Origin of the sequence: Rhodoblastus acidophilus (assembly GCF_900187365.1) — a bacterium.
GTDB lineage: Bacteria > Pseudomonadota > Alphaproteobacteria > Rhizobiales > Beijerinckiaceae > Rhodoblastus > Rhodoblastus acidophilus.
In genome coordinates this window covers 168639-280463 of record NZ_FYDG01000002.1, presented here as the reverse complement: position 1 = coordinate 280463, position 111825 = coordinate 168639, and the positions used below count along the sequence as shown (strand labels likewise).

Genomic DNA, 111825 nt, shown 5'->3' with positions numbered 1-111825 from the left:
AATGTCGGTGACCTTGGCGCCGCGGGCGCGCATGGCGGTGAAGGCGGCGTGGCCGGGGGTGTCGATGAAGGTGACGAGGCCGCCGAGCGGGGACGTCACCTGATAGGCGCCGATGTGCTGGGTGATGCCGCCGGCTTCCCCCGACACCACATTGGCGCGGCGGATGGCGTCGAGCAGCGAGGTCTTGCCGTGGTCGACATGGCCCATGATGGTGACGACCGGCGGGCGCGGCTGCAGCGTCTCCTCGGCGTCGGGCGTGTCGAACAGGCCTTCCTCGACGTCGGATTCGGCGACGCGCTTGACGGTGTGGCCCATTTCGGTGGCGATCAGCTCGGCCGTGTCGGCGTCGATCACGTCGGTGATCTTGTGCATCTGGCCTTGGCGCATCAGCAGCTTGATCACGTCCACGCCGCGTTCCGACATGCGGTTGGCGAGTTCCTGGATGGTGATGGTCTCGGGCAGGATCACTTCGCGGGACAACCTTTCCTTTTGCTCGACCACGCCCTTCATGCGCTGGGTGCGGCGGCGGAAGGCCGCGACCGACCGCGTGCGCTCCTCGCCGTCGGCGCTGGCGGTGGCGCTGGTGACGGTCAGGCGTCCGCGCTGCTTCTCGGCGCCGCGGGTCGGCTTGGGCGCGGGCACGGCGAGCTTGGGCGCGGTCATCGGCCGCATGCGCGGCGTCAGCGGCGCCGGTCCGTCGGAACGGGGCGCGGGCGCGGCGCCGGCGGATGCGGCGGCGGCCGGTTGCTGCGCGGCCGGCTGCGGCGTGGGAGTCGGAGCCTGCGGCGGTTTGGGCGTGTGGAACACGATCTGCTGCGGACGGCTGCCGCGGGTGGGCGCGAACGAAACCGCCGGCTCCTTTTCAGGCTGCTGCGGCGCAGGCTGCGGCGCGGCGGCCGCCGACGGCAGGCGGCGGCGCGCCTCTTCCTCGGCCCGGCGTTTGGCGTCGGCCTCGCGGGCGAGCCGCGTCTCCTCGTCGCGCTTGCGCGCCTCGGCGGCTTCGCGCTCGGCGCGCTCGCGGGATTCCCGCTCGGTGCGCGCCTTGGCGTCGGCCTCCTGGCGGCGGCGATCTTCCTCCTCCCGGGCGCGGGCGTCGTTCAGCGCGCGGGCGCGGGCGTCGCGCTCGTCGTCGGTCAGCGTGCGCAGGACGACGCCGGTCTGGGGCCGCGGCGCGGAAGATTTCTGCGGCCTTGGCGTCGGGGCTGGCGCGACAGGCGCGGGCGCGGACGCAACGGGGGCGGGCGCGGCGGGAGCGGGGACGGGCGCGGCGGGTTTCCCGCCTTCGTGGCGGCGCTTTACATGTTCGACGACGACCGTCTTCGACCGGCCGTGCGAAAAGCTCTGCCGCACGGTGCCCTGCTCGATCGGGCGCTTCAGCGTCAGGGTCTTGTTCGCGGGTTTGTCGCCGGGATTGTTGGTGTCGTTCATATCGTTCGTGCGTCCCAAGAGCTAATGTCCCCGGCGTTCCCGTCCTGGCCGCGGCTCGGCCCGGTTTCGTCCGCCGTCAAATCTTCCCCGCCTGCGGGGCCGTCCGTATTTTTCTCGCCGCGATATACCGCAAGTCTGCGGCAGGAGGCGAGCAAAACCTTCGTCGCCGCGCCATTTCCAAGAGCGGCGTGCACCACATGGCCGCGGCCAAGCGCGGCGTCGATTTCCTCGGTCGAGAACAGGCCGATCTCCGGCTTGCTCTCGGGCCCGTAAACGCGGCGCAACGCCTGGCCCAGCTTGCGCTTGCCGTCCGCCTTGCCGTCGCGCGCATGCAGCAGCGCCCCGACATCGCCGGCCTCTATGGCCTTTTCCACCTTGACGAAGCCGGTGGTGACCAGCCCCGCCTTGTTGGCGATCGACAAGGCCTGCAACGCGTCGCGCCGGAGCAGATCGTCCACCAGATCCGGCAGATCGGGCGCCGCGACGGCCTTGTCCTTGAGCCCTCGCGCAAAAACCTGTTTCTTCACCGCCTGCGCGACGCATTGTCGCGACAGGCTCACCCAAACGCCCCGTCCGGGAAGCTTGCGCTTGATGTCGGGGACGACCTCATGGTCGGGCCCGAGCACAAAACGCACCAAGTCCTCGAACGGCGCCTTTTCGCGCGTGACGGCGCAGGTGCGTTCCGGCCCGCTCTCGTCGTCGAGAGCATCCGCGAACCCAGCCTTGCTGCGCGCCGTCTTCGCCAATATCTTCTCCTTACGCTTCCGCCTGGCTTTCGCCTTGCGTTAGCTCATTTTCCTCGGGCTGAATTTCCTCTTCAACCCAACCGGCCTTGACGCGCGCCCGCATGACGATGGCTTCGGCGTCGTCGCGGCTGACGTCGAGACCATCCAGGAAACCGAGTTCCTTCACGGTTTCGCCGTTGCGCTTTTCGGTCCAGCCCACGAGATCGTCCGTGGCGCAGCCGGCCAGATCCTCGATGGTCTTCACGTCGTTCTCGCCGAGCTTGACCATCATGGCCGTCGTGACGCCTTCGATCTCGCGCAACTCGTCGGCGACGCCCAATTCCTGGCGGCGGGCGTCCAGTTCGGCCTCGATGCGCGCGAGATAGTCGCGGGCGCGGTTCTGGATTTCCTCGGCGAATTCGGAGTCGAAGCCCTCGATGTTGGCGACTTCCGTCGGCTCGACATAGGCGAGTTCCTCGACATTGCGGAACCCTTCGGAGGCGAGCAGCTGGGCCACCACCTCGTCCACGTCGAGCGCGTCCATGAAGGTCTGCGTGCGCTCGATGAACTCCTTCTGGCGCCGCTCGGATTCCTCGGCCTCGGTGAGAATGTCGATATCCCAGCCGGTGAGCTGCGAGGCGAGACGGACGTTCTGGCCGCGACGGCCGATGGCCAGCGACAATTGGTCGTCCGGCACCACCACTTCGATGCGGGCGGAATCCTCGTCGAGCACGACCTTGACCACTTCCGCCGGCTGCAGCGCATTGACGATGAAAGTGGCGGCGTCGATCGACCAGGGAATGATGTCGATCTTTTCGCCCTGCAATTCGTTGACCACCGCCTGCACGCGCGAGCCGCGCATGCCGACGCAGGCGCCGACGGGATCAATGGAGGAATCGCGCGAGGTCACCGCGATTTTCGCGCGCGAACCGGGGTCGCGGGCCACGGATTTGACCTCGATCACGCCGTCGTAGATTTCCGGCACTTCCTGCGTGAACAGCTTGGCCATGAACTGAGGATGGGTGCGCGACAGGAAAATCTGCGGCCCGCGCTGCTCGCGGCGCACGTCGTAGACATAAGCGCGCACGCGGTCGCCGGGCCGGAACATTTCGCGCGGAATCATCTCGTCGCGGCGGATGATCGCCTCGGCGCGGCCGAGATCGACGATGACATTGCCATATTCGACGCGCTTGACCGCGCCGTTGATGATCTCGCCGATGCGGTCCTTGAATTCGTCATACTGGCGGTCGCGCTCGGCCTCGCGCACTTTCTGCACGATCACCTGCTTGGCCGATTGCGCGGCGATGCGGCCGAAATCCAGCGGCGGCAACTGCTCGGAAATCCAGTCGCCGACTTCGGCGGCCGGATTGCGCTTGCGGGCCGAAGCCAGCGAAATCTGCGTGGCGTCGTTCTCGACCTGATCGACCACCAGCATCAGCCGCGAAAAGCGGGTTTCGCCGGTGCGCGGGTCGATCTCGACGCGGATCTCGGTCTCCTGGCCGTAGCGCGAGCGCGCCGCCTTGGCCATCGCCTCCTCCATCGACGCGAGCACGATGCCGCGATCGATGGACTTGTCGCGCGCGACCGCGTCGGCGATCTGCAAGAGTTCGAGCCTGTTGGCGCTGACGGCCATGGGTATTCTCCTGTTGGATCAGTCTTTCGCTGAATTCTTCGGGCGCGGCGCGCCGCCGCCCTTCTTGAATTGCGCCCGCACGCCGGCGGGAAGTAAGGGTTTGGCCTTGCTGGCTTTGGCTCCGGCGAAACGGCCGGGGCCGCGCGCCGGCTTCTCCGCCGCCTCCGGCGAGGTGTCCTCGCCTTCTTCCTCTCCGCGCGTCGCGCCGCCGCCCTGGGCCGCTTCCTTGGCGGCGCGCAACGACTCGCGGATGAGGGATTCCGTCAGGATCAGCTTGGCTTCGTCGAGATCGCCCAGGCGCAAGCGCGGCGTCTTGTCCTCGTCGGGGCCGGCGTCGTCCCGCGCCAAGATTAATATGGCGTCTTTACCTTCGCCTTCAATGTCTTGGATCAAACCGCGGAAGCGCTTGCGGCCGCTTTCGTGCGGGCGGGCGAGTTCGACGCGCGCCTCCATGCCCTGCGAGCGGCGGAAATCCGAGACGCGCACCAGCGGGCGGTCGATTCCGGCGGAGGAGATCTCCAGGCGGTGCGCCTGGGAAATCATGTCCTCGACGTCGAGCACCGGCGACAGCGCGTCGTGAATTTGCTCGCATTCGTCGATGGTGAGGGTTCCATCGGGGCGCTCGGCCATGATCTGAACGATCATGCCCTGTCCGGCCATGACCTTCACCCGCACCAGGCGAAAGTTCATAGACGCCAGCACGCGATTCGCCACATGGGCGATGCGGGCGGCGAGACCGCTCTCTTCCACGAGGCGGGGCTCGTCGAGCGGGGCCGCAAAAGTCCTGTCCGGTTGCGTCGTGTCGTTCAAATGGATCCAGCCGAGTAAAACAAAAAAGAGCGGGTCCCGTTGGGCCCCACTCCCGCATGGCCCGAGGGCCTTGACGAAGATGTTGACTGCGTCAGCGTATACCGCAAAGGCGTTCGCCGCGCAAGACGCGATTGTCGCCCCGGCGCAACAGCGGTGCGAAAAACCTTCGGCGGCGCGGCAAGGAAATTGTTCGGTAAGGGACGCGCGGTTAAGGTTACGCCCATCCGGTTCTCCTGTTTTCGCAGCGATTGGGGCTCACCATGCGTGACGTGTTCTCAAGCTTTGTCTTCGCCACGGCCCTGGTCGCCGCTCCCGCCGCCTGCGAGGCGCGGGTGCAGATCACCGTCGATCTCTCGAGCCAGACGATGAACGTGGTGGCGTCCGGCGGCTCCTATGCCTGGCCGATTTCGTCGGCGCGCGACGGCTTTGTCACGCCGCGCGGAACTTATGGCGTCCAGAGCCTGGAAACCATGCATTACTCGAAAAAGTACCACAATTCGCCGATGCCGCATTCGATCTTCTTCAATGGCGGCTTCGCGATTCACGGCACTTACGATCTGGCCAATCTGGGCCGGCCGGCCTCGCATGGCTGCGTGCGCGTCTCCCCGGCCAACGCCGCCACGCTTTATTCGCTGGTGCAGCGCGAAGGCGCGACCATCCGCATTATCGGCGACGCGTCCAACGCTGCTTACGCCCGCGCGGTCGAGCCGGAGGAGGCGGCGCCGAGTGCGGTATCGGCGCGGCCGCAGCGGGTCGCCTCGGCGGCGCCGACCGACAATCCGCTGGCGCTGATCTTCGGCTTCGGCGCCGATCCGGCCCCGGCCGCGCAGCCTGCGCAACCGGTTCGCACGCGGGCGCACAGGTAGGGTCTGGCGTTCAGCCGGCGCGGCTCAGTTTCAGCAGATCGAAAATTTGCTCGGGCGTCTCCACCACTTCCAGCGTGGATTCGTCATCGACGCCGGTGGGCAGCCAGATCAGCGAGCACTTGTTGCCGCGTTGCACGGTCAACGCATTGGCCATGTTCACGAAAATCGGCTCGCCGTTGTCCCGGTCGGTCAGCTTGATCCATTCCGAAGCCATTGGCGCGCTTCCTTTCCGCATCGGCCTTGCAGTAAGGCAAACGCGCGGTGGGTCAAGAGCGAAAACAGCGGGGCGCGCCGCGCCCTTGCGTCAGCATCGGAGCCTCGGCTTGAGCTCGCGGCGGAACCAGGCGTCGATCGCCCGGCAGGCCTCCGCCTCGCCGAGCATGGGGTCCAGCGCGAGATTGCGCGAGGCCTCGTCCATGCGCGACGCCGGGGAAAACACGCCGCCGGACCAGTCGAAATAGGCGACGGGGAGCGACGTCGCCACCGCCAGCCGCTCCAGCAGGCCGAATCCGTTGCTTCGGTTCGCCAGAACCAGCGCGCCAATGTCCATCAGGTCGATCAGCCGGTCCCATTCCTCCTCGGCGATCGCGCCGGTGACATGGACGGTGAACGAGGCCATCAGCGCCAGCGCGTTAAAACTGTCGCCACACAGCACGATGGGCGAAAACAGCGCGATGTCGCGGCTGTGGCGCGCGAGGCCGGCGACAAGGCTGTCGGTTTCGGCGGAGGCGAACGGGGCGAGGACGCCCAGCCTAAGGCGGCGCTTCGGTTTGCGGACCCAGCGTGCGCACGCGGGCGCCGCCGCCGAGGCGAAACGCGCCCCGGGGAAGCTTTGCAGCGCCCAGGCGGCCGAGAGCAGGCACATGCTGTCTTCGATCAGCACGCGATCGACCCGGCGCAGGGCCATCGGCCAAGGATCGTCGTCGCACAGCGCGGGCGCGTCCGCCGCCGCTGCGAGCGCGCTCTCGCTGACCACCAAGGCCGGCGCGTCGCGGCGCGGGTCGCCGAGCGCGGGATCGGTGACCAGCAGATCTTTCGGGCTGTCGATCCCCGCGAATTCGCGCAGCACGGCCGCCGGCGCCACGACAGGATCGACGAAAATACATTTTCGGACGCGCAAGCGCTGGAGAAAGGCGGCGAGCGACCCGCTCCCGTTGCGCCCCGCCTCGAATTCGAGCGATTGCGGCGCTGCGCCGGAGAGGTCGCGCACCGACATTTTCTCGGAATGGCGTGACGGCTCCCAGGAAATCTGCAGCACGCGGTCGCCGTCCTGCGTCAGTCCGCGCGAGGTCAGGTCCTGCAACCGGTCGATCCGCTGCGCCGGCGCGACCAGCAGCACCACCGGATCGGCGTAGCTGAGCCGCGCTTCGATCGACATGCGCGTCGGCCGCAGCGGGTCGGCGCGGACGAAGGCGTCCAGCCGTGCGGGATAGTCGGGAAAGCGGGATTTCAGCAGCGTGAAATTGCGCAGCGCCAGTTCGCGCTTCTTGTCCTTGAACGAACGCGACCCTTCATGGCCGACGAACACGCCGGTCGCCACGACATGGCGCCAGCCCGCTTGCGCCAGCCGCAAACAATAATCGACATCTTCGAAATAGCCGCGGGCATAGGCCAGGTTGAACCGGGGCGCCTGCGCGCGGGCGGCGGCCTTGACGAACAGGCAAAAGCCGACCCCGCTGGGAATGTCCACCGCGCTCGCGCCAAACATGTCGCTGGCGATCGCGTCCAGCTCGTCGATCCGCCCGACGTCCGGCATCGGATTGGAGGCGCCCGGCACGGGGAAACTGGCGAATTCCGCATTATTGGTCAGCGGGATCGCCGTCGCGATGTCGGGCGCGGAATAGGCCGCTTGCGCCAGCCGCCGCAGCGCGCCGCGCGTCAGATAGACGTCGGCGTTGAGCAGAACGACGTCGCCGTCCGGGCAAAAGGCCAGCGCCTTGTTGACCGAAGCCGCATAGCCGAGATTGCGCTCGTTCACGATCAGCCGCGTGTCGGCTCTCTCGCCATGCTCGCGCGCCAGCCGCGAGATCGCCGGATTGGGCGAGGCGTCGTCCACCAGCACAACCCGAAGCTCCGCGTCGGCCGCGCATTCCCGATAGAGCGCGCGCAGGCAAAGTTTGGTGGCGGCGAAATCCTCGTAGAGCGGGACGACGATGGTCAGGGTTCGCGACGGGGCGGGGGCGCGGGGCGCGACGGGCGACGGGCGCGCGTTCGCCGCCCGGCTTTTTCCGTCGGCGACCAGGTGAATCGTCGCTTCCCGCTCCTGTTCCCGCTCATGCGCGCGCAGGCGGATCGCGCAGGATTCGCCGAGCGGCGCCGCGATGTCGATGCGGGCCGCGGCGCCGAGCGGGCGGGCCAGCGGTTCGCGCGGATCGGGGGCGAGCGCGCGTTCGACATGGCCCAGCGCCGAATCGGCGGTCAGGCTCAGCGGACCGCCGCTCCAGGCGGCCCATCCGAGAATCCGCGCGCCGTCGTAATGCAGGTCGGCCACGATGCGCTCGCCGGTTTCCCCGAGCGCCGCCAGCGCCGCGAGGCGCGCCGCCTCCTTGGCGCGGGGGTTGCGGACAATGCTCCAGGCGGCCTCCGTCTTGTCGACCGACAGCCCGCGCCGCAGGATTTCAAAATTAACGTCCGCGTCGGTCGGATCGGCTTCGGAGGCTTGCCGCAAATCCATGTCGGCGTCGGCCATCCGCCCCAGCCGCCGCGACGCCAGCGAGCGCAGCAGCAGCGCGGCCGCATTGGGATCGAGCCGGCAGCGCCGGTCGGACAACATGAACGCGGCGGTGAAATCGCGCGCGCGCAAGGCGCGGGCGGCCAGAGCGAGCAGCGCGTCGGCATGCCGGTCGGGGTCATGGAGCGCGCTTGTCATTTCGTCAAATATCCAGGTCATGGCAAACGACAAACAATGCAGCCGGAAGCGGCTTTCTTAACGTCACCGGAAAATCCGCCATTCGCGCAACGCGGGTCAACGCCGAACGTTACAATCTACGCGATTGCAGAAAATAAATATTCTCGACGTTTCTTCCGTCGAAAGCATTGTTGACGTTAACAGCTACGGAAATGTGTCGGCGCCGGCGCCCGGACTCAAGGGGAGGGCGGAAGCGCTTTCTCCATCATCGCAAGGTCAACGCCCTCGACGAGCGCCGCGCTGAGGCCGTCCTCCAACGGCAACGGCAGGCGTTCGCCGGTCAGGCGGTAGCCGCGGCGCTGGTAATAGGCGATCAGCTCGCTGCGCAGCCCGATCACCGCCATGGTCATGCGGGCGGCGCTCCAGAGACGCCGCGCGGTGGTTTCCGCTTCCTGCAACAGGCGCCGCCCCAGGCCGCGCCCCTGCAAGCCCGGCCGGATGACGAACATGCCGAGATAGCCGACGCCTTCCGCCGCTTTGCGCAGCTGCGCCGAACCGATCAGGGCGTCGTCCTCAAAGCACAGCAGGAACAGCGTGTCCGGCGCCGCCATTTCGCGCGCCAGCCCGGCCTCGTCGATGCGACGGCCTTCCAGAAGGTCGGCCTCGGTGGTCCAGCCGCCCCTGCTGGACTCGCCGCGATAGGCGGAATTGATCAGGGCGGTCATGGCGGGAATGTCGGCGGCTTCGGCGGCGCGGAAGGCGAGGGGGGCGGCGGAGGAGGTGCGCGCGGCCATGAAGCGGAAGTCTCGCAAGAACGAATCGGGAGCCTGGACGATCTTGTAGGCGCGCGCGGCGCGTGACGCCAGCAACGCTTGGTTTAGGGAAAATAAATGACCTTGCGTCCATCATGCGCGCCAATTCTTCTGGATCCCGCCAAAATGCTGGACATTCGCGCCGTCGATTCCGTTGACGCCTCTCCCGACGTCTCCCTCGTCATGCCCTGCCTGAACGAGGCGCGCAGCCTGCCGCATTGCCTCGCCAACGCCCGCGAGGCGCTGGAATTGCTGCGCGCCCGGCTCGGCCTGACCGGCGAGATCGTGGTCGCCGACAATGGATCCGCCGACGGCAGTCAGCTGATCGCCCGCGCCGGCGGCGCCCGCGTGGTCGATGCGCCGCGCCGGGGCTATGGCGCGGCCTTGATCGCGGGGTTTGAAGGAGCGTCGGGACGCTATCTGGTGATGGGCGATTGCGACGGCTCCTATGATTTTCGCGAAGCGGTCGATCTGGTCGCGCTGTTGCGCGACGGCGCCGATCTCGCCATGGGCTCGCGCTTCAAGGGCGGCATCGCGCCCGGCGCCATGCCCTGGAAAAACCGCCATATCGGCAATCCCATCCTCACCGGCATTCTCAATCTTTTCTTCCGCGCGCGGGTGTCGGACGCGCATTGCGGGCTGCGCGCGCTGACCAAGGATTGCTTCCACCGCCTGGGCCTGAGCGGGTCGGGCATGGAATTCGCCAGCGAGATGATCATCAAGGCGGCGTTGAAGGGCGAGAAGATCGCCGAGGCGCCCGTCACTTTGTCGCGCGACATTCGCGACCGTCCGCCGCACTTGCGGCCCTGGCGCGACGGCTGGCGGCATTTGCGCTATCTGCTGATGTTGAGCCCGGCCTGGGCCTTCGCCGCGCCCGCCGCGCTGGCGCTGGGCGCCGCGCTGTTCATCTTCGCCATGAGCCTGTCGGCCTGGGCCGGCGGTCATTGGGAGGAGAGCTTTTTCGGCAATTACTGGGCGATCCTCGCGGGGTCGCTGCTTGGTCTCGCCCATACCGGCGGACTGCTCGCCGCCGCCACCCATCTCTACGGCGTGCGCGCCGGCTATCGCCGCGCCGTGCCCGCCGACGGCTTTCTGGCGCGGTGGATTTCGCTGGAAAGCATGCTGATCGCGGGCGGGGTGGCGTTTCTCGCCGGCGCCGGGCTGCTGTCGGGCGTGCTCGCTTACTGGTCCGGGCACAATTTCAGCGGCATCCGCAACGTGTTGCCGGCCGTGCTCGGCGCGACCCTGATGGTGATCGGCGCGCAGAACGCCATGGGCGGTTTTTTGCTGGCGATCGGCGCCGGCCATGAAGCGGACTTTTTGAAGCCGGCCCAGCCCGAGCAGCCGTCCGCCGAGACGATCAAAAAGGCGGCCTGATCTCGGGCGCCTCAGTCGCTCGGAGGCAGCAGACGGTAGAGCCGCACCGGGGCGTCCTTGGGCGAAACTTCGCGCAGCCAGCCGGGGATTTCGCCCTGTTCGATCCGCGCGGCGAGGCCGGTTGGCGACAGCGCGCGCAGCGAGGCGGCGTCGGCGGGTGTCGCCCAGCACAGCAGCACGTAATCGACCCCGGCCTTGCGCGCCAGACTCTCGGCCAAAGCCGGCTCCGCCCGCAAAATGTTCAGCGCGGCGAGATTGCCCGCATTGTTGCGATGATAGGGCGCGGCCAGCGCGCGCATCGGGCTATGGGCCAGAATATAGGAGCCGGGCGAGATCGGCCCCGCCACCAGGCCGGGCTTGTGATCGTTCAGAAAGGCGTAATTGGCGGAGTCGAGGCAGGGGTCGGGACGCCGCCAGGCCAGGTCCGGCGAGGCCAGCACGTCCGGCGACGGCTCGAGATCGGGCAAGGCCAGCGCCACGCCGAAGGACGATCCGGCCAGCAGAACCGCGCTCGCGGCGACGCCGCCGAGGATTTTTCCGCGCGGCGCCAGAGCGTGGAAAATCGCGGCGACCGGCGCCAGCAGGCCGAGCGCCGCCAAAGGCGCCAGCGACGAGAAAATCCGCAGGCAGGCGCAGGCGGCGGCGAAACCCAACGCCAGCAGCGCCGCCAGCAGCAGCCAGCGCGCCCGCGCGACGCCGCGCCCGGCGACGGCGCCGAACAGGGCGCCCGCGAGGCCAATCAGCGTGGGAACCGCCATCAGCACGGCGGCGCCGGGCGCGATGACGAAATTCTGCGCCAGAGTCTGGTTTTCGCCGATATGGTCCATCCAGAAGCTTTTCAGCGTCGGATCGACGTCGGCATAGGGCGGCCGCAGGCAGTCCGGCCACAACATGGCCACCGGCGCCAGCGCCGCCGCGCCGACGAGGACCAGCAGCCCAGCGCGGGCGGCGCGCGGCAGACCGCCCGCCAGCGACAGCGCGCCATAGCCCAATGCGCCGATCAGGGCAGGGGTCAGCCAGGGCGCTGACAAGGCGTCGCAGGCGGGGGTTAGCCAGCGGCTTGGCCCCACCGTCAGCAGGAAAACGGCGATCTGGGCGAGGGCGAGGCCGCCGCCGAACGCCCGCAAAAGGCCGCGCGCCTCCGCGCCGCGCGCCAGGAACGCGAGGCCCGGCGCCGCCGCCAGCACCGCGAAAAACGGCAGGTTTTCGAGGCCGACGCCCAGCGACAGCGCGACGCAGCCGCCCGACAGCGCGCCCCAGCGCGCTTCCGCCGGATCGAAGGCGCGGGCCATGGCGGCGGCGGCGAACAGCAGCAGCGTGATCTGAACCGAATGGTGGTCGATGCGGCCGGGCGGAAATTGCCAGAACATCACGCCGCAGCAGAACAGGGCGGCGACGCCGAACAGGCGCAGGCCGGCGCCGGCGAAGGCGCGGGCCGCAAACCCGCCTCCGGCGAACAGGACGCCCAGGCCCAGGGTGGGAAAGGCGATCCGCGCCGCGCGCTCGGCTTGGTCGGGGGCGAGAAACAGGCCGAACAGTTTCAGCAGCGCGACCAGGGGAATGTCCACGATCCGCGACCAGTGCAGGATCGAGCCTTGCGGCGGAGCGAGGCGATATTGGGTCAGGTCGTACCAGCCCTGGCCGGCGATCAGGTCGCGCGCCTGAACCATGCGCATGGCGTCGTCGGTGTCGAAAAAGCCGCCGCCGGTCCACACCTCCATCAGCCGCCCCTGCTGGAAGACAAGCGACAGAGCGACGGCGCCGAGAACGGCGAGGACGAAGGGCAGGGTCTGCGGCGCGGCGGCGGCGCGGGGCGAGGCGAACGGCGACATGCGCAAGTCTTGCCCGCAAATTCTTAACAACAAATCCGGTCTGAATTGGGCGAGGCGGCGCGGGACGCTGCGTGCGGCAAAGGTTTTAACGCTTGTGGCCTAGTTTAAGCTGGCGCGGCCTGTCGGAAACGTCCTGCGCGTCGCCGCGACGAGGTCTCGCCCATGGGGATGGAAGTCAATTCGGGAACGCCGCGCGGCGCCGCGCCGCGGCATGAAGCCACGCTGTTCGCCCTGGGGCTGGCCATTCCTTTTCTGATTTTGAGCCTCGTCAATGTCTATCATGCCGAGGACGTCAGGGTGTTCGTGGATTGGGCGGCGTGTTGGCGCACCGACGCGCAGCGCGTTTACAGCCTGTGTCCCAGCGCCAACTATCCTTTCGTGGGCGTCGCCGCCAGCGGCGGCGCGATCGCCGCGCTTAAGCAGGCATTTTCTCTCGGCGATGTCGAGGAAATCGCCCGGTATTATCGCCTGATTCTCGCCGGTTTCGACGCGGCCAATTTCGCGCTGCTGGTCCTGATCGGCCGCGCGCTGCGCCTGCGGCATGCGGGCGCCCTCGCCCTCGCCCTCGTCATCGAGGTTCTGCCCTCGACCTGGGCGGGCGGCGCCGTCTGGGGGCAGATCGACACGATTTCCCAGTTCTTCCTGCTCGTCAGCCTCCATGGCCTGATGCGGGCTTACCAACTGGCCGGCGCGCCGCAGCCGCGGCGGGCGGCGCACGGGTTTTTCCTGCTGGGCTTGAGCGCGCTGGCCCTGTGCGCCCTCACCAAGCAACTGGCGATTTTTTCGATTGTCGCCACGGCGCCGCTCATTCTGGCGGCGTTGTGGCGCTTCGCCGGGTCCCGGCGCGGTCTGTGGCTCGGGTTCGGCTGCATGGCGCTGGCGGGCGGCCTTTTCCTGTTTCTGGACCGGCAGGCGGAGGTTCCCGGCTATTTCGGCTCCAGCTTCCTCTATGTCTGGCTGGGCGGCGGCAGTCATCACGGCCGCATCATCGCCGGCAACGGTTTTAATCTCTGGGTGTTGCTCGGCCGCGATATGGCGTCGTCCTCCGACGCTCCCTTTTGGACGCCGACCCTGTTCGGCCGCGCGTTCGGCCTGACGCCGCGCATCGCCGGATTCGCGCTTTACGGTCTGGCCGTTCTGGCGCTGGCGGCGCCGCTGCTGCGTTTTTTGCGCGGCGCCTTCTCCAGAGCCGCAGGGGAGGGCGACGCCCGGTTTCTGGCCGGTTGCCTTCTGGCCGTGGCGATGATGAATCTTGGCTTCAATGTGTTTCTCACCGGCACGCACGAGCGCTATCTCTATCACTTCTATTCTTTCGCGCTGCTGGCGCTGGCCGGTCTGGCGCCCCGCGCTGTGCGGGCGCCGCTGATCGGCCTGTTGCTCGCATCCGGGACGCTCTACGGCCTGTTCGTCCTCTCCGTGATCCGCGATCTGCCCGGCGTTCTCGCCGTCTGGATCCGGCCCGAGCCTCTGGCGGGGCTGCATGCGCTGCTGCTGCTGACCCTGTCCGCGCTGATCCTGCGCCTGGGCGCGGCGCGCGGCCCGTCGGGGTCTGCGTATTAAAATCCAAAAAAATCATAGGTTTCGGAACTTCGTATTCCGTTACGTAAAGGAAATAGCAAGGGTTGAGCCGTTATCAACCTCCCCGGCGGAGGGACGCTCCGATCTTCCGCAGCAAGAGAGACTGTCATGATCCGTCAGATCAAAAATTTCCTTCGCGACGAATCCGGCGCCACCGCCATTGAATACGGCCTGATCGCCGCGCTGATTTCGGTTGTGGCCATCGCGACCTTCACCACGGTCGGCACGAAGCTCAACGGCAAGTTCGTCGCGGTGTCCAACGGCCTCAACTGATCGCCGGCCGCACGACGCTCCCGGCGCGAGAGCCGCTCCCGCGCCGCAGATCCCGTTTCATGCCGGCCTTGCGCGCGCGGCCCATTGTTCCGCAGTCGCGGCGGTGCTATCGGCTGGCGGGCAACGCCTCGAACGGGAGCTTGGACGGCGCATCATGCGGCTGCATCGTTTCGCAATCATTTCCGGCGTTGGCTGGCTGATCGACCTGCTGGTGATGACCCTGCTGGTGTCGGCCGGGGTTTCGGTCTTCGCCGCCAACCTGGCCAGTGCGGGACTGGCGATCAGCTTCGTCTTCTTCGCCGCGCAGAACCGGGTTTTCATCGACAATGGCCGGTTTCTGTTCGCCAAATTCGCGGCCTATTTCCTCTATCAGGCGATAGCGGTTCCCGTCGCCTCGATCTTGATCCAGAAACTCGCGCTGGTTCTGCTCGCCGCCGCCCCGGACGGCCTGTTCGCGCTTGTCCACATTCCCGACGGCCAGCGCCTGACGGTCGTTTCGGTCGTCGCCAAGATGGCGATCACCCCGCTGACGCTCTACAGCAACTTCTTGTTCATGGGCTGGCTGGTGGAGCGGCGCGTCTCGCTGCTTTAACGCTTGAGCAGCGCAATTTTGCGAGACAAAGCCGGGCGCGTTGGGTAAAACCGCCGTCAATATTCGACGAGTTCGCGGTATGGCCGACAAAATCCTGATCTTCATTCCGATGTATAATTGCGCGCGACAGATCGGGCGCGTGCTCGAACAACTGAAACACCCTGATGTCGCGCAGGTTTTTCATGGCGTCATCTGCGTCGACAACCAGTCGCCGGATGATACGCTGGAGGTCGCCGCCGCCGCCATGGAGGGCGTTCCGCTGCCTTATCGCGCCATTTTCCGCAACAATGGCAATTACGGGCTCGGCGGCTCGCACAAGGTGGCGATCGATTTCGCGCTGGCGCGGGGCTATTCGCATCTGGTGGTGCTGCATGGCGACGACCAGGGTTCGATCGCCGATCTCACGCCGCGGATCGCCGCCGGCGCGCATCATGGGCTCGACTGCCTGCTTGGCGCCCGCTTCATGCCGGGGTCAAGGCTTGAAGGCTATTCGGCGCTGCGAACCGCCGCCAACCAGATTTTCAACGGCGTTTTCTCGATTGTTTCGGGGCAAAGGCTGTACGATCTCGGCTCGGGCCTCAATCTTTACCGCGTCGAGATCTTTCGCGACGGCTTCCATCGCCGCTTCCGCGACGACCTGACGTTCAACTATTTCCTGATCCTCGCCTGCTGCCAAAAGCAGTTCCGCCAACAATTCTTCCCGCTGACCTGGCGCGAGGACGATCAGATCTCCAACGCCAAGCTGTTTCGTCAGGGCCTGCGCATGCTGAAACTGCTGGCGCAACGCATTTTCGATCCGAACGGGTTTCTGGCGGCCGAGCATCGCGCCGTCGCCATCGAAAGCTATTCGTCGCAAACCGTTCGGGAATGGACCGGAGCCTAGCCCATGAGCGCAAGGGCGGGACGCTTTTTGTCCGGTCGCGACGCGGCCGCCGGGATCAAGGCGGCCTTCGCCGTCGCCGGGCTGGCGCTGGCGGGGCTGTTCGCGCTGTCCGCCCATGACTGGGTTCAGACCTCCGCCGCCCAGCTCCCGGATTGGAGCTGGCTGCTGGCCGCCGGCGCCTGCTACCTGCTCTCCCATCTGCTGCGCGCGCTGCGGCTGGCGATGATCGGCGCCGGAATCGCGCCGCTGCGGCTGCGCCAGTTGCTGGCGCTGCATTTTCACGCCGCGCCCGCCTCAATCGTCCTGCCGTTCAAGCTCGGCGACGCCTATCTGATCGGCGCCCTGGCGCTGCTTTCGGGCGATCCCGGCAAGGCCGTGCTGATCGCGCTGGCGCAGCGCATTTTCGACGCCATAGCGCTGATCGTGTTCGCCCTGGGCCTGAGCGCCTTCGGCGTCGGTTTTCCCGAAACCTTCCGGCTCACGCTCACCGTGCTGGCGCTGGTGATCGGCGCCGGCTTCGCGCTGGTTTTCATCGCCCGTCCCGGCCTGCTGGCGTTGCAGGACTATATTTTCACCCATCATCTGTCCCGCGAGGCGCGGGTGGCGCTGCGGCTGATCTGCTCGCTGCGCCAGGCCGTCGAGCTCGCCCGCGACAGCGCGGTTCGCAACTTCGCCGCTTTGCTCGCCTTTTCGCTCGGCGTCTGGCTGGCGGAGGCCGCGACCGTGGCCTGCCTGATTCCCGCGCTCACGCCGCTGACTCTCGGCGACGAATTCGTGCGCATCTTGGCGTTCCAGAATGGCCTGCCGTCGAACGCCTATGGCGCGGTGGCGCTGGCGGTGCTCGCGCTGTGCTGGCCGGTCGCCAGTTTTCGGCTCGTCCGCCTGTTGCGCCGGCCGAACGGGGCGCAGGACGCGGCGCCCGGCCGTCTCGCCTTCGCCAACCGGTCGCAACCGCGCCGCATCCGCCTTCACATGTTCCGCAGGTCGATATGTTCGCCAGATTGACCGTCGTTTACGACGACCGCCCGCCGCTGCCCCGAGAGATCGAGGAAATTGTCGGCGCGGGCCGATTTTCCGCCATTCTGCGGCGGCGCGTCAGTTTCGGGGAACTGATCCGCGACGAGATTTTGAAGGGCGGCTGCGAGGATTTCTATCACCTCACCGACGATCTCGACGCCAATTTCCTCGCCGGCATGATCCAGAATGCGGCGCCGGGCGCGATTTTCCTGCGCCTGCCCTCGTGCCAGATGCCCACCCGCGCCGGCAAGCTGGCCGATCTCGTGGCGCAGGCGATCTATGCGCCGGGGTCGCGGCTGCTGGCGGAGCCGGCCCATGGCGAGGCCCCGGCGCTGCTGGAGACCGGCGACCTGCTGCCGCTGCTGTCGCCCTATAATGCGCAGGTGATGCGCGAGCATTTTCTCAGCCCGGCGCTGTCGGGCCGGGTCAGCGGCAACCCTTGCGGTTTCGTCGATCTGCGCCGGCCCGAACAGTTTCTCGAATTCATGGCCGGCGCCACCGAGACGCGCGCCTTCAACAATGCGCGGATCAGCGGCTGGACGCTGCGCAAGAGTTCGTCAGACCGCGCGAAAATGCAGGCCGAGTACAGTTTCTTCCATGTCGCGCCGGAGTCGCTCAAGCCGTTCCTGCTGCCGACCTTCGGCTTCGAGGATGACGGGAAGGTCGCCTCCTACGCCATGGAGCGTCTGGCGGTGCCCGATTGCGCCATGCAATTCATCCATTTCGCCTTCGACGAAAGCGCCTTCGCCGATCTGGTCGATGGTTTCCTGAACTTCATCGCGGCCCGGCCGCTGCGTCCCGACGGCGTCGCCGCTGTCCGGGCGGTCGCCCGCGCGTCCATCCTCAACAAGATGGACGCGCGGCTGGAAAAGTTTCTCGGCTGCGACATGGGCCGGCGCGTCGACCGGATGCTGGCCGAGGCCGGCCCGCTCGGCGCCCTGTCGAAATTCGCCGCGCGCGGGCGCGAACTGGTGGCGGCGGCGATCGAGGCTGACGCGTCCGACAGCTTGGCCATCGGCCATGGCGACCCCTGCTTTTCCAACATTCTGTTCGACCGCCGCACGCGGTTGCTGCGCCTGATCGACCCGCGCGGCGCCCGCTCACGCGACGAAGCCTGGATGCATCCGCTTTACGATCTGGCCAAATTCAGCCATTCCGTGCTGGGCGGCTATGATTTCATCAACAACGACCTGTTCGATTGCGTGATCGACCGCTCGCTGTCCCTGCAACTGCTGTTGCAGTCGGGCGGCCCGCCGCGCTGGAGCCAGGAGATTTTCATGACGCGGCTGCAGGCGGCCGGCGTCGATCTGAAAATTGTCCGGGCCTATGAACTGTCGCTGTTTTTGTCCATGCTGCCGCTGCACATGGACCATCCGCAAAAACTGGTCGGCTTCGCGCTGACCGCATGCAAACTGATCTCCTGGTTGGAAGAACAGCCGTGATAGCCACGAAAAACATCCTGATCGTCGATGTCGACGGCACTTTGTGCCCGATCAAGTCGCGCGACCAGAGCTACGCCGATCTCACGCCGGAGCCGCGCATTGTCGAAAAGCTGCGCAAGCTGGCCGACCAGGGCTGGCGCATCGTGATCCAGACCGCCCGGGGCATGCGCACCTATGACGGCAACGCCGGGGAGATCGCCATCAATGTCGCGCCGGTGCTGCTCGACTGGCTGAAGCGCCACGACATTCCCTTCCACGAATTGCACGTGGCCAAGCCCTGGCCGGGCGCCAACGGATTCTACATCGACGACCGCGCCGTGCGGCCGCGCGAGTTCCTCGACAACACGTTCGAGGGGCTGGAGGAGATTTGCCGGCGCGACCGGCTGGCTGGCGAAGGCGAGATGCAGGACTCATGACCGGAACGATCGCCATCACCATGGCGGGCTTCGGCTCGCGCTTCGCCAACGCCGGCTACAAGGTCCCGAAATATCGGATCGAGGCTTTGGGACGGCCGCTGTTCGACTGGTCGATGCTGGCGCTGGAAGGTTTTCGCGCGGCGGGCTGGACCTTCGATTTCGCCGTGCGCGCCGAGGAAAACGCCGAGGATTTTATTCGCGGCCGCTGCGGCGACCTGAACATTCCGCTCGGGCGCCTGTTGAGCCTGCCCGCGCCGACCGACGGCCAGGCGACCACGGCGCTGCTGCTGGCCGAACAGGCGCCGCCCGAGGCGCCGTTCGCGGTGTTCAACATCGACACATTCGTGCGGCCGGGCGCCATGACCCCCGCCGCCATTCCGGCCTGCGACGGCTGGATTCCCTGTTTTCCCGGCGCCGGGGAGGGCTGGTCTTTCGTGCGGCTCGACGAGTCCGGCCTCGCGGTGGAATTGCGCGAGAAGAAGCGGATTTCCGAGCACGCCACCGTCGGGTTCTACTGGTTTTCCAGCGCGCGGCTCTATTGCGAGGCCTATCGGCGCTTTTTCGAGCGGGGCGGCGAGGAGAAGGGCGAACGCTACATCGCGCCCATGTACAATCAACTGATCGCGGACGGGCGCGCCTTGCGCATCCAGCGTCTCGCGCTTGACGACGTCGGCCAGTTGGGCACGCCCGCCCAGGTCGAGGATTTCATTCGCAACCCGCCGGTTTCCGCGCGCGCCATCGCCGCGCACGAAGGCTGAGGCGCGGGCGGCGAGCAGGGACGATTTTGCAATGACCAACCGGATTTATTACATTTTGCTCGCCCTGCTGGCGGTGGCGCGCTACGCTTTGTGCGGCGACACCGAAATCGTCGGCGCGCAATGGGACACCGAGGGCCTCGCCTCGCTGGCGCAAGCCGGCTATTGGCGCGACATGGGCGCGCTCTATCGTCCGCCGGTCGTTCCCCTGGTGGCGCATTGGTGCGCGGTGCTGGCCATTCCCTACCGTATGGCGCTGGAAGCCGGCCTGATCGGCGGCGGGATTTTCCTCGCCCTGCAGCTCAAGTCGCGGTTCAACGCCTGGGCGTCGCTGGCCGTTTTCGCCATCCTGCTGTTCAACCCCTATGCCATCCGGTCGTTCACGGAGTTTCAGCGCGAACCCTTCCTCTATGTCGAATATATCGCCCTGCTGGGCTGCGCCGTCCTGGTTTTGGACGCGCGGGAGACGTTGCGCAGACGGGGCGTCGCCGCCGCGTTGTTCGGCCTGTTTTCCGCCGGAATCATCCTGACCCGCGAGGGCGAGGAGGTGTTCGTCCTCGTCTTCGTCGCGGCCTTGCTGCTGTTCAGCCTGTTTCGGCGCGAGGACCGGCGCGACTGGCTGCGCAAGGCCGGCCTGCTGGCGGCGCCGACCGGACTGATCACGCTGACGCTGTGCGGCCTGACCGCGATGACCAACGACGCCAACTGGGGCGCGCCGTCCTACCGGGGCATGTTTCCGTATATCCGCGACTTCCTGACCGAAATTCATCACATCAAGGTGGACGATTCCGTGCGCTACGCCCCGGCGACGCGGAAAAGTTTCGCCGAGGCCGCGCGCGTCAGCAAGACCTTCGCCGAATTCGCGGGACCGGCCCTGGCCTTGGACGCCGACGCGCCGCCGCAAGTCCAGACTTTCCGCGAGCATTCGTCGCACTTCGTCCATCGGCTGGAAGTCGATCCCTCGCGCACCCTGTGGCTGGTCAATTATCTCGCCGTCGCCAAATATGGCGCGGATCCGCGCGTGCTGGTCGAGAAGTTGACGGCGGCGACGGCGGAAGTGCGCGCCGCGCTGGCGAGCGGCGAACTGCCCCGGACGGCCTTGCCGCTGCCCTATCCGTTCGACCCCAACCTGTCCAACTGGCTGCCCGGTCTGCCCGAGGAGTTGGGGTCCGTGCTGCATATGTTGGCGACGCCTTCGGCGGAGGAGGCCGGCGCGCGCATACTCGACGACTACCGCCCCGATCTGTTTGACGCCGCCCTGACGCGGCGCACCTATCTCGTCGGCCACCAGTTCAAGACCAGGAACGACGCGCTCCGCCAGGCGGTGGCGGCCAACTATCGCTATCTGATTGGGGCGATGGCGGCGCTCAGCTTCGCGCTCGGCTTGATCTTCGCCGTCGATCGCCGGGTCTGGGCCTTGACCCTGGGCTTGTTCAGCCTGATCGGCGCGCGTTTCGTCATCTATGGCGTCATGCTGGCGTCGGTCGCGCCGGTTCACCGCTATGTCGTCTTCATGTCGCCGCTCGCCGGCGTCCTGATCTGTCTTGGCTGCGCCGTCGCGGGATCGGGGCTGCGCTCGCTGCTCAAGTTGGGCGGGGCGCCGCAGGCGGAAGGCCCGGGCGCCGTCGCCCAGGCCTGACGCCCGTCGGTCGGCTATTTGTCCATCTTGAAGCGCGCCCGGCTGACCGCCGACACCGCCGCATGGGCGGCGACCGCCGTGCCGACGACGGCGGCCGAGGCGGCGCCGACGTCATAGGCGGTGGATTCGACATTGCCCATGGGGATGCGCGTCAGCCGCGAATAGAACGGCCCCTGGTCCCAGAAATCCGGTTCGGAACAGCCGATGCAGCCGTGGCCGGACTGGATCGGGAAGGACACGCCGTCGTTCCAGCGCACGGTCGAGCAGGCGTTGTACGTGGTCGGCCCCTTGCAACCCATCTTGTAGAGGCAGAAGCCTTTTTTGGCGAATTCGTCGTCCCATTCCTCGACGAACTGGCCCGCGTCGAAATGCGGGCGGCGGTAGCATTTGTCGTGGATGCGCTGCGAATAGAACATCAACGGACGGCCCTGCCGGTCGAGCGACGGCATCTTGCCGAATGTATTGATGAAGGTGATGACGCCGGTCATGACTTCCGCGATCGGCGGGCAGCCCGGCACCTTGATGATCGGCTTGTCGAAAATGACCTTGTCGATCGGCACCGCCTGGGTGGGATTGGGTTTTGCCGCTTGCACGCAGCCCCACGAGGCGCAGGCGCCCCAGGCGATCACCGCCATGGCGTCGGCCGCCATCATTTTCAGCTTCTGCACGAACGGACGCCCGCCGTCGATGCAGAACATGCCGCCTTCGTTGAGCGGCGGGTTGCCCTCCACCGCCAGAATATACTTGCCCTTATATTTCTCGCGGGCCTCCTGCAGGATCGCCTCGGCCTGATGCCCAGCCGCCGCCATCAGCGTGTCGTCGTAATCGAGCGAGATCATCGACAGCACCACATCCTTCACCAGCGGATGCGCCGAGCGAATAAAGCTTTCGGAACAGCAGGTGCATTCCAGGCCGTGCATCCAGATCACCGGCACGCGCGGGGTGGTCTCCAGCGCATGGGCGATCTCGGCGGCGCCGGTCGCGCCCAGCCCCATGCTGGCGGCGGTGAGCGAGCAGAATTTCGAGAAATTGCGCCGGGTGATCCCCTGGCGGCGCACCACGTCGTAAAAGCTTTCCGCCCCTGCCATACGGCCCTCTCCGTGGCGCGAACTGCGCCGATTGGGCACGCTAGGGGCGCAAGCTTGCACAAAACTGGCGGGCGACAGGCTTGGCGACAGCTTGGTTCTCTATTGAAAAGACAGGAGGACCACGAATGAGCGTTCAGACACCCAACGGATTCACACTCGACACATCCGGCAAGCGTATCGTGGTCGATCCGGTCACGCGCATCGAAGGCCATATGCGCGTCGAGGTGAACGTGGACTCGCAAAACGTGATCCGCAACGCCGTCTCCACCGGCACGATGTGGCGCGGCATCGAGGTGATCCTGAAAAACCGCGACCCCCGCGACGCCTGGGCGTTTACGGAACGCATCTGCGGCGTCTGCACGGGAACCCACGCGTTGACCTCGGTGCGCGCGGTTGAGGACGCGCTGGGCATAAAAATTCCGGAAAACGCCAATTCCATCCGCAACATGATGCAGTTGGCGCTGCAGGTGCACGACCATGTCGTGCATTTCTATCACCTGCATGCGCTCGATTGGGTGGATGTGATCTCGGCTTTGTCGGCCGATCCCAAGGCGACCTCGGCGCTGGCGCAGTCGATTTCGCCCTGGCCGCTGTCCTCGCCCGGCTATTTCAAGGACTTGCAGAGCCGGCTGAAAAAATTCGTCGAGAGCGGCCAGCTCGGCCCGTTCAAGAACGGCTATTGGGGCTCGGCCGCCTACAAGCTGCCGCCCGAGGCCAATCTGATGGCCGTCGCGCATTATATGGAGGCGCTCGATTTCCAGAAGGAGATCGTCAAGGTCCACACCATTTTCGGCGGCAAGAACCCGCATCCGAACTGGCTGGTCGGCGGCGTGCCCTGTCCGATCAATGTCGATGGCGTCGGCGGCGTCGGCGCGCTCAATATGGAGCGGCTGAACTATGTCGCCGAGATCATCGCGCGCATCATCCAGTTCAACGACGAAGTCTACGTGCCGGACATCGCGGCCATCGGCTCGTTCTACAAGGACTGGCTGTATGGCGGCGGCATTTCCAGTCAGAACGTGCTGGCTTATGGCGACATCCCCGAGCGCGCCAACGATTATTCGCCGGAAAACCTCGCGCTGCCGCGCGGCGCCATCATCAACGGCAAGCTGACGGAGATCCACGATGTCGATCTGCGCGATCCCCAGCAAATCCAGGAGTTTGTCACCCACAGCTGGTACAAGTACCCGGACGAGACCCAGGGCCTGCATCCCTGGGACGGCGTGACCGAGCCGCATTACGAACTCGGCCCGAACACCAAGGGCGACAAGCTCGCCATCGACAGCCTCGACGAGGGCGGCAAATACAGCTGGATCAAGTCGCCGCGCTGGAAGGGCCACGCCATGGAGCTTGGCCCGCTGTCGCGCTGGACCGTCGGCTACGCTCAGGGCAAGGCGGAGTTCAAGGAGCCGGTGGACAAGTTCCTCCGGGATCTCGGCCTGCCGTTCGAGGCCCTGTTCTCGACGATCGGCCGCACCGCCGCCCGCGCGCTGGAGAGCCAGTGGGCCGGTTATAAAATGCGCCATTTCTACGAAAAACTGATCGCCACCATCAAAGCGGGCGACAGCTCCACCGCCAATGTCGAGAAATGGGACCCGAAGACCTGGCCGGACGAGGTCAAGGGCGTGGGCTTCAGCGAGGCCCCACGCGGCGCGCTCGGCCACTGGGTCAAGATCAAGGCCGGCAAGATCGACAATTACCAGGCGGTGGTGCCCACCACCTGGAACGGCAGCCCGCGCGACCCCAAGGGAAACATCGGCGCCTTCGAGGCGTCGCTGATGAACACGCCCATGGTCAATCCCGAGCAGCCGCTGGAGATCCTGCGCACCATCCATTCGTTCGACCCCTGCCTCGCCTGCTCGACCCATGTGATGAGCGAGGACGGCCAGGAAATGGCGAATATTCGGGTGCGGTGACGAAAGGTCCGCTCATGCGGATCGCCGCGCCGCCTGTTCCCCGGCGAACAGGCGGCGCGTCGCTTCCGGCGGCAGCGGCTTGCTGAACAAAAAACCCTGGCCCTGGCTCGGGCCGAGACGGCGCAGCAGATCCTCCTCCTCCACCGTCTCGATGCCTTCGACCACGACGTCGAGCGCGAGGTCGGCGGCGATCTGCACCACCGCCTTCACGATCGAGGGCGAGGCGGCGCAGGACATCAGGCTCTCGGTGAACGTCCGGTCGATCTTCACCTTCGAGAACGGATAATCCTTGAGGTAGGACAGCGAGGAATAGCCGGCGCCGAAATCGTCGAGGGCGAATTTCACGCCGATCTCGACGAGGCGCTGGATGGCCCGGCGCGTCAGCGCGGAATCCTGCAGCAGCAGCGATTCGGTGATCTCGAGATGCAGCCGGTCGGGCCGCAGGCGCGAGGCCGCGAGCGCCTCCTGCACCGTCGTGATGAGCCGGTCTGGACGGACGAATTGCGCGGCGGAGATGTTGACGGCGACGGCCACATGCGCGGGCCATGTCGCTGCGGCGTGGCAGGCTTCTTTCAGGATATGCGCGCCGATTTCCTCGATCATCGCGCTCTTTTCGGCGATGGGAATGAACAGCGCCGGACTGATCAGGCCCTTGGCCGGATGGCGCCAGCGCACCAGCGCCTCGCAGGCGACCACCGAGCGGTCGCGGAGGTTATAGATCGGCTGAAAGAAGGCGACGAACTCGCCGCGGTCGATCGCCGCGCGCATGTCGCGCTCCAGCACGCGGCGCAGCTCCATCTCGGTGGCGAGGGCGGCGTCGAACCGCCGCCAGCAGCCGCCGCCCTGCGCCTTCGCCTCATAGAGCGCGATATCGGCCATGCGGAACAGCTCCTCGCGCGTCGCGCCATGGTCGGGGTAGAGCGCGACGCCGATGGTGACGGTGGTGCGGGTCGAAAGCGTTTCGGCCTCAAAGGGTTGGCTCAGGGAGTCCTGCACCTTGGCGCAGAGCGCGTCGATGGCGGCGGCGTCGGTCTGGTCGAGCTGCAACAGAAATTCATCGCCGCCGAAACGCGCGAGTCCGGCCGCGTGAGGCGCGAGCGCGGCGAGGCGGCGGCCCATTTCGCGGATCACCGCATCGCCGAAACTGTGGCCCAGCGTGTCGTTGATTTCCTTGAACCGGTCGAGATCGAGAAACAGGATGGCGAACGGCTTTTCGGGATGTTCGGCGATGGCGGCGTCGAGCCGGCTCGAGAAGGCGTGGCGGTTGGAAAGTTGCGTCAGCGCGTCGACGCGCGCGAGTTTCTCGGTTTCGAGCGTGGCGTGAAAGTGCTGGACGATATTGTCTTTCAGCGTGCGGGTCACGCGCACGTTGGAAATGATGACGCCGGACAGCAAGATCAGATAGACGGGCGTATGCGGCGGCGCGGTCCAGGCGTAGCTCAGAAGAAGCGGGACGATGCACGCCAGCAGTTGCGACAGGACAAGGTTCGGCCGGCCGGCGTTGCGCGCCGCAAAGCCCATGGCGTAGCCGATCGCCGCGCCCACGCCGAGGGCGTGGATGCCGAGCGACATCGGATAGAACAGGGTGCGGGCGCTGACCAGCCCGATGGCGATTCCGAACAGCAGCGACCAGGCGAAGAACCGGAGATCGTAAGACTCATGGTCGGCGCGCCGCATCGGGCGCGCGGCCCGCTCGTGATATTCTAAAATTAGCCGCATCCGGGCGAAACCGGAGATCATCAGCACGGCCAGCCCGACCAGGAACGCGCCGTCCCGCGTCATGCACCATGCGGCGGCGGCGACGCCCGCGCCCATCACATTGGCCGCCAGCATCGCCGCCGGCGAAGGAAACAGCGAGCGGACGAGATGCGCGTAAAGCTCATCGTCGCCGCGGGCGTCGTCGAGTCCGGCGAGCGTCCGCCCCCAGGCGCGCCATCCGGCCATTGACGGCCGGCGAAAGGAAGAACTGAACATCCATGCGCTCTGAATTGCGAGTACAATCCAGAGTTGCTCCCACGCGGCGCCGGAGGCAAGCGCGTTCCGCGCGATTGGTTTCCAAAGGGCCAAGGCCGCGCGCTGAATAAAGTTGGCGTCACGCAAGATTTCAGGCGGCCCGCCGCATGGGGGCCGCCTTTGCCGCCAGGGCGCCCTCCTGGTTAGTGCGCTTCATCCCAGTTGTCGGCGGCGCGCGCCTCGACCCGCAGCGGCACGGAGAGATCGACCGCCGGGAGGGCGGCCTCCTCCATCACCGTGCGGACAATGGCGAGCGTCGCCTCGACCTCGGCGTCGGGCGCCTCGAACACCAGTTCGTCATGCACCTGCAGCAGCATTTTCGCCGCAAGTCCGGCGTTCGCCAACGCCGCGTCCATGCGGATCATGGCGCGGCGAATGATGTCGGCCGCCGCGCCCTGGATCGGCGCGTTGATCGCGGCGCGCTCGTTGAACGCGCGCTCGGACGCATTGCTCGCGGCAATGCGGGGATAATGACATTTGCGCCCGAACAGGGTGCTGACAAAGCCCTGTTCTCGGCACAGCTTCTTAGTGCGGTCCATATAGACGCGAATGCCGGGAAAACGCTCGAAATAGAGCTTGATATAAGCGCCCGCCTCCTCGCGCGAAATGCCGAGCTGGTTGGCGAGGCCGAAAGCGGAAATGCCATAGACGATTCCGAAATTGATCGCCTTGGCGCGCCGCCGGATTTCGCCGGGCATCCCCTCGACGGGAACGCCGAAAATCTCCGACGCGGTGCGGGCGTGAATGTCCTGACCTTCCGCAAACGCCTGCTTGAGCTGGGGAATGTCGGCGATATGGGCGAGCAGCCGCAATTCGATTTGCGAATAATCCGCCGAAATCAGTTTTTGCCCCGGCGCGGCGATGAAGGCGCGGCGAATCTTGCGCCCGGCCTCGTTGCGCACCGGAATATTCTGCAGGTTGGGTTCGGAGGACGACAGCCGCCCGGTGGAGGTCGCCGCCAGCGAATAGGAGGTGTGAACGCGGCCGGTTTGCGGGTTGATATAGCGCGGCAGGTTTTCGGCATAAGTCGAGCGCAGCTTCTGCACCTGCCGCCATTCCAGCAGTTTGGCGGCGAGTTCATTGCCCTGTTCGGCCAGATCGTCGAGCACGCTGGCGGAGGTCGACCAGGCGCCGGTGGCGGTCTTCTTGGCGCCGGGCAGGCCGAACTTTCCGAACAGAATGTCGCCGACCTGCTTGGGCGAGCCGAGGTTGAACGCCCCGCCCGCTATTTCATGCGCATCCGCCTCCAGCCGCGCCATATCCTGCGCGAATTCGCCCGACAGCCGCGACAGGATGGCGCGGTCCACGCAGACGCCGCGCCGCTCCATCCGCGCCAGCACCAGCGGCATCGGCCGCTCCAGCGTCTCATAGACGGTGGCCATGCCCTCGGCGACCAGACGCGGTTGCAGCACGGTCCACAGCCTGAGCGTGACATCGGCGTCCTCGGCCGAATATTCCGCCGCCTTGTCGAGCGGAACGCGGGCGAAGCCGATGAACGACTTGCCCTGGCCGGCGACCTCGCTGAACGGAATGGGCCGATGCTCCAGAAATTTCAGCGAAAGCTCGTCCATGCCATGGCCGTTGAGGCCGGCGTCGAGCGTGTAGGACGCGAGCATGGTGTCCTGGACCGGCGCGACCTCGATCCCGTGCTGCGCCATCACCAGCCAGTCATATTTGACGTTTTGCGCGATCTTGATGACGGAATCGGCGGTCAGCAGCGGCTTCAGCAGATCGAGCGTCTCGCGCAGAGGCAACTGGCCTTCGACCAGATCGGCGCCGAACAGATCCTCCGCCCCGGCCTTGTGGCCGATGGGAATGTAGCAGGCGCGGTTGGGGCCGAGCGCCAGCGACAGGCCGACCAGATTGGCCTGCAGCGCGTCGAGGGAATCGGTTTCGGTGTCGAAACAGACGAAGCCGGCCTCGAACGCCGCCTCCACCCATTCGCGCAGCTGATCGAGCGAGGACACACAAAGATATTTGTCGCGCTCGACCGGCGCCTTGGCGGCTTGCGCCCGCGCGGCGGCGAGGGCCGCCGGACCGGCGACGGCGACGGCGACGGGCGTCGGCTCCGCCTCGGCTTCTTCCATGACGGGGCGGCTGGAAAGCTCGCCATTGCGCCCGCGCCAGCCGCCCGCGCCGATAAAGGCGGGATCGGGCTCGATGGCGCCGGCGTCCACGTCGAACAGCTCGGCGACGCGGCGGGTGAGCGTGGAGAATTCCATCGCCTTGAGGAAGCCGACCAGCGTCTTGCCGTCGGGCTGGCGCAGGCGCAAGTCGGACAGCGGCGTCGTCACTGCGACGTCATCGACCAGCGCCACCAGCCTTTTCGACAGCCGCACCTTCTCGATTACGGCGGGATCGGTGAGGGTCTCGCGCTTCTTGTTCTGCTTGATTTCGCCGGCGCGAGCCAACAGGGTGTCGAGGTCGCCATAGTCGCCGATCAATTGCGCGGCGGTCTTGACGCCAATGCCCGGCGCGCCCGGCACATTGTCGGTGGAATCCCCGGCCAACGCCTGAACATCGACGACTTTTTCGGGCGGCGCGCCGAAATAGGCGACGACCTCGTCGCGCCCGATCCGCCGCTCCTCGCGCTCGCCGGAGGCGGGATCGAACATGGAGACGCAGGGGCGCACCAGCTGCATCAAATCCTTGTCGGCGGAAATGATGGTGACGTCGGCGCCGGCTTGCGCGGCGTGCCGGGCGTAGGTGGCGATGAGATCGTCGGCCTCATAGACGTCCTGCTCGACCGGCTCGAGCCCGAACGCCCGGACCGCCGCGCGGAACAGGGGGAATTGCGGCACAAGGTCGTCCGGCGGCTCCGAGCGGTTCGCCTTGTAGAGCGGGTAAATTTCCTTGCGGAACGAGTTTTCGCTCTTGTCGAAAATGATGGCGAGATGGGTGGGTTTGATCCCGGCCGCGCCCTCTCGGACGAATTGCAGCAGCTTGGCGCAGAACAGGCGCACGGCCCCGGTTGGCAGCCGGTCGGCGCGGTAATTATATTTCTGATCCTGACGGATGGACTGGAAATAGGCGCGAAAGATGAAGTTCGAGCCATCGACGAGAAAAACGTGATCGCCGGGCGCAAGGGGATTTGAGCGTTCTGTCATTCGCGTGTTCTGAAAGGAGGGAGGCCGAACTTACACGAAAGCGCGACGGACCCAAACCGAACAAAACGCTTTGCCGAACGAAGCGCATTTGTTAAACAGGAGTCAGGCACCCGTAGCTCAGCTGGATAGAGCGCTGCCCTCCGAAGGCAGAGGCCACAGGTTCGAATCCTGTCGGGTGCGCCAATAAAATCAACGGTTTCGCGGATTTTGCAAAGCGCCGGTCAAGCCCGAGTCAACAAATAGTCAACAAAAGACAGAGACTCACGCGGCCGCGAAGATCGTCAAAACCTCGTCGGCAATCGCCTTGGTAAGCTCTTCAGTCAGAACCACGGCTGGAAGCCAGCGCCCATCGGGGTGTCGAAAGCACGGCAACTCACATGATAGGCCGCCGTAAGGCAGGCGCATGATTTTGAAGCCCTGCATAAGCGTCGGAATGCCGTCAATCTCGACTTCGACCACGGCTAAGCCAATCAGCCGGCCTTTCTGAACCTTCTCGACCGAAACAACCGTCAGGGTTGCCGTCGCCCCCTGCGACTCTTGCGACATTGCGACACTCCGGGCGCTGTTCCCCCATTTGGGAATCAACAAAAAAACTCGAAAACGCTCAAACTGCGAACTGACAAAACTGACGAAACCCCGAAAATTTTCGAAAACGGCTTGGAGACATACCCCCAAAACCCCCGAAACCCTCAAGGCGTCACACCCACAGGAATCCGTCTGGCCTTTCTTCCGTTTCGTAAACGCAAGGCCCTTCGTCGGTCGCCAGGATGCGGCCCACGGCCATGGCGGAGGCGACGGCCCCGTCGATTCGCCCACGCGCCCGCTCTTTTGTGAACTTCTCGTTTTCCGCCGCGTCCGTTTCCGCGACCACGTTCGCGAAGCACATGCGGAGCAGCGGATTTGCGCCATGCCGAAACGAGCCGGACAGAATCGCCCGCTTCAGTTCCTTGACCGGCGCGGCCATGCTGGCGAAGCCCTGTCCGAACTGAGCGACGGTAAAGCCCTCCTCCTGAAGCGCCACGTTCACCGCGGTCGAATTCCAGCGGTCGATTGCGATTTCCTGCACGTCAAAATCTTCCGCCAGCGCGGCGACATGCTCGACCACGGCTTTATGGTCGATCACGTTCCCTTCCGTGACCTTCAGGACGCCCGATTCGCGCCAGCGCACGTAATCCGCCCGGTCACGTTCGGCTTTGCGCGCCAGCCCGGCTTCTGGCAGGAAAAACATGGGCAGCACGTCATAGACCTTGCCGTTTTCACCCTCTGAGGGGAAAACCGCGACCACCGCCGTCAAATCCTCGACGCTGGATAGGTCAACGCCAACCCAGCAGGTCCGCCCCAGCAGGTCCGCGCGATCCGGCATAGGCTCGCAGGCGTCGTAAAGCTCCAGCGCCACCCATGGTTGCGCCGCGCCTTCCTGCCATTGGTTGAGGTGGAACCGGCGGAAGTCGGCAATCTCGGAAGGAAAATGTTCGATCCGTCGCGCCTTGATTCGCAATTCTTCCAGCGAGCAAAAGCCGGCCTCAATCGCCGGGTTGGCGGCGTGCCATGCGGCTTCGTCGCGCCAATCGGCTTCCGCCGGCGCTGCGAAAATGATCGGTGCGAAGCTCGGGTCTTCAATCTCGCCGCTCGCGACCTTATGCGAGTAATCCCACAGGTCCCAGGCAAGCCCGCCGGTCCCTTCGCCGGCCGTCGAGATGATGACGGATAAGGGGTGTTCCCGCTTCACCATGGAGTCCTGAACGGTCTTAAACAGCTTGCGCGCCTCCGCTGGCGCCCATGCGTGGACTTCATCCGCCAGGAAGAAAGAGACGTTCATGCCGTGCTTGCTGTAGGCCTCGGACGAAATGGCCTTCAACACGCTGGAGGTCTTTGGATGGTTCAGCAGCTTGCGGCTTTCAACAGGCGAGACGCGCGCCGACAGCGCCCGGTCCTGCTTCACCATCTCCCATGAATGCTTGAAGGCGATGCCGGCGTTCTCACGGTCGGCGGCGGCCTGCACAACCTGCCCGCCGGCTTCGGCCTCCGGTCCCATGAAATGCGCCAGGGCAAGCGCGCTGGCGAGCGTCGTCTTGGCGTTGCCGCGCGGTATCCAGATGCAAGCCGTCCGCACAAGCCGGCCGCCGTCTGGCGCGCTCGGGCCATAGATCCGCCGAATGATCGCCTCTTGAAATGGCGAAAGCTTAAACGGCTCGCCTGCAAATCGTCCTTCCCATAGCCGCAGGCGGCGCACGAAACGGCAAATGCGTTCGGCGCGGCCATCAGGATCAGGATAAAGCCCAGGATCAGGCGAGAAGATCGGAGTCCCAGCCATCACCCTTGTCTTTCTCGTCCTGCTTGCCAGTCATGCGGCGATGCGGCGTCAGGCCAAGTTCGGCGGCGAGCAAGCGCGCTTCACGCATGGCGGCGGATTGCATCTTGAAGACAGGATGCGTCTTGCTTTCGCCGTTAACGCCAGTCACCAGGCGCCCATCGCGGAGCATGATTTCTTCGTATTCGCGCACCTGTCCGGCGGCGACACAGTAGGCCTCCAGCGTGGCCATCATCTCGACCTTGAGCAGCCCGCGCGCGTTCAGGTCCGGAGCGGCGCGCTTCCATTCCGCCTTCGCCTGAGACGACAACCAGGACGGAGCGCCAGGGCAACGGCCCGGATTTAGGCCGCCTTCAATGACGGCAAGGTTCGGCTTCCGGCCTCTCATTTCTCAAAACCCCTGTTTTCCGTAATATTGCGCGCAAGTCCTATAGGCCGGTTCGCCCCCTCCGCTCGTATGTTCGACCCACCCCCCGGTCTATTTCCGAAGGCGCCTTCCTCTCGGATCGCCTTCCGGGTGTTGCAGCCATGGTGCATCGGTTGCCAGTTCGAGCGGGACCAGAACAGCCGCTGGTCGCCCTTATGGGCTTTGATGTGGTCAACCATGTCAGCGAGGCGGCCACAGCCACAGGCGCAATAGCGGTTCTCAGGCAGGGCGAGGAAAGTCTTGCTCTCCTTCTGCCATTTGGTGTCATAGCCACGCTGGCGTGCTGACGGTCGGTTCGCTTCTGCCCTTGCCTTAACTTCAGCGGCACAGACAGGACAGCGAGGGCCAGTGAAGGCAGGGTGACCACGCGGACAATGGCGAGGGGCGGCATAGGGCATGTCAGGCCACCCCAGGCAGGACATAGGGCGCAAGCAGTGAAGCGACATCGGCAGGCATGGCGACGCCGCCGACTTGGTAATCGGTGCGGCCAATGCCTTCGACAATCTCGGAGCGCAGCAGCGGGTCACGGCCACGCGAAGACCATTCGAGATTGATCAGTTTGAGCGCCGCTTGCTCGATATCAGCGGGCAGCGTCCGATCAGTCGAATCCGGCAGCACATAGCCGGCGCGGTAATCCACCTCGACCACACCCAAATAGGGCAACGCGAGATAGACGACGCCATCAACACCCAGCTTCCAAGCGGACGGGGCCAGCGTGTCGCCGTTGATCATGACAGAGACAACTTCAGTGACAGGCCAGCGCGACAAGACGAGCTTGTCCGTCCTCAAACTGAGGTCGAAGGTTTCCACGACGCGCTCCAAGGCGAACGTGCGATTGCAGAAACGCGCGATGGTGGAGCTAACCGACGCGATCAGACGATCAAGGCGGGCGCTATCGTCCATGCTGGCGTCGAGTTCATCAAGCACGGTCGCCAGCGTCGTGAGGTTTTGTCCTGAAGCTTTTTCAATCACGGTAATCATGGTGTTCCTCAAAGTGAGGATAAGAGTGGCCTTGCAACCTTGAACCCTGGAACACGGCATGTCTGAACCGTTGAGGGCGGGCAGGTTGCTTTTCGTTGTTCGGCTGGCCGTGTCGCCGTCATCCATCGCCCTCGAATTGTTGTCAGGTGGCCATCTGCAAAGTGCGGAACGCTTCCGGCTTCACAACCTGTCCACCGACGCGGCGACGCGCATGGAAGCGGGTCAGGCCGCTGGTCGCCTGCGTGAAGGGATCGCGGAGCAGCGCCAGCGAAACGCGGTCAACAATCCGATAGCCTTGGAAGAAATCACCCAGGACAATCGGCAGGGCGCTGGCGGCAATGTCGGGCATATCGGGGGCCTCGATGACCGGGCGTCCGAGAAGCTGCGGCGGCGCGCCGACCTGGAGGCTGTCAACCCACAGAAAGCGGCCGGTCGTGTCCTTGAAGTTGCGGATCACGCCGATGGTGTTGCGGTTCATCATCCACACGGCGTTGTTCGCATAGGGCGACGGCAGCTTGTAGAAGAACGACACGAGAGCGTCAGCGGTAATCGCCGTGGTCGAACCCGCTTTCACCTTCGCGATGTTGGTGTCAGTGAGAATGCCCTTGGGCTTGTTCACGCCGTCGCCGGAGACGAAGGCGGCGCCCTCAGCGCGGCCGAATTCTTCGCCCAGGTCATAGGAGACTTCGGAGGCGATATCGTAGGCCGAATCTTCAAGAAGCTGGTTCGAAACATCGACGTAGCAAGCCAGTTCGCCCGGCGCGACGGTCACGTTGTCATAGGTCGCGTCCGAGCCGGAACGAGCGCCGGTTTCGGTCACCCACGCGGCGGTCAAATTGCCGGTGCGACGCGGAATCTTCACTTCGGCCGCGCCGATGGACATAACGCGGGCGGCAGTGCGAACAGGAGAGAACTGGACGAGGTTGCGAATGATCTCGCTGGCGAATTCCGGCGGCGCAAACACGCTCGCATTCGGATCGCCAACCGTCATGCTCTTTCCTTCCAGGCCCAGCGACTTGCGCTCATTGTCGCCAAGGGCGCCGACGCCGCCGCGAAGGAAGGCGTTGAAGGATTTCTTCTGCAGGTCGGCCAGCTCGTCCTTGCTCACGCGCGCCGCGCCGGGGCGGTTCATCTTGAGTTCGAGCGCGTCGGCGCGGTCCAGCGCCTTTTTCAGTTCGGCCTCGATGTTGTCGACCTTCGCGCCCTTGGCCTCCAGGTCCGCAATCTTGCTCTTGAGTTCCGCGAGTTCCGTCGCGTCGGTATCGATATCGGTCATGCTCTTTCCTTTCGCCGTCGCGGCGGTTTTCACACTCGTCAGCCGGGCGCGGTCATTCATCGGCACAGTGACAAGAGAGACTTCGCCCAGGTGGGCGGATTTGATTTCGCGGACGCCCTTCGCGCTGCGGCTGGCGCGCTTGGTGCGGTAGCCAACTGACAAGCCGGAAACGGCGCCCATCTTGGCGAGCGAATAGGCCTCGCGGCCTTTCTGCGTGTCGATTGCAAGTCTGCCCTTGATCGACAGGCCGGCGGCGGTTTCCGTCAGCGCGTCGATAACGCCAATGGGTTCAGCCGGGTCATGCTGCCACAGCAGCGCGGGGCGGGTTCCGGCGGACTTGTGTTCGTTCAAACTGTCAGCAAAAGCGCCAGGCGCGAACACGTCGCCGCCGTGGTCAACATTGCCGTAGCCGGCCGCAAGCCCTTCGAACGCGCCAGAGGTTTCCGCGTCGGCGGACCACTTCAATTCAAGCGCAAGTGTCTTCGTCTCGTCTGTCATTTGCTGGCCTTGGAGGTTCGGCGCTTGGGCGCGACAGGCGCGGGATCGGCCGGGGGTTTTGTTTCAGTCTGAAACGAAACCTGCGGGGTGGAGGGTGTCGGTTCAGGCGACACCCCTAAATTTGGGGCGGTCGAATTCAGCGGGATCGTCTGGACGCTGCGCATCGGTTCATCACCGCCAGCAACCGGCGGCAGCCCTTCACGCTCGCGGGCCTCGTTCAGGACGAGGACGCCGCTTTCAATGCCGGACTTGTACGCGGCGAAACGCTTCTCCGTGTCGGCGCGCGTAAAGTTGCTGGTGTCGAATTCGATTTCATATCCGGCGTCGCATTCTTCCTGCGTCAGCAGCGCACGCTCCAAGGCGTCTTCGAAAAGTTCGAGCAAGGGGACGATGGTGCGATCAAGCAGTTGCTGCGCGAGCGATTCCGCATTGTTGAGAGTCGCCTGTTCGAGGTCGTTCAGCAGGACCGCCGGCACATTGAGACAGCGGGCGATTTCGAGAACCTGAAATTTGCGGTTCTCCAAGAACTGAGCGTCGGTGCTGGCGAGTTGCAGCGGAACGAATTTCATTCCGTCTTCAAGAACCAGCGTGCGCCCGGCATTGATGGCGGCGCCGAAACCAGACTGGAAACTTGCAGCAAGTCGCGCTTTCGCCTCAGCGGCTAGCTTGCCCGCATATTCGAGCAAGCCAGCAGGACGAGCGCCGCGAGAGAATAATCCGGCGGCATGGCGTTCAAGAACCGAAGCGACGCCGATAGCTTCAGCCGCGAGATTGACGAGGCCCAGGCCGCGCGCGCCGTCCAGGGTGAGATTGCGAACATGGACGATATCCCCATAGCTGTACTCGCGAGAACCGCCGTTCTGCATGGCGACGCTGTATCGCGGCTCCGTCGTGTCCAGATCGAGCGTGATCGAGCAGGCGCGCGGGTCAATGCGATGAAGCTCGCGGGGTTCGCCGCGAACGCGGGAGACGAGCGCAAGCCCGTTTCCCCAGATCAGAACGTCCTGAATAAGCTGCCGCTTGAACTCGGTTTCGCCCGTCCAGCCGTTCGGCTGCTTCAGCAGGCGCGCGACGGGGTGATCCGTGACCGGCCCCTTGTCCTTGCCGTCGCATTTAACAAGCCGGGCGTCGAGCGTGCCGATTGCATCCCCGATGATGCGGACGCCATTCTGAGCAGCCGGACAGCGCAGCACAGCCCAGGCGTCAACGGGAACGCCAGAGGCCGCAGGGGGCGCGTTGAAGATTTCCAGAACAGCGGGAGACGACAGCGGCGCAGATACCGCTTTCGTCTCGCTGGCAAAGAATGATTTAAGCTTTTCGAGCATGTCCGCCTTAAGGTCGGCGGCAATTATCATATAAAAATCAAGCAATAAAAACACAAAACAGCAAGATAAGGCAATTTAAGCGCGCTGTAATATTCTAGCTATTGCTTGAATATTATCCTTTCGCCTCCAACTGTGCCGCGATCAAATATCGCCTCATCCTCAAGGCGGCAATGGTCAGGCCCGAACGCTTCGACCTTGCGGCCCTGGATAAACCAAAGCAGGCCGCCGAGCGCGCCGTCGTGCGGCAGGTCAAACAGTTCCGCCTCTGTCCAATTCCAGCGCGCGGCCCATTCTCCCCATGCGGCGAAGAACCGTGCGCCGTCGCTAATCGCCATGTTCCATTCGTCGGTCGCGGTTCCATCTGGCGGGCGCGTGCAAAGGCGTGTCCAGGCGTTGACGTATGCCGGCGGGATATCATCGCAGCACAGCGCGGCGCGTTCGGCGTGGTCAGTGGCGAGGGGCGAAAATTTTCGAAAATGCTCAGAACGCGAACTGACAAAACTGACAAAACCTCCCGCGCCGGCTTTGGGCTGGTCGGAAAATTTTTCAAATTCGCTCCGGTTGCGAACTGACAAAACTGACGAAACCGGCTCAAACGGGGGTTTGTCAGTTTCGTCAGTTCCGGTTTGGCGCGTTTCTGAATTTTTTTCCTCGTCAGCAGCGCGGACGGAAGTAAGCCAGCGTCCCATGTTCAGCCCTCAGACTTGATGCGCGGATTCCAGATATAGGAGACGGTAGGACGCCCACCAGCAGGCGACGCGGCAGACAATTCTTCGCGGCAATAGCCATGGGAGACGAGCATATCAATTGCGTCGGCCACGGCGTCACGGTCCGCAATGCCAGCCCACGCTTTGCGCTGAATGTCGCGCGCCGTGAATTTTTCCGGCAATTGCGCCCGCCGCTCCAAGATCAACTTAGCGCCGCTTTCCGCCATCGTGCTCCCGGCAGAATAAAGCCGGTTGGCATGAGTGCGGAGGTAATCAGCCCAATCGAACGCACGCGCCGCCGCCTCGGCGGTCACAGGCCCTTCGCCGCCGTCGAGAAGGTGGAAGATAAGCGCGATAGAGCAAATGGTCTTGGGCATTTTCAGAAGGTGACTTTCCATGACGGTCGGCAGCTTGCCCGAACGCGCCTCGGTCTGAATTTCTGTCATCCACGTCTTGAACATGTCCTGAGCGACGGCAGAGAAGCCGAATACAGCCGGCTCTTCGATCTTGCTGGAAAAGTCATGCAGCCGGCGAAACGCCTCTTCGTATTTCTCGCGCGCCTCGGCGCTTGGGCGGCGGTCTGTGTATTTCCATTCTGAAACGGGGTCGGGCCAGACGGAAAGCTGAAGTCGTTGGATCAATCCATCATCACTCCTGCCCGACATGGCGCCGCGAACGAGCGGGGCGATGCGTGACGGCTGAACGCCGCCGATGATAGACAGCGTGGCATTTTCAATATGAACGGTTCCGCGCCCGATGCGGTCATAGGTGAATTGTCCGTCGCCGTTGAAGGCTTCAAGATAGAAGGCGCGGTCACTTTGGAATTCTTCGGATTCGAGTTTCGCAAGGAAGCCCGGCAATTCGTCGCGGACGAGCAGCAGGCCGCGCGGGTTTTCGTTCAGCAACTCGCCCAGCTTCTCGACCGTGGCGTCATTCACGACAAGACGCGGACACGGAACCTCATTGCGGTCGCCGCCGCCGGAGGCCTCGTTGAGCAGCCGCTTCGCCTCGTCGCGGTCGCCAGCTTTCAAAGCCTTTTCCGCACGTTTCTTGGCTTCCTTGGCGTCCAGGCTGGAAAGCGTATCTTCCATATCGGCTTCGCGCTGCGCCGACTCCCATTCCTTCCGCAAGCCCGCCTCAATGGCGTAGATCGAGCAGAGAGCGGATTTCGCGGCCGGCGTCTTCATCATGCTTGGCGCGCCAATGAGAGCGCCCCACAGGTTCGGCACAATCTCCCAATCGTCGTGTTGCTTCGGTCGAATCCTGACCTTGTTTCCGACCACAGCCGACAGGCCGCACAAGGCCGCGACGGCGACGAAATCAGCCGGCGATTGCTGGCGTTCGGCAACGTCAAACACGTAGTCCCGCAAGACAGGCGGCAGAAGCTCGGGATCGAACGGCGCCACCGCCGGCAGGGTCGCTTCAATCGGCTTCGGCTCGGGCCAGGACGGCGCGCTCCCCGTTGCCGGCGCGTACGGCAGAGAAGGGCGGCCATCGGCGCGGACGCCCGGCAGCGGAACGACAGAGAGCGGCGTCGCGGCAGGCGCAGCGCGCTGACGATCCTCTTCGATCCTCATGGCGTAATAGGCGTCTTGTTTATCTCGCGACCACATATGATATCCCGGCGGGTAATTCATTTCTCACCACCTTGGCCGCTGGCCCGCAGTTCTTTCACAAGCTCGATGATTTGAAGCAGCACGGCGCGAAGCTGGCGCGCGTGAATTTCGCTTTCATAGTCATGCCCGCGCATTGCAGATTGCTCCAGTGAGAGAGCGAACGAGGCGAGCAAAGCGGCGTTTTCCGCCAGCGCGTCGCGCTTGAGCCAGATAAGATCGGAGGCGACGCGGGGCGCGCTGGCGCTTTGAAGGGTCGGGGCGGCGCTAAGCATTGCCGCCCCCGTCGATCCAAGCCGGCAAGTCGGGATCAACCAGCCGCACGGCAGCGGCAAAGGTCCGATACTTCGGACGCTTCGCAACCCAATCGCGGAACCACGTCTTGTTGAACGGCGCGAGCCACTTGACGCCCGCGCGGGACCATTCGGCGTGATTGGTAAAGGCGTAGATCGCCGCCGCCTCAATGCAGTCGATTTCCTCGTCGGGCATGTGCTCGACGGTTGCGGTCAGCAATATCTGGAGGGCGATGGCGTGGATTTCCGGCGGCAGAGTGAAGCCGTCCGCGTGCGTAAGATTCGAATGGCAGATGTCAATCAGCGCGTCGGCGCGCGTCGTCCAGTTCGAGCACTCCAGCGCGAGTGTGATCCAGTTTTCAATCGGAATGTCCATGTCGCAGCCGCGCGGCAAGGTCGGATAGACCGGCTGGCGCGGACGCGGCAGGGCAACTTTAGGAACCTTACGGCCGCCGTGGTCGGTGAAGATGTCGAAGGTGATGCTGTTACCGGCGCGCGCCTTGAACGCAGCGCGGCAGGCCGCGCGATTGGCGGCGCCATAAACGCCGGCCATGTCCATGCAGCCTTCAATGTCATGGACCCACGAATTTTCGTCGTCGCGGTCGCCGTAGACCGCAATCGAAGTGCCATAGGGCGACGGGATGAAGCCGAGCGGCTTGCCGAGGCTGGTCGCGGTCATTGTTATTCCTCCCCCTCGTCAGCCGAAGACGTGCGGAGGCCGCCCAGGCTTTCCTTGGCCCAGCGGTCAAGCTCGATGACCGGATAGAGCGCCATTCGGCTGACCTTCTGGAAGGCGGGGCCGCCGCCGACGCTGGCTTTCTTCGCCAGAGTGGCGACGGCAATGGGAATGCCGTGGACGAGGCCCAAATACTCGGCGGCCTCATCACGCCGGAGGCGGGGCTTGCGCAGGCGCGACGGCAGGCAAGCCGAATGCGTTCCCTCCACAAGGGAAGGTTGGGAATGCTCAGTCATTCGTTGATTTCCTTGGCTCGGGCCACCCGATCAAACTGCGGGTGGCCCACGATGAAACGAGGGACGGCCTAGTTGCGGTAGTGCTGCAGCTTCGCGGTCGCGCGCGCGTAGATGTCGTCAATGTCGATCAGTAGGACCGAACGGCAGTTCTTACCGGCAATGTGAAACAGCGCGTCCTTCGCGTCCTTCAGCCGCTCAACCTTCGCGTCCGGCTCGCCGCCGTCGCTCGGAAAGCGCACAACCAAGATAGTAGTGTCGTCCGGGAACAGATCGCCGGGAAGGCGGACGTTCTTCAGTTCATCGACAAGCTCGCCTTCGCGGTAGCCTCCGGCATTCCCGCCCATGTCGGTGAACTCGAGCGCGATTTTCGAAGCCTCTTTGACGCTGATCGAATTGCGAACGAGTTCCGCCGCCAAGCAGATGTTCAAGCTTCGACGAAACGTGAAGAGGCGGCGGCCACCAGTGCCGGGGGTGAACCGGTCCGGGGTGTCGTGAACGAGCGCGATATCGCCGCGCTTGATCCAGGTGCGAAGCGTCTCAACCGGAAGGCCGGCAGCGCCTGCAACTTCGGCGGTCGAGAATTCCGGCGAATCAGGATTGTGTTTCATGGTTCCGCTTTCAGTAGGTTTGAGCAGACCACATATGAACATGGTTGGCTTAGACCGTCAATGGTTTGCGTGAACCACATATGAAGTTCTTACGATATTTTTTGCTTCTCCGGTGGAAAACCCCGCGCGGCGACCGTGCGGGGCTATGGCGGCGATTGTCACTCGTTGTCGCCTTTCCTCCTTTTTGCCCTCGCTACGGCCCTTGCCAGCCTCCACCGCAGCCATTTGACGCGGATCAGAAGCCCTAAGTGTTCGAAAAGGTCGGCAACCAGCACAAACCAATCTCTTGAGATACGCATGTTGTTCTCCCTGGCTCAGTCGCCATTGCCGCCGGGCAGGTGGAGCGGCTGAATCCAGGCTTCTTTCTGGCATTCCCAATCATCATCGATCATCTCGGCCTCGTCGAATTCGCCAAGAACCTCTTCGGACAAGGCCTCTTGGTCGCCGTTGTCTTCGTCTTCGTCGTCTCCGTCGAACTCGTCCAGTAGCGAGATCAGCGCCTCGACGGCATTGGCAATCCGCGCCCGCATGGCCGGCGTGAATTCGGTGATCTGCGTGAAGTCGTCAGGATCGCGCATGGCGGGCGGCCTCATCCTCAACACGCATGACGGTGACGGCGGCGCTCGCATGAAAGGCGACTATGCTGGCGAGTTCACTCACAGCCATGCGGTTGCGCTCATCCTCCATGTCGATTGCGTCGTCGCCTTCGCGGAACAGCAGCAGCCACAGCGCACGCGACAAATAGCATGCGGTGAACATGTGCTCGTCCTGGTCAACCAGATGCTCTTTCCGCGCACTTGAGTGCAGCAGATCGTAAGGATCGTGTTTTGAGCTCATGGCCGTCCTCACGCCATCATTGCGGGGCTGGCGAGAACGGATTTCAGCATCACAGAAATTGTCGCGCCGTCGTACAGGTAGTCGCTGATTTCCTCGATAAGATAAGCCAGCAAGGCCCGCACGCCGTGCATGGTCTGCGGCTTTTCTTGCAGCAGTAGGCGGAAAAGCGCCGCCTGCTGGTCGCAGCAAAATGCGGTTGTGTCCTCGTCGGAAGCCGGAGAGTTCGCTTTGCTCGTCCAAGCGCGCATCTCCATGATGAGGTCGAAAATTCGCTGGTCGGGGTTCGCAGGGCTGGCAGCGGCAGCGGCGCCCAGCGCGGCAAAGACGGCGGCAGCGGGGCCAGCAGAGAGGAAAAGGCGGCGAGAAGGCAAAGCGGTGGCGTCTGCCGAAACGGTGGATTCGGGCATTGCTGTTGCTCCTATGAGCGTTCCGTGGTACGTTATGTACATACATGCATGGAATATGCATGTCAATACATGCTGGTGCCGTGATGCCTAACGACAAACAATTCCAAATGCGCGTGTCGGACGAATTTCTGTCGATCATCGATGGATGGCGGCGGCTTCAGCCTGATTTACCCCCTCGTGCCGAGGCTGTTCGTCGTTTGGTTAATTTCGGTGTCGAGGCCAGCTTAACGCTTTCTCCAACCGAATCATCCGACCGGCAATTATTGCTCGCCAAATTTCGAGAATTTGTCGCAGCGACGCTGACAGACGATTTCAAAGATGGGATTGATTTGGATATTGCGGCTCGAATTGCCAAAGCGATGGCGAATCTTTCAGACGGTGAAATCGAAACCGCGTTGACTATGACTGTCAGGCAATTGGTGAGGCGTGTCGCGCAATTGCAGGAAAAATCTGGCAAGGCGAAGCCAAAAAAAGCGACATCAGAGCGCGTTTGATGGATCGGCAACGCCATCGAAGCCGCAGGCGTCGAGTTCATCGAACCGAACGGCGGCGGCACAGGAGTTAGGCTAAGGGTGAATGATGACGAAAAAAGAAGCTGAACCTGCGATTCGTAGACTTTGCCATGATTGGGCGCAGGAAACGGGGTTTTCCGTTTCTTCAGGTGAGATGCCAAGTTTTCTTGCTTTCAAGGAATGGCTTAATTCAAAAGGGTATGGTCATTATTTGCGGTTCAAATCACTATGCGGTCCTGACGCAGACGCAGAACGCTGGTTTGATGATGAGCTTGGACAGAACTGGCGCAATTGACGGGTTCAGAAATGACTTACATTGATTCTCTAATTGACGAGTTATGGAAGGCGCAGGCTTCCAATGAAGTTGATTGGGACACGGTTCGCTGTGTCGCAATAGAAATAGATAAGCTTGCCGAGACAAAAGAACAAAAAGCAGCAGCAGAACAATTGAAGGCGTTATCTCCAGGAATGTCCTTTGGTCGTGTGATAAGTGCGATACATTCAGCGTTTCTCACGGGGAAACCGGACGTTGACGGCTGGCCTAGGCGGTAACAATGTTAGATCATCGCCAAGAGCTTCGCCACGCGCGGCGACCATGCGGACTGATCGCGCTGTTTTCCCAGTCGCACCAGCAGTCGCGTCAGCGAAAGAACAAGTGGAATTTTTTTCCACTTGATCACTCTTGCGGTCGCCCCCGTGCTTCGTCTCCGGGTGCAGCAGTTCGTAGATCTCTTTCCGCCAGGAGGTTGCGCAGATTGCGCATCCTGCGATGGCGTCAGGTTCGTCCGCACCGACTGAACACAACAATCATTATGCGAATCCGAGACGGAAAACGCCCGCCAGGGATGGACTGACGGGCGTTCGCTGTTACGCGTCGAGGAGGATCGGGGGGAAACCCTCGACCAGATCGGCATACAACCTGAAACTTGCCCCTAACCTGCGTTTTTCGCGTCACCCTTATCGCCGGTCGCGGTCGTTCGCGAAATCTGACTGGCGAGGCGCTCCAAGCTTTTACGTTTAGTTAAGCTCGTTTCTGAATAGCGCTTGCGCTCCTGCCTCAGCGCTCTTAGCTGAAGGATAGCGATGGCGTCAGGCGTTATCGTACTCGCTGGCCCGCGCCATCATCATCCAACGGTGGGGCGGGCTTTTTTTGCTAGCGCGTCCAGTTCCACGCCCTTGTCTAGTGACGTGCCTTCTACGGCCTTTAGATCGTCGCCAAGGGCCTCGCCGCGCGCGGCGGCGCGCTCGACCGTGCGCTTGTCCTTGCCGGTAGCTTCGGACGTAGCGGATGCAAACGACAAATTGTCGCTCGCATCATTCCATCGCGCATTCGCCCCAGCAGTTCCCGCCTTCGTCTCCGGGTGCAGCAGTTCGTAGATCTCTCCGACGCGAGATCGCCAGCGCCTCCTGTGCGGGCGTGAGGTTCGCCCGCACAAGGTTTTCATCTATCTCCGCAAGCTCGGCTATCCCGCGATCAGGCCGAGGCCTTATCCGGCACCACGGCGAAGCGGACGCCGAGCGCGCGCATCTCGGCGCTCACGGTTTCATGGCGGGGGAGGTTTTGGGGGTTTTGGGGGTATTGGGTCCGAGCGTTTCTGAAAATTTCAGCGCGCCGTGGCGGGAGGTTTTGTCAGTTTTGTCAGTTCGCGTTCTGGCGCATTTGCGATTTTTTTTGCTCCCCGATTTGGGAGGCGGCCCGCGAAGTGTTGCAATGTCTCAACGGATGACGCCACCATAATCGGCGGCCTAAGTTTGGCTTAGGTCGTCATCGTCGGGTCGCAGCGCCGGAGTTTTCGCCGAATTCGGTGAAAACCAGGGCGAAGTGCAGCAACTGCAGCAACTGCAGCAGGGGTGAGTGTCCGATTTTTTTACCGTGGTCACCCCCCTCCGCACGCAGGAGCTTGGGTGGCGCAGATTGCGCACCCTTTGCCGCAAGCCCATTATCCCCTCGCACGCGGCAGCTTCACCACCTTCCCCTCAGCCTTCCCGGTCATGTAGCTGTCAATGGCGCGCGAAACCTTGTCGGCGGCGGCGATCAGCACGGCGTCGAGATGGTGGACATAGCGACCTGTCACGGTTCCGGCGGCGTGGCCGAGCATGGCCGCGATGGTCGGTTCTGAATAGCCAAGATCGCCAGCGACAGAGCCAAAGGAATGGCGCAGCGTGTGAGCGGTGACGCCCTCCAGGCCCGCCCGCTTCGCCAGCCGTTCAATGGCGCCGTCGAGGCCGCCGAATGCGCCATCATCGCGCCGCGCCGCCGGCAGGACGAATTTTGCTTCAGCCTCGCGCGTCAGGCTGTTCAGCACGTCGAAGGCTGCGCGACCAACTGGCCGCGTGCTGGCGCCTTCCTTCGAATCCTCCAGGCGGAAACAGCCGCCGGCCTCGTCAACCTCTTTCCAGTTAAGTTGAACAACCTCCTGCAACCGGCAGCCGGTCAGGGCCAATAGGCGAGCGCCCGCCGTTCCCTGCCATGTCTCGCAAGCCTCTTCGGCCTGTTGGATAGCTTGCCCAAAGGCCCGGTACTCGTCAGGCGTCAACCGGCGAGTCCGCTTGTTGTCCGCTGGCCTCTTCACGCCGTGCGCTGGATTGAAGGGAATGACGCCCTCAGAGACGGCGAACGAGAGTATTCCGCCCAGCAGGCCAGCGGTTCGCGCCGCCGTTCCCTTGCCGCCTTCTACAACGGCTTTGCCGCGCAGTTTGTCGGTCTTCTCAACCGTCGCCGTCTTGCCGCCGGTCACGTCGCGGATGAATTTCGCCACGTCAGCAGGTGCGAGGTCTTTCACCAGCTTCTTGCCGAGCAGCGGGATTATGTGTCGATCAATCCGGCCGCGATCTATGGCGAGGGTCGAAGCCTTCTTGGGCTGGCCCTTCTTGCCCATGATGAAGCCCTTTTCGGTCGCGTCGAGATATTGCGCGCAAAGGTCTTTGACCGTGAGTGAGGTTCGCTGCGTCGCGCGCTCAGTTGCCGGGTCTTCGCCTTTGGTGACGCCGCCCAGGTTTTGGAGCGCCAGCTTGCGCGCCTCTTCGGTTGTTATCTTGCCGTGCTGGCCGATTGTGATGCGTTTCTGTTTGCGGTCCTTGTTCCGATAATCGACGTAATACGTCTTTTTTCCCGTCGGCAGAATGCGGACGCAAAAGCCCTTCAATTCCCCGCACCAAATGAAATATTCCTTCGGCCGCACCTCCGCGTCGTCAACAATTCGCTTGGTGAGCTTCGACATGAGTTTTGCCATGCGGCCACTGCCTTCCGAAAACGAGTCAACAAATAGTCAACACATTTTCGGAAACGGGGGAATAGGCTGGAATATTCCGGTGATGGAAACGAAGTATGAACACCCATGTTTTTCAGTGCTTTGGAAAGGCCTAGAAAAGAGTAGAAAACCCTAGAAAACAGCTAACCAAAATCCTCCGAAGGCAGAGGCCACAGGTTCGAATCCTGTCGGGTGCGCCAATAAAATCAATATCTTTGCAGATTTAAGAACGCTTGGCCTAAGCGCGGGTCGCCAAATGGTCACCGTCAGGCGCAATGCTCAAGCTCCGCCATATCGCCAAAACCTAATCCCTAGCCTCCTTTGATTCGCCCGGACGCTGCGGGTTCGCACCGTCCGGCGTGCGCGGTGGGGGTTAGTCTGAGCTTTTGCCTCCGGAAATACGAATTGCTCGGAATGTCTCGGCGTCCGTGTCGCAGAGGATGAAATATGACGGCGGTGCTTCGAAGATTTCGCAGATCGTCAGCAGTTGTCGTGCGTTAATTCGCTTGGTTCCGGCTTCGAACCGTTTGAAGGTGAAAGGGTCGATATCGATAGAACTCGCTGCATCGCTCAGCGATAATCCGAGTTGCTTTCGCCTGAAGGCGATGCGTGCGCCAACAAGTTTGTCGATGCGATTTTCCATTGGACTCTAGCCTTGCTTTATCGAGGTCGCTCCAGCGCTCTCGAACGTTCGCTAAGTTAACGATTGCTGAACAATCGTCATTAATACAACCTTAAATGGAAAACGGCATCTTTTGAAATCTTTCCTTATGTACTGGTTAACGGGCGTTATTCTCTTGTCGAATCAGATGGTTTAGGGCTTCCTGTCTCTACAAAGAGCGAATTTTACCTCTACAGTTGAATGCAATCGCCGGGTTGCCGCCAAGTTTGAGATTTCACCCCCACAGAAAGCCGTCTGGCCTTTCGTCCGTCTTATAAACGCAAGGCCCTTCGTCGGTCGCCAGGATGCGGCCGATAGCCATGGCGGCGGCCCCGTCGATCCGCCCTCGCGTCCGCTCTTTCGCGACCTTTTCGTTTTCCGCCGCGTCCGTTTATCGACAAGGCGTTATGTGCTCATGCCACGTTGCGCTTGAAATCCCAGGCGCCGCGATCGCTCAACGCCCAACACCGATGACCGGGGCGTCGCCAGGCGCGCTTGGCGGGCGGCGAAAACGTCCACCATTGCCAGCAGTCCAACCACGGCGGCGGCGAGGCGGGCAGCCTTGAACAAGTGATCGCGTACAAGCCGGACTTCATCCTGGCGCAGGACCGTCAATTCGTCGCCTCGGCGTTGGAGCAGCCCGTGTGGCGCAATGTTCCCGCGATCTCCGCGCACGCCATCGCTTTCGCGCCGCGTCTGCCGTTCAACTGGGGCGATCGCCCGCCCAGCTTCATGCGGGCGATTGGCGTGCAATGGCTGGCCAATCTGCTTTATCCCGAGCTGTTCCCCTTGGACCTCCGCGCCGAGACGAAAAGATTTTACAAGCTGTTTCTGAACGTTGATCTGAGCGACGCCAACCTCGACGACATCTTGCGCTGATCAACCGCGGCGGCATTGCCGCGCCGCGCCCGTCGGATCCGTCATGAGCTTGACTCCGTGGCGCGCTCGTTGCGAACCATCGGGACGATCGCCGCCAGCAGGTCTTCGCCGGCGATGGGCTTGCGCAAGAGTTGGATCGCGCCGCCCGCCCTCAACTCCGTCTTGAGCGGATCGGCGTCGCCCGCATAGCCCGTCAGGATGATGACGGGAAAGTCGGGACTGCGGTCATGGGCGGCGCGCGCGAGGTCGAGGCCGTTCACCTCGGGCATCGACAAGTCGGACACGAGCAGGTCGAAGGTCTCGTCCGATCTTATCTTCGCCAGGGCGCCGGCGCCCGTCGTGGACATGATGACGTCAAGCCCGCGCCCTCTCAGATAGTCCGTCAGAAATTCCGCGATGGTGGCGTCGTCGTCGACCAGCAGCACGCGGGCGGCCACAACGGGGGCGGACGCGGGGGGCCGGCGCGGCGGCCGGGCGTCCTCCTCCGCCGGGGCGACGGGAAGCCACAACGTCACCGTGGTTCCCGCGCCCGGCGCGCTGGCGAGCGTCAGGGCGCCGCCGGATTGCTCGGCGAAGCCGCGCGCCATCGACAGGCCGAACCCCGTGCCTTTTCCGAACGGCTTGGTGGTGAAGAACGGCTCGCAGGCGCGCGCCAGCGTGGCCGCGTCCATCCCCGACCCGGAATCCGCGACGTCGAGCCGCACATATTCGCCGGCGACGAGTCCGTCCTCTCCCTGGCGCGTTTCGCGTCGCGCCCGCAGGGTCAGGCCGCCGCCGCCCGGCATCGCGTCGAAGGCGTTGTTGGCGAGATTGACCAGCACGGTTTCAAGCTGGCTGCGGTCGGCCGACACCGGCGGCAGGCCGTCCGCCACGTCGAGCGCGAGCGCGACGCCGGCGCCGGAGGCCGCGCCGAGCAAGTCGCGGGAGTCCGCCAGCAGGGCGGCGACGTCGATTCTTTGCGCATGAAGGTCGGCGCGCCGGGCGAAGGCGAGCAGGCGGCGCACCACGGCCGCGCCGCGCTGCGTCGCCTTGATTTGCAAGTCCGTCGCGCGCCGGACCAGCCGGGCGTTTTCGGCGCTCCGGGTCATGACGTCGGCGCTGGCCGCGACGCCTTGCAGAATATTGTTGAAGTCATGCGCGACGCCGCCCGCCAGTTCGCCCAGCGCCGCGAGCTTTTCCGCCTGCGCCAGCCGCGTCATCGTCTGCTCGCGGATGCCGACCTCCTCCCTCACCCGCTGCTCCAGCTCGGCGTTGAGCCGCAGCAAGGCGTCCTGCCCGCACTTCTGCGCGGTGACGTCGCGCATCACGCCGATCATGCGCCAGGGACCGTCGTCATCATAAAAATAGCTGCCCTGCGCCGACAGCCAATGGATCGAACCGTCGGGATGAACGGCGCGAAAATCATGGTTGTAGACCGTGCGCGCGTCGCGCGCCGCCTGCAAGGCCGCTTCGGCGCCGGCGCGGTCCTCCGGATGCACCCGGGCGATCCACGCCTCGTAGCTGGGCGCGATCTCGCCCAGCGCATAGCCCTGCATCTTGAAATGCCCGTCCGACCAGACCACGGCGCCGGTGCGGAGATTCCAGTCCCAGGTCGCGAGTTCGCCGACCGCCAACGCCAGCCGCAGCCGCTCGGCGTTTTCGCGCAAAGCATCCTCCGCCTGCTTGCGCTCGGTGATCTCGACGAACGTCAGCGCCACGCCCGCTCCGGCCTCGCCCGGGTCATAGCTGCGAATTCGGCGCGCGAACCAGCGCCCGTCGACGGTTCGCGCTTCCGCCTCGTGCGTGCGGCCCGTCGAGAGCGCCTCGCGAACAGCCGGGACGAGATCGGGATCGTGGATGCGGGGGACGAAATCGGTCAGCCGGCGGTTAAGATCGCGCTCGCTGATCGGGAACAGCTCCATCGCCGCCGGCGTGAACCATTGCAGCCGCAAATCCTGGTCGAGGAACAGCGCGATCAGCGCGCCGCCCGCCAGCATGGCGCGCTGGGCTTCCAGCTGGCGGATTTTGGCCGCGCGGCTGGCGTTAACGGCGCTGAGACGGGTGTTGACGTCGTGAAGCTCGCGGTTGAGCGCGAAAAGCTCCTCCTGCGTCGCCTGAAGATCCTCGAGGGACAGCCTGAGCCGCGCGATTTGGTTCGTCCCGTCGGACGGCCCCGCCGGAAGGCTGCGGAAGGGAGCCGTCTCGGCGCTCTTGCGAAACAGGCCCGCCTCGGCGTCCAGCGTCTCAAATCCGGCCGCGCGCGACGCGCCGACGCCCCGGGCCGGCCGGCCGAGGAACAGCACGCCGCCCGGGCGCAAAGCTTCGTGCAAGCGATGCAGGGCGCGCGATTGGTTCTCCCGCGTCAAGGTCGCGAGATCGCGGCACACCGCCAAATCCATTTGGCGAAAGCCCCAATCGGCGAGCAGATCCTGCTGGGCGAACACGCAATGGCTGCGCAATTCGTGCTTGAGCCGCCAGCCGCCGTTCACCGCGTCGAACCATTTGCGTCTGCGCTCGGGCGAGACGCCGGCCATGTCCGCTTCGGAAAACTGGGCGCGGCGGGCGCGCTCCAGCGCCGGCGAGACATCGGTGGCGAAAATCTGGAACGAAGCGCGGCTGTTGGCGCGCGCGATGTTTTCCTGCAGCAGGATGGCGAGGCCGCAGGCGTCCGCGCCGCCGCCGCACGCGGCGGACCAGACCCGGATCGGCGCGTTCCCCGCAGCCGCCATGGGCGCGAGGATGGATGCGTCCAAACGACGCCAGGATTCGGCCTCGGCGAAAAGACCGGCGGCGCAACCAGGCATGAACCGCACTTTCTCGATCCGTCGCCAGTCGCCCGGCGACTTTTCCAGAATCCGCTTCTTGAGGATCGACCGCTTTCTCATGCGGCTTGACCTTCAGCAAACACGGTGGATCCCCTAACGGTAACTTAGGAGAACCGTCTCTCCGTATAGCCGCCTAAGCGGAGCCGTCAACCGCCAGGTTGCATTGCGTCGCGCGCATGCGATCGGCGAGCGCCCGGCAGTCAGCGGCTTTTTTCTCAAGATGGTCAGCTCCTTCGCGATCGCCGCGCGCGGCGGCTTCCCGCGCCGGGCGCCGCGCCAGCATGGCCTGCTCCCGCAACGCCCGGATCGCGGACCAGACAGCGCTTTCCGTATTTTCCGCAAGGTTGGCGAACAAGGCCCGTTCGGTGAAGGCGTGGCCCGTATGACAGCGATAGCGCGTCGGCGCGGCGCCGCGCAGGCGCATCAGCCCGCCGCCGCACTCGGGACAGGTCAGTAGGGTCGGTTCGCCCAGCGCCAGGGCCTCCTCAAGCGGCGGCGGATGTCCGCCCGCGAACGCGGCCTCGGCGATCAGCGCCGAGCGTTCCCCGCCGGGCGCCGCCCCCGCCGGCTGCTGCGCCAGCTCGATCAGGCGCGGCCCGATCTCGCGCAACGGCAGGCAAACATCGACATCGACATGCGCCAGCGCGCTCGCCGGCATCGAAGCGGCCCAGGCCTCGCTGGGATCCTGAACCACGGCCAGCCCCCCGCACAATTTGATCGCCTGCAGGCCGGCGGCGCCGTCATCGAGAAAGCCGGTCAGGACGACCCCGATCACGCGCGGCCCGAACGCCAGCGCCGCCGAGCGGAACAGCGGATCGACCGCCGGACGGAACCGGTTCTCCCGAGGTCCTGAGCTTAGCCGCGCCACGCCGCCGTCCTCGACCAGAAGATGCCGGTCCGGCGGCGCGACATAGACGCGGCCGGGACGCATTTTCTCGCCATCGACAGGCGACGCGACGGGCATGGTCGATCCCCGTTCGAGAATCTTCGGCAGGAACCCGGGGCTTTGCGGCGACAGGTGCTGGACGATCAGCACGGCCGCCGGCAAGGCCCGGGGCAGCGCGGCGAGCACGACCCGCAAGGCCTCGATCCCCCCCGCCGAAGCTCCGATCGCGATGACTTTCGATTCGGGCATGACGGCGCTCCCTCGTCTCCCAACGCGCGACAGGGCGAAATGGGGCGCCGTTCGGCTTTTATTTCAAACGGTTGTACTTGCGCTATGGTCAAACTGCACAAAATTGCGCGACATTGGGCGGAAAGAGATCCATCCAGAATTCGACTCGTCAAGGAGGCCAGGTCATGGCCCAGAATGGTGAAAGCCGCTCGCTTCCACGCATCCCCGTCGTCGGCGTCGGCGCCTCGGCGGGCGGGGCCGAAGCCTTGCAACGCCTGTTCGAGGCGCTTCCCGCCGATCTCGACCTCGCCTATATCGTTCTGGTTGATCTCGATCCCGGCCATGGCGGCGAACTGTCGGCGATCCTGGCGCGGCGCACCGCCATGCCTGTCGCCCCGGTCAACGAACCCAAGCCGATCACCGCCAATTGCATCTACGTCCTCCCCCCCGACCGCCGGCTGCTGATCACCGACCAGGAAATCGCGCCGGCCGCCTTCATCGAGCCGCGCGGCCAGAGGTCGCCGGTCGACGAATTCTTCCGGTCGCTGGCCGACCAGCACGGCGATGGTTTCGCCATCGTGCTGAGCGGCGGCGGTTCGGACGGCGCGCTGGGCGTGCGCGCCATCCGGGAAAATGGCGGGATCGCGCTGGCGCAGGACCCCAACGAGGCGGAATTCGGCTCCATGCCGCGCGCGGCCATCGCCAGCGGCGTCGATTTCGTGGCGCCGATTTCCGGCCTCGCGCGCTGCCTCGCCGAACTGGCGCGGTCGAGGCCGCGGGCGGCGCGGCAATGCGAGATGGCCGACGAAGCCGCTTTGCGCCGCATCCTCGCGCAGTTGCGCGCGCGGCTGGGTCAGGATTTCTCGGGCTACAAGCGCGCCACTCTGCTGCGCCGCATCGCCCGGCGGATGCAAGTGGCGCAGACCGCGCGCATGGAGGATTATCTCGCCTATCTGAGCGACCGGCCGGACGAAATCGGCGCGCTGTTCAACGATCTGCTGATTTCCGTCACCAGCTTTTTCCGCGACCCCGCCGCCTTCGCCGCGCTCGCCAGCGAGGTGATCCCGCTGGTGTTCGATGCGCCCGGCCGCGACCAGGCGATCCGGATCTGGGCGCCCGCCTGCGCCACCGGCGAGGAGGCGTATAGTCTCGCCATTCTGCTGCTGGAGGAGGCGGCGCGGCGCGAGGCGCGGCCGGACATTCAGATTTTCGCCACCGACCTCGACGAGCAGGCCCTCGCCGTCGCCCGCGAGGGGCGCTACCCCACGGCCATCGCCACCGACGTGTCCGAGGACAGGCTGCGCCGGTTCTTCATGCGCGAGGGCGATCAATACCGCATCCGCCGCGAGGTGCGCGACCTCGTCGTCTTCGCCGCGCACAGCCTGTTGAAAGACCCGCCGTTCTCGCGCATCAACCTGATTTCCTGCCGCAACCTGCTGATCTATCTCGACCGCGACCTGCAGAAACAGGTCTGCTCCGTGCTGCATTACGCTCTGCTGCCTAACGGCTTCCTGTTCCTGGGCGCGTCGGAAAGCGCCGACAGTCCCTCCGGCCTGTTCACCTCGATCGACCGGGAATCGCGCATCTTCCAGGCGCTCGACCGCCCCCGCGACAAGATGCTGTCGCCGCCGCGCCTGTTCACCCCCGCGCGCGGCCCGGAAACGCCCAATGTGGCGCGCCTGCCGCCCGCGACGCCCACGGTGAATTCCTCGATGCACCGGCAGGCGCTGGAAGACATCGCGCCGCCGAGCATGCTGGTGGACGAGACCCATTGCATCGTCAATCTGTCGGAGACCTGCGGCAAGTTCGTGCTGCATCCGAGCGGCCCGATGACCGCGGATGCGGCGGAGATCGTGCGGCCGGAATTGCGGCTCGAACTGCGCGCGGCGCTGCGGCGCGCCTTCGAGTCGAACCAATCCACGGTCACCCCGCCCATCCCCGTGCAGTTCGACGCCAAGCCCCGGGCGGTTGTGCTCAACGTCCGCCCGGCCCGCCGCGACGACGGCGCCCGCGGTGCCATGGCGATCTTTCTCGAAGGCGGCGAGGTCGAGCCGGCGGCGTCCGACGCCGGCCTGTCCTCCGAACAGTCGGCCGTGGTCGCGCAATTGCGCGAGGAATTGCACGCGACCCGCACCGCGCTGCGCGCCACGCGCGAGCAATATGAGGCGGCGACCGAGGAGCTGCGCGCCGCCAACGAGGAATTGCAGTCGATCAACGAGGAATATCGCTCCACCGCCGAGGAGCTGGAAACCAGCAAGGAGGAGCTGCAGTCGATCAACGAGGAATTTCAGACGCTCAACACCGAGCTGAAACTCAAGCTCGAACTGGTGTCGCGCGCGCACAACGACTTGCAGAACCTGATGAGCGCGACCGACGTCAGCACGATGTTTCTGGACTCGACCCTGCGCATCCAGCGGTTCACGCCGCGCATGGCGGAGCTGTTCAACATCGTCGCCGGCGACGAGGGCCGGCCCGTCACGGATTTCACCCATCGGCTCGAATACCCGGACCTTGTCGCCGACGCGCAGCGGGTGCTGGCCGATCTGATTCCGCTCGAACGTACCGTCCGCACCACGGGGGGGCGCTGGTTCATGATCCGGCTGCGGCCCTATCGCACGCTGGACGACAAGATCGAGGGCGTGGTCGCCACCTTCGTCGACGTCACGGATCGGCTCGAGTCCGAGGAGGCCTGGACGGCGCGTCATCGCCTGTTGCTCGACGAGCTGGCGCATCGCGTGAAAAACACCCTGGCGGTGGCGCAGGCGATCGTCCGGCAGACCTTGCGCGACAGCGGCGCCAATCCCGCCGCGCTCGCCGCGCTCGACGAACGCCTGTCGGCGCTGGGCCGCACCCATGCGCTGCTGGTCGAGAGCGAATGGCGCGGCGCCAGTCTCGACAATGTGGCGCGCGACCAGTTGCAGCCCTATCTCGGCGGCGGCCGCGCGGCGGTGCAGTTGTCGGGGCCGCCGGTCATCCTGTCGCCGGCGCTGGCGACGCCGCTCGGCCTCGCCATCCACGAGCTCGGCACCAACGCCGCCAAGCATGGCGCGCTCAGCGCGCCCGAAGGACGCGTGCTGCTGAGCTGGCGCGCCAGCGACCTGAGCGACGGCTTGCGCATGCTCGAACTCACCTGGAAGGAACAGGGCGGTCCGCCTGTGCGAGAGCCCAGCCGCCGCGGTTCGGGCCTGCGCCTGATCGAACGGAGCATCAGCGAGGCGCGCGTCGAAATGGAGTTCCGGCCGGAAGGCCTGGTCTGCTGCATCGTCGCGCCGCTGTCGGAAGCGGAACGATAGCGGCGGGCGGGCGCCCTGATCGCGGACCCGCGCGTCGCGCTTGTCTTCACGCCCGAACCGTCGCTTTTGCGGAGACGGCGACATTCCCGGCCCAGGAACCTTCGACCGCGATCCGCCGTTTTCGCCATGCGGGGCGCGCGGCTGCGCCGGTTCGCGCGCAGGACCGAAAGATCGTCGCCCCGACGCGTGCGGCTGCAAGCAAGTGAGAAAAAATGTTGATCCTTCTTGCTTTCCTCATCGGCGTCATCGCCGGACTTCGCTCCATGACCGCGCCGGCGGCCATCGCTTGGGCCGCCTGGCTCGGGTGGCTCAACCTGTCCGGCTCGTGGTTGGCCTTCATGGGCGCGACCTGGGCGGTTGGCCTGTTCACGATTCTGGCGGTTGGCGAACTCATTGTCGACCAGCTTCCCTCAACGCCGAGCCGGACCGCGCCGCCGCCCTTGGCCGCGCGCCTGATCATGGGGGCGCTGTGCGGCTTCGCTATCGGCGCGCCCCATGGCGGCGGACTCGCCGGCGTGATCGGCGCGGGGGCTGGAGCCTATGGCGGAGCCGCCGTCCGCGCCCGACTCGCGGAAGGTTTCGGCAAGGATCGGCCGGCGGCGTTCGTTGAGGACGCCGTCGCGATCCTCGCGGCCGGTCTCGTCATCGCGGCCGCGGCATGAGAACGTTCGACGCGATCATCATTGGCGCGGGACAGGCCGGCCCCTCGCTCGCGAGCCGCTTCAACGACGCGGGCGAAACGGTCGCGATCATCGAGCGCAAGCATGTCGGCGGCACGTGCGTGAACACCGGCTGCAAGCCGACCAAGACCCTGGTCGCCAGCGCCTACGCCGCCCATCTCGCACGTCGCGGCGCCGAATATGGCGTGGTGCTCGATGCGCCCGTGAAGATCGACATGCCCAGGGTGATGCGCCGCGCCCATCAGGTGACGCTCGACAGCCGCCACGGCAATGAAAAGTGGCTGGAGGGCATGAAGAATTGCACGCTGATCCGAGGCCACGCCCGGTTCGAGGACGGCAACACGATCCGCGTCGGCGAAGACGTCCTGACCGCGCCGCGGATATTTCTCAATGTCGGCGCGCGCGCCGCGATCCCGGATTTCCCCGGCCTCAAAGAAATTCCTTTCCTGACCAACAGCGACATGGTCAGGCTCGACCGGGCGCCGGACCATCTGATCGTCATCGGCGGCAGCTATATCGGGCTGGAATTCGCCCAGATGCACCGCCGTTTCGGCGCCGAGGTGACGGTGATCGAGAAGGGGCCGCATCTCGTCGGCCGCGAGGATCAGGAGATTTCCGAGGCGATCCGCGCCGTCCTCGAAGCCGAGGGCGTCAAAGTGCTGACAGGCGCCGATCGTCTCAGCTTCAGCAAACATGCGCGCGGCGTCGCGGTTCATGTCAACGGCGTGGACATCGTCGGCTCCGACGTGCTGCTCGCCGTCGGCCGCCGCCCGAACACTGACGATCTCGGCCTCGACAGGGCCGGCGTCGAGACCGATGCGCGCGGCTATATCAAGGTCGACGACCGCCTCGCGACCAATGTCGCGGGCGTCTGGGCGCTCGGCGACTGCAATGGCAAGGGCGCCTTCACCCACACCGCCTACAACGATTTCGAGATCGTCGCGGCGAATCTTTTCGACGGGGCGGACCGCTGCGTCTCCGATCGCGTGCCGGGCTACGCGCTTTATATCGATCCGCCGCTGGGGCGCGTCGGCATGACCGAGACGGAAGCGCGCAAAGCCGGCCGAAAAATCCTGGTCGGCTGGCTGCCGATGGACCGGGTCGGCCGCGCCGTCGAAAAGGGCGAAACCCAGGGCTTGATGAAATTCATCGCCGACGCCGACACGCGCGAGATTCTGGGCGCCGCCATCCTCGGCGCGGGCGGCGACGAGGCGATCCATGGCGTGCTCGACATGATGAACGCGGGCGCCGCTTTCGATCAGCTGCGCTGGGCGGTTCCCATCCATCCGACGGTCTCGGAATTGTGGCCGACCGTCGTCCTCGGCATGAGGCCCGGCTGATTCAGGGCGAGCCAACGGAAACGGAGCGTTTCCATGGGCGACGCCAATGGCGCGCCCCACCCGGAGGCCGGCGCCTGCGCCAAAATGTTTGCGGGGAAATGCCAGCGCCGGATCGTCAAGGGCGGCGTTGGTCACAATCCGCCGCAGGAATCCCTGCAAGCTTTCGCGCAGGCGTTCGTCGACGCTGACCGGTTCTAGCAGGGGGCGCTCGACCTTGGCGCGCGGCGACGGTCATCGTTCCCTCGGCTCGGCTCCGTCTGGTCCGATCCGGCGCCCGGCGCGGCGTCCATATGGCGCAAGATCTTCTGCATGTTTTCGACGTCGACCGGACGGCTGTAAAAGTAGCCCTGGGCCTGATCGCAACCGAGCCCTCGCAGGAAATCGGCCTGGGCGGGCGTTTCGACGCCTTCGGCCAGCACTTTCAGATGCAGGCTGTGGCCGAGCGCGATGATGGCGCGGGTGATGGCGGCTTCGTTCTCGCCGAACGGCAAATCGGTGATGAAGGAGCGATCGATCTTCAGCGACTGCACAGGCAGGCGTTTGAGATAAGCGAGCGACGACTGTCCCGCGCCGAAATCGTCGATCGACAAGGCGATCCCGAGGGCGCGAAGACCTTCGAGCGCGCGGGCGCTCTTTTCGGGCTGGCGCATGACGTAGGTTTCGGTGACCTCAAGCTCCAGCCAGTCCGGCGGCAGGCCGGTCTCGGCGAGGATGCGCGCCACCGTGGCGACAAAATCGGCGCGCTCGAGTTGAAGCCCGGACATGTTGACGGCGATGCGATGCGGTCCCAGGCCCGCCCGACGCCATTCCTCGCCCTGGCGGCAGGCCGCGCGCAAGGCCCATTCCCCGAGCGGCACGATCAGGCCGCATTCCTCGGCGATGGCGATGAACTTGTCCGGCGGAATCATCCCGCGTTCGGCATGCCGCCAGCGCGCCAGCGCTTCGGACCCCACCAGGCGCCCGTCGGCGAGCGAGAACTGCGGCTGATAGTGCAGAAAAAGCTCGCCGCGCTCCAACGCCGCGCGCAATTCCGCCTCCAGAAACAGTTTTTCACGCGCCTTCGCCATTAGGCTGGCCTCGAAGAAGCGGAACTGGTCGCGCCCTTCCTCCTTGGCCTTGTAGAGGGCCAGATCGGCGTTCTTGATCAGCGTCGCCGCATCGGCGCCGTCGTGCGGGAAGCAGCTGATGCCAACGGACACGCGGATTTCAAGCCGGTGGCCGTCGATGCTGAAAGGTTTTGCCAGCGTGTGAATGATTTTTTCGGCGATCCGGGCGGCGGCGTCCGGGTGCGCCACGCCTTGCGCCAGCACGATGAATTCATCGCCGCCCAGCCGCGCGATAATGTCGCTTTGGCGCAGGGCGCGCTTGATCCGCCGCGCCACGCCGCGCAACAGTTCATCGCCGACCGGATGGCCCAAAGTGTCGTTGACATATTTGAAGCGGTCGAGATCGAGGAACAGCACCGCCAGATTGGTCCGGTCGCGCCGCGCCAGCTTGAGCGCCTGTTCGCAGCTGTCATTGAAGGACTGGCGGTTGGGCAGGTCGGTCAAGGCGTCGTAATAGGCGAGATGGTGGATGTGGGCGGCGGCGCGCTTCTGGTCGCTCAGGTCGTAGAACACGCCGATGTAATTGATGACGTCCCCGCGGGAATCGCGCACGGCGGAAATGCTCTGCCACAGCGGCGTGACCCCGCCGTCCTTGCGGCGGTCCCAGATTTCGCCCTGCCATTCTCCGGCGTTTTTCAGCTCGCGCCACAGGGCCCGGTAGAAGGTGGCGTCATGGCGGTCGGATTTCAGCACGGCGGTCGTCTTGCCGACGAGTTCTTCGTGCTGGTAGCCGAGGATGCGGGTGAAGGCGCGGTTGATCCTGAGAATCCGGGTTTTGGCGTCGGTGATGACGACGCCGTTGAGGCTGTTGTCGAACACGCGCGCGGCGAGGCTGATCTCCTCGTCGGCCTGCCGCCGCGCGGTGATGTCCTGCATGGTGCCGGAGACGCGGAGCACGCGCCCGGCGTGCGCGTGCATCACGCCGCGCAAGTCGATCCATTTGATGCGGCCGTCGCCGAAACGCAGCCGGCAGGCGTGGGCGAACGGAGCCCGCGCCTTGACGGCGGCGCGAAACGCGCGAACCAGTTCGTCGCGGTCGTCGGGATGCGCCAGCGCCACAAAATCCCGCCCCGAGGCCAGCGGGTGCGACAGCTCGCAGGTTTTGCGCAATTCGTCGGACCAGTCCAGGATCCGATTGGTGGCGAGGTCAAGCTCCCATCGGCCGATTTGCGCGATGCGCTGCGCCTCGCGCAGGTGCCGCTCGCGCACCTCCAGGGCGTCGCGCTGCAGGTTCAGGGCGGTGATGTCGGTGGCGCAGACCACGGCGCCTTCCTCCTTGCCCTGGGGATCGGTCTGCGGGCTGGCCTCGATCCAATAATCGCGATAGGCGCCGTCCGCGCCGAGCAAATGATGCTCCGCCTCATAGGCGCCGGCGACGCGCATCAGCTCGAACAGGTGCGAATAGACCGTCCAGGGCGGCTTGATCAGGCGTCGCTCCAGCGCGGCGCGCTCGTCCGGCGGCAGCCAGTCGTCGAGCGCGCGCCCGGCGACCTCGCCTTCGGCGGCGGCGAGTTCGTCGTGGAACCGCCGGTTGACCTGGAGGATGCGGCCCTCGGCGTCGAGCACGATCATCAGCGCTCCCGAGGTGTCCATCACCCGCCGGGTGAAGGCGGCCTGGCCGCTCTGGCGCAGGTTGGCGGCGCGCAAGTCTTCCGCCTGTCGCTCCACGGCGCGCAACAGGGCGTCGGCGCCCGCCGCGCCGGCGCTCATCTGATCCTGGATCGCCGCATTGGCGAGCCGCAGCGCCTCGACCTCGACGCGCAGCCGCTCCAGTTCTTCGTGCAGGGCGGGGTCAGCCATGACCGTCCTCGAAACAAGGGCCGAGCAGGCGCGCGACCTCGCCGGCGGCCGCCGCCACGGCCGGGGAAAGGCCCGGCTGGAACGGCCTGTGGCTCGCCGCCTCGATCCCGATGATGCGGATCTCGGGGCGGGGGCCGGGCAGGGCGTTTAGCGCCCGCAAGATATAGCCTAGCCCCATGCCGTGCGGCGCCGGCGTGGTTTCGGCGTCGATCCCTTCCGGCGCCAGTTGCGCGATGCGGCCGGGCGAGCCCGCGGGCGCGAGCGCGTCGACGACGATAGCCTCGTCGCAGTCCTCGAACAGCGCGAGCGCGGCGGGGCCGGGCGTTCCGGCCTCGATCACCTCCAGCCCTTCCGGCGGTTTGCGCGCCGAAAGCGCCGCGAAAACCGCCGCGCCGACCCCGTCGTCGCCGTGCAGCGGATTGCCGAAACACAGGATGCGGCGGCGGATCATGGCCGCCTCAAACGCCAAAATGCAGCTTGCGGCCGCTGTCCAGCATGTGGACGGTGCAGACCAGACACGGATCGTGCGAGCGGATGACATGGCCGATCTCGATGGGATCGTCGGGATCTTTGACGCGCACGCCCACCAGGCTCTGCTCCCAATGGCCGGGCTGGCCGGCGCTGTCGCGGGGCGAGGCGTTCCAGGCGGTGGGCGTGATGATCTGGTATTTCTCGATGACGCCGTCCTTGACGCGAATCCAGTGGCCGAGCGCGCCGCGCGCGGCCATGGTCAGGCCATGGCCCTCGCCGTCGCCTTCGTGCGCCGGCGGCAGGAAATGCGGCCCGGACAGATCACCCGCGAGCTGATCCAGCATTTGCCGCGCGAAACGAAGTTCGTGGGCGACCCGGCGCACGCGGGCGAACTGGCGCAACCACGCGCCGCCGCCCTCCTCGGCGTAGAGCGAGGCGACCAGCGCGTCGCCGCCGATCAGCAGTTCGGCGAGCGGCCCGGTCTGCACCACGGCGTCGCCGTAGCGCGGCGCCTTGGCCCAGCTGTAGCGGTCGCCGTCGGGGGCGTAATTGGGGATGGTTTCGCCCTTCCACGGATGCCGCCCCCCCTCGTAAGGGCGGAACCAGGAATGACGCACATGCTCGTTGATCCGGCCCTGGTCGAGCGGCGCCGTCGCCGCGCCGTCGTAAAATCCGGCGGCCAACAGCGGGGCGTCGGGGTTTTCGGGATCGCGCCAGGCGCCGAAGCTCAGCAGGGCGCCGACGCCCGCGGCGGTCTTGTGCAGATCCAGCGCCCGCGCCGCGCGCGACAGCAGGCCGAGCGCGCTGCGCGCATGGGCGGGCGTTTCCAGCAAGGCGAAATAGTCCTGGGCCGTGTCGAGCGCCAGCCAGGCGTCGAGCGGCGCGCCGATCACCCGCGTCTCGTAAAAGCGTTGAAAACCGTCGAGCAGGGCGCGGCAGGCGATCAGTTTCCGCATATCCGCCGGCAGGGTGACGCCCCCTGGCGCCATATAGGAGGAATGTGGCCATTGGCCGCCGAAATGGGCGATGATCTTCACCGCCTCGCGCGTGGCGGCGAGCGTTTCCAGATAGAAGGCGCCGCGAAACGGCTCGAAACCGGCCAAGGCTTCGTCGAACCACGGCTCGTTCTGATAACGCGGGTTGCAGAAATCCGGGGCGAAGAACAGCAGGGTCTGGCGGAGATCGTTCTGCAGCCCCTCCGCCAGCAGGCAGAGATTGCGGATGCGCACCGCATGGGGCGGCGGCGTCACGCCCCAGGCGTGCTCCAGCGCCAGCGTCGCGGCGTAGAGGTGGGCCGTGCCGCAAATGCCGCAGACGCGCGGGGTGATCACCAGCCCGTCGCGCGCGGCGCGGCCGATCATGATCTGCTCGAAGCCGCGATACATGGTCCCGACCGTCCGGGCCTCGACCACGACGCCGTCTTCGAGCGTCACGCCGATTTCGAGGTCGCCCTCGACGCGGTTGAGATTGAGATTGAGCTGGACCCTCGCCATGTCAGACGTCCGTTTTCCTGGTCTTGAGGCGGGGCGGGGCGGCGGCGCGCGCCAGGTTTTTATAAGCCATATAGCGGGCGCGCTCGACGCCGGCCGGCAGGCGCAGCGGAATGTCGCCCACCTTGGCGGTGGCGAACAGATCGGCCTCGCGCGGAAAATTCGGCGCGGTGCAGCCGAAGCACGGGACGCCGGCCCGGGTCTTGCTGCTCACCCCGTTCCAGAGGTCGTCGTTGCATACGGCCTGGGTCGTCGGCCCCTGGCAGCCGAGGTTGAAGAACATGCACGCCGGCCCGCCGAGGTGGGCGTCCTCGATATTGTATTCGTGGTATTCGTTGCGGGAGCAGCCTTGATGCACCAGCGTGCTGAAAAAGGCTTGGGGCCGGTTCAACGCATCGAGCGGCAGGCTCATGCCGCTCGCCAGCGCGGCCAGCGTCTGGGTCATGGCGTGGGGATGCGCGGGGCAACCGGACACGTTGATGACCGGCAGGCTGGCGCCGGAGCGCCAATCCGCGGGCAGCAGGCCGCCGGGCTTGTCCTTGTCGAATTGCAGGCCCAGGCAATCCGAGGGGTTTGGGCTCGCGGCGTGGACGCCTCCGAAACTGGCGCAGGTTCCCATGGCGACCACATGCCCGGCTTGCGCCGCCAGCGCGCGGACGATGTCGATGCGGGCGCGGCCGTTGTAGGAATCGAACAGGCCGGAGCCGCGCGGCGCGGTGATCAGGCTGCCCTCGACGCACAGAATGTCGAGGCGTTGCGTCCCCGATGCGATGGCCGCGACCAATTCGTCGAAACGCTTCATCGGCGCGCAAGACAGCGACGGATGCCACAGCATTTCCAGGTCATGGGAGGTCAGCAAAGCCTCGAGGCTTGGCGCTTCCGCCGAGAGGATCGCCAGGGACTCGCCGCCGCATGCGCCCGTCTGTATCCAAAACAATGTTTTCACCAGACGCCTCATCGACCTGCGCAAGAGTGTCATTCTTAAAGCGCAATCGTTGCAATTGACTTAAGTATTTGTTCTAGCGTCGTCATGTTAGCGTTCGATGAGAGTAAGCATATATCTCCTTAGGTAAGCTGAGTCCTGCGGTTCAGAGGATGTTTGTATGTGAATGACAGGGTATGTCGCCGAAAATATGCGGTCTGATATGGCGTTGAAACATGTAAATCTAAAAAATTAAAGGCTTTGGAAGTCGGTCGGCGAATCTGTCCAAAGGTCTTTTTGGGCTTGATGCGACGCGTTCGCTGGCGAGGGAGGCGAGATCCCGGCAGAACGGAACATGGACGCCAACTGGCTGTGGGCGGTGGGGGAGAATGCGTCCAACATCCGAAGCTGGCCGTTCGGGCGACCTGGTCAGGTGGTTTTGCGCCCTGGCTCAGTCAGACGGGCCAGCATGGGGTGGATGACAGCCAACATTCGGCCGCGCACCCACGGTTCCATGACCTCGACCACGATCAAGCTGACCAGCAGGCTGAGCAAAAGCCCGGCCAACAACGCCAAACCCTGGCCTTCGCCAGACTGGCGCAACAGGCTATAGGCCACGCCGCCGCGCGCTCATGACAACCGCGCGGCGACCGCGAGCCATCAGCGCAGCGCGATGCGGTAGGCCCTTTCGACCCTCCGGGCGAAGGGGTTGCCGGCGTTGTGGCAGATCATCATCCGGCGCGCGTTATTCGCCCCCATTCTGATGCAGGAGGCCATGTGCGCGACGCCGGCGGCGATGCCGCCGGAGCAGGTGTGCGCGGCGGAGGGAGAGATGCCGAAGCGTGCGGGATCGCCGACCTGGAATATGCCGTGATGTCGCGTGTTGCCGTGAGGGTTGCACTGCATCCGGGATTCGATCTGCGCGATCTTGAGCGCGGTCGGAACCCATTGCGCGCCGATCTCCGACGAGACCTTGGCGGAAATCATGGAACGAACGGCGTCCGGGTTGGCGACATCGGTTTCGGAAGCCGTCGCGGCGGTCGGCGTCGCGGCGAGCGCGACGAGGATCGTCAAAAATTTCAAACTGTTGCTCCTATAGCGTTCACCACTTGCGCGTGGCTCTGACCTCTTTGGGCATTCGGGTTTGGCGTGAGGGGTGGCAGATCCCGGAGGGGACCCGTGAGCGGTTGGCCGCCTGGCGCGTTTGCAAGCCGGGCGGCGGATAAGTCACGCAGAAACAAGGCTTTGAGGAGGCCGTTTTGTTGTGGGACCGTGGAGTTGTCATGGAGCGGATCGGGCCAATGCGGCGGGGCCGAAATCGTGAAAAACAGCGCCAGGGCCTTGCACTCGCCTTTTCGCCGCACCATTTGCCATCCACTGGGATGGTGGAGGGATGGTTATGGCGGGCAGGGTCGAGGAGTTTCGGCCGCGGGCGGATAGCGAGAAGATCACCATCAATCTCGGCTATGTCGACCTCGGCCAGATCGACCTTCTGGTGCAGGAAGGCTTCTATTCCAACCGCACGGATTTCATCCGCACCGCCATTCGCAACCAGCTTGACCGTCACAATGACGCCGTCAAGCAGTCGGTCGCGCGGCGCCAACTCGATCTCGGCCTGCGCCGCTATGGCCGGCGGGAGCTCGAAGCGGCGCGCGACGCCGGCGAGATGCTGCACATCCAGGTGCTCGGCCTCGCCGTCATCGAGCCGGACGTCACGCCCGAACTGGCGCGGGCGGCCATCGGCGCCCTGCACGTGCTCGGCGCGCTGCAGGCCAGCCCCGAGGTGAAGGTCGCTCTTCGCGACCGCCTGTCCTGAATTTTTCTCGTTCGAACAAGGACGCATGCGTATGGCGAGGTTTCCGAAGATCGACTTGCAGGAGGCGTCGCGCCTCACCCGCGCCGGGCGGCTCGACGAAGCCATGACGCTGCTGAAGCGCGTGCTGCCGGGCGGCGCGCCGGACAGCGCCGCGCCGGATTTGCGCGGCGCCGCCAAGGATTTGCTGCGCGGCTTGGCGGACAAACTGGGCGGACTTGAGGGCTTGGCCGGGCCGCAGGGGCCGGCGGTGTTCACGCCGCCGAACGCCCGATACGAGGCGCGCGTCCACGAAAGCGCGGCGGGGAGCCGGACCTACAAGCTGTACATTCCCAGCGGATATCGCGGCCAGGCGGTCCCGCTGCTGGTGATGCTGCACGGCTGCAGCCAGTCGCCGGACGATTTCGCCGTCGGCGCGCGCATGAACGAACTGGCGGAGGAGCAGACGTTTCTGGTGGCCTATCCGGCGCAGACCCGATCCGCCAACATGTCGAAATGCTGGAATTGGTTCAACGAGGCCGATCAGAAGCGCGGGCGCGGCGAGCCGTCGCTGATCGCGGGGATCGCGCGCGACGTCATCGCGGCGTTTCGAGTCGATCCCGCGCGCGTCTATGTCGCGGGCCTTTCGGCCGGCGGCGCGGCGGCGGCGGTGCTCGGGGCGGCCTATCCCGAGCTGTTCAGAGCCATTGGCGTCCATTCCGGCCTCGCCTGCGGGGCGGCGCGCGACATGCCCTCGGCCTTCTCAGCCATGAAGAACGGCGCGGCGGCCCCGATCTCCGGCGCCCGGGTTCCGACCATTGTGTTTCATGGCGAGGACGACAAGACGGTGCATCCGGTCAACGGCGATCATGTCATTGCGCAATCGACGGCCGGCGCGGAATTGCGGGCGCGATCGGAGCGCGGGATCTCGCCGGGCGGCATGCGCTACACCCGCACGATCTATACGGATCGGTCAGGACGGCCGGCGCATGAGCATTGGCGTCTTCACGGGGCCGGCCATGCGTGGTCGGGCGGCAGCCCGCGCGGCTCGTTCACCGATCCGCGCGGCCCCGACGCCAGCCGTGAGATGATGCGGTTCTTCGGCGAGCTGTCGGCCTGAAGCCGCTCCCGCCACCCGCGCGCGGTGACAAGGCCGGCGCGGCGCGCGGGACGCTTAGGTCGACATCAACCGGGCGGAGGCGTGAGATCGGCGGCCCCGAGGACATGCCGCTGTAACGGGCGATCCAGGGCGGCCGGGCTATTTTCGCGGGGAATGGTCAGGTGGCGGAGGGCAAGGGACGAAAATCCAACGTTCTCCGGGCGGAGGCTCTGGCTGGTGGGCGCTTAAACTATAAAGCGAGCCAAAAACAGATATTTGGCAGATTTTCACCGACCCGTCGCGTCACACTGCGAAATCATCGCGAAAACGGTCGATCTGGTGCATGCGCTCATGCAGGATCGTCACGACGCCAATGTCGCCATTGCCGAGCCTACGCCAATATACGAAATGCCTTTCGTACCGGAAAACATAGCCCTCGACGCCGAACTCGGCAGGGACCGGGCGTGACGCCGCCTCACGCGTCTCGATCTTGCCGAAGGCTTCGAACAGGCCGTTGATGTAGCAGTCGGCTTGGTCGACGCCCCATCGGTCGCGTGTGGTGCGGTAAATGTCATCCAGGCGGTGGGATGCCGCCTCCTGGACGCGAACAGAGGCCATCGGGCGCTAGACCTTGTTGCGCGCAATGACGTCCGCTGCTGTAAGCGGCTGGTAAGACTGCTCTGGAGCAGCGAAGGCGCGCGTCAATTCCGCCTTCAGCAGGTCGAAGGCTTCCTTCTCCGCCCGCTCCTTGTCGCGGCGGATGAGGTCACGGATGTACTCGCTGACGTTTTCGTAGGAGCCGGTCTCGCCGACGTTGGCGGCGACGAAGTCGCTGAGCGCCCCGCTGACCCTGACCGTCATTGTTGTGGTGCGAGCCATTGTAGCATCTCCTAGCGACCAGCCTGTATTCAATATAACCAAAAATGACTACAGAGCAAGATGCTGGAGCAATCCGCGGCGCCGCCCGGCAAAAGTCAGGCGGTTCGACCTCCACCGGCGGTTGGCGGCTCATGTCCTGCCGCCGTTCATACTCCGGACGGCCAGCAGCAAGTCCGCTATGGCGTCTTCGGCGACCGCCAGCTTGACGGCCACGATCAGGTCCTGGCGTCCCGCCATCTTCAAGAATGTATGCATGATTTCATCGGAATGGTGGGCAAGAGCGACGAGGTGCTCGCCGCTCGGCCCATAGCGGCCGGAAAACCAGTTCTTCACCGTCCTCTCGTTGGCGCCGGTCCAGCCCGCAGCCGTCTTAACGGCTGCATGCGTCGAGCCAAGCGCCCGGTGCAGCGCCGCGGCGATCTCGCTCGCAAAGCTCCCCTGCGCCAAAGGCTCGTCAATAGGACATCCGTTTCGGTCCGGAAAGAACTTGCCCTTTTTCGGAAACGACATTCCCCCCTCCTCGGCGTTAGAAATTCGAGGAGAAGTGAGCCACGACAATCGCCAGAATGGCGCATTGCGCTCGAACCTGCGCGAGGATTTGCTGGTGAGGAGGCGACCCTCAAATATGCCCCAATCGGGCGATGACGATGCGAGCGCAGCGACGCCGGCGGTTGCTTACGTCCGCATGTCGACCGACCATCAAAAGTACTCGACCGAGAATCAGCTTGACGTTATTCGCCGTTATGCGACCGCAAGGGGTTTGCGGATCCTGCGCGTTTACGAAGACTCCGGCCGAAGCGGCCTGCGGATCGACGGCCGCGAGGCTATCCAGGCTCTGATCGCCGAGGTTCGATCCGGGACGGCCGACTTCACCGCCATCCTGGTTTACGACGTCAGCCGTTGGGGCCGGTTTCAGGATGCCGACGAAGGCGCCTACCATGAGCATGTCTGCTCCCGCGCCGGCATTCGCGTTCATTATTGCGGCGAGCAGTTCGAGAACGATGGCAGCATCGGCTCCAATCTCTTGAAGACCGTCAAGCGCGTGATGGCCGGCGAATACAGCCGCGAGCTGTCGGTCAAGGTGTTTGCTGGTCAGTGCCGGCTCGTCGAACTCGGCTTTCGCCAAGGCGGCGCGCCGGGCTACGGCCTGCGGCGGGTTCTGATCGACGAGCGCCGCAATGTGAAAGGACAGCTCGGTCGCGGCGATCGCAAGAGCCTGCAGACCGACCGGGTCGTGCTGGCGCCTGGGCCCCCGCACGAGGTCGAACTCGTTCGACGCATGTATCGGATGTTTGTCGAAGACGGCCGGTCCGAACGCGAAATCGCCGCTACGCTCAACATGGAAGGGATAGCAACCGATTGCGGTCGCTGGTGGACGCGCGCTTCGGTCCACCAGATTCTCACCAATGAGAAGTACATCGGCAACAATGTCTACAACAAGGTCTCGTTCAAGCTGAAGCAGCGGCGTGTCGCGAACCCGCGCGAAATGTGGATCCGCGCGGAACGCGCGTATCCCTCAATCATTGATTTGGCGCTCTTCGAGCGGGCGCGCGCCATCGTCGATGTGCGAGCCCGGCATTACTCGGATGAAGATCTCCTGTCGCTGCTTCAGACTTTGCTGGACCAGCAGGGCATGCTCTCGGGGATGGTGATCGACGAGCGGGAAGATATGCCGTCCTCCAGCATTTACCGTCATCGCTTCGGAAGCCTGCTGCGCGCGTATGAGTTGATCGGTTATGACCCCGATCGCGATTATCGCTATATCGAAATCAACCGTGCGCTCCGTCGCGCTCATCCGCAGATCGTCGCCGACATCGTTGCTGGCGTGCAGCGGGCAGGCGGAGCCGCCGCCCAGGATCCGGTGAGCGAACTCCTGTCGATCAATGGCGAGTTCACCGCCTCGGTGGTGATTGCGCGTTCTTTCAAGACGTCGAGCGGAGCGCTGCGCTGGCGCGTTCGCCTCGACGTCGGCCTCGTCCCGGATATGACGATCGCCATCCGCTTGGACGAGCGCAATGTGGCCCCCCTCGACTATTATGTCCTGCCGAGCATCGACATGAACACGCCGCGCTTGAAGCTCGCCGAGCAGAATGGGCTGTCCCTCGACGCCTACCGTTTTGAAAGTCTCGATTTCTTTTTCGCTCTCGCCGGCAGAGTCAGATTTGCGGAGGCAGCCTGATGACAGACGGCATTCCCCTCGATAAGCGCAAACGGGTTACACTGATCCCGACAGACCGCATCCGGATCCTGAACCCGCGTGTCCGCAACCGCCGCAACTTCGACGATATTGTCGACAATATCGCCAGGATCGGGCTGAAGCGGCCGATCACGGTGAGCAGGCGTCCCGCCACCGAGCCCGCGGAGTACGATCTCGTCTGCGGTCAGGGTCGCCTCGAAGCCTTCATTCAACTCAAGCAGCCGGCGATTCCGGCCATCGTGGTTGAGGCCAACGAAAGCGAATGCTTGGTGATGAGTCTCGTCGAGAACTGCGCCCGCCGGCAGCATCGCGCGATCGACCTCATGCAGGAGGTCGGCGCGCTGCGAAAGCGCGGCTACAATGACCGGCAGATCGCGGACAAGATCGGCGTCAGTTCCGATTACGTCAAGATGATCGCCGGCCTTCTGGAACGAGGCGAAGAGAGGCTCGTTTCCGCTGTCGAGACCGGGCTGATGCCGTTGAGCCTCGCCATCGAGATCGCGCGCGCCGACGACGAATGCGCTCAGCGCGCTTTGACCCAAGCCTACACGGAGAAAAAGCTGCGGGGCAAAAAGTTCGCGGCGGTTCGGCGGCTTCTCCAGCAACGACAGCGCCGCGGACCACACATGATAGAAAGTTCGTTCGGCCGGCGAGATTCCTCGCATCGACCTCTCACGAGCGACGCGCTCGTTCGCGCGTACCGCCAGGAGGCCGATCGCCAGAAGCTCTTGATCAAGAAGGCGGAGGTCACGCAAAGCCGGCTGCTGTTCGTCGTCGAGGCGATCCGCGCACTGCGCGCTGACGAAAATTTCGTCACTCTTCTGCGCGCTGAAGGGCTGGATTCGATGCCCGCCTATCTCGAACAATGCCTCGAAGCGAGGCCAGGCCAATGAAACTTGCCCCGTGTCGTCCCGAGACCGTCGCCCTTGCTTTCGAAAACGACTGCATCGTCTTGCCCATCGCTGCAATCTTGCCCGTGCGGACCCTGCGCAAGACGGTGAAAGCGAGCCAGAAATATCGACAGATCGCCGCCTCGGTGCGCGAAGTCGGGCTGGTCGAGCCACCGGTCGTCGCACGGAACCTGACGCAGCCCGACGTGTTTCTGCTCCTCGACGGTCATCTCAGGATCGAGATCCTGAAAGACATGGGACGGACGGAGGTCGAATGCCTCGTTTCAATGGATGACGAGGCCTTCACATACAACAAGAGGATCAGCCGGCTCGCAGCCGTGCAGGAACACAAGATGATCCTGCGCGCGATCGAGCGCGGCGTGCCGGAGGATAAGATCGCCAAGGCGCTCGACATCAACGTCCATACCGTTCAGCGCAAGATTCGGATGCTCGAAGGCATCTGCGAGGAGGCCATTGCATTCCTCAAGGACAAGCCCTGCCCAATGGCCGTCTTCGAGATTTTGCGGAAAATGAAGACCCTGCGCCAGATCGAGGCGGCCGAACTTTTGATCAACGCCAACAACTACTCGGTCGCCTACGCCTCGGCGATCCTCGCGGGAACGCCACAGTCGCACCTCGTCGATGCCGGCAAGCCGAAGCAGGTAAAAGGCGTGACGCCCGAAGCGATGGAGCGCATGGAACGCGAACTGGGACGCCTGCAGCAGTCGATCACCTCGATCCAGGACTCCTATGGCAAGGACCACCTGCAGCTGACCGTGGTCAGAGGCTACCTCGCAAGGCTTCTCGGGAACGGGCGGATCGTTCGTTACCTGATGCAGCATCGCCCGGAATTCATGACCGAATTTCAGGCGATTGCCGACATGACCTCGACGCTGCCATCCGAGGCAACGTAGCGGTTGAGTTTTGGCTTGATCGGGATCCGGACCCGATAAGCGCGGGGACCGCGGGAGACGCCGCGCGGTGGGGCGGATCGATCGCGGCGGTGGGAATGGCGGCGCCCCCGCTCGGAGCCAGGCCCGACGAGGTTTCCCCGGCCGCGTGACTCGTGTTTGCGGTCGCGATGGAGGAAGGGGCGTGCCCGTAGAGCATCAACGCCGCTCCCGGCACGCCCACGCCTGGCATCGAGCATGTCGCGCCACTTCAGGAGGTGGTCCTCGGTGACCTGCGCCATGTCGTCCGTGCCGCAGTGGGCAATCATGCGGTCGAAGTAATGTCGGTACTATTTCGCCCTGTACTCGTCCCGCTTCCGATCCTTGCAGTAGCCGGCGTAGAGTTTCTCAAACTCGGTGTCGTCGCTCGCCGATACGCCGCATTGCTTCGGGTCGGGAAACCTAACCGCCCTGGGATCCTCCGAGTGGTCCCCGCATGAGTTCCGCTTGATGACCTCCGCTGCCTGAATCGAGGCGTCGTTCACCGCGTGCAGGAGTCTGAGGGAGCGGATGCTGGTCCTGACGTTCTGGAAATATCGTTCGTATTCGAGCGCAACGGAGAGGAAGCGAGCCTTGATCTCGGCGTCCGTTCTCTTGCTGAGCGAACGCTTGATGATCGGCTGCCCCCGACGAGCGCCAGCACGTTCTTGGGGACGCGTTTGCGGAAGCACCAAATGCCGCGGAGCAGAACGGGAGTCGCCATGCGTATCGCCATCGCCTGTGTACCCGGGATGTGTACCCCAAGGCGCGTGACGAAAGCCTTAATCCCGGTGGAATCTCAGGGTTTGCTGAGATTTTTGATGGTTATGGCGGAGAGGGAGGGATTTGAACCCCCGATACGGTTGCCCGTATGCCGCATTTCGAGTGCGGTGCTTTCAACCACTCAGCCACCTCTCCAGTCCAGGTGTTCGGCAAGCGGGGCTCGCCGGTGGTGAGGTGGCGCAATAACATGGTCTCGCGCGCCAACGCAAGAGCCTCAAGCGACGCAAACAACGAAAATCGTTATCCGCCGCCTTTCGCGTCCCGCCAGCGCGCGCGACGCACGCGGCTCTTGACTTGCGCCTCGCCTTGCGGTTATCAAACCCAACGGTTTGTCGTGGCTTTCCGCCGCGACTTTTTGTTTTGGTCTCGCCAAACATCCGTAAGCCGGGTTTTCGAGCTTCGCTCAAGACCCACCCCTGCTGGTTCAGCTGCAAAGAAGCCGATCCGAGCGCAAGCTTGAGATCGGTAGAGAACACGAGGAAAAACGATGTTCGCAGTCATTAAAACCGGCGGCAAGCAGTATCGCGTCGCCGCCGATGAACAGATCACCGTCATGTCGCTCGAAGGCAATGCCGGCGACAAGGTCACTTTCTCCGACGTTCTGCTCGTCGAAAAGGACGGCGCCGCCACCATCGGCGCGCCTTTCGTGGCGGGCGCCTCCGTCACCGCCGAGATCGTCGAGCAGGCCCGCGGCCCCAAGGTCGTTTCCTTCAAGAAGCGCCGCCGCAAGAATTCCAAGCGCAAGCGCGGTCACCGTCAGGATTTGACCCTCGTGCGCATTCTCGAAGTCGTCGCCGCCTGAGCGCGTAGGCTTCATTAAACTGGAACTCGGCCGCGTTCGCGGCGTTAAGGATTTCGGAGCAGGACAATGGCTCACAAAAAGGCAGGCGGTTCTTCCCGCAACGGGCGCGACTCTGACGGTCGTCGCCTCGGCGTGAAAAAGTTCGGCGGCGAAGCGGTCGTGGCCGGCAACATCATCGTGCGTCAGCGCGGCACCAAATGGCACCCCGGCGCCAATGTCGGCATTGGCAAGGATCACACCTTGTTCGCTCTCGTCGATGGCAAAGTGCTCTTTAAACACCAAGGGGTCCGTTCGGTCATTACCGTAACCCCCGCACCGGCTCTGGCCGCAGAATAATTCGGGAGATGGATTGGTCTCCCGGCGCAAGTCCCCGGGAGGCCTTTCAAAGGCCAAGTTTCCGAACCAAGACCGCCCAGATCTTCCGGTACGGAATCTCCAGCGCCAAGCTGCAAGGGGGACGCGCGCGTTCCCCTTTTGCTTGTGAACTGGAGTGATGACATGTTCCCGGATCTCGCCCGCGACGACGTCTTCCGCCTCGAAACGCGCCGGCTGTGGCTGCGCTGGCCGCAAGCCTCCGACGCTCGCGCGCTTGCCGCGTTGGCCGGCGATTGGGAGGTGGCGCGGCTCACCGCCAACATTCCGCATCCCTATACGCTGGAGGATGCGGCGCAATTCATCAGGGACAGCCGGATCGGCAATGGGCTTGGCCGCCACATGCGGCTGGCGATGACGCTGAAGAGTGAAGCGCTGGCGCCTATCGGCATGGTCAGCGTGCATCCGAGCCCGGAGGGGCCCAGTCTCGGCTATTGGCTGGGCCGGGCCTATTGGGGGCAGGGCTTCGCCGCCGAGGCCGCGGCGGCACTGATCGACGCCTGCTTCCTTGTCACCCAGGCGTCGGCGCTGACCGCCGCCTCCATGCCGGAGAACGTCGCATCGCAGGCGGTGCTGCGCAGCGTCGGGTTCAAGCCTGCGGGCGAAGCGCCGGCGCCCGGCCGCCATGCCGGCGGCAAGGCCCTGATGTTCGCGCTCGATCGCGAAAGCTGGGCGCGCGCCGCGTGAGGCGCTGGATTTTGCGGGCGCCGCTTGAGGCGGCGTCCGGCTTGGGCTAGAGCCTGTCGATGAGAGAAAAACAACAATGAAGTTCCTTGACCAGGCCAAAATCTATGTCCGCTCCGGCGATGGCGGGGCGGGCTGCGTGTCGTTCCGGCGCGAGAAATTCATCGAATTCGGCGGTCCCGACGGCGGCGACGGCGGGCGCGGCGGCGATGTCGTGGCCGAATGCGTCGAGGGTCTGAACACGCTGATCGACTACCGCTACCAGCAGCATTTCAAGGCCAAGACCGGCATGCACGGCATGGGCAAGAACCGCGCCGGCGGACGCGGCGCCGACGCCGTGCTGAAAGTGCCGGAAGGCACGCAGATTTTCGAGGAAGACGGCGAAACCCTGATCGCCGACCTCACCGAAGTCGGCCAGCGCGTGGTCATCTGCAAGGGCGGCAATGGCGGGTTCGGCAACCTGCATTTCACCACCTCGATCAATCGCGCGCCACGCCGGGCCAATCCGGGCCAGGATGGCGAGGAGCGCACCATTATCCTGCGCTTGAAACTGATCGCGGACGCCGGTCTGGTCGGCTTGCCCAACGCCGGCAAGAGCACGTTCCTCGCGACGGTGTCGGCGGCGCGGCCGAAAATCGCCGATTATCCCTTCACCACGCTGCATCCCAATCTCGGCGTCGTGAATAGCGACGGGCGCGAATTCGTGCTGGCCGACATTCCCGGCCTGATCGAGGGCGCGCATGAGGGCCTCGGCCTCGGCGACCGTTTTCTCGGCCATGTCGAGCGCACCGGCGTGCTGCTGCATCTGGTGGACGGCGCCGGCGAGCATGCCGGCAAGGACTACAAGATCGTGCGCGGCGAACTGGAAGCCTATGGCCAGGGCCTCGCCGAAAAGCCCGAGGTGGTGGCGCTGACCAAGACGGACGCGCTCGATCCGGAGACGCTGAAGCAACAGGTCGAGCGGTTGAAGCGCGCCATCAAGAGCGCTGGGCCGGTTCTGGCCGAGGGCGAAAAGCCGCGCGCGCCATTGAAGATGTCGGCGGTGGCCGGCGAGGGCGTCGCCGAGGCTTTGCGCGCGGTGCTGGCGTTCGTGGACGAGAAGCGCCGCGAGGAGGCGGAGGCCGCGCCGGCGCCGGAATGGCGGCCGTAACTGTTGCCGTAACAGGCGACACCGTCTAATCCCGTCATTGCGAGCGAAGCGAATCCATCCAGGACTCTTGCGGTGGTTGGATTCTGGGTTGCTTCGCTGCGCTCGCAATGACGATCCGGATGTTTCGCGCAACTGGCGGGCGCCGGGTTTTATAGCCAGAGTCCCGCAATGTTCCTGCCCAACCTGCAAGATTTCAAGCGCATCGTCATCAAGGTCGGCTCGTCGCTGCTGGTGGACAGCAAGCGCGGCGCGGCGCGGCGCGAGTGGCTGCACGGGCTGGTTGACGATCTCGCGGAGTTGCATCGCGGCGGCGCCGACATTCTGGTGGTCTCCTCCGGCGCCATCGCGCTCGGGCGCTCCGTGCTGGGCCTGCCGAAGGGCGCGCTCAAACTCGAGGACAGCCAGGCGGCGGCCTCGGTCGGGCAAATCGCCTTGTCGCGCATCTGGGCCGAAGCCTTCGCGCAACGCGGCATTATCGCCGGGCAAATTCTGGTGACATGGCAGGATACGGAGGAGCGGCGCCACTATCTCAACGCCCGCGAGACCATTTCGCGGCTGCTGGCGCTGCGCGCGGCGCCGGTCATCAACGAGAACGACACGGTGGCGACCGCGGAAATCCGCTATGGCGACAACGATCGCCTGGCGGCGCGGGTGGCGACCATGGCGTCGGCCGACCTGCTGATTCTGCTGTCCGACATCACCGGGCTATTTGACGCGCCGCCGGCGAAAAACCCGGATGCGAAACTGATTCCGATGGTGCCGCGCATCTCGGCCGAAATCGAGGCCATGGCGGGCGGCGCCGCGTCGGAGCTGTCGCGCGGCGGCATGCAGACCAAGATCGAGGCGGGAAAAATCGCCACCTCCGGCGGCGCCCATATGGTGATCGCCGACGGGCGCCAGCCCAATCCGGTCGGCCGCATCGCGCGGGGGGAGCCCTGCACCTGGTTCCTCACCCCCTCGACGCCGGTCACCGCGCGCAAGAAATGGATCGCCGGCTCGCTGGCGCCGCAGGGCGTGGTGACCATCGACGACGGCGCCGCCCGCGCGCTGGCCTCCGGCGCCAGCCTGCTGCCGGCCGGCGTGACGGCGGTGGAGGGCGATTTCTCGCGCGGCGACAGCGTGATCGTGCGCGACGCCCATGGCGGCGAGGTCGGGCGCGGGCTGGTCGGCTATGACGTCGCCATGGCGCATAAGGTGATCGGCCGCAACTCCCGCCATATCGCCGACGAGCTGGGCGTCGAGGGCCGGTTCGAGATGATCCACCGCGACAATCTCGTTCTCGCGGGCGACCTTACCGAATGATCCAGCGTTTGCCGCGGCGCGGCGACTGCTGTTAAATGACTGACCCGATGTTGGACCTGTCGCATGGAAAGCCTGCACCTCGTTGACGGCGGCGCCGCCGAACTGGAAAATCTTCTGCTCGATCTCGGCCGCCGCGCCCGTCGCGCGTCGCGCGTGCTGGCTTTGGCGCCGCCGGAGCAGAAGAACCGCGCGCTGACCGCCGCCGCCGAATTTTTACGCACGCGAACCGCCGAGTTGATTGGGGCGAACGCGCAGGACATGGCGCGCGCGAAAGAGAAAAATCTCGCGCCCTCCATGCTCGACCGGCTGGCGCTGGATGAAAAACGCATCGCCTCTATGGCGCAGAGTTTGATCGATATCGCCGCTCTGCCCGATCCGGTCGGGCGGGTGCTGGACGTTTTCGAGCGGCCTAATGGCCTCAGAATCGAGCGGGTGGCGACGCCGCTCGGCGTGATCGGCGTCATCTTCGAGAGCCGCCCCAATGTCACCGCCGACGCCGGCGCGCTTTGCCTCAAGGCCGGCAACGGCGCCGTTTTGCGCGCGGGCTCCGAAAGTTTTCACTCGTCGCGGCTGATCCACGCCTGCCTCGTCGAGGGTTTGAAGGCGGCGGGTTTGCCCGAGGATTGCATCGTGTTGATCCCCACCCGCGATCGCGCGGCGGTGGGCGCGATGTTGGCGGGCCTTGGCGGCAATATCGACGTGATCGTGCCGCGCGGCGGCAAAAGCCTGGTCGAGCGGGTGCAGAGCGAGGCGCGCGTGCCGGTTTTCGCGCATCTCGAAGGCATTGTGCATCTCTACGTGGATTCGGACGCCGATCTCGCCAAGGCGGAAAAGATCCTGCTCAATTCCAAACTGCGGCGCACCGGCATTTGCGGCGCGACTGAAACCCTGCTGGTGGATCGCGCCGGGGCGGATCGCCTGCTGGCGCCTCTGGTGAAAACCCTGCTCGACGCCGGTTGCGAGGTGCGCGGCGACGCCGCCGCGCTGGCGGTCGATTCGCGGGTAAAACCGGCGAGCGCGCAGGACTGGTCCACCGAATATCTCGACGCCATTATTTCCGTGAAACTGGTCGACGGGGTGCAGGGCGCCATCGACCATATCGAGACGTTTGGTTCGCATCACACCGACGGCATTGTGACGGAAAATCAGGCCAAGGCCGACAAATTCCAGCGTGAGGTCGATTCCGCCATCGTGATTCACAACGCCTCGACCCAGTTCGCCGACGGTGGCGAATTCGGCTTCGGCGCCGAGATCGGCATCGCCACCGGGCGGATGCACGCGCGCGGGCCGGTCGGGGTGGCGCAGTTGACGTCGTTCAAATATGTGGTCCATGGCGACGGACAGACCCGGGCGTGACCTTTCTCCGCACGGCGAAACCCGCGTGATCAAACTGCCGCCACACGCGCCGGGGATGAGGATCGGCCTGTTCGGCGGCTCGTTCAATCCGCCGCATCAGGGCCATCGTCTGGTCGCGCTCACGGCCTTGCGCCGCGCCGGGCTCGATGCGGTCTGGGTGATGGTGACGCCGGGCAATCCGCTGAAGGACCCGGCCCAGTTGCCGCCGTTTGCGCAGCGTCTGGCCGATGTGGAGAAATTTTTCCGCCACCCGCGCATAAGAGTCACGGCGTTCGAAGCGCCGCTGCGCGTGCGCTATTCCTGGCAGACCGTCGAATTTCTGGCGCGGCGGGGACGCGGGGTCAAATTCGTCTGGGTGATGGGCGCCGACAATCTCGCCGGCTTCCACCGCTGGCGGCGCTGGCGCGACATCGCCAACACCCTGCCGATTCTCGTGGTGGACCGGCCGGGCTCCACCCATCGCGCCGCTTTCGGCGGGGCGGCGGGCTGGTTTTCGCGCGCGCGTCTGCCGGAAGCGCAGGCGGCCGGGCTGTTCCGCCGCAAACCGCCTGCGCTGGTGCTGCTGCATGGGCCGCGCTCGCCCCTGTCTTCGACGCAATTGCGCCAGCGCGCGCCGTGATCGCCCCTCAGGCCGCGTAACGGTCGAGCGCGCCGTCGAGCGTCTCCAGGAACTGCGCCGCCGCGAACCCCGGCTCGACGCGGGCCACGCGGGCCTGGGTCCTGGCGCCGTCCTCGAATTGCAGGGTGAGCGTGTCGCCGACTTTCAGCCGCCCGGACGAGCTGAACTTGACGCCGGAATCGGAAATGTCGACGAGATGCGCCTGTTCGCTCCGGCCATCGGACGACAGCACCAGCGCCTGGGTCGAACGGCGGCGCAGCGCCTTGCGCCGTTCCTTGATGTCGCGCCCCAGATCGATCATGAAGGTCTCGACGGTCTTGGTGAGGGTGGTTCCCGCCGCGATGAGGGCCTCGGTGACCGAGGTCACGCGTCCCGCCTCGACATTGGTCTCGCTGATGACCGAGGCGGCGTGGGTGACGCTGACGCTGGTCTCGTTGGAGCTTGTCGCCGCGCGCGCGACCGCGCGGGCGATCTCCTCGGTGGCTTCGCTTTGCTGGCTGACCGAGGAGGCGATGGTGGCGGTCAGCGTATCCATGTCGCTTGCGGCCACGGCGATGGACTCGATGGCGCTTTCCGCCTCGCGGGTCGCGCCCTGGATTTCGGCGATCTGGGCGCCGATTTCGTCCGTGGCGCGCGCGGTATGTTCGGCGAGCGTCTTGACCTCGGAGGCGACGACGGCGAAGCCGCGGCCGGCCTCGCCGGCGCGCGCCGCCTCGATGGTGGCGTTGAGCGCCAGCATATTGGTCTGCTGGGCGATGCTGCGAATGATCTCGACGATGGCGCCGATCTTTTCCGCCAGAGTCACCAGGGCGCGGACGTGGCGGTCGGTGTCGCGGGCGGAGGCGCTGGTTTGGTCGGCGCGGTGGCGCATGCCTTCGATCTGGCGGAGAATCTCCTGGATGGAGGCGGTCAGCTCCTCGGCGGCGGCGGAGACCGTCTGCATGTTGCCGGACGAATCGTTGGCGGAGCGGTTGGCGTCGTCGGCGGCGCCGCTGGCGCGCGAGGCGACTGCGCCGAGGTTTTTCGCCGTTTCGCCCATTTCGCCGGTGCGCGCGCGCAGCGCGGATACGACGGAGTGCACATTGTCGCGGAAATGGGAGGTGATTTCCTCGAGAACGCGCTGGCGATCGGCCTCGCGTTCGCGCTCGGCCTTCGCTTCCTTCTCAAGCCGGCCGCGCGCCGCGGTGTTCTCGCGGAACACGTTGACCGCGCGGGCCATGTCCCCGATCTCGTTGGCCGTGTTCAGGTCGTTGAGATCGGCCGTGGTGTCGCCTTTGGTGATGGAGGCCATGGCGCCGTTCAGGCGGCCGAGCGATCCCGCAAGGTAACGCCAAACCGACACGGACAGCGCGAAGGCGGCGATCAGCGCGAGCGCGATCGTGGCGACCGCCGTTGCAAGGCTCCGCTTGTCCATGGAGTCCACTTCGGCGAATTTTTCCTCGTTGATGACCCGCGCGCGCGCGACGACGCCGGCGATGGCGGGCTCGAACGCGTTATAGCCGCGGGAGATCTCGTTTTCGATCGCGGCGGCCTCGGTCGCCTTCCGGGCCCAGGCCGAAAAGCCGGATGCGTAGCGGTCGACGAGGTCGCTCAGACGGCTCCGCGCGTCCTCGATCGCCGGATCCTCGGCGACGGCGCGTTTCAGTTCCTCATTGGCTGCGATGGTGGCGGCCCGATCCTGATCCTTGTGGAGAATCATGAAGTCCTTCGCGTGAATGCGCATCATGAGCGCCTTGACGTTGAGGATCGGCCGGTCGAGGCTGGTGAAGGCCTGCTGCAATGCGTTGGCGGCGACGCGCAGTTCGCCGTCGATTCCCTTGTCGGGCGTGAGCCCGAGGATTCGCGTCGCTTCCACGAATTTGCCAAACGAGGCGAAGTAGAGGGCCATGGGCTGCTCCACGGCGGCGAGGCCGCGCTTCAACTCGGCGTCGTCCAGTTGGGCGGCTTTTTCGGCAAGGCTTTTCATCTGCGCGCGCGCCATTTGGGCGCGAGTCTCATGTTCGGCGACATAGGTTTCGTCGCGCTGCAGCACGAAATTCTTCTCGGCGCTGCGCAGTTGCAACATGGTTCCGGCGAACTGCGACGCCTCCAGCGCGGTTTGCGCCGCCAGATGCGCGCGGGCCTGGGTAACGTTCTGAACATGTACCGTCCAGACCACATTGCCGAGAATCGCGATAAAACCCAGCGCGGGAACCAGCGCCAGGGCAATCAATTGATGTCCAATCCTGAAACGGCCTAGCATGAGCGCCTCCCGCCTTATGAAACAGCGTCGCGATAGTGGGGACTCATCATTAAAAATAAGAAAACATTTGTATTTTCATTGTGATAATCTGTGCGAACGTCTCGTGGTTACTTACGTTGCGGCACGGCTGTGCGGCTTGTGCGCACGGCCCCTTCTTATGTTGATTATTTCCGCAGGCGCCGTCATTTTAGGCGCGAGCACGCCCGCCTCGCCGAGGATAGAAAACTGACCCGTAAGCCCGTTACCACACCCGTCGCGCCCGATGCCGCGCACTCCGTCATTCCCACGCCCGAGACGGCGTCCGTCGCGAAAGCGCCCAAGCCGCGCGCGCGCAAAATTCCTGCGACGGTCGCCACGACGGCGGAGCCCAGGCCCGAGGCCGCGGCCGAGCCGAAACTTCACCCGGCCGAGCTTCAGGCCGCGATCACGGCGCTGGAGGATTTGAAGGCCGAGGACATCTCGCTGATCGACCTGGAGGGCAAGACTTCGGTCGCGGACTGGATGGTGATCGCTTCGGGACGCTCGACCACGCAGGTCGGCGCCCTGGCCGACAGGGTGGTGCGCGCGCTCAAGGACATGGGCGCGCGGACGCCCGGCGTCGAAGGACTTCCCGCCTGCGACTGGGTGCTGATCGACGCCGGGGACGTGATCGTGCATCTGTTTCGGCCGGAGGTCCGCGCCTTCTACAATCTGGAGAAGATGTGGGGCGTGGACCGGCCGACCGAGGCCCGGTCTCCGGGCTGAACCTCAGCGGATCCGATGAAACTGTTGCTGGCCGGCGTCGGGCGCCTCAAGAGCGGCCCCGAGCGCGAACTTGTCTCCCGCTATGTGGAGCGTTGCGCCGCCGGCGGCCGCAAGATCGGCCTCACCGCCTTCGATCTGCGCGAAATCGACGAATCCCGGGCGCGGCGGCCGGAAGACCGCAAGGCGGAGGAGGCGCAGGCGCTGCGCGCGCTTGTGCCGGCCGGCGCCCGGTTAGTTTGCCTCGACGAGCGCGGAAAAACCATGGACAGCGAGGCGTTCGCGGCGCGCATCGGCGATTGGCGCGACGCCGGCGCCCCGGCTTGCGCCGTGGTGATCGGCGGGCCGGACGGTCTCGATGCGGCGTTTCGCGCCCGCGCCGATCTCGTTCTCGCCTTCGGCGCGATGACGTGGCCGCATCAATTGGTCCGCGCGCTCGCGGCCGAGCAATTGTTCCGCGCCATGACGATCCTGGCGGGACATCCCTATCATCGGGCCTGAAGGCCGCCGGCCCGAGTCGATTTCAGGGTCGCCTTGCGGAAGGCGCACGAAATACGTCGGAATTCGACCTGTGATCCGGCGGCGAAAGCTCCAAATGATTTGCGGCGGTTTTCCCCAAGTTATGGATCACAAAAAGTTGTCTGAACGTTTCTTTGGAATCGTGCGACAAAGCTTCGCTGGGCAGCGGAAAGAAGACCAAGAGCCGCATGATTCACACCGGAACGATCGAAGCCGACCTGTTTGAACTGGCGCCGTGCGGTCTGGCGGTCGTCGCGCCGAACGGGGCCTTCCTGAGCGCGAATCGTCAATTGCGAGCATGGGTCGGGCTTTGCGCGGGCGCCAGGGGGGGCAATCTCGCAAGCTGTCTGGCGGGCGACGGGCAGGAGTTTTTCGCGTCGCTGGTCGAAAGCCTGCGGCAGGATGAACCGGTCGAGGAAGTGTTCGTCTTGTTGCAGCGCAGCAACGGCGCCATTCTTCCGGTCTATTTGAACGCCGTGCTGCGCCGTCGGCCGAGCGGCGGCGAAACGGTGCATCTCAGCTTCGTCAGCGCCTGGCGCCGCACGGAATATGAGGCCGAATTGCGCCGGGGCAAAAGCGCGGCCGAGCAATTGGCCGCCATTGTGGCGCATTCGTCCGACGCCATCGTCAGCGTCGACGGCAACGGCCGAATTCTCAACGCCAACGCCGCCTTTACCGAGATTTTCCAGTTCGAGCGCGCCGAAGTTATGGGCGCGCGACTGGCCGATCTGATCGTTCCCGAGGGATTTCGCCAGCAGTTCGCCGACAAGCTGGCGCGGGCGGCGCAGCAGCCGATCAAGGGCGAGCTGGTTCGGCGCAAACGCAAGGACGGGGCGTCGTTGGACTTCTCTCTGTCGCTGGCGCCGATCCGGGATGAGCGCACCGGGGAAACGGTGGCGATTTCCGCGAGTTATCGCGACGTCACCACCCTGACCCGCGCCGCCGAACATATCGAATTCCTGCTGAGGGAAGTGAACCATCGCTCCAAGAACATGCTGGCGGTGGTGCAGGCGGTCGCGCGCCAGACGGCGCGTTTCGCCGAGAGCCCGGAGGCGTTCACGGACGGCTTCATGGCGCGCCTCGCGGCGATCGGCGCCAGCCATGACATGCTGGTGTCCCGCGATTGGCGCGGCGTGGCGATCAGCGAACTCACCCGGATTCAATGTTGCGAGCTGGTGGACTCCGGCGAGTCCCGGCTGTCCGTCGCGGGCGATCTGATCGAGATCAACCCCCGCGCGGCCGAATGTTACGGTCTGGCTCTGCACGAGCTGGCGACCAATGCCGTGAAATATGGCGCGTGGTCCACGCCGGAGGGCCGCGTCGAATTGGAGTTCGCGCTCGAGGAAGAGACGGGCGTCTACCGCCTGACGTGGCGGGAGCGCGGCGGCCCTTCGGTCAACGCGCCGGAGCGCACGGGGTTTGGCTTCTCTGTTCTGACGCGAACGGCGCCGCAGTCGATCCAGGGCGAAAGCCAGATGGATTTCCTGCCGGATGGACTGAGCTACAGCCTGCGCGCGCCCCTGGCCCAAGTCGCCATGGGCCGCGGCGACTAAGCGCCCGGCGGACGAGCCGCGCAATCCGCCGCAGCCGGCGGCGCGCGGACGGGCGCGGCCAGACGGGGAAAATGGCGTGGACTCTGGATTTCGCCCTGCGCTGCGGCGATCGCCGGCAGGCGGGCGAAAACGAGAGCAAAACAGACAGCCGCAACGATCATGGCCTCGTTCCGTCCTGCGCGGGCGCTTGGCAGGAACAAATAAAGAACATTAGCTCTTTTGTCAAGAGAAAAGCCGCGCTCCGCGCTGGCGCCCCATTGCTGTCGCGGGGCGCGCCTTTAATCTGAAATGGGCGAATCGGCAGGATGGTCTATGGCGCGACAACGATTGGGACGGGGATGGCTCGCCGAGGCCGCGCTGGCGGCGCTGCTGCTTGGCGCGTTCCCGTCCGGCTCGGTCAGGGCTGGCGCGCCGGCGGCGCAAGCGCCAACCGCGCCGCCGCCCTCCGCGCCCGAGGCCGGCGATCTCGACAAGCGCAAGACTGAATTCAAGGGCGTTCAGGACACGCTGGCGCAATCGGAGGCGCAGCGCAAGAAAATCGAGGCCGAAATCGAGGCCATTCAGAACGACCGCGCCAAATTGACGGCGGCGGCGATCGACGCGCGGCGCCGGGTCGAGGAGGCCGAGGCGCAGACGGCGGCGACCGAGGCCCGCCTCGACAAGCTGGCGGGGTCGGAGAGCGCGATCCGCAAGTCGCTCGACGGGCGCCGCGACGTGCTGGCCTCGGTGCTGGCGGTGTTGCAGCGCATGGGCCGCAAGCCGCCGCCCGCGCTGCTGACCCAGCCCGAGGACGTTTTGCGCGCCATCCGCGCCTCGATGATGCTCGGCGCCGTGTTGCCGCAATTGCGCGCCGAGACGGAGGCTCTGGCCAGCGATCTGCAGGATCTGGTGTCGCTGCGCCGCGCCATCGACGGGGAGCGCGCCCGCCAGGCGTCCGAGGCGCAGGCGCAGCGCGACGAGCGGTCCCGGCTGGAGGCGCTGGTCGCGGCGCGGCAGAAAGCCGTCGGCCAGGCGCAGGAGGCGCTCGCCGCTGAGCGCAAGCGCGCCGAGGTTCTGGCCGGGCAGGCGGCGAGCCTTCAGGATCTGATCGGGCGGATGGAGGGGGAGGTCGCCGGCGCCCGCGCGGCGGCGGAAAAGGCGCGTCAGGCCGAGGAGGCCCGCGCCCGGCAGAGCGACAAGGAGGCCGAGGACGCCCGGCAGAAATTCGCCGACGCGCAGAAACGCGACCCCGCGCGGCTGACGCCGGCCATTGCTTTCTCCCAGGCCAAGGGCCTGCTGTCGCCGCCCGCCAGCGGGGCTGTGATCAAGTCTTACGGCGCGCCCAGCGAATTCGGCGGAGCAGAAAAAGGACTTTCTCTCGCTACGAAACCACAAGCCATTGTTTCGTCTCCATGTGATGGCTATATCGCCTTCAGCGGACCTTGGCGGTCTTATGGTCAACTCTTGATCGTCAACGCAGGCGGCGGCTACTATGTCGTGATGGCTGGCATGGCGCGAGTCGACGTCTCGGTTGGGCAATTCGTTCTCGCGGGCGAGCCGGTCGGGTCGATGGGCGATGGCGCGGCGCAAACCGCCGCCGCTGTGGCCATTGCCGCGAGGCAGCCAGTGCTTTATGTCGAGTTTCGCAAGGATGGGGTGGCGATCGATCCGGGGCCCTGGTGGGCCAGGGGCGCCAATAGCCCGGAAAATATGAGGGTTCGCGGATAATGCGCAAGACATCTCTGGTACTGCTGGGCGTGGTCATGGGCGCATCCGTCGCCTCGATCGGCGCGCGCGTTCCCTTCTCCTCTCCCTGGGCGCCGTCGGGCGCCCATGCCGCGTCTTCCGACGTCTATCGCAGCCTCAACCTGTTCGGCGACGTGTTCGAAAAGGTGCGCGCCGATTATGTCGAGAAGCCGGACGACAAGAAGATGGTCGAGGCGGCGGTGTCGGGCATGTTGGCCTCGCTCGACCCGCATTCCTCCTACATGGACGCCAAGAGCTTCCAGGACATGCAGATTCAGACCCAGGGCAAGTTCGGCGGCCTGGGCATCGAGGTGATGCAGGAAGACGGGCTGGTCAAGGTGGTCGCGCCGATCGACGACACGCCGGCCGCGCGCGCCGGCATTCTCTCGGGCGATTTCATCACCGCCATCGACGGCGAGGCCGTGCAGGGCATGACCCTCAACCAGGCGGTCGACAAGATGCGCGGCGAGGTCAACACCAACGTCAAGCTGACGCTGGCGCGCGGCCCCAAGAAGGACAAGGTCGAGGTCACGCTGACCCGCGCCGTCATTCAGATCAAGTCGGTGCGTTCGCGCGTCGAGCAGCCCGACGTCGGCTATATCCGCATCACCCAGTTCACCGAACAGACCTATGAAGGTCTGAAGGACGCGATGCAGAAGGTCCAGAAGGACATTCCGGCCGACAAGTTCAAGGGTTACATCATCGACCTGCGCAACAATCCCGGCGGCCTGCTCGACCAGTCGGTGGCGGTGGTCAACGCCTTCATCGACCATGGCGAGATCGTTTCGACCCGCGGCCGCAACGCCGACGAAACCCAGCGCTACAACGCCCGCCCGATCGACCTGTCCAAGGGCAAGCCGGTGGTGGTGCTGATCAATGGCGGCTCGGCCTCGGCGTCCGAGATCGTCGCCGGCGCGTTGCAGGACCACAAGCGCGCCACGCTGATCGGCACGCGCTCGTTCGGCAAGGGGTCGGTGCAGACCATCATCCCGCTCGGCTTGAACAACGGCGCCCTGCGCCTGACCACGGCGCGCTATTACACGCCGTCGGGCCGTTCGATCCAGGCCAAGGGCATCGAGCCCGACGTGATGGTGCTGGAGGATGTGCCGGACGAGCTGAAGGGCAAGGACAAGACCGAGGGCGAGGCCTCGCTCAAGGGCCATCTCAAGAACGGCGAGAACGAGGAGCACGGCTCGCAGGCCTATGTGCCGCCGGACGCCGCCAAGGACAAGGCGCTGCACGCCGCGCTCGACCTGCTGCGCGGGGTGAAGACCGCCGACGCGCTCAAGGCGGAAAGCGCCAAGGCCATGGCCGACGCCGCCAAGCCCGAGTCCAAATCCGGCGAGGCCAAATCCGAGGCCAAGTCGGGCGAGGCGAAAGCCGTCGACAAGCCCGCCGTGGGCCGCCCGACCGAAGCGCCGTCCGCCGCGCCGCCGGTGGGTCCGAATGGCGAGCCGGTGCTGAAGCAGGGGCCGACGCCGGCGCCTGTTCCTGAAAAGTGATTTTCGCTTACCGGCCCGTCTTCCGGACGGGCCGGCGGTTTCTGACAGGACATGCTGGACGACCTTGATCGCCCGCTCGGGCTTGACCGAACTGAGCCGAAGCCGGAGGGCGGGCGCAGGCCGCTTTGGGCGGCCGGCGTCGTTGCGGCCATGGCCGTGATCGCCGGGGGAGCCTGGCTGACGACGCAACAGGACGCGGGGCGGGGGACTGGCGGCGAGCCCGAGGCGCGCGCGCCGATCCAGCCGCTCCCGCCCGCGCCGCCGGCGCCGGCGGCGACGCTCCCGCAGGTTCAGGTTCAGCCTGCGGCGCCGGACGCCGCGCCGAAGGGTCAACAGGTCGAGGTCGAAAACGGCGTGCGCGTGGTGCGTGGCGGCGCCGCGGTCGGCCCGGCCATCATCCATGTGCCGGACAACGCCGACCACGCGCCGCTCGCGCCCGCGCCCGATCCCCGCCTGGTCGAACGCAACCGGTTCGGTCTGCTGCCCAAGCGCGGCAAGGATGGCGCGACCCCCGCTCAGGTCTACGCCCGGCCCCGGCCGGCGGCGCGGGCGGGGCAACCGCGCATCGCGCTAATCATCGGCGGCATGGGGCTCAACGATCTCGCCACCCAATCGGTGATTTCCCGGCTGCCGGCGGAGGTGACGCTGGCTTTCGCGCCCTATGGCGGGCGCGTCGAGCAACTGGCCGATGCGGCGCGCGAGGCCGGCCATGAAATCCTGCTGCAGGCGCCGATGGAGCCGTTCAATCCCGCCGACGCGCCAGGGCCGCATGTCGTTCCGGCGGGCGACGCGCCGCGCGCCGAGGACGCGTTGCGCTGGCAGATGGGGCGGATGGTCGGTTATTTCGGCGTGATCAATTATCTCGGCGGCAAGCTCTCCGCCGATCGCGATTCGATCTCGACCGTGATGGCCGAATTGGCGCGGCGCGGCTTGAATTATGTGGACGACGGCTCGGCGCCGCAAAGCCTCGCCGGCGCGGCGGCGGCGGACCAGGGCGTGAATTTTCTGAAGGTTGACGTCAGAATTGACGAAATACGCAGGCCGGAAGCGATTGACGCGGCGCTGGTCAAGCTTGAAACTCTGGCCAAGCAAAACGGCGTCGCCGTGGGATTCGCTTCGGGACTGCCGACGACCAGCGAACGCATCGCCAACTATCTCTCCGATACGGGGCGAAGCGGTGTGGTTCTGGTTCCCGTCTCGGCGGCTTTCGGCGCCGGCGACAAGAGGTGAGAATGGATGCGCTGACTTACCGGCCCTGCGTCGGCATCATGCTGCTCAATGCGGAAGGCCTGGTTTTCGTGGGACGTCGCAAGTCGAAGCGCGGCCCGGACGTTCACCCGTTGGAGCACGAATGGCAAATGCCGCAGGGCGGCATTGACGAGGGCGAGACGCCGTATAAGGCGGCCCTGCGCGAATTGCGCGAGGAAACCAACGTGCGCAGCGCCGAACTGCTGGGCGAGGTTCCGAACTGGCTGAGCTACGACCTGCCGACCGACGTCGGCCGCAAGAACTGGCGCGGGCGGTTTCGCGGCCAGACGCAAAAATGGTTCGCGCTGCGCTTCACCGGCAAAGAGGCCGAAATCGACATCGACACGCCGGACAACGGGCGTCACCGCGCCGAATTCGACGCCTGGCGCTGGGAGCGGATGGAGCGGTTGCCGGAGCTAATCGTGCCGTTCAAGCGGGATGTTTACGTAAAGGTCTGCGCGCATTTCGCGCATCTGGCGGGGACCTGAACCGGCCTTTGGCGGCCCGGCTCAGGCATCCCAGGCGACGGCGTCCAGGCAGGCCTTGAATTTGGCGTCGATGCAATGGCGGTCCGGATCGAAACTTTGCACGCCACTCCTCGCATACCACCAGTTCGTGTTGATCGGGTGAAGGTGGCGCAAGGAATAGAACGGCGATGGCGCGTTGCGGGCAAACCATCCCGAGAAACGATGCGTGCGCCACTGTGCCCGGTCCGGACAGCGCGCAGGCACAACGGCCCACTTGCGCCGGCAGGCGCTGGGGTGTTTTGGAATGAGGCCGAACCTCATCTTTGGCTTCTCCGCGATGTAATAATCGCGATGACGGGCGGACTCCTGCGGCGGCGGGTCGAAGTCGCCGCCGCGAACACCATAAAGCCAACGGCCAGCACAAGTGACAGCGCCCAGGAGCGAGGATTCCGCCGCTGAAAAAATGCTTCCTGGCCCCACGATCAATTCGTCGATGTCGCAGTTCAGGACGCTGCGGGCTCTCGTGAGGAAACGCCAACGCGCATGCTCCAGCATGCCGGACTGACAGAAATCGGAGTCCCAAGGCCGGTCCCCCCCGCCCAGGGGGCCGTATTTGAATGGCCAGGCGACGACGGCCGACGCCTTCAATCCGCCAACGACCGAGATGGCTTGCGCCAGCGCGTTGAGGTCATACGCGGTCGAACCATTATCGTAGAGCAGGACGGCGTCGGCCCCGTGGTTGTCGCGATGATAGCGAATCCAATCCTGAATCCAGCGTAGTTTGTTGTCTTTCGAGAGCGTGAACAGGACGCGTCGGCCGGCGAATACATCTTCACCCGAGGGCGACACGACGCAATCCACGGTCCCAAGGCCGGAAACCAGCCTCACGGTCCGGTTTGAAACTGCTGCGCGCACACGCACGGTCTTATCAAGACCTATCGTGATCGAAGGATAAGCCGCCCCCGAGACAGATACGCGCAGATCTTGCATCAGAGGCGCCAGGTTCAGCAGTGGCGGCCCGGTCATGACAATGGATCGGCCGGACTGAAAAATATCAAAGAACAAGGTATCTTCGTCGAACTTCGCCTCAAAGTCCGCATCTTGCAGGGACACCGGTCGTGTCGGCGCTCGACGCGCGTCCGTGAACGCGCTGAGCATGAGCGGAGCGGGCGAAAAAATCCGTGTTTGCAATCTCAAGGCCTCGTCTGGCGCCGGCGTCACGCCTCCTTCGGCTCGCGCCCGCCAACCGGCGCTTTATACGTCAGCACCGGCTTGCGCGCCGCCGTCGTCTCGTCGAGCCGGGTGCGCGGCGCGTAATAGGGCGCGCCGGTGAAGCGCTCGACTTCCCCATTCTTCACGCTGAAGGCGAGGTCGCGCAGGGTCGCCACGAACATGTCCAAAAACGCGGCGGATTCGGATTCCGTCGGCTCGATCAGCATCGCGCCATGGACGACCAGCGGGAAATAGACGGTCATCGGGTGGATGCCCTCGTCGATCATCGCCTTGGCGAAATCGAGCACGGTGACGCCGCTGTCCTTCATCCAGGCGTCGTCAAACAGCACTTCGTGCATGCACAGACGTTCGGCGAAGGGCGAGGACATCACGTCCTTGAGGCAGACGCGCAGGTAATTGGCGGAAAGCACCGCATTTTCCGAGGCCATGGCGAGGCCGTCGCCGCCATGTGAGAGAATATAGCTGAGGGCGCGGACGAACATGCCCATCTGGCCGTGGAACGCCGCCATGCGCCCAAAACTTTGCGTGTCCTCCTTGTCCTCGACCAGCGTGAGCTTGTCGCCGTCGCGGCGCAGGAAGGGGATGGGGGCGAATGGGGCGAGGCGGCTCGACAGCACGACCGGGCCGGCGCCGGGGCCGCCGCCGCCGTGCGGGGTCGAAAACGTCTTGTGCAGGTTGATGTGCATGGCGTCGACGCCGAGATCGCCCGGCCGCACTTTTCCCACGATGGCGTTGAAATTGGCGCCGTCGCAGTAGAAATAAGCGCCGGCCTCATGCACGAGCCGCGCGATTTCCACGATGTCGCGCTCGAACAGCCCACACGTGTTGGGATTGGTGAGCATGATCGCGGCGACGTCCGGGCCGAGCGCGGCGGCGACGGTTTCGGGATGGACGAGGCCGTTCTCGCCCGCCGGGATCGAGCGGACCGTGAAGCCGAGCGAGGCGGCGGTGGCGGGATTGGTGCCATGGGCCGATTCCGGCGCCAGCACGATTTTGCGCGTCGCGGCCTCGCCCCGGGCGGCGATGGCGGCCTTGATCGCCATCATGCCGCACATTTCGCCATGAGCGCCGGCCTTGGGCGTCAGCGCAACCGCCTCGGTTCCGGTCAGCGTGACCAGCCAATGCGACAGGTCCGCCATCAGCTCCAGCGCGCCCCGCACGGTGGAAAGCGGCTGCAACGGGTGAATGTCGGCGAAGCCGGGCAGCCGCGCCATTTTCTCATTCAGGCGCGGATTGTGCTTCATCGTGCAGGAGCCGAGCGGGTAAAGCCCTGTGTCGATGGCGTAATTCTGCTTCGACAGCCGCACGTAATGGCGCAGGCATTCCGGTTCGGACAGGCCGGGCAGTCCCAACGGCGACTGGCGCTCCAGCCCGCCGAGGCGCGGCTTGAAGTCTTGCGGCGGGTCGATGTCCACGCCGGAAAAATCTTCGCGGCCATGCTCGAAGATCAGGCCGGTCTCGTGGGCGAGGCCGCGATGGCCGGAAAACGTGCGCGGCAGTTTCGTCTCGGAAAAACGCGGGCGCTCGGTCATCGCGCGGCCTCCTCACGCAAGGCGGCGACAAGGGTCGCGCGGTCGGCGTCGGTGTTGAGTTCGCTGCTGGCGACCAGCAGCAGATTGTCCAGCCCCGCGCGCGGCGACAGGCGTGACGCGGGCACGCCGGCGAGCAGGTTTCGCGCCGCCGCCCGCTCCACGAATTCCGCCGCCGGGCCGGGCAGCTCGACGCAGAATTCGTTGAAGAAGCTTTGGTTCAGCAGTTTGACGCCCGGAATCGTCTCAATGGCCTCAGCCAAGGCCACGGCGTTGGCGTGGTTGACCAGCGCCAATTCGCGCAGGCCCTTTTCGCCGAGCAGCGACAGGTGGATCGAAAACGCCAGCGCGCACAGGCCGGAATTGGTGCAGATGTTCGACGTGGCCTTCTCACGGCGAATGTGCTGCTCGCGCGTGGAGAGCGTCAGCACGAAGCCGCGCCGTCCCTGGCTGTCGAGGGTCTGGCCGCACAGGCGGCCCGGCATTTGCCGCACATATTTTTCGCGCGTGGCGAACAGGCCGAGATAGGGGCCGCCGAAATTCAGACCGTTGCCGATCGACTGGCCCTCGGCCACCACAATGTCGGCGCCTTGCGCGCCGGGGCTTTCGATCAGGCCGAGCGACAGGATTTCGGTCACGACTGCGACCAGCAGCACGCCCTTGGCGCGGCAGGCGTCCGCCAGCGGCCGAAGGTCGCGCAAATGGCCATAGACGTCGGGCGATTGCACGACCACGCAGGACAGGCTGTCGTCGAGTTGCGCGATCAGATCTTCCTGCGCCAGCGGGTCGGGCGGCAGGATGCGGATATCGTCATTGGCCATTTCCGACAGGGTGCGCGCGGTCTCTGCGTAATGCGGATGCAGGCCGCCGGACAGCAGCGCGTTGCGCCGCCGCGTCACGCGATGCGCCATCAGCACCGCCTCGGCGGCGGCGGTGGAGCCGTCGTACATCGAGGCGTTGGCGACATCCATGCCGGTCAGGCGCGCCACCTGGGTCTGGAACTCGAACAGCACTTGCAGCGTGCCCTGCGAGATTTCCGGCTGGTATGGCGTGTAGGAAGTCAGGAATTCCGAACGCTGGATCAGATGATCGACGCTGGCGGGAACATGGTGCTTATACGCGCCGGCGCCGAGAAAGAAGGGAACGGCCCCTGCGGCGAGGTTTTTCGCGGCGAGCGCGCCCAGCGCGCGCTCGACCTCCAGTTCGCTCTTGTGGCGGGGCAGGTCGAGCGGGGCTTTCAACAGCTTGTCGGCCGCGTCCGCGAACAGATCGTCGATTTCGGCGAGACCCATGCGGGTGAGCATGTCCTCGCGCTCGGTCGGACTGAGCGGCAGATAGCGCATGAAGATCCTTATTTCAGATAGGGCGCGAGCACGGCGTCGAGTTCGGAGGCGGGGATTTCGCCCGGGCGCCGGTCGCCATTGATATAGAAGGTGGGGGTGGCGGTGACGCCGAACTTCGTCTGGGCCATCTGCCGGATCGCGTCGATCTTCTTGAACAGGGCTTCGTCGTTGAGGCAGGCCTCGAAGGCGCTCTGGCTCATGCCGGTCTGTTTCATGGTCGTGGTCAGGGCTTCGAGCGGATTGTTGACGAAGGCCCAGTTGCGCTGGCTGCGGAACAGCAGTTCGACCACCGCCTCGCGCTTGTCGCCGTTGCAGCGCGCCAGCATGGCGGCGGCGGCGGCGAGCGGGTCGAGCGGGAATTCGCGCAGCGTGTAGCGCACCTTGCCCTTGTCGATATAGTCGGCCTTGAGCTTGGGAAGGGTCTCGGTGGTGAAGACCGCGCAATGCGAACAGGTCATCGAGGCGTATTCGATGATCGTCACCGGCGCCTTGGCGTCGCCGACCCACAGATCGGGCAGGGCCTGCTCCGCCATCAGTTGATCGACGGGGATTTTCGCGGGGCCATCCTCCGCGGCGAGAGCGGGCGCGCTCAGAAGCGTCGCTGCGGCGGGGGCGGCGAAGGCGGCGAGAAGGGCGCGGCGGTTAAGGCCGAAAGGCGGCATGGGCAAGTCCTGCAGGTGAAAGCGTCGCACTTATATAAACGCCGCCGTTGCGCCGCGAAAGCCCGGACCGGTCGCATCGGCGGGCCAGATGGCGATAATGCTCCGATCAAGGGGCGGCTAGGCGCCTCCGGCCCGGCCGCGCAACGCCCGCGCGCCCAGCAGCGTCAGCGCCTGGCGCAGACCTTCGTCCTCGATGCCCAGGGTGGCGCGGCCCGCCTCCTCCAAAGCCTCGGGGTCGGGCGGGCCGATTCGCAGCGGCCCGGCGGCGCGTTCCAGCGGTCCCTGACGAATCGCCAGCCGCCCCACCGCGCGCCAGCCGAGATGGGCGTTGACGCGCTCCACGATCTGCGGCGCCATATGCTGCACTTCGAGCGCCATCGCCCCGATCACGCGCAGGATCAGGGTGGCCGGCTCGATGGGCGCACGGGGATCGCGCTCGCGGGCGCGCGGCGGCCATTGCAGCTTGATCGGCTCGCAACATTCGGCCAGCCGTTGTCCGACAATGTCGTCCCAATGCAGAATCAGGCTCGATTGCCCGAAACCCTGTTTGGCCAGCACGGGATCGACCGCTGCGCCGACAAAATCGGCGAGCGGCTTGGGGAAGGAGGCTTTTCTTCGCGGGGTCACTCAGCCATTGTGAGGCCGTGACACGCAAAAGCAAGAGCGAATTCGGCCAGAGCCCGTTGGCCAAATCTTTAGCCAAGTCCCTGCTCGACTGGTACGACCGCGCGCGGCGCGACCTGCCCTGGCGCGCGCCGCCGGGCGCCAAGCCCGATCCCTACGCCGTCTGGCTGTCGGAAGTGATGCTGCAGCAGACCACGGTGGCGGCGGTCAAAACCTATTACGAAAAATTCCTCGCGCTCTGGCCGGGCGTGCGCGACCTCGCCGCCGCGCCGCTCGACGACGTGCTCAAGGCCTGGGCCGGGCTTGGCTATTATTCCCGGGCGCGCAATCTTCACGCCTGCGCGCAAAAAATCGTCGCCGAGCATGGCGGCGCCTTTCCGGCGCAGGAGAGCGAGCTGCGCCGCCTGCCGGGGGTGGGGCCTTATACGGCCGGGGCGATCGCGGCCATCGCCTTCGACCAGCCGACCCCGGCGGTGGATGGCAATGTCGAACGCGTCGTCGCGCGGCTGCTGGCGCTGGAGACGCCCATGCCGGCGGCCAAGCGGGCGATTTTCGATTTCGTCGCCGCCGTGCTGCCGCGCGACCGCCCCGGCGATTTCGCGCAGGCGATGATGGATTTGGGCGCGACGGTCTGCGCGCCGCGCGCGCCAAGCTGCCTGATCTGCCCGCTGGCGACCTTTTGTCGCGCGCGGACGGCAAGCCCGCAGGATTTCCCGAAAAAGCCGCCGAAAAAGGCGCGGCCGTTCAAGCGCGGCGCGGCGTTCGTGCTGCGCCGCGCCGATGGCGCCTTGCTGGCGCGGCGCCGGCCCGAGCGGGGATTGCTGGGCGGCATGACCGAATTTTTCGGCTCGGACTGGCGCGAGGGCCGCGCCGACGATTGGGCGGACAAACGCGGGCGCGAGCGTTCGCCCTGCGAACGGGCGAACTGGCGGCTGGCCGGCGAAATCGACCATGTCTTCACCCATTTCGCTTTGCGGCTGACGGTGTTCGTCGGCGCCGCGCCGGCGGATTTCCTCGCGCCGGACGGCGGGTTCTGGCTCGCGGCGGACGAGCTGCGCGCCGCCGCCTTTCCGAGCCTGATGCGCAAGGTCGAGGCCTGCGCGTTGAAAGCATGGGGCTTGCCAGAGCCGATAAAGCCGGCATGATGCGGACTTTCGCGGCAATCCGGGGAGCGTTCATGTCCAAGAAGCGCGGCGACAAGCCTGAGGTCGCCCTGACGGAGGGCGCGATCCGCGTGAGCTGGAAGGGCCGGGTGCGCACGATCATGCCCTCGGCCAAGCCGCCGGACGCCGACGACGACGCCGATTTTTTCGTCGATCTCGACGATCTCGTCTGCTGGGACCCGCCCGACGACGAGACCGAGATCGAAATGCACGAATTGCAGCGGATTCTCGAAGCGATCGACGAGGCGTTCGAGCGCATGGGTCTTGTGGTCGCCTACGAGTGACCATCTTTCCCAAACGCGCCGCACCCTGCTAAAACCGCCTCAAAGCGTAACCGGAGCGCGCCGCGATGAAATGGGAAGATTTCCGTCAGTCCGAAAATATCGAGGATCGCCGTGGGTCCGACTATGCGGAATCCGGCGGCGGCGGTTTCGGCGGGTCGTCCGGCCATCTCGGCCTCGGCGCCATGGTGGTGCTCGGCATTATCGGCTACGCCCTCGGCATTGATCCCCGCGTGCTGATCGGCGGCGCGGAAATGGCGTCGCAAATGGCGTCCGGCGGGGCGCAGCATCAAAGCGCCGCGCCGCGCGGGCAGATGGGCGCGCCCAAGGACCGCATCGGCCAGTTCGTCGCCGCCATTCTCGCGGAAAACGAGGATGTCTGGAAGGATGTGCTGCCGCAGCAGGCCAATGTCCGCTTCGTTCCCGCCCCCGTGGTGCTGTTCAACGGTCAGACCCGTTCGGGCTGCGGCCGGGCGCAATCGGCGATGGGGCCGTTCTATTGCCCCGAGGACAAGAAGATTTATCTGGACACCTCGTTCTTCCGCGAGATGAAGCAGCGGTTCGGCGGCGGCGGCGATTTCGCCTACGCCTATGTGATCGCGCATGAAATGGGCCATCACATCCAGGATCAGCTCGGCACGCTGTCGAAATGGCAGGCGGCGCAGCAGAACTCCAGCAAGGTGGACGCCAACGCCATATCGGTGCGGATCGAATTGCAGGCCGATTGCCTGGCCGGCGTCTGGGCCGCCAACGCCAACCAGAAATGGCAGGTGATCGAGCCGGGCGACGTCGAAAAGGCGGTGGCCACGGCGCAGGCGATCGGCGACGACAAGCTGCAGGAGGCCGCGCAAGGCCGGGTCGTGCCGGACAGTTTCACCCATGGTTCCGCGGCGCAGCGGGTGAAATGGCTGCAGCGCGGGCTGCAATCGGGCAAGATTTCGAGCTGCAACACGTTCAACTGAACGGACGGCGTTTTGGCGCGGATCGTGCTTGGGCGTCGCAAAGGAGCGCCCATGCCGTCCATTCCCGTCGCCCATCTGACCGAGCAGGGCCAGGACATGGTGATCGTCATCATGGATCCCCGTTTCGTCCAGGCCAGCCCGAGCCAGCAGGAGGCGACCATCGGCCAGTTGCAGCAACGCGCCAACGCCTGCGGACTCAAGGGAACCATCGCCCTGGTCTGGGACGGCGGCGGGCGCATGGACTATCTGGTTCCGCAGCCCTGGCACGATTTCTTTCGCAGCATCACGCTCGACGATGTGCGGGCGCGGATCAATTCCGCGATCAGCTGGGACGGCTGAACGGAGCGGCGACCCTCGACAGGTTCGTCGTCACCCCCTAAAGACAGCGCCGAAACGAGGCGCTCATGAACGTACTTCTTATCGGCTCCGGCGGGCGCGAACATGCGCTGGCGCTGGCGCTCGCCAAAAGCCCGCTGCTGAAAAAACTGTTCGTCGCGCCCGGCAATCCCGGCACGGCGCAAATCGCCGCCAATGTCGTGCTCGACGTCGCCGACGCCCAGGCGGTGATCGCCTTCTGTCATGTTCAGCACATCGGCTTTGTGGTGATCGGCCCGGAGCAGCCGCTGGTCGATGGTCTCGTCGATGCTCTGGAGGCGGCGGGAATCAAGGCGTTCGGCCCCTCGAAACAGGCCGCGCGCCTCGAAGGCTCCAAGGGGTTCACCAAGGATCTCTGCGCCAAATACAACATTCCCACCGGCGCCTATGAACGATTCACCGACCGCGCGGCGGCGTTGGCCTATGTGCGCGAAAAGGGCGCGCCCATCGTGATCAAGGCCGACGGCCTCGCCGCCGGCAAGGGCGTCACGGTGGCGATGACGTTGGCCGAGGCGGAAAAGGCGGTGGACGATCTGTTCGGCGGCGCCTTTGGCGCGGCGGGCGCGGAATGTGTGATCGAGGAATTTCTCGACGGCGAGGAGGCCTCGTTCTTCGCGCTGTGCGACGGCGACAAGGCGCTGGCTTTCGCCTCGGCGCAGGACCACAAGCGGGTCGGGGACGGCGACGTCGGGCCGAACACCGGCGGCATGGGGGCCTATTCCCCGGCGCCGGTGGTGACGGAGGCGGTGGCCGCGCGGGTGATGGCGGAAATCGTCGCGCCGACCGTCGCCGCGATGAAGGCCGAGGGCTGCCCGTTCAAGGGGGTGCTGTTCGTCGGGTTGATGATCGGCGCCGACGGCCCCAAGCTGATCGAGTTCAACACGCGCTTCGGCGATCCCGAATGTCAGGTGATGCTGGCGCGGCTGGAGGACGATCTGTTGAGCCTGCTGCTCGCCTGCGCCGAAGGGCGTTTGCCGCAGCAGGTGCATCTGTCGTCCAAGACCGCGTTGACCGTGGTGATGGCGGCGCGGGGCTATCCGGGAGCGCCGAAAAAGGGCGGCGTCATCGCGCGCGTCGCCGAGGCCGAGGGAATCGGCGGCGTGACGGTCATCCACGCGGGCACCAAGGCCAACGGCGACAGGCTGGTCGCCAATGGCGGCCGCGTGTTGAACGTGGTGGCGCTGGCGGACAGCGTGGCCGAGGCCCAGACGCTCGCCTACAGGGGCGTGGACGCGCTCGACTTCGCCGACGGTTTTTGCCGCCGCGACATCGGCTGGCGCGCGCTGGGCCGATAGGGCGCGTCCGCCGGGCGGGGAGGATTCCGCAAGAGAGGATATGCCGTCGTGCAAGCCTTGATGTTCGACAAGACCGGCGATCTCGCCGCGCTCAAGCTGATCGAGCGGCCCGACCCGGTCGCGCAGCCGGGCGAGGCCGTGGTCGAGGTGATGGCGGCCGGTCTTAATCCCAGCGACGTGAAGAACGTGCTCGGCTTCTTCCCGGCCTATACCAAGCCGCCGCGCATTCCCGGTCGGGATTTCGCCGGCGTGGTGCGGCAGGGACCGCCCGAATTGATCGGCCGGCGCGTCTGGGGCACAGGGCTCGACCTCGGTTTCACCGGGGATGGCGCGCATGCCGATTTCGTCAAGCTGCCCGCCGCCGGTTGCGCGCCCATGCCGGGGAAGCTGTCGTTTGCGGAAGCGGCGGCCTGCGGCGTCCCCTATACGACGGCTTACGACGGCCTGATCCGCGCCGGCGTCGGCCCTGGCAAGAAACTTGTGGTGATCGGCGGCAATGGCGCGGTCGGCCGCGCCGCTCTGGCGCTCGGCAAGGCGATGGGCGCGCGCGTCGTGGCGGCGGCGCGGCGGCAGAGCCGGCTCGCCAAGCTCGATGCGCTCGGCTACGAAACCCTCGCCCTCGGCGCGCCTGATGATTTCGCCGCGCTGGTGGCGGGAAAATGCTCCGGCGGCGCCGATGTGATTTTCGAGGCCACCGGCGCCTGGTTGCCGGCCGCCGTCGCCGCCTGTGCGAAGCGGGGCGCGATTTGTGTGATCGCTCCGCCCGGCATGGGCCAGCCCACCGTGGATTTTCCGGTGCTGGAGTTCTATCGGCGCGGCCTGACGCTGATCGGCGTCAACTCGCTGCTGAACGATACGGTCGCCAGCGCCAAAATGCTGGCGACCTTCGCCAATTGGTTCGACAGCGGCGTCCTGCCGCCGCCGCCGCGCCCGCACAGCCGCCCGTTGCGGGACGCGCTGGCGGCCTATGCCGAGGTCGACGCCGGGTTTTCCGAAAAGATCGTGCTGGTTCGCGAGTCCGCCGAGTGATCGGACTCCGGGCGCGAGCGACCGCTAATACGGCGAGCCGATCTTGAACGGGTCGATTTCGACGCGGCCGCCGCCGATCGACGCGCCGAGCCGCGCCAATTGTTCGCTCGCGCTCGCCGCGGCCGATTGCGGCGTTTCCTCAGGGCCGAAGCCGGGCGCATCGACGGCGGCGGCCGCGGCGTCCGGGAGAGACGGGTCGCCCGCCATGCTTGTCGCTGTCGGATTGACGACGCCGATGGTCGTGGTTTGCGATGCGGCAAGAGTGTTTGCCGGATAAGCGGAAGACGAATTCAAGGAAACGAGCATGTCGCGCCCCCAAGACTTCTTGGAACATCGCTGAAATTATTACGCGAGTGTTTAGTCTCGCGCAATTTTCCAGAGAAATATTCGCGAAAATATGCTTAAGGCCTCCGGGTTTTGACCGAAGGCCTTTTCGAAAAATTTTCCGAAACTCTTAACCGAGCAGCCGGTCCGCCGCCGCTGACAATTCGCTGAAATGCGAGATGACGCGATCCGGCGAAAACTCCTGCACGGGACGGTCGGTATAACCGAAATCCACCGCGATCACCGGCACGCCCGCCGCCTTGGCGGTGGCGATGTCGGTCTTGGAATCGCCCACCATGATCGCGCGCGCGGGATCGCCGCCGGCGGCGGCGATCGTGCGCAACAGCGGCGTAGGGTCGGGCTTGGCCACGCCGAACGTGTCCTGGCCGCAGATAAAGGCGAAACGCTGGGCGACGCCGAGCTTTTCCAGCAGAAGCTTGGCCGGACGCTCGATCTTGTTGGTGCAGACCGCGAAAAAGCCGCCGGCGCGCTCCAGTTGGTCGAGCGCGGCCTCGACGCCGGGATACAGCCGACTGGCGTCGGCGATCCGGCTCTCGTAATGGGCGAGAAACAGCCGGAACATGGCGTCTTCGCGCTCGACGCCCACCTCCGCCCCCTGTTGGCGCAGGGCGCGCTGGATCAGGGCCCGGGCGCCGGCGCCAAGCAGCGAGCGCGCATCCTGCATCGGCGTCGCGGCGAAGCCTTCGCGAATCATCACGTAATCGAGCGTCGCCATCAGATCCGGCGCCGTATCGGCCAATGTGCCGTCGAGATCGAAGATGTAGAGAATTTTGCCGTTCTGATCCGCCAATTGCGCCTCCTCGCCTTCTCTTCCCTATAGCATCGACCTTGCTGTGAGGTCACGCCCGCGCGGCGAACACGCGCGACGCATTTGGCCGTCCCGGTTGACAAGGGCGCGGCGGGACGGAAATGTCCCAGCGTCGGCCGATTGGCGCCGACGGTCGGTTGGCGTGGGGCGACGGAATATGGCGAAGCGTTCAAGCATTTTCTTTGCGGGGCTGGCCGCGGGCGCCGTGCTGACGGCCGGCGCGGCGCGGGCGGCGAATTACGAGTTTCTCGCTGCGCCGGCGACCGATCTCAACCGCGTGTTCCGGCTCGACAAGGCGACGGGCGAGATCGGCGCCTGCCAATACGGCCTGACCGATGAAGGCTCGATCGGCGTGACCATTTGCTACAAGTCCGGCGAGGGCGCGGGTCCGCAGGCGCCGAGCGAATACGGCCTCGTCGCCTCGCGTCACGAGCGCGAGGGCGGCGTGTTCCGCGTCGATCTGCGCACCGGCGCCATGTCGATCTGCTATGTGCTGAAGCAGGCGGTGGTCTGCACGCCGCCCAACAAATAGCGGAGGCGGGCGGGCGCAAAGCGTCGCGGCGTCAAAACAAGCTCAGTTGCACCCCTCCCGTCTGCGGCTTGACGAACAGGTCGCTGCGCAGCTTGCCTTTTCGCGCGCCCAGCCCCAGGCGCTCGCAGGCGAGTTCGAACCGGCGGCCGAGCGTCCAGGCGTAGGGGCCGGTTCCGGTCATGCGCTTGCCCCAGCTTGAGTCATAGAGCTTGCCTTCGCGGGTCGAGCGCAGCAGCGCCAGCACCTTGCGATATTTGTCGGGGAAATTCTCCAGCAGCCAGCCGCCGAACAGATCCTGCGTCTCCTGCGGCAGACGCAGCAGAATATAGCCGGCTTCGCTGGCGCCGGCGGCCTGGGCGCGGGTCAGGATGGTCTCCATCTCGTGGTCGGTCACGCCGGGGATCACTGGCGCCACCATCACCGCCGTCGGCACCCCCGCGCGCGAAAGCGCCGCGATCGCCTCCAGCCGCCGTTCCGGCGTCGAGGCGCGCGGCTCCATCGCGCGGGCGAGGCCCCGGTCGAGCGTCGTCACCGACAGCGCCACTTTCACCAGCCCCTTGGCCGCCATCGGCGCGAGCAGGTCGAGATCGCGCAGCACATGGTCGGATTTGGTGACAATGGCCAGGGGGTGCTGAGCCTCGGCCAGCACCTGCAAAATCTCGCGCATGATCCGGTGGCGGCGCTCGATCGGCTGGTAGGGATCGGTGTTCGTCCCGATGGCGAGGGTTTTCGGCTGATAGCTCGGCGCGGCCAATTCGCGCCGCAGCAGCTCGGCGGCGCCGTCCTTGACGGTCAGCCGGCTCTCGAAATCCAGTCCCGGCGACAGGCCGAGATAGGCGTGGGTGGGCCGGGCGAAACAATAGACGCAGCCGTGTTCGCAGCCGCGATAGGGGTTGATCGAACGATCGAAGCCGATGTCGGGCGAGTCGTTGCGCGTGATCAGGGTGCGCGGCCGTTCATGGGCGATCTGCGTGGGAAAGGGCGGCAGCTCCTCGATCGCGCCCCAGCCGTCGTCGAAATCCTCGCGGCTTTCACGCTCGAAGCGTCCGCTGCGGTTGGCCGTGGCGCCGCGACCGCGCCGGCGTTGCGGCGCGACATCGACCGGCGCGGCGGAGACGGGCAGGGGGCAGGCGGTCATGTCACGCTCCCAGAACAAAGCAGAAACGAACAATCCGCGAACATTAACCCTGTGTCAAGGCTTTTTGCGCCGTGCGGAAAAAAAGGACTAAAGCTGCGCCATGATCTCGGTCGTGCTGCTCTCGCCCTCGCTCGTCGCCGCCGCGCCCGACCCGCGCGCCGCCGAGGCTTTGGCGCGCAGCCTGGGTTCGCTGGTCCGGGCGACCATGGAAGGCGTGGTGCGCGACGCCGCGCTGATCGGGCCGGCCTGCGACGACCTCGCCGCCGTCGCCGATTACGCCGGCTGCGCCCATATCGAGGCCGACACCCTTTCGGAAGGCTGGGCGCGCGCGCTGAGCGAAACGCGAGGCGATGTCGTGTTCGCGCTCGAGGGCGGCTATGCGCCGCAAACCGGCTTCATCGAGGAAGCCAGCGACCTGCTGCTGGAAGGGGCCAATTTCGCCGGCGCGCTGCTGCGGCGCGCCCCTTACAATCTGGCGACGCGCTTCGCCCCCGGCCTGGCGCGCCCCGTCGGCGTGCTGGCGCAACGCGGCGCCGTTCGTACGGCTCAGGCGCGCGACCTGAACGCGCTTGTTCGTCACGCCAGGCCCTCGCGGACGTTGAATGTCCGCGCGATCAGGATGGTGTGAATGGGCCTCGACCTGCGCAATCCCCGGCTGGCCGCCGCCGACGTCATCGCCGCGCTGGATCTCATCCCGCATCCCGAGGGTGGGCATTACCGCGAAATTTTCCGCGATTCTCCTGCGCATGGCGCGCGCGGCGCCGCCACCAGCATCTATTTCCTGCTTCCGGCCGGCGAAGCTTCGCGCTGGCATCGCGTCGACGCGGCGGAAATCTGGCTGTGGCAGGCCGGCGCGCCGCTGCGGCTCGGGATCGCCGGCTCGGATCGGCGCGTGCATCGACTCGGCCCCGATCTGGGCGCCGGCGAGACGTTGCAGGCGACAGTCGCGGCCGGCGACTGGCAGGAGGCGCAAAGCCTGGGCGCCTGGACGCTGACGTCGTGCATTGTGGCGCCGGCCTTCGATTTCGCCGGCTTCGAGATGGCGCCGGTGGGCTGGGCGCCCTGACCGCGAAAAGGGCCTCGCCAAGTCGGGGGCGAAACGATTAACTTGGGGCGATGGTCGACTCCTCTCCCACCAACGCCCTGGAACTCAGCGTTTCCGAACTGTCCGGCGCGCTCAAGCGCGCCATCGAGGACCAGTTCGGTCATGTGCGGCTGCGCGGCGAGATTTCCAATTATCGCGGCCCCCATTCCTCCGGTCACGCCTATTTCTGCCTGAAGGACGCCAACGCCCGCATTGACGCTGTGGTGTGGAAGGGCACGTTCCTGCGCCTGAAAACCAAGCCGCAGGAGGGGCTGGAGGTGATCGCCACCGGGCGGATCACCACGTTCCCCGGCAAAAGCTCCTATCAGATCGTCATAGAAGCGCTGGAGCCGGCGGGCGTCGGCGCGCTGATGGCGCTGCTGGAGGCGCGGCGGAAAAAGCTCGCCGCCGAGGGCCTGTTCGACGAGGCGCGCAAGAAGGCGCTGCCCTTCCTGCCCGGCGTGATCGGCATCGTCACCTCGCCGACCGGGGCGGTGATTCGCGATATTCTCCACCGTCTGAGCGATCGTTTTCCCCGCCGCGTGCTGGTTTGGCCGGTGCGGGTGCAGGGCGAAACCTCGGCGGCGGAGGTCGCGGCGGGCATTGCGGGATTCAATGCTTTGCCGCCCGGCGGCGCGATCCCGCGTCCCGACCTGCTGATCGTGGCGCGCGGCGGCGGCTCGCTGGAGGATTTGTGGAGTTTCAACGAGGAAGAGGTTTTACGCGCAGCCGCCGCCTCTGAAATTCCGCTGATTTCCGCGATCGGTCACGAAACAGACTGGACCCTGCTCGACCATGTCGCCGATCTGCGCGCGCCGACCCCGACCGGCGCGGCGGAGAAGGCGGTGCCGGTGCGCGCCGAATTGCTCGCCGCCGTCAATGCGCTGGCGCGGCGCCACAACGAGTCGATCCTGCGGCTGATCGAGCGCCGCCGCAACGATCTCCGCGCGCTGGCCCGCGCCATGCCGCAGGCCGAAGCCTTGCTGGCGACGCCGCGGCAGCGGCAGGATCGCGCGGCCGAGCGCCTGGCCGCCGCCTTGCGCGGCTTCATCGGGACGCGGCGGCTCGCCTTGTCGGAGGCCTCGCGCCTTCTCGCCCGTCATGCGCCGCAAGCCGAATTGCAGCGCGTCTCCGGGCGGCTCAACACGCTGAAATACCGATTTGAAGCGGCGGGGCGGACGCTTCGGGAGCGCCGGCGCGAGCGGCTGGAGACGCTGCGGACGCGGTTTGCTGCCGCCTTTTCGGCGCGGCTGCTGTTTCTGCGGCAGGATGTGTCGCGGTCGCGGGAACGCTTCGCCAGTCTGTCGGCGCGGCTCGATGGCACCTATTCCCATGCGCTGTCGCGCCGCCGCGACCGGCTCGGCCACGCCGCCCAATTGCTCGGCGCGGTCGGCTATGAGGCGGTGCTGCGCCGCGGCTTCGCCCTGGCGCGCGATGCGGAGGACGGCATCGTCCGCTCGGCGCGGCAGTTGGGTCCCGGCGACGCCCTGCGGCTGTATTTCTCCGACGGCAAGGTAGAGGCGACCGTCACAGGCGAGGAACCCGCCAAAAAACGCGCGCCAGCGGCGAAAAAACCGCAGGCCGCGCGTCAGGGCAGCCTGTTTTGACATGCGGCTGGCGCTGCTGACGGACATTCACGGCAACCGCGAGGCTTTCGACGCTTGCCATGCCGAGGCGCGGCGGTTGGGCGCGGAAAATTTCGTCTATCTCGGCGATCTCGTCGGCTATGGCGCCGACCCCGCCTATGTGGTTGACCGCGTCGCTGAGGATTTCGCGACAGGCGGCTTCGGGGTCATGGGCAATCACGACCTCGGCGTCGTCGCGCCGGACGCGCGGCGCCTCTATGACGAGGCCCGCCGCGCCCTGGATTATGCTGGAGAGCAGCTCGATCCGGCGCAGAAAAAATTTCTGGCGGCGCTGCCGCTCACGGCGACGCGCGCCGACGCCTCCGGCCGCGAAATCCTGTTCGTCCACGCCGAAGCCAGCGCGCCCGGCCGCTTCCTTTATGTTCAGACCGCCGAGGACGCGACGCGGTCGATGGACGCGACAGCGGCCAGCGTCACCTTCTGCGGTCATCTGCACCGGCCAAGGCTCTACCACCGCAGCGGCGCCGCGCCCGCCATCGCCTTCATGCCCACGGCGACGCCGACGCCGCTGGCCCGCAGCCGGCGCTGGCTGGCGACGCTCGGTTCGGTCGGACAGCCGCGCGACGGCGATCCGCGCGCCGCCTTCGCGCTTTACGATCTCGACCGCGCCGTTCTGACCTTTCACCGGGTGGACTATGACGTGGAGGCGGCGGCGCGGAAGATCGTTCAGGCCGGGCTGTCCGAATTTTTCGCCGAACGCTTGTTCGCCGGCCGTTAAATCCCGTTAACCGCCGTCTGATACGGGCGGGGCATGACCTATTCGCTCGTCATTTTCGATCTCGACGGCACTCTGGCCGACAGTTTTCCCTGGTTCCGGCGCCATGTGAACGGCGTCGCCGACCGTTTCGGCTTTCGCCGCGTCGCCGAGGCCGAGTTCGAGGATCTGCGTCACGCCGATCTGCGCGAGATCCTGAACAAGCTTGAGGTTCCGCTGTGGAGGCTGCCGGCCATCGTGCGGCATATGCGCGAGGTCAAGACGCGCCATCTCGATGAAATCTCGCTGTTTGACGGCGTCGAAGCCATGGCGCGGTCTTTGTCGGCGGCGGGGCTTCGGCTGGCGCTGGTGAGTTCCGACACCGAGGCCAATGCGCGCCAGCAGCTCGGCGCCCTGTCGTCGCTGTTTTCCGACTTCGATTGCGGCGCCGCCTTGATGGGCAAGGCGTCCAAATTCCGGCGGGTGGTCCGGCGCGCCGGGCTCAAGCCCGCTGATGTGATCGCCATTGGCGACGAAGTGCGCGACATTGAAGCGGCGCGCGCGGCGGGCCTGGCTTGCGGCGCCGTGGCCTGGGGCTACGCCGCGCCCGAAGCGCTGCGGGCGCGAAACCCCGATTTTCTGTTCGCCCGCGTGGCCGAGATTGCGGAAACGCTGCTGCCGGCCGGCTGACTCAGCCGTATTGGCGCCAGAACACCAGCGCGACGATCACGGCGTTCAATCCGATCACCATTTTTCGCGCGAGGGCTGGGTCGAGTTTGCGCCCGAAATGGCCGGCGAGATAGCCGCCGATCACGGCGCCGACCAGCAGCGCCCCCATCTGGCGCCAGTAGATCAATCCGCCAAAGATGAAGAACAGCGACGCCGTGGCGTTCATGGCGGCGTTGAGCAGATTGCGCGAGGCCTGCATCATGTTGAGGCTGGCATGAGTCAGAACGCTCCAGGTCGCCATCATCATCACGCCCACCGCGCCGCCGAAATAGCCGCCGTACACGCCCAGAACGAACTGCGCCGCCGGCAGCGTGGCCGGATGCACTTTGACGCGCGCGCGCAAGGATTCGCCGAGCTGGCGGCCGAAGGCGAACACCAGAACGCCGAACAGCAGCAGGAAGGGAAAGATGGCGTCGAAAATCCGCTGCGGCGTCGAGAGCAGCAACAGCGCGCCGAGAACGCCGCCGATGACGCTGACCGCCGCCATGGTCGAGAATTTCATCTGCTCGAAATTCTGGAAATCCTTGCGATAGGCGAAGGCGGTGGCGAGCGCGCTCGGCACCAGCGCGACGGTCGAGGTGGCGTTGGCGTTGAGCGAGGGCACGCCCGCCGCGACCAGCGCGGGCAGGGTCACGAAAGAGCCGCCCCCGGCGATGGCGTTCATGGCGCCGCCGAGAAGACCGGCGCCGGCGACGAAAACAACATCTTGCAACGTGAGGCGTCCTGTAACGAAGGTTTTGGCTTGGTTACAGAATTTCGCACGCGGACGCCATGGCCCGCAACTTGCGTCGCGGGACCATCTTCCGCTTGCGCGAGGCCGTCAGATGAATTTTTCCGTCGTTTGTCCCACAAGCGCCATCACGCCAGGCGCGATGGGCCTGTTTCAGGTGGGCAAGAAAAGCGTGCTGCTGGTCTGGCCGGAGGGCGGCGACCTCAAGGCTTATCGCGGCCGCTGCCCGCATGCCGACGTGCCGCTGACGGAGGCCGGTTTCGACGGCAAGACCGTCACCTGCACCATCCACAACTGGGGTTTTGACGCCTGCACCGGCAAATGCGTCACCCATCTCGTTCCCAACGCGCTGCACGCCTATGCGCTGCGCGTTGAGGGCGACGAAATCCAGGTCGATCTCGGGCCGGCCCGACCTGTCCGGCCGCGCGCCTGAGCTTAGCGGAGCCGGCCGGCGCGCGGGATTATTGCGGGCCGGCGGCCTGCGCGGCGTCGTCCACGGGGGCCTCGGTGTGCGGCTTGGCCGCGGCCGGCGCGGGCTTGGCCGGCGCCGGCTTGGCGGGCGCGGCGGCCGGTTTGGCGCCCGGTTTGGGCGCGAGGGGATCGCCGGGAATGTCGGCCACCGCCATCGTATTGTCCGGCAGCCGGGTCCAGGTCTGGGTCTGGCCCAACAATTCGAACCCTAGATAGCCACGCAGCAGCAGTTTCTGGCCGTCGGGCGTCACCTCCGCCTCGGCGTTATAAACATTGCCGTCGCGCGGATCGAGAATGTTGCCGTTCGCGAATTTGCCGGCGTCGGGCTTGAGATTGTAGACGATGACCAGGCCGAGCATCGGCTTGTTCTTCTTGTCGCCCGGGCAGGCGGCGCAAGTCGTGACCAGCGTGGTCTCGCCCTGCTTCTTGAACATTTTGACGAGACGGCCCTCGTAAAGCCCGTTCTTCTCGGAGAAGTAGAACCAGCCGCTGGGGTTGCCGTCATCGAAATAGGCCTGCCAGAACCCGGTCAGAGGCGATTTCTGCCCTTCGGCGCGGGCGCCGTTCGGGAGGGCGGCGCTCAATGGGGCCGCGAGCGCCGCCGCCAGAGCTGCGCGCGCGAAAATTTGCGGGAAGAAAAATGCGGACAAGGGATGTCTCCTTTTCACGCAGGCCGGCGCGGGCGCGTTCGCGCCAGAAAAGTCAAACGCCGTTCGATTCAAGCACGTTACGGCATTTCGGCGTCAGTTTGGCGCGATGCGCCTGCAGGCAGGTCAGGAAGGCGTCGTCGCCGGCGTCGGGATGAACCTGGTGGCAATAGCGGCGCACATCGGGGCGGCAGGCGTCCTCCTGCTCCTTGGTGCCGGCGGCGAAAGCCGACGAGGCCGCGCCGGTCAGGAGGAGGGATAGAATCGCCGCGCCCATTTTTATCGACATGCATCGTGCTCCTGGTTGCGCCCTTCTGACTTGAAAAAGGGCCTAGATTATGACGTCGGCGGCTGCGCCGGCCGCACGCGCGGCTTGCCCATGAGGATGGGTTGGAACAGGACGGCCGCGGCCAGCGTGCAGGCCAGCGACAGGGCGAGCAGTTCGCCCATGCTCGATGTGCCCGGATGGCTTGAAAACCACAGGCTGCCGAAGGCGGTCGCGGTGGTGGCGGCGGAAAACATCACCGCGCGGGTGAGGCTGGTTTGCAGCAGGTTGGTCTGCCCCTCTCGCCAGGCCATGATGTAGTAGATCTTGAAGGCGACGCCGACGCCGAGCAGCAGCGGCAGGGCGATGATATTGGCGAAATTGAGCGGCATGCCCAGCAGCACGGTCAGTTCCAGCGTCACCACCGCCGCGAGGATCAACGGAAGCAGGGTCAGCAGCATGTCGCTGATCCGGCGCAGCATGACGATCAGCAGGATTGAGATCGACAGCAGCGCCCAGCCGCCAGCTTCGAGAAAGGCGCCGACGATGGTCTGGCTCGCCTGCAGGATCGAGACCGGCCCCTCCGTGGCGTCCGGCTCGACTTTCAGAACGGCCTGAGAGAAGGCGCGCAGCGAGTCCTCCGCGCCCGACTGGTCCCTGGGCGCGATAGACAGCCGCTCCTGCCCGTCCGGCGTGCGCCATTGCGACACGATTTCGGGAGGCAGGCTCGCCAGCGTGACTTTTTCAGGCGCCAGCATCTGGCGCAATTGCTCGAGGTCGTGAACCAGCGGCGCCACCAGAACCTCGCCGGCCGTCGCGCGCTTGTCCGGGCTGGCTTCGGCCAGGGCGCGCGCAGCCGCCGCCAGGCGCCGCGCGCCGGCGATCCCTTGCGCCTGACCGGCGTTGTGCGGGTCCTGCGCCGCCTCGTCGAGCCTTTGCGCGGCTTCGTTCAGCGATTCGACCACATCCACGTCGGCGGGCGTCGGCTGAACCTCGGCCGGCTTCAGCGAATCCTTGAGCGCGGCGGCGGTCTTGCTTATGGCCGCCAGCTTCTCGTCCTGCTGGGCCGGGACCATGCTCGCGAGCGTGCGCACATAGGCGACCTCGGGCAATTGCGAGAGACGCGCCGCCTTGGCGTTGGCGTCAGCCAGATTGGGCGCGAGCAGTTGGATGTTGTCGATCTCGAGATTGCGGTCGCGCTTGAGGTCGAGATAGGTGGCGACGGATTCCGTCTTGGGATCGCGCAGATGAATGGGGTTGAAGTCGAAGGTCAGCCAGTGGAACAGCGGCAGTCCCGCGGCGACGACCAGCGCCACGCCGGCGATGATCGCCTTGCGGTGCCGCGACATGAAGTCGTCCACCGGCGCCAGGCTGGCGTAGCCCATCGGCTCCGGTTCGCCCGCCGGATTGAGCAGATAGATCAGCGCCGGCAGCAGGGTGACGCTGACGATGAAGGCGACGATCATGCCGAGGCCGGCGATGACGCCAAGTTCCGACACGCCCTTGTAATCGGTGGGCGCGAACGACAGGAAGCCGCAGGCCGTGGCGAGGCCGGCGAGCGTCAGCGGCGCGCCGAAATGATAGGCGGCGCGCGCGATGGCCTCGCCGAGATTGTCGAATTCGTGCCGCTCGGCGCGATAGCGCACGCTGAACTGAATGCCGAAATCCACGCCGATGCCGACGAACAGCACGAAGAAATCGACCGAGATCAGGTTGAGAGCGCCGACCAGCTTCAGGCCCGCCGCCGCCGTGATGGCGAGGCCGGCGACAATGTTGAGCGCTACCGCGCCGATCAGGCGCCAGGAACGCAACGCCCGCCACAGGATGAACAGGACTACGGCGCCGGTGATCAGGCCGTTGCGCGCCGCGTTTTCCTTGATCGTGCCGAATTCCTCGTCGGCCATGGCCACCGGGCCGGTCAGCCGCAGCCGCGCCTGATAGGGCGGCAGCACGTCGGCGGCCGCCGCGCGCAGGGCCGTGCTGGCGGCGAGGCCCGCCTGCACTTCATTGAAGTCGAGAATGGGGTGGACCTCGATCACGCCGCGCAGGTCGGCTTCCGTCGCCGGATGGCCCTGCGCCAGCACCCGCCAGGAGAAGGAGGCCGGGCGGCCTGCGACGACGTCCTCCAGCGTCTGGGCGGAAGCGTCGAACAGGCGCGTCATGTCGTTGAGTTGCAGCTTGTTCGAATTCACCCCGATCAGCCCGTCCTCGAGCGCGGCGACGAGGCCGCGCAGGCTGGGGTCGGACGTGAGATCCTGAATCAACGGGCCGGCCTGCGACAGGCCGCCCACGGCGCGCTCCAGATCGGGCAGGGGCAGGAACAGCAGGCCGTTGCGGGCGAAGAACGGCAGCCCTGCGATATTGGCCGCGCTGCGGAAATGGGTCTTGTCGGCGTCGAGCCTCGCGGTCAGCGCGCGGGTCGCCTGCGCCGCCAGTTCGGGCGTCGGCGCTTCGACCACGGCGTAAACCGCGTCATAATGATGAAACGCCTTTTCAAACGCCTGCTCCGTCTTGCGCCAGCCGAGATCCGGCGACAGCATGGCGTTGATGTCGGAATTGATCTTGAAATGCGCGCCGGCGTAATAGCCGCAGCCCAACGCGATGGCCAGGAACAAGGCGGCGACCGCGTGGGCGTTCCTTACGCAGAACTTAACTAGACGAACGATAGCGGCCGTCAACATTTGCGCCCAAACCTCAATTTCCGCTATCGCCGGAACCACGTAAATCCAATGGCGCGATCTTAGCGCGGCTCAAGTTCAAAGAAAACCCGGTCATCCCTGATCATTCGGCGGGGTTGGGCGCCTGACGGTCGCGGGCCGCCTGCGGCTGCAATTGCGGCTCCGGGGCCATGGGGCCGTCGGTGCGCGGACCGCGGACCGTGCGCCACAGACCCGCCAGCGGATGACGGATGGCGTCGTCCACGGCGGTCGGCTCATAGCCGCAATGGGCCATGCAATTCGCGCATTTCTCGTGCTTTCCAGTGCCGTAACTGTCCCAGTCCGTCGTGGACATCAGCTCGCGATAGCTTGCGGCGTGGCCCTCGTCGAGCAGGTAGCACGGCTTTTGCCAGCCGAACACATTGCGCGTCGGCATGCCCCAGGGCGTGCAGGCGTAGGCCCGGTTGCCCGCGAGGAAATCGAGATAGAAGCCGGTGTGGAGCAGCGGCCAGTCGCGGCCCTTGCCCAGCTCGAAGATGCGGCGGAACAAGGTTTTCGTCCGACGCCGCGACAGAAAATGTTCCTGATCCGGCGCGCGCTCATAGGCGTAGCCCGGCGAAATCGACACGCTGACGTCGAGCGATTTGGCGAAATCCATGAAGGCGGCGACCTTGTCCGCCGCCATGCCCTCGAAAATCGTGGCGTTGACATTGACGTTGAAGCCGCGCGCCCGCGCCTCGCGGATCGCGGCCACCGCGATCTCGAAGGCCCCGGCGAGATCGACCGCCTTGTCGTGCTCGGCCTTCAGTCCGTCGAGATGAATCGACCAGCTGAAATAGGGCGAGGGGGTGAAAAGATGCAGCTTTTTCTTCAGCAGCAGCGCATTGGTGCAGAAATTGACGAATTTCTTCCGCGCCACGATGCCCTGCACGATTTCCGCGATGTCGCGGTGAATCAGCGGTTCGCCGCCCACCAGAGCGACAATGGGCGCGCCACATTCGTCCACGGCGTCGAGGCACTCCTGCACCGACAGGCGCTTGTCGAGAATGGAGTCGGGATGCGAGATCTTGCCGCAGCCCGCGCAGGCGAGATTGCAGCGGAACAAGGGCTCCAGCATCAGAACCAGCGGATAGCGTTCGCGACGCAGCAGCTTTTGCTTCAGCAGATAAGCGGCCACCTTCGCCTCGCGACGGAAATCTCTTGGCAATGGACAAACTCCTGAGCGTACCTGTGGGAAGGGGAAAGCGTCAGGCTCCGCGAAGTTCCGCGGGCGGGCGGAATTCTCTCGTTTCATCTGCGCCGTCGCACCAAACGCCCCGCCAGCGGCAAGGGTTCCGCTTAGCGCGACAGGCTGACCTCCACGCGGGCGACGTCGCCGTCGCTCGGCGCAAGGCTCATGCTCATGCCGCGGCCGGTGGCGCGCAGCGCAACAGAGGCGGTGAACGTTCCGCCATCGACGCGGCCGTTGAAACTGCCGTCGCTCACGCGGCCGGAAATCGAGCCGGACACGCCGCGCGTGGTTTCGGACCATTCGCCGCGCACGCTGCCGCCTTCAGCGACGACGTTGCTGTTGATGTTGAAGCGATAGCTGTCGCTGGCGCAGACCACGCTTTGCGTCAGCGAGCGGCCGCCGTCGCCGGCGCCGCCGCGGGCGCGGCAGGAAATGCGCTCGCGGTGGCCGTCGGAGCCGATCACCGCGCCGCCGCCATGGAAGTTGCCGGCGAAGGCCGAGAACGGGCCGGCCGATTGGGCCAGCGCGGGGGCGGCGCAAACAAAAGCGAGCGTCGCGGCCGCGACCCCCGCGGTCTTTGCGCGCATTCCCTTGGCGCGCATATCCCTAGCGTGCATGTCGAACGGCATTTCGGTCTCCTTTATGACAACGGCGCTCAACGCGCGGCGCGCGCGCGTCGGCCTAGCCGCATCAGCGCGGCGACGGTCGGGCGCAGGATCAACAGATCGGCTGTCAGCGCCGCCAGCATGGCGAAAGCGCTGAGCCAGCCGAACAGCCGCAGCAGCGGCAGGTTGGAAAAGGCCAACGCCTCCAGCCCGCAGGCCAGCACGAAGGCCGTGAGAATCAGGGCCGGCCCGATCAGGACTGTGGAACGCGCGACCGCGACTGTTGGGTCCGCCTTGGAATCGTCTTCGCGCTGCATGCGGTTGATGAAATGGATGGTGGCGCTCAGGCCGAGGCCGAACGACACGATCAGCGCGATCACGCTGGCGAATTGCAGCCCGTCGCCGAGCGCGCGCAGCAGCCCCCCCGCGGCGAAAACCGGAAACACCCCCGCGGGCACGCAGGCCAGCGCGACCGGCAGCGAGCGGAAGGCCAGCCCGATGAAGGCCGCGACAAAGGCGAATTCGATGGTGAGCCCGCGATTGAGCTTGCCGATCATGTCGGCGCTGTTGCGCGCGGCGATCACCGACAGGCCGTTGGGGCGGATGGCGTAGCCGGGATGCTGCGCGCGGATCGCGTCGAGCCGCGCGTTCAATTGTTCGACAATGGGCAGCAGGTTGCCAGCGTCCTTGTCCGGCACGCGGCCGGACACCAGGGCGGACTCGCGGTCCTGCGCGACGAATCGCCGCACCAGGAAGGGCGGCAGCATGTCGACATATTGCTGGAGCGTGGCGACGTCGCGCTGGTTCAGTTTTTCGGCGAGCCAGCGGCGCAGGGTCTCCAGCGACCAGACATTGGCGACGCCCGGCTGAGTCTCCATCGCGCGGTGGACCTCGCCCAGAACCTGCAGCGTCTCTGGCGCGAACAACCCCTTGTCCGGCGGGAAGGCGACGAAGACGTCGATGGGATTGGCGCCGTTCAGCTTGGCGTCGAGGCGCTGGCTGGCCTCGACCGCATGCTCCTGGTCCGGCGTCAGGTCGGCGAGGCGGTAGCGCGGCTGCAGGCCGGAGTAGATAAAGCCGAGGCCGATCACCACGGCGAGACCGATCAGCGCGTTGACGCCGGGGCGGCGCAACATGCGCTCGGCGACGAAATTGCAGAAATTTCGCAGCGCTTGCACCCCGCCATCGCGCCCCGTCGCCGGCAGCGCCTCGCGGCGCGGCGCGAGCAGGACGCCCAGCGCCGGGATCAGAGTCAGGACGGTGACGAG

Annotated in this window: 107 protein-coding genes, 2 tRNA genes and 2 pseudogenes (2 of these 111 running past the window's edge); 54 read left to right on the top strand and 57 right to left on the bottom strand. The window is 65.5% G+C overall.

Annotated elements, in window-relative coordinates:
• The 4 genes in view from infB to rimP are tightly spaced (at most 18 nt apart) and all read right to left on the bottom strand, a layout consistent with a single transcriptional unit that may run on beyond the window.
• A protein-coding gene (gene infB / locus CFB24_RS06555) for a translation initiation factor IF-2 (protein ID WP_088519786.1) crosses the window boundary here: on the bottom strand, positions 1 to 1428 show its 5' portion. It extends 1287 nt beyond the left edge of the window; only the first 1428 of its 2715 coding nucleotides appear in the window; its start codon is at positions 1426 to 1428; the stop codon falls past the left edge of the window.
• Positions 1425 to 2174 (bottom strand): RNA-binding protein, encoded by a 750-nt coding sequence (locus CFB24_RS06550; RefSeq protein WP_088519785.1) that lies wholly within the window; start codon positions 2172 to 2174, stop codon positions 1425 to 1427. Before CFB24_RS06550 ends, infB begins: the two co-directional genes overlap by 4 nt.
• A 10-nt stretch (positions 2175 to 2184) precedes the next feature.
• A complete protein-coding gene (nusA, locus tag CFB24_RS06545; RefSeq protein WP_088519784.1) occupies positions 2185 to 3786 on the bottom strand; it encodes a transcription termination factor NusA in 1602 nt (533 codons plus the stop codon).
• Positions 3787 to 3804: 18 nt separating this feature from the next.
• Positions 3805 to 4596, bottom strand: coding sequence for a ribosome maturation factor RimP (gene rimP / locus CFB24_RS06540; protein WP_088519783.1), 792 nt, complete (start codon positions 4594 to 4596; stop codon positions 3805 to 3807).
• Between the two features lie 260 nt (positions 4597 to 4856).
• On the opposite strand from rimP, the gene CFB24_RS06535 reads away from it, so the two are divergent.
• The gene (locus CFB24_RS06535; RefSeq protein ID WP_088519782.1) at positions 4857 to 5462 is read left to right on the top strand and encodes a L,D-transpeptidase; all 606 of its coding nucleotides are present in this window, start codon (positions 4857 to 4859) and stop codon (positions 5460 to 5462) included.
• A gap of 10 nt (positions 5463 to 5472) precedes the next feature.
• Here CFB24_RS06535 and CFB24_RS06530 read toward each other — a convergent pair whose 3' ends face one another.
• The 3 genes from CFB24_RS06530 to CFB24_RS06520 form a co-directional block, all read right to left on the bottom strand.
• Positions 5473 to 5676, bottom strand: a complete 204-nt coding sequence (locus CFB24_RS06530) for a hypothetical protein (protein WP_104469611.1) — start codon at positions 5674 to 5676, stop codon at positions 5473 to 5475.
• Between the two features lie 90 nt (positions 5677 to 5766).
• On the bottom strand, positions 5767 to 8331 hold the full coding sequence (locus CFB24_RS06525; protein ID WP_158255121.1) for a glycosyltransferase family 2 protein: 2565 nt from the start codon (positions 8329 to 8331) through the stop codon (positions 5767 to 5769).
• Between the two features lie 215 nt (positions 8332 to 8546).
• On the bottom strand, positions 8547 to 9104 hold the full coding sequence (locus tag CFB24_RS06520; RefSeq protein ID WP_141098377.1) for a GNAT family N-acetyltransferase: 558 nt from the start codon (positions 9102 to 9104) through the stop codon (positions 8547 to 8549).
• Positions 9105 to 9248: 144 nt separating this feature from the next.
• On the opposite strand from CFB24_RS06520, the gene CFB24_RS06515 reads away from it, so the two are divergent.
• The gene (locus tag CFB24_RS06515; protein WP_088519778.1) at positions 9249 to 10499 is read left to right on the top strand and encodes a glycosyltransferase family 2 protein; all 1251 of its coding nucleotides are present in this window, start codon (positions 9249 to 9251) and stop codon (positions 10497 to 10499) included.
• A gap of 11 nt (positions 10500 to 10510) precedes the next feature.
• On the opposite strand, the gene CFB24_RS06510 is transcribed toward CFB24_RS06515, so the two are convergent.
• Positions 10511 to 12331, bottom strand: a complete 1821-nt coding sequence (locus CFB24_RS06510) for a hypothetical protein (RefSeq protein ID WP_088519777.1) — start codon at positions 12329 to 12331, stop codon at positions 10511 to 10513.
• Positions 12332 to 12493: 162 nt separating this feature from the next.
• Here CFB24_RS06510 and CFB24_RS06505 point away from each other — a divergent pair, with 162 nt between their 5' ends.
• The 9 genes from CFB24_RS06505 to CFB24_RS06465 all read left to right on the top strand — a co-directional run bounded on the left by CFB24_RS06505 (position 12494) and on the right by CFB24_RS06465 (position 20926).
• Positions 12494 to 13891: a hypothetical protein gene (locus CFB24_RS06505; RefSeq protein WP_141098376.1), complete on the top strand. Its 1398-nt coding sequence runs from the start codon at positions 12494 to 12496 to the stop codon at positions 13889 to 13891.
• Positions 13892 to 14017: 126 nt separating this feature from the next.
• Positions 14018 to 14182, top strand: a complete 165-nt coding sequence (locus CFB24_RS06500; protein WP_088519775.1) for a Flp family type IVb pilin — start codon at positions 14018 to 14020, stop codon at positions 14180 to 14182.
• A 154-nt stretch (positions 14183 to 14336) separates the two neighbouring features.
• Positions 14337 to 14774 carry a GtrA family protein gene (locus CFB24_RS06495; RefSeq protein WP_088519774.1) on the top strand — a complete coding sequence of 146 codons (438 nt, stop codon included), beginning with the start codon at positions 14337 to 14339 and terminating at the stop codon, positions 14772 to 14774.
• Positions 14775 to 14853: 79 nt separating this feature from the next.
• Positions 14854 to 15657, top strand: coding sequence for a glycosyltransferase family 2 protein (locus CFB24_RS06490; protein WP_088519773.1), 804 nt, complete (start codon positions 14854 to 14856; stop codon positions 15655 to 15657).
• Positions 15658 to 15660: 3 nt separating this feature from the next.
• Complete coding sequence (locus tag CFB24_RS06485) at positions 15661 to 16662, top strand: lysylphosphatidylglycerol synthase domain-containing protein (protein WP_088519772.1); 1002 nt, start codon at positions 15661 to 15663, stop codon at positions 16660 to 16662.
• Positions 16647 to 18116 carry a hypothetical protein gene (locus tag CFB24_RS06480; protein WP_088519771.1) on the top strand — a complete coding sequence of 490 codons (1470 nt, stop codon included), beginning with the start codon at positions 16647 to 16649 and terminating at the stop codon, positions 18114 to 18116. Before CFB24_RS06485 ends, CFB24_RS06480 begins: the two co-directional genes overlap by 16 nt.
• The gene (locus CFB24_RS06475) at positions 18113 to 18532 is read left to right on the top strand and encodes an HAD family hydrolase (protein ID WP_206605432.1); all 420 of its coding nucleotides are present in this window, start codon (positions 18113 to 18115) and stop codon (positions 18530 to 18532) included. Before CFB24_RS06480 ends, CFB24_RS06475 begins: the two co-directional genes overlap by 4 nt.
• On the top strand, positions 18529 to 19290 hold the full coding sequence (locus CFB24_RS06470) for a glycosyltransferase family 2 protein (protein WP_088519769.1): 762 nt from the start codon (positions 18529 to 18531) through the stop codon (positions 19288 to 19290). The genes CFB24_RS06475 and CFB24_RS06470 overlap by 4 nt, the downstream gene beginning before the upstream one ends.
• A 31-nt stretch (positions 19291 to 19321) precedes the next feature.
• A complete protein-coding gene (locus tag CFB24_RS06465) occupies positions 19322 to 20926 on the top strand; it encodes a hypothetical protein (protein WP_088519768.1) in 1605 nt (534 codons plus the stop codon).
• 14 nt (positions 20927 to 20940) lie between these two features.
• On the opposite strand, the gene CFB24_RS06460 is transcribed toward CFB24_RS06465, so the two are convergent.
• Positions 20941 to 22014 carry a hydrogenase small subunit gene (locus CFB24_RS06460; protein ID WP_088519767.1) on the bottom strand — a complete coding sequence of 358 codons (1074 nt, stop codon included), beginning with the start codon at positions 22012 to 22014 and terminating at the stop codon, positions 20941 to 20943.
• A 125-nt stretch (positions 22015 to 22139) separates the two neighbouring features.
• On the opposite strand from CFB24_RS06460, the gene CFB24_RS06455 reads away from it, so the two are divergent.
• Positions 22140 to 23930, top strand: a complete 1791-nt coding sequence (locus CFB24_RS06455) for a nickel-dependent hydrogenase large subunit (RefSeq protein WP_088519766.1) — start codon at positions 22140 to 22142, stop codon at positions 23928 to 23930.
• Positions 23931 to 23942: 12 nt separating this feature from the next.
• Here the strand turns inward: CFB24_RS06455 and CFB24_RS06450 are convergent, their stop codons facing one another.
• Both CFB24_RS06450 and polA read right to left on the bottom strand, forming a co-directional pair.
• Positions 23943 to 25874, bottom strand: coding sequence for a putative bifunctional diguanylate cyclase/phosphodiesterase (locus tag CFB24_RS06450; RefSeq protein WP_158255122.1), 1932 nt, complete (start codon positions 25872 to 25874; stop codon positions 23943 to 23945).
• Between the two features lie 212 nt (positions 25875 to 26086).
• Positions 26087 to 29050: a DNA polymerase I gene (gene polA, locus CFB24_RS06445; protein ID WP_088519764.1), complete on the bottom strand. Its 2964-nt coding sequence runs from the start codon at positions 29048 to 29050 to the stop codon at positions 26087 to 26089.
• Between the two features lie 106 nt (positions 29051 to 29156).
• On the opposite strand from polA, the gene CFB24_RS06440 reads away from it, so the two are divergent.
• A tRNA-Arg gene (locus CFB24_RS06440) sits at positions 29157 to 29233 on the top strand.
• Positions 29234 to 29311: 78 nt separating this feature from the next.
• Here the strand turns inward: CFB24_RS06440 and CFB24_RS06435 are convergent.
• The 15 genes from CFB24_RS06435 to CFB24_RS06360 form a co-directional block, all read right to left on the bottom strand.
• The gene (locus tag CFB24_RS06435) at positions 29312 to 29596 is read right to left on the bottom strand and encodes a hypothetical protein (protein WP_088519763.1); all 285 of its coding nucleotides are present in this window, start codon (positions 29594 to 29596) and stop codon (positions 29312 to 29314) included.
• Between the two features lie 151 nt (positions 29597 to 29747).
• Positions 29748 to 31364, bottom strand: coding sequence for a terminase large subunit (locus tag CFB24_RS06430; RefSeq protein ID WP_088519762.1), 1617 nt, complete (start codon positions 31362 to 31364; stop codon positions 29748 to 29750).
• On the bottom strand, positions 31336 to 31749 hold the full coding sequence (locus CFB24_RS06425; protein WP_088519761.1) for a phage terminase small subunit P27 family: 414 nt from the start codon (positions 31747 to 31749) through the stop codon (positions 31336 to 31338). Before CFB24_RS06425 ends, CFB24_RS06430 begins: the two co-directional genes overlap by 29 nt.
• A 438-nt stretch (positions 31750 to 32187) precedes the next feature.
• Positions 32188 to 32769 carry a hypothetical protein gene (locus tag CFB24_RS06415; RefSeq protein ID WP_088519760.1) on the bottom strand — a complete coding sequence of 194 codons (582 nt, stop codon included), beginning with the start codon at positions 32767 to 32769 and terminating at the stop codon, positions 32188 to 32190.
• Positions 32770 to 32911: 142 nt separating this feature from the next.
• Positions 32912 to 34543 (bottom strand): phage major capsid protein, encoded by a 1632-nt coding sequence (locus CFB24_RS06410; RefSeq protein ID WP_088519759.1) that lies wholly within the window; start codon positions 34541 to 34543, stop codon positions 32912 to 32914.
• The gene (locus CFB24_RS06405) at positions 34540 to 35898 is read right to left on the bottom strand and encodes a phage portal protein (protein ID WP_141098375.1); all 1359 of its coding nucleotides are present in this window, start codon (positions 35896 to 35898) and stop codon (positions 34540 to 34542) included. Before CFB24_RS06405 ends, CFB24_RS06410 begins: the two co-directional genes overlap by 4 nt.
• Before the next feature lie 68 nt (positions 35899 to 35966).
• Complete coding sequence (locus CFB24_RS06400; protein ID WP_141098374.1) at positions 35967 to 36557, bottom strand: hypothetical protein; 591 nt, start codon at positions 36555 to 36557, stop codon at positions 35967 to 35969.
• A 2-nt stretch (positions 36558 to 36559) separates the two neighbouring features.
• Positions 36560 to 38212 carry a YfjI family protein gene (locus CFB24_RS06395; RefSeq protein WP_088519756.1) on the bottom strand — a complete coding sequence of 551 codons (1653 nt, stop codon included), beginning with the start codon at positions 38210 to 38212 and terminating at the stop codon, positions 36560 to 36562.
• Complete coding sequence (locus CFB24_RS06390; protein ID WP_088519755.1) at positions 38209 to 38463, bottom strand: hypothetical protein; 255 nt, start codon at positions 38461 to 38463, stop codon at positions 38209 to 38211. Before CFB24_RS06390 ends, CFB24_RS06395 begins: the two co-directional genes overlap by 4 nt.
• Positions 38456 to 39160 carry a hypothetical protein gene (locus CFB24_RS06385; RefSeq protein ID WP_088519754.1) on the bottom strand — a complete coding sequence of 235 codons (705 nt, stop codon included), beginning with the start codon at positions 39158 to 39160 and terminating at the stop codon, positions 38456 to 38458. Before CFB24_RS06385 ends, CFB24_RS06390 begins: the two co-directional genes overlap by 8 nt.
• Positions 39161 to 39162: 2 nt before the next feature.
• Positions 39163 to 39453, bottom strand: coding sequence for a thioredoxin domain-containing protein (locus CFB24_RS06380; RefSeq protein ID WP_244593083.1), 291 nt, complete (start codon positions 39451 to 39453; stop codon positions 39163 to 39165).
• 68 nt (positions 39454 to 39521) lie between these two features.
• Positions 39522 to 40061: a MerR family transcriptional regulator gene (locus CFB24_RS06375; RefSeq protein ID WP_158255123.1), complete on the bottom strand. Its 540-nt coding sequence runs from the start codon at positions 40059 to 40061 to the stop codon at positions 39522 to 39524.
• A gap of 314 nt (positions 40062 to 40375) precedes the next feature.
• The gene (locus CFB24_RS06370; RefSeq protein ID WP_088519752.1) at positions 40376 to 40639 is read right to left on the bottom strand and encodes a hypothetical protein; all 264 of its coding nucleotides are present in this window, start codon (positions 40637 to 40639) and stop codon (positions 40376 to 40378) included.
• A complete protein-coding gene (locus CFB24_RS06365; RefSeq protein ID WP_111390649.1) occupies positions 40626 to 40898 on the bottom strand; it encodes a hypothetical protein in 273 nt (90 codons plus the stop codon). The genes CFB24_RS06370 and CFB24_RS06365 overlap by 14 nt, the downstream gene beginning before the upstream one ends.
• Positions 40899 to 40906: 8 nt before the next feature.
• The gene (locus CFB24_RS06360) at positions 40907 to 41305 is read right to left on the bottom strand and encodes a hypothetical protein (RefSeq protein WP_141098373.1); all 399 of its coding nucleotides are present in this window, start codon (positions 41303 to 41305) and stop codon (positions 40907 to 40909) included.
• A gap of 59 nt (positions 41306 to 41364) precedes the next feature.
• Here CFB24_RS06360 and CFB24_RS22470 point away from each other — a divergent pair, with 59 nt between their 5' ends.
• The 3 genes from CFB24_RS22470 to CFB24_RS23005 all read left to right on the top strand — a co-directional run bounded on the left by CFB24_RS22470 (position 41365) and on the right by CFB24_RS23005 (position 42369).
• Positions 41365 to 41799: a hypothetical protein gene (locus tag CFB24_RS22470; RefSeq protein ID WP_141098372.1), complete on the top strand. Its 435-nt coding sequence runs from the start codon at positions 41365 to 41367 to the stop codon at positions 41797 to 41799.
• 85 nt (positions 41800 to 41884) lie between these two features.
• On the top strand, positions 41885 to 42112 hold the full coding sequence (locus CFB24_RS22460) for a hypothetical protein (protein ID WP_146610571.1): 228 nt from the start codon (positions 41885 to 41887) through the stop codon (positions 42110 to 42112).
• Between the two features lie 11 nt (positions 42113 to 42123).
• Positions 42124 to 42369 (top strand): hypothetical protein, encoded by a 246-nt coding sequence (locus CFB24_RS23005; RefSeq protein WP_158255124.1) that lies wholly within the window; start codon positions 42124 to 42126, stop codon positions 42367 to 42369.
• A gap of 572 nt (positions 42370 to 42941) precedes the next feature.
• Here CFB24_RS23005 and CFB24_RS22450 read toward each other — a convergent pair.
• The 3 genes from CFB24_RS22450 to CFB24_RS06350 all read right to left on the bottom strand — a co-directional run bounded on the left by CFB24_RS22450 (position 42942) and on the right by CFB24_RS06350 (position 45711).
• Positions 42942 to 43262, bottom strand: coding sequence for a hypothetical protein (locus CFB24_RS22450; protein WP_141098370.1), 321 nt, complete (start codon positions 43260 to 43262; stop codon positions 42942 to 42944).
• 495 nt (positions 43263 to 43757) lie between these two features.
• Positions 43758 to 45038, bottom strand: a complete 1281-nt coding sequence (locus tag CFB24_RS06355; protein WP_088520101.1) for a tyrosine-type recombinase/integrase — start codon at positions 45036 to 45038, stop codon at positions 43758 to 43760.
• Between the two features lie 403 nt (positions 45039 to 45441).
• Positions 45442 to 45711 (bottom strand): helix-turn-helix domain-containing protein, encoded by a 270-nt coding sequence (locus CFB24_RS06350; protein WP_088519749.1) that lies wholly within the window; start codon positions 45709 to 45711, stop codon positions 45442 to 45444.
• A gap of 513 nt (positions 45712 to 46224) precedes the next feature.
• Between CFB24_RS06350 and CFB24_RS06345 the strand changes: the two genes are divergently transcribed.
• A complete protein-coding gene (locus CFB24_RS06345) occupies positions 46225 to 46608 on the top strand; it encodes a TroA family protein (protein WP_088519748.1) in 384 nt (127 codons plus the stop codon).
• 41 nt (positions 46609 to 46649) lie between these two features.
• Here CFB24_RS06345 and CFB24_RS06340 read toward each other — a convergent pair whose 3' ends face one another.
• Positions 46650 to 49472: a CheR family methyltransferase gene (locus tag CFB24_RS06340; protein ID WP_088519747.1), complete on the bottom strand. Its 2823-nt coding sequence runs from the start codon at positions 49470 to 49472 to the stop codon at positions 46650 to 46652.
• 73 nt (positions 49473 to 49545) lie between these two features.
• Entirely contained in the window at positions 49546 to 50547 is a 1002-nt protein-coding gene (locus CFB24_RS06335; protein WP_088519746.1) for a chemotaxis protein CheB, read from the bottom strand.
• Positions 50548 to 50711: 164 nt separating this feature from the next.
• On the opposite strand from CFB24_RS06335, the gene CFB24_RS06330 reads away from it, so the two are divergent.
• The 4 genes and pseudogenes from CFB24_RS06330 to CFB24_RS22290 form a co-directional block, all read left to right on the top strand.
• A complete protein-coding gene (locus tag CFB24_RS06330) occupies positions 50712 to 53819 on the top strand; it encodes a CheR family methyltransferase (protein ID WP_088519745.1) in 3108 nt (1035 codons plus the stop codon).
• Positions 53820 to 54031: 212 nt separating this feature from the next.
• Complete coding sequence (locus CFB24_RS06325) at positions 54032 to 54481, top strand: DUF4126 domain-containing protein (protein ID WP_088519744.1); 450 nt, start codon at positions 54032 to 54034, stop codon at positions 54479 to 54481.
• On the top strand, positions 54478 to 55839 hold the full coding sequence (locus tag CFB24_RS06320) for an FAD-containing oxidoreductase (RefSeq protein ID WP_088519743.1): 1362 nt from the start codon (positions 54478 to 54480) through the stop codon (positions 55837 to 55839). Before CFB24_RS06325 ends, CFB24_RS06320 begins: the two co-directional genes overlap by 4 nt.
• A gap of 36 nt (positions 55840 to 55875) precedes the next feature.
• Positions 55876 to 56037: pseudogene (locus CFB24_RS22290) on the top strand (alpha/beta hydrolase); the annotation flags it as partial.
• On the opposite strand, the gene CFB24_RS06315 reads toward CFB24_RS22290, so the two are convergent.
• From CFB24_RS06315 to CFB24_RS06290, 6 genes are all read right to left on the bottom strand, one after another.
• A complete protein-coding gene (locus CFB24_RS06315) occupies positions 56034 to 58745 on the bottom strand; it encodes a sensor domain-containing protein (protein WP_088519742.1) in 2712 nt (903 codons plus the stop codon). The pseudogene CFB24_RS22290 and the gene CFB24_RS06315 overlap by 4 nt on opposite strands.
• Positions 58738 to 59196, bottom strand: a complete 459-nt coding sequence (locus CFB24_RS06310) for a hydrogenase maturation protease (protein WP_088519741.1) — start codon at positions 59194 to 59196, stop codon at positions 58738 to 58740. Before CFB24_RS06310 ends, CFB24_RS06315 begins: the two co-directional genes overlap by 8 nt.
• A gap of 7 nt (positions 59197 to 59203) precedes the next feature.
• Positions 59204 to 60709 (bottom strand): nickel-dependent hydrogenase large subunit, encoded by a 1506-nt coding sequence (locus tag CFB24_RS06305; protein WP_088519740.1) that lies wholly within the window; start codon positions 60707 to 60709, stop codon positions 59204 to 59206.
• Position 60710: 1 nt separating this feature from the next.
• Positions 60711 to 61652 (bottom strand): NADH-quinone oxidoreductase subunit B family protein, encoded by a 942-nt coding sequence (locus CFB24_RS06300; RefSeq protein WP_088520100.1) that lies wholly within the window; start codon positions 61650 to 61652, stop codon positions 60711 to 60713.
• 405 nt (positions 61653 to 62057) lie between these two features.
• Complete coding sequence (locus CFB24_RS06295) at positions 62058 to 62246, bottom strand: hypothetical protein (protein ID WP_088519739.1); 189 nt, start codon at positions 62244 to 62246, stop codon at positions 62058 to 62060.
• A 42-nt stretch (positions 62247 to 62288) separates the two neighbouring features.
• Positions 62289 to 62711: a hypothetical protein gene (locus CFB24_RS06290; RefSeq protein WP_111390648.1), complete on the bottom strand. Its 423-nt coding sequence runs from the start codon at positions 62709 to 62711 to the stop codon at positions 62289 to 62291.
• Between the two features lie 316 nt (positions 62712 to 63027).
• On the opposite strand from CFB24_RS06290, the gene CFB24_RS06285 reads away from it, so the two are divergent.
• Complete coding sequence (locus tag CFB24_RS06285) at positions 63028 to 63444, top strand: CopG family transcriptional regulator (RefSeq protein ID WP_088519737.1); 417 nt, start codon at positions 63028 to 63030, stop codon at positions 63442 to 63444.
• A gap of 31 nt (positions 63445 to 63475) precedes the next feature.
• Positions 63476 to 64540 (top strand): extracellular catalytic domain type 1 short-chain-length polyhydroxyalkanoate depolymerase, encoded by a 1065-nt coding sequence (locus CFB24_RS06280; protein WP_088519736.1) that lies wholly within the window; start codon positions 63476 to 63478, stop codon positions 64538 to 64540.
• A gap of 282 nt (positions 64541 to 64822) precedes the next feature.
• Here CFB24_RS06280 and CFB24_RS06275 read toward each other — a convergent pair whose 3' ends face one another.
• From CFB24_RS06275 to CFB24_RS06265, 3 genes are all read right to left on the bottom strand, one after another.
• Positions 64823 to 65137, bottom strand: coding sequence for a type II toxin-antitoxin system RelE/ParE family toxin (locus CFB24_RS06275; protein ID WP_088519735.1), 315 nt, complete (start codon positions 65135 to 65137; stop codon positions 64823 to 64825).
• A gap of 6 nt (positions 65138 to 65143) precedes the next feature.
• Positions 65144 to 65398 (bottom strand): ribbon-helix-helix domain-containing protein, encoded by a 255-nt coding sequence (locus CFB24_RS06270; RefSeq protein ID WP_088519734.1) that lies wholly within the window; start codon positions 65396 to 65398, stop codon positions 65144 to 65146.
• Between the two features lie 129 nt (positions 65399 to 65527).
• Positions 65528 to 65908: a hypothetical protein gene (locus tag CFB24_RS06265; protein WP_088519733.1), complete on the bottom strand. Its 381-nt coding sequence runs from the start codon at positions 65906 to 65908 to the stop codon at positions 65528 to 65530.
• Positions 65909 to 65942: 34 nt separating this feature from the next.
• Between CFB24_RS06265 and CFB24_RS06260 the strand changes: the two genes are divergently transcribed.
• The 3 genes from CFB24_RS06260 to CFB24_RS06250 are packed head-to-tail and all read left to right on the top strand — an operon-like array spanning position 65943 to position 69399.
• The gene (locus CFB24_RS06260) at positions 65943 to 67577 is read left to right on the top strand and encodes a recombinase family protein (protein WP_338064162.1); all 1635 of its coding nucleotides are present in this window, start codon (positions 65943 to 65945) and stop codon (positions 67575 to 67577) included.
• On the top strand, positions 67577 to 68488 hold the full coding sequence (locus CFB24_RS06255) for a plasmid partitioning protein RepB C-terminal domain-containing protein (protein WP_088519731.1): 912 nt from the start codon (positions 67577 to 67579) through the stop codon (positions 68486 to 68488). The genes CFB24_RS06260 and CFB24_RS06255 overlap by 1 nt, the downstream gene beginning before the upstream one ends.
• The gene (locus CFB24_RS06250) at positions 68485 to 69399 is read left to right on the top strand and encodes a plasmid partitioning protein RepB C-terminal domain-containing protein (protein WP_088519730.1); all 915 of its coding nucleotides are present in this window, start codon (positions 68485 to 68487) and stop codon (positions 69397 to 69399) included. Before CFB24_RS06255 ends, CFB24_RS06250 begins: the two co-directional genes overlap by 4 nt.
• An 843-nt stretch (positions 69400 to 70242) precedes the next feature.
• Here CFB24_RS06250 and CFB24_RS06240 read toward each other — a convergent pair.
• A tRNA-Ser gene (locus tag CFB24_RS06240) sits at positions 70243 to 70332 on the bottom strand.
• 352 nt (positions 70333 to 70684) lie between these two features.
• Here CFB24_RS06240 and rplU point away from each other — a divergent pair.
• The 7 genes from rplU (at position 70685) to CFB24_RS06205 (ending at position 76482) form a co-directional block, all read left to right on the top strand.
• Positions 70685 to 70999: a 50S ribosomal protein L21 gene (gene rplU, locus CFB24_RS06235; RefSeq protein WP_088519728.1), complete on the top strand. Its 315-nt coding sequence runs from the start codon at positions 70685 to 70687 to the stop codon at positions 70997 to 70999.
• A gap of 66 nt (positions 71000 to 71065) precedes the next feature.
• The gene (rpmA, locus tag CFB24_RS06230) at positions 71066 to 71335 is read left to right on the top strand and encodes a 50S ribosomal protein L27 (protein WP_088519727.1); all 270 of its coding nucleotides are present in this window, start codon (positions 71066 to 71068) and stop codon (positions 71333 to 71335) included.
• Positions 71336 to 71497: 162 nt separating this feature from the next.
• Positions 71498 to 72058, top strand: a complete 561-nt coding sequence (locus CFB24_RS06225; protein WP_088519726.1) for a GNAT family N-acetyltransferase — start codon at positions 71498 to 71500, stop codon at positions 72056 to 72058.
• A gap of 76 nt (positions 72059 to 72134) precedes the next feature.
• The gene (obgE, locus tag CFB24_RS06220; protein WP_088519725.1) at positions 72135 to 73205 is read left to right on the top strand and encodes a GTPase ObgE; all 1071 of its coding nucleotides are present in this window, start codon (positions 72135 to 72137) and stop codon (positions 73203 to 73205) included.
• 168 nt (positions 73206 to 73373) lie between these two features.
• Positions 73374 to 74507: a glutamate 5-kinase gene (gene proB / locus CFB24_RS06215; RefSeq protein ID WP_088519724.1), complete on the top strand. Its 1134-nt coding sequence runs from the start codon at positions 73374 to 73376 to the stop codon at positions 74505 to 74507.
• Positions 74508 to 74570: 63 nt separating this feature from the next.
• Positions 74571 to 75863 (top strand): glutamate-5-semialdehyde dehydrogenase, encoded by a 1293-nt coding sequence (locus CFB24_RS06210; RefSeq protein ID WP_088519723.1) that lies wholly within the window; start codon positions 74571 to 74573, stop codon positions 75861 to 75863.
• A 25-nt stretch (positions 75864 to 75888) separates the two neighbouring features.
• Entirely contained in the window at positions 75889 to 76482 is a 594-nt protein-coding gene (locus CFB24_RS06205; RefSeq protein ID WP_244593084.1) for a nicotinate-nucleotide adenylyltransferase, read from the top strand.
• A 7-nt stretch (positions 76483 to 76489) separates the two neighbouring features.
• Here the strand turns inward: CFB24_RS06205 and CFB24_RS06200 are convergent, their stop codons facing one another.
• The gene (locus CFB24_RS06200; protein ID WP_088519721.1) at positions 76490 to 78724 is read right to left on the bottom strand and encodes a methyl-accepting chemotaxis protein; all 2235 of its coding nucleotides are present in this window, start codon (positions 78722 to 78724) and stop codon (positions 76490 to 76492) included.
• Positions 78725 to 79147: 423 nt separating this feature from the next.
• Here CFB24_RS06200 and rsfS point away from each other — a divergent pair, with 423 nt between their 5' ends.
• The 8 genes from rsfS to CFB24_RS06165 all read left to right on the top strand — a co-directional run bounded on the left by rsfS (position 79148) and on the right by CFB24_RS06165 (position 86500).
• Positions 79148 to 79468, top strand: a complete 321-nt coding sequence (gene rsfS / locus CFB24_RS06195) for a ribosome silencing factor (RefSeq protein WP_338064167.1) — start codon at positions 79148 to 79150, stop codon at positions 79466 to 79468.
• Between the two features lie 15 nt (positions 79469 to 79483).
• Positions 79484 to 79966 carry a 23S rRNA (pseudouridine(1915)-N(3))-methyltransferase RlmH gene (gene rlmH / locus CFB24_RS06190; RefSeq protein WP_088519720.1) on the top strand — a complete coding sequence of 161 codons (483 nt, stop codon included), beginning with the start codon at positions 79484 to 79486 and terminating at the stop codon, positions 79964 to 79966.
• A 206-nt stretch (positions 79967 to 80172) separates the two neighbouring features.
• On the top strand, positions 80173 to 81537 hold the full coding sequence (locus tag CFB24_RS06185; protein ID WP_141098369.1) for a sensor histidine kinase: 1365 nt from the start codon (positions 80173 to 80175) through the stop codon (positions 81535 to 81537).
• Between the two features lie 71 nt (positions 81538 to 81608).
• Positions 81609 to 81824 carry a hypothetical protein gene (locus CFB24_RS23370; protein ID WP_111390646.1) on the top strand — a complete coding sequence of 72 codons (216 nt, stop codon included), beginning with the start codon at positions 81609 to 81611 and terminating at the stop codon, positions 81822 to 81824.
• Between the two features lie 25 nt (positions 81825 to 81849).
• Positions 81850 to 83244: a murein hydrolase activator EnvC family protein gene (locus CFB24_RS06180; protein ID WP_170068138.1), complete on the top strand. Its 1395-nt coding sequence runs from the start codon at positions 81850 to 81852 to the stop codon at positions 83242 to 83244.
• The gene (locus CFB24_RS06175) at positions 83244 to 84764 is read left to right on the top strand and encodes a S41 family peptidase (protein ID WP_206605433.1); all 1521 of its coding nucleotides are present in this window, start codon (positions 83244 to 83246) and stop codon (positions 84762 to 84764) included. Before CFB24_RS06180 ends, CFB24_RS06175 begins: the two co-directional genes overlap by 1 nt.
• Positions 84765 to 84815: 51 nt before the next feature.
• Positions 84816 to 85994 (top strand): divergent polysaccharide deacetylase family protein, encoded by a 1179-nt coding sequence (locus CFB24_RS06170; protein WP_088519716.1) that lies wholly within the window; start codon positions 84816 to 84818, stop codon positions 85992 to 85994.
• Positions 85995 to 85996: 2 nt separating this feature from the next.
• The gene (locus CFB24_RS06165; protein ID WP_088519715.1) at positions 85997 to 86500 is read left to right on the top strand and encodes an RNA pyrophosphohydrolase; all 504 of its coding nucleotides are present in this window, start codon (positions 85997 to 85999) and stop codon (positions 86498 to 86500) included.
• Positions 86501 to 86521: 21 nt separating this feature from the next.
• Here the strand turns inward: CFB24_RS06165 and CFB24_RS06160 are convergent, their stop codons facing one another.
• From CFB24_RS06160 to CFB24_RS06140, 5 genes are all read right to left on the bottom strand, one after another.
• Positions 86522 to 87592, bottom strand: coding sequence for a hypothetical protein (locus CFB24_RS06160; RefSeq protein ID WP_141098368.1), 1071 nt, complete (start codon positions 87590 to 87592; stop codon positions 86522 to 86524).
• Between the two features lie 104 nt (positions 87593 to 87696).
• Positions 87697 to 89244: an aminomethyl-transferring glycine dehydrogenase subunit GcvPB gene (gene gcvPB / locus CFB24_RS06155; RefSeq protein ID WP_088519713.1), complete on the bottom strand. Its 1548-nt coding sequence runs from the start codon at positions 89242 to 89244 to the stop codon at positions 87697 to 87699.
• Positions 89241 to 90584 (bottom strand): aminomethyl-transferring glycine dehydrogenase subunit GcvPA, encoded by a 1344-nt coding sequence (gene gcvPA, locus CFB24_RS06150; RefSeq protein WP_088519712.1) that lies wholly within the window; start codon positions 90582 to 90584, stop codon positions 89241 to 89243. The genes gcvPB and gcvPA overlap by 4 nt, the downstream gene beginning before the upstream one ends.
• Before the next feature lie 8 nt (positions 90585 to 90592).
• On the bottom strand, positions 90593 to 91246 hold the full coding sequence (locus tag CFB24_RS06145; RefSeq protein ID WP_088519711.1) for a DsbA family protein: 654 nt from the start codon (positions 91244 to 91246) through the stop codon (positions 90593 to 90595).
• 117 nt (positions 91247 to 91363) lie between these two features.
• The gene (locus CFB24_RS06140) at positions 91364 to 91873 is read right to left on the bottom strand and encodes a DUF721 domain-containing protein (RefSeq protein WP_088519710.1); all 510 of its coding nucleotides are present in this window, start codon (positions 91871 to 91873) and stop codon (positions 91364 to 91366) included.
• A 17-nt stretch (positions 91874 to 91890) separates the two neighbouring features.
• On the opposite strand from CFB24_RS06140, the gene mutY reads away from it, so the two are divergent.
• The 6 genes from mutY (at position 91891) to CFB24_RS06110 (ending at position 96975) form a co-directional block, all read left to right on the top strand.
• Positions 91891 to 93015: an A/G-specific adenine glycosylase gene (mutY, locus tag CFB24_RS06135; protein ID WP_425332126.1), complete on the top strand. Its 1125-nt coding sequence runs from the start codon at positions 91891 to 91893 to the stop codon at positions 93013 to 93015.
• Between the two features lie 32 nt (positions 93016 to 93047).
• Positions 93048 to 93317 carry an Imm74 family immunity protein gene (locus CFB24_RS06130; protein WP_088519709.1) on the top strand — a complete coding sequence of 90 codons (270 nt, stop codon included), beginning with the start codon at positions 93048 to 93050 and terminating at the stop codon, positions 93315 to 93317.
• Positions 93318 to 93382: 65 nt separating this feature from the next.
• Positions 93383 to 94276, top strand: coding sequence for a KPN_02809 family neutral zinc metallopeptidase (gene ypfJ, locus CFB24_RS06125; protein WP_088519708.1), 894 nt, complete (start codon positions 93383 to 93385; stop codon positions 94274 to 94276).
• Positions 94277 to 94327: 51 nt separating this feature from the next.
• Positions 94328 to 94615: a hypothetical protein gene (locus CFB24_RS06120; protein ID WP_088519707.1), complete on the top strand. Its 288-nt coding sequence runs from the start codon at positions 94328 to 94330 to the stop codon at positions 94613 to 94615.
• 65 nt (positions 94616 to 94680) lie between these two features.
• Entirely contained in the window at positions 94681 to 95946 is a 1266-nt protein-coding gene (gene purD, locus CFB24_RS06115; protein WP_088519706.1) for a phosphoribosylamine--glycine ligase, read from the top strand.
• 48 nt (positions 95947 to 95994) lie between these two features.
• Positions 95995 to 96975 carry a quinone oxidoreductase family protein gene (locus tag CFB24_RS06110; RefSeq protein WP_088519705.1) on the top strand — a complete coding sequence of 327 codons (981 nt, stop codon included), beginning with the start codon at positions 95995 to 95997 and terminating at the stop codon, positions 96973 to 96975.
• A 24-nt stretch (positions 96976 to 96999) separates the two neighbouring features.
• Here CFB24_RS06110 and CFB24_RS22440 read toward each other — a convergent pair whose 3' ends face one another.
• Both CFB24_RS22440 and gph read right to left on the bottom strand, forming a co-directional pair.
• Entirely contained in the window at positions 97000 to 97182 is a 183-nt protein-coding gene (locus CFB24_RS22440) for a hypothetical protein (protein ID WP_141098367.1), read from the bottom strand.
• Positions 97183 to 97429: 247 nt separating this feature from the next.
• Positions 97430 to 98110 (bottom strand): phosphoglycolate phosphatase, encoded by a 681-nt coding sequence (gene gph, locus CFB24_RS06100; protein ID WP_088519703.1) that lies wholly within the window; start codon positions 98108 to 98110, stop codon positions 97430 to 97432.
• 175 nt (positions 98111 to 98285) lie between these two features.
• Here gph and CFB24_RS06095 point away from each other — a divergent pair, with 175 nt between their 5' ends.
• Positions 98286 to 98660: a hypothetical protein gene (locus CFB24_RS06095; RefSeq protein ID WP_088519702.1), complete on the top strand. Its 375-nt coding sequence runs from the start codon at positions 98286 to 98288 to the stop codon at positions 98658 to 98660.
• A 31-nt stretch (positions 98661 to 98691) separates the two neighbouring features.
• Here CFB24_RS06095 and CFB24_RS06090 read toward each other — a convergent pair whose 3' ends face one another.
• The gene (locus CFB24_RS06090) at positions 98692 to 99798 is read right to left on the bottom strand and encodes a PA0069 family radical SAM protein (protein WP_088519701.1); all 1107 of its coding nucleotides are present in this window, start codon (positions 99796 to 99798) and stop codon (positions 98692 to 98694) included.
• A gap of 100 nt (positions 99799 to 99898) precedes the next feature.
• Between CFB24_RS06090 and CFB24_RS06085 the strand changes: the two genes are divergently transcribed.
• The 5 genes from CFB24_RS06085 to CFB24_RS06065 are packed head-to-tail and all read left to right on the top strand — an operon-like array spanning position 99899 to position 103912.
• Positions 99899 to 100426, top strand: a complete 528-nt coding sequence (locus CFB24_RS06085; protein ID WP_088519700.1) for a transposase — start codon at positions 99899 to 99901, stop codon at positions 100424 to 100426.
• Positions 100427 to 100864: a cupin domain-containing protein gene (locus CFB24_RS06080; RefSeq protein WP_088519699.1), complete on the top strand. Its 438-nt coding sequence runs from the start codon at positions 100427 to 100429 to the stop codon at positions 100862 to 100864. It begins immediately after the preceding gene.
• Positions 100865 to 100914: 50 nt separating this feature from the next.
• The gene (gene xseA / locus CFB24_RS06075) at positions 100915 to 102489 is read left to right on the top strand and encodes an exodeoxyribonuclease VII large subunit (RefSeq protein ID WP_088519698.1); all 1575 of its coding nucleotides are present in this window, start codon (positions 100915 to 100917) and stop codon (positions 102487 to 102489) included.
• A gap of 1 nt (position 102490) precedes the next feature.
• Complete coding sequence (locus CFB24_RS06070; RefSeq protein WP_088519697.1) at positions 102491 to 103246, top strand: metallophosphoesterase family protein; 756 nt, start codon at positions 102491 to 102493, stop codon at positions 103244 to 103246.
• 33 nt (positions 103247 to 103279) lie between these two features.
• A complete protein-coding gene (locus CFB24_RS06065; RefSeq protein WP_088519696.1) occupies positions 103280 to 103912 on the top strand; it encodes an HAD-IA family hydrolase in 633 nt (210 codons plus the stop codon).
• Position 103913: 1 nt separating this feature from the next.
• Here CFB24_RS06065 and CFB24_RS06060 read toward each other — a convergent pair whose 3' ends face one another.
• Entirely contained in the window at positions 103914 to 104663 is a 750-nt protein-coding gene (locus tag CFB24_RS06060) for a sulfite exporter TauE/SafE family protein (RefSeq protein WP_206605434.1), read from the bottom strand.
• Positions 104664 to 104775: 112 nt separating this feature from the next.
• Here CFB24_RS06060 and CFB24_RS06055 point away from each other — a divergent pair, with 112 nt between their 5' ends.
• A complete protein-coding gene (locus CFB24_RS06055; protein ID WP_088519695.1) occupies positions 104776 to 105114 on the top strand; it encodes a Rieske 2Fe-2S domain-containing protein in 339 nt (112 codons plus the stop codon).
• A 28-nt stretch (positions 105115 to 105142) separates the two neighbouring features.
• Here CFB24_RS06055 and CFB24_RS06050 read toward each other — a convergent pair whose 3' ends face one another.
• The 6 genes and pseudogenes from CFB24_RS06050 to CFB24_RS06025 all read right to left on the bottom strand — a co-directional run.
• On the bottom strand, positions 105143 to 105802 hold the full coding sequence (locus CFB24_RS06050) for a DUF2147 domain-containing protein (protein ID WP_158255125.1): 660 nt from the start codon (positions 105800 to 105802) through the stop codon (positions 105143 to 105145).
• Positions 105803 to 105854: 52 nt separating this feature from the next.
• Positions 105855 to 106088, bottom strand: a complete 234-nt coding sequence (locus CFB24_RS06045; protein ID WP_088519693.1) for a hypothetical protein — start codon at positions 106086 to 106088, stop codon at positions 105855 to 105857.
• A 47-nt stretch (positions 106089 to 106135) separates the two neighbouring features.
• The gene (gene hpnN, locus CFB24_RS06040; protein ID WP_088519692.1) at positions 106136 to 108745 is read right to left on the bottom strand and encodes a hopanoid transporter HpnN; all 2610 of its coding nucleotides are present in this window, start codon (positions 108743 to 108745) and stop codon (positions 106136 to 106138) included.
• Positions 108746 to 108884: 139 nt separating this feature from the next.
• A pseudogene (hpnH, locus tag CFB24_RS06035) lies at positions 108885 to 109928 on the bottom strand (adenosyl-hopene transferase HpnH); the annotation flags it as partial.
• Positions 109929 to 110059: 131 nt separating this feature from the next.
• Entirely contained in the window at positions 110060 to 110581 is a 522-nt protein-coding gene (locus CFB24_RS06030) for a hypothetical protein (protein ID WP_141098366.1), read from the bottom strand.
• A gap of 26 nt (positions 110582 to 110607) precedes the next feature.
• Positions 110608 to 111825, bottom strand: partial view of an efflux RND transporter permease subunit gene (locus CFB24_RS06025; protein ID WP_088519689.1) — the 3' portion only. The gene runs 1128 nt beyond the window's last position; 1218 of the gene's 2346 nt are visible here — the last part of the coding sequence; its start codon lies off the right edge, out of view; it ends in the stop codon at positions 110608 to 110610.

Coding starts and splice junctions, on each gene's coding strand:
- nusA (WP_088519784.1), bottom strand. CDS start 3,786: ATGGCCGTCAGCGCCAACAGGCTCGAACTCTTGCAGATCGCCGACGCG.
- CFB24_RS06535 (WP_088519782.1), top strand. CDS start 4,857: ATGCGTGACGTGTTCTCAAGCTTTGTCTTCGCCACGGCCCTGGTCGCC.
- CFB24_RS06530 (WP_104469611.1), bottom strand. CDS start 5,676: ATGGCTTCGGAATGGATCAAGCTGACCGACCGGGACAACGGCGAGCCG.
- CFB24_RS06525 (WP_158255121.1), bottom strand. CDS start 8,331: ATGACAAGCGCGCTCCATGACCCCGACCGGCATGCCGACGCGCTGCTC.
- CFB24_RS06520 (WP_141098377.1), bottom strand. CDS start 9,104: ATGGCCGCGCGCACCTCCTCCGCCGCCCCCCTCGCCTTCCGCGCCGCC.
- CFB24_RS06515 (WP_088519778.1), top strand. CDS start 9,249: ATGCTGGACATTCGCGCCGTCGATTCCGTTGACGCCTCTCCCGACGTC.
- CFB24_RS06510 (WP_088519777.1), bottom strand. CDS start 12,331: ATGTCGCCGTTCGCCTCGCCCCGCGCCGCCGCCGCGCCGCAGACCCTG.
- CFB24_RS06505 (WP_141098376.1), top strand. CDS start 12,494: ATGGGGATGGAAGTCAATTCGGGAACGCCGCGCGGCGCCGCGCCGCGG.
- CFB24_RS06500 (WP_088519775.1), top strand. CDS start 14,018: ATGATCCGTCAGATCAAAAATTTCCTTCGCGACGAATCCGGCGCCACC.
- CFB24_RS06495 (WP_088519774.1), top strand. CDS start 14,337: ATGCGGCTGCATCGTTTCGCAATCATTTCCGGCGTTGGCTGGCTGATC.
- CFB24_RS06490 (WP_088519773.1), top strand. CDS start 14,854: ATGGCCGACAAAATCCTGATCTTCATTCCGATGTATAATTGCGCGCGA.
- CFB24_RS06485 (WP_088519772.1), top strand. CDS start 15,661: ATGAGCGCAAGGGCGGGACGCTTTTTGTCCGGTCGCGACGCGGCCGCC.
- CFB24_RS06480 (WP_088519771.1), top strand. CDS start 16,647: ATGTTCGCCAGATTGACCGTCGTTTACGACGACCGCCCGCCGCTGCCC.
- CFB24_RS06470 (WP_088519769.1), top strand. CDS start 18,529: ATGACCGGAACGATCGCCATCACCATGGCGGGCTTCGGCTCGCGCTTC.
- CFB24_RS06465 (WP_088519768.1), top strand. CDS start 19,322: ATGACCAACCGGATTTATTACATTTTGCTCGCCCTGCTGGCGGTGGCG.
- CFB24_RS06460 (WP_088519767.1), bottom strand. CDS start 22,014: ATGGCAGGGGCGGAAAGCTTTTACGACGTGGTGCGCCGCCAGGGGATC.
- CFB24_RS06455 (WP_088519766.1), top strand. CDS start 22,140: ATGAGCGTTCAGACACCCAACGGATTCACACTCGACACATCCGGCAAG.
- CFB24_RS06450 (WP_158255122.1), bottom strand. CDS start 25,874: ATGGCCGGATGGCGCGCCTGGGGGCGGACGCTCGCCGGACTCGACGAC.
- polA (WP_088519764.1), bottom strand. CDS start 29,050: ATGACAGAACGCTCAAATCCCCTTGCGCCCGGCGATCACGTTTTTCTC.
- CFB24_RS06435 (WP_088519763.1), bottom strand. CDS start 29,596: ATGTCGCAAGAGTCGCAGGGGGCGACGGCAACCCTGACGGTTGTTTCG.
- CFB24_RS06430 (WP_088519762.1), bottom strand. CDS start 31,364: ATGGCTGGGACTCCGATCTTCTCGCCTGATCCTGGGCTTTATCCTGAT.
- CFB24_RS06425 (WP_088519761.1), bottom strand. CDS start 31,749: ATGAGAGGCCGGAAGCCGAACCTTGCCGTCATTGAAGGCGGCCTAAAT.
- CFB24_RS06415 (WP_088519760.1), bottom strand. CDS start 32,769: ATGATTACCGTGATTGAAAAAGCTTCAGGACAAAACCTCACGACGCTG.
- CFB24_RS06410 (WP_088519759.1), bottom strand. CDS start 34,543: ATGACAGACGAGACGAAGACACTTGCGCTTGAATTGAAGTGGTCCGCC.
- CFB24_RS06405 (WP_141098375.1), bottom strand. CDS start 35,898: ATGATAATTGCCGCCGACCTTAAGGCGGACATGCTCGAAAAGCTTAAA.
- CFB24_RS06400 (WP_141098374.1), bottom strand. CDS start 36,557: ATGGGACGCTGGCTTACTTCCGTCCGCGCTGCTGACGAGGAAAAAAAT.
- CFB24_RS06395 (WP_088519756.1), bottom strand. CDS start 38,212: ATGAATTACCCGCCGGGATATCATATGTGGTCGCGAGATAAACAAGAC.
- CFB24_RS06390 (WP_088519755.1), bottom strand. CDS start 38,463: ATGCTTAGCGCCGCCCCGACCCTTCAAAGCGCCAGCGCGCCCCGCGTC.
- CFB24_RS06385 (WP_088519754.1), bottom strand. CDS start 39,160: ATGACCGCGACCAGCCTCGGCAAGCCGCTCGGCTTCATCCCGTCGCCC.
- CFB24_RS06380 (WP_244593083.1), bottom strand. CDS start 39,453: ATGACTGAGCATTCCCAACCTTCCCTTGTGGAGGGAACGCATTCGGCT.
- CFB24_RS06375 (WP_158255123.1), bottom strand. CDS start 40,061: ATGAAACACAATCCTGATTCGCCGGAATTCTCGACCGCCGAAGTTGCA.
- CFB24_RS06370 (WP_088519752.1), bottom strand. CDS start 40,639: ATGCGCGATCCTGACGACTTCACGCAGATCACCGAATTCACGCCGGCC.
- CFB24_RS06365 (WP_111390649.1), bottom strand. CDS start 40,898: ATGAGCTCAAAACACGATCCTTACGATCTGCTGCACTCAAGTGCGCGG.
- CFB24_RS06360 (WP_141098373.1), bottom strand. CDS start 41,305: ATGCCCGAATCCACCGTTTCGGCAGACGCCACCGCTTTGCCTTCTCGC.
- CFB24_RS22470 (WP_141098372.1), top strand. CDS start 41,365: ATGTCAATACATGCTGGTGCCGTGATGCCTAACGACAAACAATTCCAA.
- CFB24_RS22460 (WP_146610571.1), top strand. CDS start 41,885: ATGACGAAAAAAGAAGCTGAACCTGCGATTCGTAGACTTTGCCATGAT.
- CFB24_RS23005 (WP_158255124.1), top strand. CDS start 42,124: ATGACTTACATTGATTCTCTAATTGACGAGTTATGGAAGGCGCAGGCT.
- CFB24_RS22450 (WP_141098370.1), bottom strand. CDS start 43,262: ATGAAAACCTTGTGCGGGCGAACCTCACGCCCGCACAGGAGGCGCTGG.
- CFB24_RS06355 (WP_088520101.1), bottom strand. CDS start 45,038: ATGTCGAAGCTCACCAAGCGAATTGTTGACGACGCGGAGGTGCGGCCG.
- CFB24_RS06350 (WP_088519749.1), bottom strand. CDS start 45,711: ATGGAAAATCGCATCGACAAACTTGTTGGCGCACGCATCGCCTTCAGG.
- CFB24_RS06340 (WP_088519747.1), bottom strand. CDS start 49,472: ATGAGAAAGCGGTCGATCCTCAAGAAGCGGATTCTGGAAAAGTCGCCG.
- CFB24_RS06335 (WP_088519746.1), bottom strand. CDS start 50,547: ATGCCCGAATCGAAAGTCATCGCGATCGGAGCTTCGGCGGGGGGGATC.
- CFB24_RS06330 (WP_088519745.1), top strand. CDS start 50,712: ATGGCCCAGAATGGTGAAAGCCGCTCGCTTCCACGCATCCCCGTCGTC.
- CFB24_RS06325 (WP_088519744.1), top strand. CDS start 54,032: ATGTTGATCCTTCTTGCTTTCCTCATCGGCGTCATCGCCGGACTTCGC.
- CFB24_RS06320 (WP_088519743.1), top strand. CDS start 54,478: ATGAGAACGTTCGACGCGATCATCATTGGCGCGGGACAGGCCGGCCCC.
- CFB24_RS06315 (WP_088519742.1), bottom strand. CDS start 58,745: ATGGCTGACCCCGCCCTGCACGAAGAACTGGAGCGGCTGCGCGTCGAG.
- CFB24_RS06310 (WP_088519741.1), bottom strand. CDS start 59,196: ATGATCCGCCGCCGCATCCTGTGTTTCGGCAATCCGCTGCACGGCGAC.
- CFB24_RS06305 (WP_088519740.1), bottom strand. CDS start 60,709: ATGGCGAGGGTCCAGCTCAATCTCAATCTCAACCGCGTCGAGGGCGAC.
- CFB24_RS06285 (WP_088519737.1), top strand. CDS start 63,028: ATGGCGGGCAGGGTCGAGGAGTTTCGGCCGCGGGCGGATAGCGAGAAG.
- CFB24_RS06280 (WP_088519736.1), top strand. CDS start 63,476: ATGGCGAGGTTTCCGAAGATCGACTTGCAGGAGGCGTCGCGCCTCACC.
- CFB24_RS06275 (WP_088519735.1), bottom strand. CDS start 65,137: ATGGCCTCTGTTCGCGTCCAGGAGGCGGCATCCCACCGCCTGGATGAC.
- CFB24_RS06270 (WP_088519734.1), bottom strand. CDS start 65,398: ATGGCTCGCACCACAACAATGACGGTCAGGGTCAGCGGGGCGCTCAGC.
- CFB24_RS06265 (WP_088519733.1), bottom strand. CDS start 65,908: ATGTCGTTTCCGAAAAAGGGCAAGTTCTTTCCGGACCGAAACGGATGT.
- CFB24_RS06255 (WP_088519731.1), top strand. CDS start 67,577: ATGACAGACGGCATTCCCCTCGATAAGCGCAAACGGGTTACACTGATC.
- CFB24_RS06250 (WP_088519730.1), top strand. CDS start 68,485: ATGAAACTTGCCCCGTGTCGTCCCGAGACCGTCGCCCTTGCTTTCGAA.
- rplU (WP_088519728.1), top strand. CDS start 70,685: ATGTTCGCAGTCATTAAAACCGGCGGCAAGCAGTATCGCGTCGCCGCC.
- rpmA (WP_088519727.1), top strand. CDS start 71,066: ATGGCTCACAAAAAGGCAGGCGGTTCTTCCCGCAACGGGCGCGACTCT.
- CFB24_RS06225 (WP_088519726.1), top strand. CDS start 71,498: ATGTTCCCGGATCTCGCCCGCGACGACGTCTTCCGCCTCGAAACGCGC.
- obgE (WP_088519725.1), top strand. CDS start 72,135: ATGAAGTTCCTTGACCAGGCCAAAATCTATGTCCGCTCCGGCGATGGC.
- proB (WP_088519724.1), top strand. CDS start 73,374: ATGTTCCTGCCCAACCTGCAAGATTTCAAGCGCATCGTCATCAAGGTC.
- CFB24_RS06210 (WP_088519723.1), top strand. CDS start 74,571: ATGGAAAGCCTGCACCTCGTTGACGGCGGCGCCGCCGAACTGGAAAAT.
- CFB24_RS06200 (WP_088519721.1), bottom strand. CDS start 78,724: ATGCTAGGCCGTTTCAGGATTGGACATCAATTGATTGCCCTGGCGCTG.
- rlmH (WP_088519720.1), top strand. CDS start 79,484: ATGAAACTGTTGCTGGCCGGCGTCGGGCGCCTCAAGAGCGGCCCCGAG.
- CFB24_RS06185 (WP_141098369.1), top strand. CDS start 80,173: ATGATTCACACCGGAACGATCGAAGCCGACCTGTTTGAACTGGCGCCG.
- CFB24_RS23370 (WP_111390646.1), top strand. CDS start 81,609: ATGGCGTGGACTCTGGATTTCGCCCTGCGCTGCGGCGATCGCCGGCAG.
- CFB24_RS06180 (WP_170068138.1), top strand. CDS start 81,850: ATGGCGCGACAACGATTGGGACGGGGATGGCTCGCCGAGGCCGCGCTG.
- CFB24_RS06175 (WP_206605433.1), top strand. CDS start 83,244: ATGCGCAAGACATCTCTGGTACTGCTGGGCGTGGTCATGGGCGCATCC.
- CFB24_RS06170 (WP_088519716.1), top strand. CDS start 84,816: ATGCTGGACGACCTTGATCGCCCGCTCGGGCTTGACCGAACTGAGCCG.
- CFB24_RS06165 (WP_088519715.1), top strand. CDS start 85,997: ATGGATGCGCTGACTTACCGGCCCTGCGTCGGCATCATGCTGCTCAAT.
- gcvPB (WP_088519713.1), bottom strand. CDS start 89,244: ATGACCGAGCGCCCGCGTTTTTCCGAGACGAAACTGCCGCGCACGTTT.
- gcvPA (WP_088519712.1), bottom strand. CDS start 90,584: ATGCGCTATCTGCCGCTCAGTCCGACCGAGCGCGAGGACATGCTCACC.
- CFB24_RS06145 (WP_088519711.1), bottom strand. CDS start 91,246: ATGCCGCCTTTCGGCCTTAACCGCCGCGCCCTTCTCGCCGCCTTCGCC.
- CFB24_RS06130 (WP_088519709.1), top strand. CDS start 93,048: ATGTCCAAGAAGCGCGGCGACAAGCCTGAGGTCGCCCTGACGGAGGGC.
- ypfJ (WP_088519708.1), top strand. CDS start 93,383: ATGAAATGGGAAGATTTCCGTCAGTCCGAAAATATCGAGGATCGCCGT.
- CFB24_RS06120 (WP_088519707.1), top strand. CDS start 94,328: ATGCCGTCCATTCCCGTCGCCCATCTGACCGAGCAGGGCCAGGACATG.
- purD (WP_088519706.1), top strand. CDS start 94,681: ATGAACGTACTTCTTATCGGCTCCGGCGGGCGCGAACATGCGCTGGCG.
- CFB24_RS22440 (WP_141098367.1), bottom strand. CDS start 97,182: ATGGCGGGCGACCCGTCTCTCCCGGACGCCGCGGCCGCCGCCGTCGAT.
- CFB24_RS06095 (WP_088519702.1), top strand. CDS start 98,286: ATGGCGAAGCGTTCAAGCATTTTCTTTGCGGGGCTGGCCGCGGGCGCC.
- CFB24_RS06090 (WP_088519701.1), bottom strand. CDS start 99,798: ATGACCGCCTGCCCCCTGCCCGTCTCCGCCGCGCCGGTCGATGTCGCG.
- CFB24_RS06085 (WP_088519700.1), top strand. CDS start 99,899: ATGATCTCGGTCGTGCTGCTCTCGCCCTCGCTCGTCGCCGCCGCGCCC.
- CFB24_RS06080 (WP_088519699.1), top strand. CDS start 100,427: ATGGGCCTCGACCTGCGCAATCCCCGGCTGGCCGCCGCCGACGTCATC.
- xseA (WP_088519698.1), top strand. CDS start 100,915: ATGGTCGACTCCTCTCCCACCAACGCCCTGGAACTCAGCGTTTCCGAA.
- CFB24_RS06070 (WP_088519697.1), top strand. CDS start 102,491: ATGCGGCTGGCGCTGCTGACGGACATTCACGGCAACCGCGAGGCTTTC.
- CFB24_RS06065 (WP_088519696.1), top strand. CDS start 103,280: ATGACCTATTCGCTCGTCATTTTCGATCTCGACGGCACTCTGGCCGAC.
- CFB24_RS06055 (WP_088519695.1), top strand. CDS start 104,776: ATGAATTTTTCCGTCGTTTGTCCCACAAGCGCCATCACGCCAGGCGCG.
- CFB24_RS06045 (WP_088519693.1), bottom strand. CDS start 106,088: ATGTCGATAAAAATGGGCGCGGCGATTCTATCCCTCCTCCTGACCGGC.
- hpnN (WP_088519692.1), bottom strand. CDS start 108,745: ATGTTGACGGCCGCTATCGTTCGTCTAGTTAAGTTCTGCGTAAGGAAC.
- CFB24_RS06030 (WP_141098366.1), bottom strand. CDS start 110,581: ATGCCGTTCGACATGCACGCTAGGGATATGCGCGCCAAGGGAATGCGC.